Source organism: Shewanella psychrotolerans (assembly GCF_019457595.1).
In the GTDB taxonomy this organism is placed as follows: Bacteria; Pseudomonadota; Gammaproteobacteria; order Enterobacterales; family Shewanellaceae; genus Shewanella; species Shewanella psychrotolerans.
In genome coordinates this window covers 2,479,878-2,595,220 of sequence record NZ_CP080419.1, presented here as the reverse complement: position 1 = coordinate 2,595,220, position 115,343 = coordinate 2,479,878, and the positions used below count along the sequence as shown (strand labels likewise).

Sequence of the window (115,343 nt, the reverse complement as noted above, 5' to 3'; positions counted from 1 at the left end):
TCCTATGGTCGATAAAGTATTAAAAGAGGCCGACATCGATTTAAGTGCGGTCTCTTTAATCGCTTATGGCCGCGGCCCAGGCAGTTTCACCGGAATACGTATCTGCACTTCGATGACCCAAGGACTCGCCTTAGGCCAAGATCTCCCTGTTGTTGGCATTTCAACGTTGCAGGCGATGGCACAGGCGGCGATTGATCATCAGGGCGCCGAGCAGATAGTTACGGCGATCGATGCGCGTATGGGTGAAGTCTATTGGGGCGAGTTTGTGAATCGCCAAGGTCTTGCAACTTTAATTAATAATGAAATGGTATGCAGGCCAGAAGAGGTTAGCCGAGGTTTGGATTATCAACAGCCTGTTTACGCATGTGGAACCGGTTTTGATGCTTATCCTGAATTAGTTATCAGCGGTATGCAGCTCCTCGCCGATGACAAGTTTCCCGAAGCGCGATATATGCTTCCTTTGGCCGTCAATGCACACACCAATGGGGAGTCGACCGATGTAGAAGGTCTGCAACCTGTTTATTTAAGAGATACGGTAACGTGGAAAAAGCTTCCTGGTCGTGAGTAATTTGGTTTAACCTCATAGTTTGGTTTAACCTTAGCATTGGGTGTAATCTTAAAGATAGTGTTTTGGGTTATCGCCGGTTATGCACATCAATAGGTATGGGTGAGGTAAGTTTATGCAGATCCAATCTGGTAGTGTGATACGCAATAATATATTGCCAAGCGCGACGACTATTAGCGATAGCATTTCACCACTTAATGATGTGCCTGCATTATCTCCTGTGACCGATGTTGGTGCGCTTGAATCTGTCACTGAGTATCGCGAGCCGTCTCAACAAGATCAGCAAACCGTTGAAGCTGATGACGCTAGCGCGGAACAAGTAACGACAGAGCTACAGCTCAATGCTCGTCTCGACGCCAAGCTTGAGTATGATAAAAATACCCAAGCAACTCAAAGTGCTATTTCGACCTATCTACTCCATGAGCACGCCGCGCAGCGAGATTCGATTTCACAAATGGTGGGTATCGATACCTATGCCTGATGCTGATCGGGTTACCCTCTTTCTTTTATCCCTATAGGTAGCTAACGAGCCCTTATGTCTACTGCAAAAATAGATACAAAGCCTGCAGCACTGCCCAGTCGTAGCCAATTTTTTATTGAACTGCTGTTAGCATTAGTACTGACTCGAATTCCCTATCTAAGTGTTCCGTTTAAATGGTTAGAAAGCTATTTTCATGAGTTGTCCCATGGTTTGGCGACGCTGATGTCAGGTGGGATTGTGAGTCATATACAGCTATTTCCTAATGGGGCTGGGCTCTGTTTTAGTCAAGGCGGCTGGCCTGTACTCATCGGTTTTGCTGGGTATTTTGGCGCTGCGCTGTGGGGATTACTTATTTTTAATCTTGCTATTTGGCGCAGGGGGATCCGCGCAAGCTTTGCCTGTTTAGGTGTTGGGGTTGTGTTGACCGTACTGTTTTGGGGGCGAGATCTGCTGACTATCGGGATCCTTGGTATATTAGCCTTGCTGTTTCTGTTGCCGCTAAAGTTAAGTCATAGTCATATTCTGACCTTTTCACTTCGTGTTATGGCGCTGATGGTGATGCTTAATGCGCTTGCAAGCCCGACAGTGTTACTGGGGTTAAGTGGTCGAGGTGATGCGGTAATGTTAGCGCAACAGACGTGGATTCCTGCTTGGATTTGGGTCGGTATTTGGCTGGTAAGTAGCTTAAGTATGCTGTGGCTGTGCTGGCGACGTATCGATAGCGCTACCCAATAGCGACTAAATAACAAAGTGTAACTAGCTGTTTATTTATATATTATTTATTCGTTTAGGCTGGTAGGTTTAAGGTTTTATCAGGGAGAATTATAATGAAAAAAATGACATTAATTGCCGCATTATTGGTGCCATCGCTGTTTGGTTCTGTTGCAAATGCGCAAACTGAAGTGAATCCCAAATTGGTTGCAGCCCTAAGCAATGATCTGCGCCAAGAGGCAAACCTTCAACGAGACGTATACCGTCATCCCGGCGAAACCCTATCCTTTTTTGATATCAAACCGACAGATACCGTTATTGAGCTGTGGCCGGGTGGACGTTGGTATGCCGAGATTTTAGCCCCCTATTTAGCCGCTGAAGGACACTATATTGCTGCAAACTTCGATGCTAATCCTCCAGAAGGAGTTACCTTACCTGGATATCAAATTCGTTTAGGTAAAGCATTGCAACAATGGATTAGTGACAATAATACCGCTTTAGGCAATGCCTCTGTTTTGGCGTTTGATCCGCCACGTCTAGCATCCCTTGGAGATGACAATAGCGCCGATGCGGTGCTGACATTTAGAAATTTGCATAACTGGGCAATGAAGGAGCAACTTGAGAACGTATTCGATGCGGCTTATCAGGTGCTTAAGCCTGGTGGCGTGTTTGGCGTGGTAGAGCACAGAGCTAAACCTGGAATGGAGATCAAATCGGGCTATATGGTGCAAGATGAGATGATCGCCCTCGCAGAGCAGTCTGGTTTTAAGTTAGTGGCAAGCAGTGAAGTTAATGCTAACGCGAAAGACAGCAAGGATTATCCTAAAGGGGTGTGGACATTACCACCGAGTTTGAGATTAGGTGACCAAGATAAAGAAAAGTATTTAGCGATAGGTGAGAGCGATCGCATGACGTTAAAATTTGTGAAAAAGTAGGCGTTATATGCCTGACAATAGCGGTGTGCTGTGGCACTCTTGCGGCCGTGAAAATGAGGTAGTTATTGAACTGCCTCATATTCGTTTAGCTGGACGTGTTTGGGGGGACAATAGCAAGCCTCTGTTGATAGCACTTCATGGATGGCTTGATAATGCCAACAGTTTTGAGCCTTTATCAAAGTACCTTAATGATTATCAATTGCTAGCGGTCGATTGGCCGGGACATGGTTTTTCCCAGCACAGACCGGGTCGTTATCCATTGCATTGGATTGACTATCTATACGATTTAGAGCACCTGATTGAAACCATTACTGCAGTAAAACCCATTTATGCCGTTATCGGCCACTCTTTAGGAGGCATTGTTGCATCTGCTTACAGCGCTGTATTTGCAGATAAAGTGCCTTATTGGATTTTTATTGAAGCATTAAGCCCATTGGTGGAAGACCCTAGTAAGAGTCGTCAGCGGTTAATCCGAAGTTTTCAAGACCATGGTCGAGGGTTACGCTCGGAAGGTCGTTTGCCGCGAAACACATCCCTTGATGCTGCGGTAAAAGCTCGGCATCGATTGACGGGACTCGATATGCAGTGGTGCCGTTTACTTATTGAACGTAACTTAGACGTTTCTGATGATGGTGCCCGCTGGCGGAGTGATCCTCGGTTAAAATTAGACTCACCAATGCGACTCACATTTGAGCATGTTCAAGGCCTTATGCAGGATCATTGTGGAAAGGTATTGTTAATCTCTGGCAAGGATGGCTATCGAGTCGCATCTGAGGTATCAGAGCGAGTTCAATCTTGGTATCACAATTTAACCTGTGTTGAACTTGAAGGTGATCACCATCTACACATGGGCAATAGTGAGCAAGTTGCGACTGCAATCAAATGTTTTTTAGCATCAAAAGTCACTGAGAAAGGTCAACAGACCTGAGTCAGAGTGAATATTAATCTGACGAATAAATTGATCTAGGATTTTTGCTCTAATTATGTGATGATGTTCAAAATTAAAACACCTGTATGATTTTTAGGTGTTACTTACAATATTAATGAGTCAGTGCTTAGTTTCTGTTTTTTGAAACTATCTGTGAATGATTTTATTCACGATTAACTCAGCTTTGGGATTTAGGAGAGACAAGTGGAACAGCTTTGGACGAAGAACCTACCCGATGATGTACCCGCTGTTATTGACGAGAAGTTATATAGTTCGCTTATTGATCTATTTGAACGCTCGGTAACGAAATATGCTGATCAACCTGCGTTTGTGAATATGGGCGCCACGTTGACTTATCGTAAGCTTGAAGAGCGCAGCCGTGCCTTTGCCGCTTATCTTCAAAACGAACTAAAGTTAGAAAAGGGCGATCGTGTCGCGATTATGATGCCTAACCTTTTACAATATCCCATTGCATTGTTTGGTATTTTGCGTGCGGGCATGGTGGTTGTAAACGTCAATCCACTTTATACCCCAAGAGAGTTAAAGCACCAACTGAATGACTCAGGTGCAAAAGCGATTGTTGTGGTCTCTAATTTTGCTAACACGCTTGAGCAAGTGGTTGACCAAACGCCTGTTGAGAGCGTGATCTTAACTGGGCTCGGGGATCTTCTTAGTGCGCCTAAGCGTACCTTAGTGAATTTTGTCGTAAAATATATTAAGAAGATGGTGCCTAAATATCATCTTCCTCATGCCATCGGAATGCGTAAATCGCTATCGAAGGGGCGCCGACTGCAATATGTAAAACCTACTGTGAAATCCGATGATATTGCGTTCTTGCAATATACAGGTGGAACTACTGGGGTCTCTAAAGGTGCGATGTTGACCCATAACAATATTGTCAGTAATTTGCTGCAGGCAGATGCGTCATATTCGCCATTGCTGGAAAATGGAAAAGAGTTTGTCGTTACCGCGTTACCGCTGTATCACATCTTTGCATTAACCGTGAATTGTTTACTATTTTTGCATAAAGGGGCTAACAACCTGCTGATCACCAACCCAAGAGATATTCCGGCGTTTGTGTCAGAGCTGAAAAAACACCCATTCACCGCGTTAACTGGTGTTAATACCCTGTTTAATGCACTCGTGAACTCGACTGATTTTCAAGCGTTGGATTTTTCTAACCTTAAGCTATCGATTGGGGGGGGCATGGCGGTGCAACGTGCCGTCGCCGATAAATGGCAAGGGATCACTAAGACAAAGTTATTAGAAGGTTACGGTCTGACCGAGGCTTCTCCGCTGGTGGCTTGCTGTCCTTATAACCTTGATGGTTATAACGGCTCTATTGGCTTCCCAGTTGCAAATACTGATATGCAAGTCAGAGATGATGACGGTAATGTTTTAGCCCAAGGTGAGACGGGGGAGCTTTTTGCTAAAGGCCCACAGATCATGAAGGGCTACTGGCAACGCCCCGAAGAAACCGCCTCAATTATCGACGAACAGGGCTATCTCGCTACGGGCGATATCGGCTATATGGATGATAAGGGCTTCTTCTTTATCGTCGATAGAAAGAAAGATATGATTTTGGTGTCGGGCTTTAACGTCTTCCCTAATGAGGTTGAAGAGGTTGTTGCGCTTCATTCTAAGGTCGTTGAAGTTGCTGCCGTTGGCGTTCCCCATAAAGTGAGTGGCGAATTGGTGAAGATTTTTGTGGTTGCTTCTGATAAATCTTTAACCGAAGAGCAACTAATTAAGCATTGTCGTGATCATTTGACGGGATATAAAATTCCTAAGCTGGTAGAATTTAGGGATGAGTTACCTAAGACAAACGTCGGTAAGATTTTACGACGTGAGTTACGCGACGAGGCCAAGTCTGCGTGATCGGCTAGGTACAAACCGTATTTTGGTTAACTCAAAGCCGGCGTTTATCGTCGGCTTTTGTTTTTGCCAGAATCAATTGGAGAGATGAGATTGTTGACGTTTCAATATGTAGATGATGATGCCAGTTTAAGCTCGCTTGTCGCCCAGTATAGCAAAGCCAGTGTGCTGGTATTGGATACCGAATTTGTTCGCACACGAACCTATTATGCACGATTAGGGCTGATCCAAGTCTATGATGGTAAAACATTAGCATTAATCGATCCGTTAGCCGTCAGTGATCTCAGCGGTTTCTGGGCATTACTGCAGCGTGATGACATCGTGTCTGTGCTTCACTCCTGTAGCGAAGATTTAGAAGTGTTAGCGAAATATGGCGCTTGCCAGCCGAAAGTCTTGTTTGATAGTCAAATAGCGGCCGCGTTGTGTGGATTAGGACACGGATTAGGTTACGCCAAATTAGTTGAACACTGTTTGAACGTTACCTTAGATAAAGGTGAATCTCGTACCGATTGGCTCAAACGGCCATTAACCGATGCGCAGCTGCATTACGCCGCTAATGATGTCGAATATCTTTATCAGCTTTACCCTCAATTATTAGAGAAACTGCAAACAACAGGCCGATTAGCTTGGTTGTATGAAGAGGGTGAGCGGATGACACAAGGGCGTCTCGATAAGCCCGATGGTGATAATGCGTATCTTAAGGTGAAGAACAGTTTTCAGCTCACTCCTAAGCAATTAGCCTATTTAAAAGTATTAGCCAAGTGGCGATTAGAAAAAGCGTTAGTGAAAGATTTAGCCTTAGGTTTTGTGATAAAAGATCATGCGTTGATTGCATTAGCTAAAAAGCAGCCGCAGAGCACAAGCGATATTTTCAAAATGAGTGAACTTACCGAGCAGGAAAAACGAGTTCATGCCAAAGCCATTATCGCCGTGATGGCAACGGCCGATCTTGACAATTTGCCTGAAGCTATCGATGTCATTGCACTTAAGCCTGGTTATAAATCGGCATTTAAGACGATTAAAAATTGCCTTGCCGAGATCGCTGAAGCTCATAATGTACCTATGGAGCTTATCGGATCAAAACGTCACATACATGAGTTTTTACACTGGCAATGGGCGGGAAGAGTAGGTGAACTGCCTTTGTTACTTAATGGTTGGCGCGCAACCTTGAGCGAAGAGAAGCTTAGACAACTTGAGATATGAAATCAGTACTAAAAAGCCCTCTTAGAGGGCTTTTTTGGTGTATATGCTTCTTATGGTCTTGCATGTTCCCGAAATATTAAAGACATTCACTTCACCCTTGGAGGTCAGATGTTGTGAACGTCTTTAATGCACGACTATATGGATATAGAAGGCAGGGCGAAGCACGATGCTATAGCCGAGGAGCAACTAAAGACCTTGGATCATCAGCACTAACCTTTAGTGCTAAATCGTCGCTGAGCGATCACATCTTTATACTCATTGGTATTAATAGCTACTTTTCAGGAAGCGTGACATTAAGCTCAAGTACCGACAAGTTGTCATCGTTTTGATCCAGTTGTACTGATACTTGATCTGTATCTATCTGCACATACTTACGGATTACTTCGATGATCTCTTGCTTCATCGCTGGGAAATAGTCGGGCGCATCGCGCTCTCCCCGTTGATGGGCTACAATGATCTGCAGTCGTTCTTTGGCAGTAACTGCAGTGCTCGGTGTTTTTTTTGTTTTAAAATAATCGAGTAGAGACATAATTAGCTACCAAATATCCTTTTCAAGAATCCTTTTTTCTCTTCGGTAAGGAAACGCATTTCGACCTCTTCACCGGTTAATCTTGCTACGCTATCGCTATAGGCCTTACCTGCATCACTTTCTTGATCCATGATCACAGGAACACCTGAGTTAGAGGCTTTAAGTACGGCTTGAGACTCTGGGATCACTCCTAATAGTGGAATGGCCAAGATCTCTTCCACATCAGCCACACTGAGCATTTCACCAGTAGCAACACGAGACGGAGAGTAACGGGTTAATAAGAGAAACTCTTTAACTGGCTCTAAGCCTTCTTCCGCTCGCTTAGACTTACTCTGTAACATACCGAGAATACGATCAGAATCTCGTACTGAACTGACTTCTGGGTTTGTGGTGACAATTGCGATGTCGGCAAAGTAGAGTGCCATCATCGCCCCAGTTTCAATGCCTGCTGGCGAATCACAGATGATGTATTCAAAGTCCTTACTGAGATTATTAAGAACAGTACCAACCCCTTCTTTGGTAAGCGCATCTTTATCACGAGTCTGGGATGCAGGTAATACAAACAGATTCGGGGTATGCTTATCTTTGATGAGAGCTTGATTTAAGTTAGCTTCGCCGTTGATGACATTAACAAAGTCATAAACCACACGACGCTCACATCCCATGATAAGGTCTAGGTTACGCAGTCCGATATCAAAATCGACCACAACCGTTTTGTGTCCTTTTAACGCCAACCCAGTTGCAATTGCCGCACTAGAAGTGGTTTTCCCCACTCCGCCTTTACCTGAGGTGACAACAATGATTTGTGCCATGTTTAATTCTGTCCTTTTAAATTTCTATAGCGATAACGCTTCAACAGTGAGGCTATCACCGTCAAGCCTGATACAACCGCTTTCAATCGAGGCATGAGCCTGTAAATTTTCTGTTAGCCAATATTGCCCTGCGATAGATACCAGTTCAGCATCTAATGTTTGAGCAACAATGACGGCATTGATGTCGCCACTCGCACCCGCCATGGCCTTACCTCTGAGACTACCGTATATGTGTATGCTGCCATCTGCAATCACTTCCGCACCATTTCCAACGGCACCGATAATGATGAGGTCACCGTTTTGCGCATAAACCTGTTGTCCCGAGCGAATATTCTGTTTAATGATTTTGGTCGTTTTAGGTAGCTGTGGTTGGCTGGAACTTTGCTTGCCAGATTTGATGATAGCCAGCCCCAGCTCTTTAGCTTGATTGGCTATGGCACTTGGCGCGCTGGTAATACCGACAATGACTAATTCTCGAGAGATGAGCAGGTCTTTTAATCCTGCCAAATTGTAATCTGGGTCGGTAATAGCACCTAGATTAACAACGAGAGGAGCGCCAAGAAAAAACTGTGGTGCGATGGCTAATTTGCTATCCAGCTCAGCAGCAACCTTATTCAGGTCGGTATGGTTGATATGCAGCACTGAAAGCGTAAAAGAGGAGCCTTTTAATTCTAGGCTAGGTTTCTGCATTCCTAAGTTTGCTCTTTAATCAGATAAACCAGCTAAGCCAGTTAGATAGTATAATAATCTTGACCCACCATGTTATAGTGTGCGGTATTTGCTGGCAAGTTGAATAACCTGGAAATTTCACCGAATATGATATGTGCTGTATATAAGAGTCGATTGAAAGCTGAATGCTATCTGTTTATTGAAAAACGTAATGATTTTGAACGGGTACCAGAAGCGTTGATGGCGATGTTTGGCGTACCCGAACTGGTAATGATTTTACCGCTTGATAAACGTCAACACTTAGGCATCGCTGATATAAACAAAGTAAAAGTTGAACTAGAAGAGAAGGGGTATTATCTTCAATTACCTCCACCTCCGGTTAATCTACTCGAAGAATATAAAAAAGAGATAGGTTATAGTCGGGATTAGTTGGCAATAGGAGCGTGCATGTTTTTAAAAAGAATTTTACTAGGAATTGCGCTACTGAGTGGATTGCAGCTAAGTGCTACAGTATTGGCAAGCCAAAGTGAGATGAGTTTTGAACAATACCTAGATGGTTTAAGACTGCAAGCACTTAAAGAAGGGATATCTCAAGGCTTTGTCGATAAATCATTCGCTAATATTAAGCTATTCAAGAAGGCGTTGGTTAATGATCAAGAATTAGCGCCTCAGACCTTAGAACATTACCTACCCTCCTTAGTGTCAGACGCTTTAGTTGAGCAATCAAGAGCGCTTTATAAGGCCAATAAAGCCGAGTTTGACCGCCTAGGTAAGCAATATCAGGTGCAACCTCGATTTGTGATCGCATTATGGGGAGTGACCTCATCTCTTGGTCTCGATGTCGGTGATTATCCCGTGTTAACTGTTGTTGCCTCTAATGCTTACCGAGGTGATAACGAAGCCTTCTATCGTAAAGAGTTTATTGCAGGGCTAAAAATTTTACAGAGCAGCGATATCGAATTTTCTGCGCTGAAAAGTAATTGGTCAGGGAAAATGGGCTATCCCCATTTTTCACCAACTGATTATGCCTCCTATGCCCAAGACGGTAATGGTGATGGCCAAATCGATATTTGGACTAATCTCTCCGATGCTTTTGCATCCACTGCTAACTATTTAAAGCAATTAGGCTGGAACGATGAGGGGACTTGGGGACGTCAGGTACAGGTTCCTAAAGATATTTCGCAAGATCTTGTTGGTTTAGCGACCCAAAAACCTTTCTTGCAATGGCAGGAGCTGGGAGTGAGACGTTTTGATGGATCAGACCTCCCTAAGGTGAAGGGGATGCAAGTCTCGTTAATCATGCCAGATGGCATAACGGGTAGAAAGTACCTTGTCTATGACAACTATCGTGCCTTGCTGAAATGGCACTCATCTGACTATTTTGCTTTATCGCTGACATATCTTTCGGAGCGAATAAAGTATCCTGCAATTGACTAGCGAGAACGCTGGATAATGTCGACTTTATCGTCCCGAGTCTTAGCTAAATAGTGTAAACTAGCCTGCGATTGCAGGCTTTTTTATAGAATTAGAGAAAGATGTCATTTTGGAAAGATAAAAGCTTAACTGAGCTGAACGGCCACGAGTGGGAACTGCTGTGTGATGGATGCGGAAAGTGTTGTCTCAATAAGATTATTGATGATGAAACAGATGAACTCTATTACACAAACGCAGCGTGTAAACTGCTAGATGGAAAAGATTGTCAATGCCAGCACTACGAGCAGCGATTTAATTTTGTGCCTAGTTGCACGAAAGTCACTCCCGAGAATATTTCAGAGCTGACTTGGTTGCCCGATAGCTGTGCCTATCGTCGTCTATATTTGGGAAGGGAGTTGCCTAGCTGGCACCCGTTACTTAATGGCGGGGACAAGCAAGCTATGCATGATTTGGGCATGTCGACACGCAATAAAGTGATTAATGAAGATAAGGTGAAATATCTAGAAGATCACATCGTGCTATGGCCACTGAAGGACAGCGACTAGTCCTTCGCTTTCTCATTCAAGTGAGAAAAATGTGGTTTTAGCTTGCAGCTGTGCCTGTTGGGCTTAGTTGTTTGCTAAAGTATCTAAAACCATAACTTCATTGTTATCTAACGCCTGCCCGGCGAGGGTTGTGCAAGCACTCTTTTGGCACGCCGCAAGCACATCCGTGTGGGCTCTGCGAAATCATCCCTGATTTCGAAGGCCAAAAGCGTGCTTACACTCTTATCTATCATATCTTCGATTTAACTTCGTCTGTTGCTCATTGATACAAGCTATTATTCCTAAAGAAAAATTTCACAAAATTGTGAAATGAGATGTTGAATATCAGCAACAAAATAGATTAAAGTATCACCAATCAAGGACAGAGCTAGGCCAAATCGAATCAATCATCGACCACGCCATTCAGGGAATGAAAAAGCCAACCAACATGCGCCTATCAAATCCCTCAAAAGTTAATTCTGTTCTCATTCATTCAAAGAGGTACCATGAAGTCCGAAGTTGAAAACGCAATTTTCATATTAGACGGTTTGGCGGGCGACCTTAAAGGTGCAGTGCTTTTAATAAAAGAAACTAGGCGTAAGGTTATCATCGAAAAGACAGATGTGAGTAATAAGCATATTTTTAGAATCTGCTTTACGTCGATATTTATCAATGCCTCAAAATACGTAGAGTTTTGTCGTAAGTACAGTAAAGTTCTCAACACGGAAGTTCCTGAGTTAACGACAGTACGTAATGCTTATCAAGAAGAAATTAAAAACAAAGGTTGGTAAGCCCCTAGAACAATAGACACTTCATAGAGTTATAATGAACCAAAAATATGAGGTGTTACATGCGCGGAAAACGTTATCCTGATGAGTTCAAAATTGAAGCCGTCAAACAAGTCACTGAACGTGGTTATAAAATCGCTGATGTGGCAGAAAGGTTAGGTATCACAACTAAAAGCTTGCATAACTGGATTAACAAGTTCGATAAACCAGAGAAGCAACACATCACCATTGATAATCAGCAAGACGAAATTCGTAAACTGAAAGCAGAGCTTCGGCGAGTCACGGAAGAGCGAAATATACTAAAGGAGGCCGCCGTGTACTTTGCAAGCGAGTCAAAGAAAAGTACACGTTCATAAAGTCTCGACTCGACCAATATCCCATAGCCGTACTGTGCCGAGTGCTCAATGTTCATCGTAGTGGTTTTTATGCTTGGCTAAAGCAGCCCTGTAGTAAGCGTACCATTGAAGATAAGCGACTTCTGGGCAAAATTAAGCAATTTTGGCTAGAGAGCGGTTGTGTCTACGGTTATCGAAACCTGACTTTAGATTTAAAAGACGATGGCGAAAGCGTCGGGAAAAATCGTGTTTATCGAATAATGAAGGAAGCCCAAATAAAGGCCATTCGAGGTTACAAACGCAATCCAAGCTTTGGAGGTGGGAATATTAGCCACACGGCACCAAATACGTTAAATCGTGGCTTTGATGTCGCAGAACCCAACAAGGTTTGGGTGACCGACTTTACCTATATCCGTACGCATGAGGGCTGGCTATATTTAACAGTTGTTATTGACCTTTTTTCTCGTCAAGTCGTGGGTTGGACGATGAAGAATACACCTAAAGCTGACTTGGTAATTGATGCACTATTAATGGCCATTTGGCGACGTTCACCGAAATGTAAGGTTTTGATACATTCTGACCAAGGAGTGCAATATACCTGTTCTGATTGGCGTAGCTTCTTAAAAGAGCACAATTTAGAAGCCAGTATGAGTCGACGAGGAAACTGTCATGATAATGCTGTCGCGGAAAGCTTTTTCTCGTTGCTGAAGAAAGATAGAGTTAAGAGAAAAATCTATAAAAACAGAGATGAAGCTCGCTCAGAAATATTTAACTATATCGAATATTTCTATAATCCTGTGCGTCGTCATGGTAGTAATAATGGACTGTCTCCTGTGCAGTTCGAAAAACAGTACTTTGAGAAACAGTTAAGTGTCTAAGAAATTAGGGGCTTACCAGGTATTGTTAGTTTTCGTAATGACTATATAGGCCATATACATTCAAAGAAACTTCAAAGACCACTGACAAACCTTGAAAATCAGACTTCTCTTGAATCAATTATTGGTAGTGTAGATTCATTACCCTTTTTAAACTGGGTATATCCAGACAACTATAACAGTTGTGAGCGCTTTGTTTCTTTGGTTGGTGTCATTGAAGAGCTTCATGATGCTTTGAAATCAAAGTTGTAATAAGTGCGTCAAGCGGTGTTAACAAGCTGGCAGGACTTTCAATAAAGTGTTCTTGATAAATAACCATGTAGGTTGTTGCTGCTCGAAAGAATCAAAATTCCCTTATTTATGTTCGGAAACAAAGGGTTTGGCTCTAACTCAATAGAAGACTTGATAAGCTACTCGCTATCAATGCCGCCAAATCGAAGAGGCGTTAGATACCTAGTGTAGATGCATCTGCGGACGTCGATGGCAGGGATGCCATCGTCGAGCCTCCAAGGATGGATTTACGGCGTGTAGCAGATGTATCTGCACATAAGCGAGCCGCAGGCTATTAACTAGATTGAAGGAGTGATTTTCAAATATCTAGTTAATAGGATTCAAGGTAGATGTGTGAACAAGCTACATCTGTGGCTAGGCGATAGCTAGCCACAAAAAAACGCCCGTTAGGGCGTTTCTTAAAAGCGATACCTTGATCGCACATCAAGCCTTCTTCGTTGGCATCAATGCCGGAATAATAAACACCACCAAGGCAATCAGGTAAGTGCTAAAGGCGACCACCATCCATTGTGGCATTGTAACCCCAAATAGCTCCCAAGGAACATCGGTACACATGCCGGTTGGCAGGAAGACTGAAGGTAACCATTCGTGTAGCGGCATCCAACTTGGAAATTCAGGTAAAAATGAGCAGGTTGAGAAGGGATTTGGATTCGTTTGCATTTCAACTAATTCCAAGGCCAACTTTAACCCCCAAGCTGTGCTTATGCCCCATGCCAATACTCCTAAGAAGCGAACGAGGCGAAATTGGCAACCGATAACGCCGATAAGGCCTGCAAACAGCAACCCTAAAATAGCAACACGCTGATAGATACACATGACACAAGGGTCAAGTTTCATTACATATTGGAAAAACAGAGCGCATATCTCTAAGGCTATGGCGCTGGTCATCAAGACTATCCATGCCATTCGAGACTGTGCAAATTGGGTCAGTGCAGTCAAAAATCTTCTCCTATAAAAAAACGCCTCTAACATCTAGAGGCGTTTTTAAGACTTTACGAAACTAAATAAGTTCCGTCAATCAACAAACTAATGGCTAGGCACAACACCTTTTGCCGCTTCTGCTACCGAATGATGGATCAGCATATGCGAATCATAAAAGTATTGGGTCATATCAGCTAAGAAACCTGTTTCGATAGCAAGTACGCCTACAATTGATAGCACGATAGTGTAGGGCAGCGCCATCCATACCATACGGCCATAAGAGAGGCGAATTAATGGTGCGATGGCCGATGTTAATAGGAACAGGAAGGCTGCTTGACCATTTGGTGTTGCAACTGATGGTAAATTGGTTCCTGTATTAATTGCTACAGCGAGTAGGTCGAACTGATCGCGAGTAATTTGACCATCTAAAAGAGCGGCCTTGACCTCGTTGATATAAACAGTGCCCACAAATACGTTGTCACTCACCATCGAGAGCAGACCGTTGGCAATGTAGAAGATCACCAGCTGAGTGTTACCTTCGTAACTTAGTGCCCACTGGATCACTGGGGCGAACAGTTGTTGATCGATAATTACGCCAACGATAGCAAAGAATACCGCCAGTAGCGCGGTGAAGGGCAGAGCCTCTTCAAATGCTTTACCTAGCGCATGTTCGTTGGTGACGCCGTTAAATGCTGTTGTAACAATAATCACCGATAAGCCGATAAGACCTACCGATGCTAAATGGAACGCCAAACCGACAATCAGCCAGATGCCCACTAATGCTTGGACAATTAACTTCATTTTGTCGTGCTTGGTGCGACGAGCGTCTTCATAAGAGGCATAATCAGATAGGATTTTGTGCACTGCCTCTGGAAGTTGTTGCCCATAGCCAAACACGCCAAATTTTTCAACGAGGAAACAGGTTGCAATACCCGCGAAAAATACTGGAATCGTCACTGGTCCCATTCGCAGGGCAAATTCACCAAATTGCCAATTCGCTTGAGCGGCAATAATCAAGTTTTGCGGCTCGCCGACCATGGTACAAACGCCACCTAAAGCGGTACCTATACCAGCATGCATAAGCAGGTTACGTAGGAAACCACGGAAAGCTTCTAACTCATTTTCACATAACGAGTGACCTTCACCATGTTGATCTGAGGTGTGGTCATGATCATCAGAAAAGTTCTTTCCTGATGCAACTTTATGATAAATTGAGTAAAAACCAACTGCTACTGCAATAATTACCGCGATAACCGTTAATGCGTCTAGGAAGGCTGATAAAAATGCCGATGCAATACAAAACATCAAAGATACGACAATTTTAGAGCGGATCTTGGTGATCATCTTAGTGAACACAAATAGCAGCAACTGTTTCATGAAGTAGATACCAGCAACCATAAATATCAGTAGCAGTAATACTTCTAGGTTGGCTTCGATCTCATGCAGTACCTGACTTGGGGAAGTCATGCCGATAAATACCGCTTCAATGGCCAATAGACCACCAGGTTGGAGAGGGTAGCACTTTAACGCCATTGCTAATGTAAAAATAAACTCTACCACCAATAACCATCCAGCAACGAATGGGTTGAGATAGAAGACGATTGGATTGATCACTAGAAATGATAAAATTGCGATTTTGAACCACTTAGGTGAATTACCTAAGAAGTTATCAATAAACGCCTGACTCATAGTCACAGGCATGGCACCCTCTCAAATGTATAATTATTTTTTATAGAAAGTTAACTAACTGTCCACTGTTTGATTCAGTGTAGCTTAATGATATGTATAAATTAATACCTTTTTGAATCTAAAGTCTAAAAACTGACGATTACGTCAAGAATACAATAATAACTGTTATGATTTTTAGCTCACTTTTTCTATTAATGAGAGCATTGTCTTTTATCTAAGTGACTAATCTCATAGATTAGGTTTCCATTTTTCGCTGCTCTGGTATGATCAGTTCCCAAGATAACTCTAATTGAATTGGAATAGCGGCCTGATGACAACTGTCCCCCAAGCACCAATAAAGCATAAAGACAAAGATATTATTGAAGCGAAAGGCCCTGCTAGCTTTGCCGAGAAATATATTGTTCGTTCTATTTGGGAAGGAAAGTTCCCTCCTGGGTCAATTTTACCTGCCGAACGTGAGCTTTCTGAGCTCATCGGGGTTACTCGTACGACGCTGCGTGAAGTGTTACAACGATTGGCTCGTGATGGATGGTTAACGATTCAACATGGTAAACCGACTCGCGTAAACGATATATGGGAAACGTCGGGTCTGAATGTGTTAGAAACCATTGCTGATTTAAATCCTGCGGGAGAGCCTGTCCTGCTTGAACAGCTTTTGTCAGCGAGAACGAATATTAGCGCCATCTATTTTAAAGGTGCGGTTCGTTACAATCCAGATAAAGTTCTTGAAGCGTTAGCGCCACTGGTGAACTTAAAAGATAATGCAAAAGCCTACATAGATTTTGATTATCAGTTACATCACGCCTTAGCTTACCATTCTGGAAATCCACTTTACGTGCTAATCCTTAATGGTTTTAAAGGTCTCTATAGCCGAGTGGGTGAAGAGTACTTTTCCATTGAGAAGGCGAGGGAGTTAGCTCTCGATTTCTATCAGGCACTAGAAGCCTTAGCGAAAGAACATAACCACCATGACGTACCAGTATTGATGCGCAGTTACGGCATTAATAGCGGTAAGGTTTGGCAGCGACATAAGAGCAGCCTGCTGCAATCTGCTGAGGCAAACGTCTAATCCTTTGCTATTTGGTTTTGCAGTTTAAGTTATGACATCGAGTTCTTATTGATGATGAACTAAAAAAAGCCGCTGAAAACAGCGGCTTTTTTGTGTCAGGCCAATAGCGTTAATCGATATCGAAGCTGTAGTAGATATCTAAAGTCTTAGAGATGGTGCCTGAGACGCTTTCCAGATAGAGTTGAGACATCAGGTAGTAGCGTACTGTCATCTCATAACCTGGGTTGAATACGCCCACGCCGTATTTGACCATAAGGTCATCGCCAATATAGCCGCTTATGGCAACTTTACCGTCATCGTTGGCATCGAGTTGAACGTTAGAGATCCCCAGCTTTTCTATCACACCACTTGCGGAGCTGCTCATATTGGAGAAGGCATTATCGCCGAGCTGATTGCCTAGGGTCAGGGCGGCGCCCATCATCAAGGCATTGTTTTGATCTGAATCTGAGTTATTAAGCCCAGTACCCTTGATGATGTAAGAAAGGATTTCAGCCTGCTCTTTGGCGGGATTTGAGAAGAGGGAGACCACTGGTTTCGCCGGTGTGCCAGTAATGCGTACGCCCGCGATAACATCATCTTCTTTGATCTCCCGTGTCGCTTCAATATTCAGGTTCGGCACGGCCATAGGGCCAATAAACTGAACTTCACCGGCATTGATCGACAGGGTCTGGCCCATGAATTTATAGGTGCCATTGACCACTCTGATGTCACCGTAGAGCAGAGGAGGTTTAAAGGCCGCTTGGCGCAGTTCTAGGGTTCCCTGTAGCATGCCCCGTAGCCCCATGCCGTCAATGTTGAGCTTGTCACCCACATTGAGCATGATTTGACTGGTAATAGCGATAGGATTTTTTTCCTGCACTTGGGTCGACAGACTGTCGTTAAAGATCACATCGTCCGATTGGGCCACACCACCTTCGGGCAACTGTACTATCTTGATATGGCCTGAAGGGATATCTACATTCCCTTGGATATCTAAGTGCTTGTTGCTAAAGCCTATGGTGAGATCTGGTGAGACATCTAAGATAGCCAGCGGCGGTTGAATAATGGCAAGTTTATCGCCTTTGAACTGAAAATCTCCTTGTAGACCCTCTTGCCAGTTCAGATCCCCTTCGAGTTCTGCCTTGCCTTCGCCCATCGTCCACTGGCTCGTCAGTTTAGCCCCTTGGCCCACGAGTGAGAGCGTTAGCGCTATGTTGTCCAGCAGCGTCGGGTTAGCCGCGGCGGCTAATTGCCCGTCGATGAGGTCGACTGAGCCGGTTAGCTGCGGGCTCTCTAGGGTGCCGCCAAGTGTAATGACACTGCTCACCCGGCCGTCGAGTACCTCAAGCTGCGGGGTAAAGTCTGCCAGCGCATGGAGGTTGATATCTTTCAGGTCGATTTGGCCGCTAAGATGATGCTCGGGATCTGTGCTAATTTCCACCTTGGTGTTCAGCTTGGCGAAACGTTCAGACTCGAACTTGGCATCGGCAGTAAAACGCTCAGGGGTGAGCTGCGCGCTCAGCTGCAGATACTTATATTGCGCGTTAATCTGGCGTCTGTTGGTGCTTAAGTCAACCTGGCCGGGTGCCATCGCCAGTTCAATCTCGCCTGTAGGTTTCTCTCCTTTGGCCCAATGAAATAGAGCGTCGAGCTGGGTCGGTCCCCGCCAGGTCAGACGATCGGGTAAGATGGGCGAAAGCAACGCGCCAAGATCACCGGTAAACTGCAGCTGGGTATCGCCCTTGTCGCCAAGTTCTGCAATGTCGGTCAGGCAAAGGCTGGCAGCCTCATGTTGCCAACAAAAAGGTGCGACTTCACCATAGCCTTGTTGCTGATCCCAATAGAGTGCTATGGGCTTGTCCAGTGCCATGGCGCCTAGGCGAGATTTAAGGTTAATACGTTTGACGTTGGCGTCGAATCTTTGGGCTTTATCATCATAGCTGGATGCGATGGAGGTTTGCAGCTGAATATCGCCATCGGTCTGCAGCCCCAATTTTTGTTTATTGAGATCGCCTTTGATCCCTAAGATAAAGGTGCTCAAACTAACGTTTTGCCGTTTGATATCGGATGATTTTAACGACAGGGCAAATTGATGCTCATCCTGGGGACGGTAGAAGGCGATCAGTTTTGCCTTCTCGACTTGCATATCGGCGTATTGCAGCTCCACACTATCGGCATTGATGGCAATTTCTGGGTGCTCATCGTCGCCAGAGACATTGATAACCGCCTCGATAGCGCCACTGGCGCGAGGATCCCACAGGCTAAGCGCTGGCACGCTCAGCTGACCATCGAGAGACCAGTTGTCATCGACACGTCCCGACAAGGTCAGCTCGGACTCTAAGGCATTGAGTTGCAGCTGTTTGGCATTAAGCTGGAATTTGTCATTGATGGCAATATCGCCTTGAAGCCGCAGCGGATAGTTTGCAACGTGACCTTGAAGATCGGCATTGCTGACGCCAATCGCCCACTGTTTGTCACTATAGTCCCCTTGGCTGTGCAAGCTGCCGTTAATTTCTGTTTCTGGTAGGGGCTGCTCAGTGGCGATATTGAGCTGGCTCAGATCCAGTGTCTGGGTATCGAGTTGCAGATCCCAGTGGAGTTTGTCGCCATAAGCCAGTTGTCCTGCGAGCTTGGCCTTGCCCATCTCACTGTCGACATCCAGCTTAGCGAACGAGAGTTGCTTAGTTTGGTGTTCAAACTCGACATCGAGCGTAAGCCAAGGGTGATAAGGGGTCTTCAGGTCGCCGTTTAGGGTGACACTTTGTTTCTGAATACTACCTTGGCTATTGAGTGTAAGGATTTTGGTTTCATATTCAGGCTCGGCAAGCGGCCACATCAGATGCGGGCTGGTTAGCGCCACACGATAGGGCAGTTGTGGGCTGTCTAGGTTGATTTCGCCATCTAGGGCCAGATCCAAATGGCCTTTGCCTTTTAGTGTTACCGCGAGTGCGGCAAAGCCCCCGTTTATTTCCGCTTCTAGCTGCTGGCGTTTCAACTGTGGCAGCTCGGTGAGCTGCTGACTGGCGAGATCGGCCTGCAGGTTCAGCGCCATAGGGTAATCTTGCTCTAGGCTTATATGGCCATCTAGGTGGGCCTTACCATAGTCATGCTGCACATCTAGGCTGTCCAAGGTTATCTTGTAGCCGACATAACTGCCTTGCAGGGCGAAGGCTTGGAAATGATCGATTCGTTGCCCCAGCCTGAGCTCGCTGTCGGTGAGCTCGGCGGTATCGACAAAGATAGGCATGGGAATGGCCACCTCTGGCAACTGGGTGAGGGGCCAGCTATCGGCATCAGCCTGGTCGGCGTCTGCTGCCTTGTCCGTTTCTGCAGACAGGGGAATATCGATATAGAGTCCTTGGCTGGCCAGTTGGTTTACCCTGAGCCCCGTTTCTAACCAGCTGGCCTTGGCTGTGAGGGCGTCGGCATTAAACTGCATCTGGTTGACCCGAACCTTGACCTGTTTGAGATCGCCTTGATTGAGCAATATGCCAAAGGGAAGTACCAGCTGCTGCTCATCGGCCTCTGTTACCTCCTCTTTGATGGGCTCTGCTCCTTCATCTTTAATGGATTCTTCCGCTAGCGCTTGGTTGTCATCCTTACCCTTAAGCTCATCTGTATCTATGTCGACTTGTACCGCTGAGGCACTTAAGGTATCGACACAAAGTTGGCGTTGCAGTAGACATAGCGGACGCCAGTTGAGCGTCAGATCCTGAGTATCAACGACTATGCCCGCCATCTGCCAGTGGGCATGAGCTAAGGTTAATTGGCCGTTGAGCCGGCCTGCGCTGTAGCTGACCGACAAGTTGGGCACTAAGGCATCGGCCAAGATGACTGACACGCGCGTGCCAAGGGGGGTGCCGAACATCAAGGCCAGCATGATCAGTAGGGCTAAGGGCAGATAGAAAACCAAGCGGATCAGGTTGCGTAGCCAGCCAAGCAGACGTTTAAAGGGGGTTAGGGGGCTGGCTGGCACCGCGCCTTGGTTATCGGTTTGTGCCAGGTCTAGCTCATTGGACTGGTCAATCATATCTCAGCCCCCATGGTGAAGTGGATACGCCAGCTACGGTCTACGGTTTCGGTTTCGTTAAGGCCGACACCGAGATCCAATTTTATCGGTCCGATGGGCGATATCCAGTGTACGCCGCCGCCGACGGAGGCAATAGGGTTAAACTGGTTGTTATCAAAGGCATTACCAGCATCGATGAAGGTTCCTAAACGCCAAGTCGGCGTCAGATAGTATTGGTATTCTAGGCTGCCCACTAAAAGATACTGGCCACCGACAACCATACGGGCCAGTTGATTTTCAGTATCGATATAGTCGATATAGGGCCCCAGTTCCTGATAGCTGTAGCCACGTATGCTTTGATCACCGCCGGCAAAATAGCGTAGCGAAGGTGGTACAAGCGGCATATCTTCCTCTTTCACTAGGTTGGCACCGAGATCCAAACGTGACACAAATCTGTGTTTATCAAAGAAAGTGTCTATCCATTTAAACTTGGCCTGAATTCGACCTAGGCGCAGATCTGAGCCAAGTTCAGGTTCCGCGTATTCCACGCTGTAAGACTGATAATAGCCAGACTTAGGATCTAGGCTATTATCCCCCCTGATGGTTTGTGACAGACTGGTACCAAACAGAAAGAGATCGGGTTTGAAATCGATATCTGACTGAGTATATTGTTCGTTGATGGCATCGAGAGAGTAAGTAAAGATCCATTGATTGCCGAACACTTTTTGTCTGACAACACCTGCAAGCTTTTTCACTGACTCGAGTTCGCCCGTGTTGCCATAGTCTCGATTATCGGGATCATAGACTTGAGTGACGCCATATTTGTCCCTGAGTAGCCCAATTCTTAGCTTGAGTTGGTCGTCCAGCGGATGACTCATGGGAATGGTGTAGGTCGTCAGAAATTTTGGTGTATCGGGTGACCATTCGATACTGGTCTCCTGAGAGTGCCCATAGCGGTTAATTTGTGGCATGCGCCAGGTGGCCCTTATTCTGGGGTCTACCTTGTTATCAAGAGAATTACCTATGTCGGCACCGACACCCAGCTCGATAGAGTGGGTGGGTCTGGAGCTTAGCTCGACGCGTATGGGCACCCTGTCATCTGTTATCTTGTCGAGTTGTGGCAACACCTTAATGTTATTGAAGTAACCCGTATTCACAAGCTCTCGGTTGAGGGCGCTTAATTTGCCAGTACTGTAACGAGCGTTGGCTTTGAAAGGGATGAGTTGGTCAAGAAAGCCCGGCACCAGATCATGGCCGTTAAATTGAACCTCGCCGATACGATAGCGTGGCCCTGAGTCGTAATGCAGGCTGATCTGTGCACTATTGAGATCTCGGTTGACCACTATCTGGTTGGTAACGTATTTCCCTTCAAAATAGCCGCGGGCAAGGGCATAGGTCAGCAGCTGAGATTTTATCGACTCATAGTCGCCATGGTTGAGCTGATCACCGGGCTTAATGGTGATCTGTTTTAGCCATCGGTCGATCACTTCGTCATCGAGGATCTCGCCCGAGAGGCGAATATCTATCCACTGAATCAGCGTTGGCTCGCCGGGCGTGATGGCCAGGCGTAAGGTCCAGGGCGCATTTTCCGGACTATCGAGCTGAGGTTCAATTTTTGCCTTGTAGTAGCCCATCGAATGCAGCGCGGCTTCTATGTTCTCTTCGGCATTAAAGATGAAGGCGCGGCGTTGTACCTCTGAGTTGGGGATCGTGCCCAGATGGGCAGTGATATTACGTGTTAGCGCCTCATCGGCGCCGTTAATTTCTACCTTGAGCCATTTATCGGCCCAAGCAGTAGAGGTACCTAAACTCAAAAAGAGTAGGGTTAGGAGTAGTCGCTGGGATAAAGAAGCAGAGATCCGCAAGAAAAAGGCTCTATCTAGTTGAGAATTTTATTGTTGTTTATTGTCGCAGATTATAGAGGGCAAGCAAGATGATGATTGTAATTAATGATTAAAATCGGTACAAAGAAGGCAAACAATAACGAGGAAGCCTAACGTGAGAAGCACTATTACCCCCCTAATGTTATCTGGCCTGATGGGTTTATTGATGAGCGCCAATGTGATGGCGCAGACACCGCCTTTTTCTATCGCCATTCATGGCGGCGCGGGAACCATCTCTAAAGCCAACCTGACAGATGAACAACAGCAAGCCTATCGCGACAAGCTTAAACAGGCGGTGGATGCCGGGTATAAGGTGTTGGAGCAGGGCGGTGACAGTCTCACAGCTGTCACTACGGCAATCAATATTCTTGAAGACAGCCCCCTCTTTAATGCCGGTAAAGGTGCTGTGTATACCTATGATGGTGGCCACGAGATGGACGCTTCGATTATGGATGGCAGTACTCTGAATGCGGGCGCGGTGGCTGGGGTTAAACATATTAAAAACCCTATCGATCTGGCCCGGGCCGTGATGGACAAATCGCCCCATGTCATGTTGTCAGGTGAAGGTGCTGAAGAGTTTGCCTTAACCCAGGGCTTTGACTTTGTGCCCGTCACCTATTTTGATAGCGATGCTCGCTATCAGCAGTTACTCGATGCCAAGGCCAAATTAAAACAGGCGCAGAGCAATCAAGAGGGCAAGGCAGATTATCAGGCGTCGCTTAACTATTTAGATCTCGATTATAAGTTCGGCACTGTGGGCGCTGTGGCACTGGATAAGCAGGGCAATCTTGCGGCGGGTACCTCGACCGGTGGCATGACGGTGAAACGCTTCGGCCGTATCGGTGACTCGCCTGTGATTGGCGCGGGCACCTACGCGGAAAACCAGGTTTGCGCCGTATCGGCCACTGGCCATGGTGAGTATTTTATTCGCTACCATGTGGCGGGCGATATCTGCGCCAAGGTCAAATATCAGCAAAAATCGATACTGCAGGCCGCCGATGAGGTGATCAATCAACGCCTGATCACCGCGGGCGGCACCGGCGGGGTGATCGCTATCGATCAGCGCGGTAATATCGCGACTCCATTTAATACCGAAGGCATGTATCGTGCGACCCGCAAGCAAGGTGAGCAGGCCAAAGTGATGATCTGGCAGGACAACTAATCTCCCTGGTCCGTAAAGATTGTGTCAGCAGGGGCGGCCTAGAGCAAATCGATGGTCAGGGAAACGGTGATCTGTTCCGTATCCGCGCTATTACTAGCTTTGGGCTATCAACTTTGGCCATAGTGCAGCAAGGTCAAATTAACGGTTAAGGATAACCATGGCTTAAAAGGTCAGGCAAAGTTGGCTTTCTAATAGCCGCTGTTTTAAACGGCCACCCTAGGGTGGCTTTTTTTTTGGCGTAAAATTTTATAATAAACTGATTTTATTCGATATCTAATTCACTTGCTGATTGCTAATAGCTAAAGGTTTCCATAGGCCTTGTGTTAGGTAAAAATGTTCTTAACAATAATCATTTCTATTATCATAAGCTTGGCGATAAGCTTCGCCATTACTGGGCTGACGCCACTTTTCTGGCCAACGGGTGGGCTAAACTTAATGTCGAATCCGAGGAGAGTAAGCTTATGGATAGCTATCAGAGATTATTAGTGGTTGTAGATGAACACGATTTTAGCCTAAAGGCCGTATCTCGGGCCGTATATCTGGCCGGTAAAACCCATGCGATCATCATCGTCATGATGTTAGAGCACAGCCATTTTGTTAACCGATTGGTGGATACCTTCGAGTCTGAAAATAACGGCGATCAGTTTCAGCCACAAACCAAAGAGCGTAAACAGAGTTGTCTCACCGCCTTTATTCGCCAGGCGGTGCAATCAGGCCTGAATATTTCTAAAGCGTCGATCGCCTGTCATTCCAGCGATGATGTGCTGCAGTTTTGCGAAGACTACAGGGTAGATGCGGTGATCTTGGCAGCGTCACGGCATAAGCTGTGGAACTGGCTCACCATCAAACCTTTGGATGTGCGCTTGATCCGCGAATCTTCGCGTCCTGTGGTTGTGGTTAAAGATCACATCTGGCATCCGGGAGGCCATATTCTTTCATTGGTGGAACCCTGTGCCGATGATATGGTGCACAAAGAGTTAAATGAAACCGTGCTGCAAACCTCTGAGCATTTCTCTGAGTTACTATGTGGCGATTGCCACCTCATTGATTGCTACTATGGTGATACACCTAGTATCTCCTTTCATCAGACGGTATCGCCGGCTAACGATGAGCACTTCCACCTGCAGCAGATGTCTCAGTATTCGACCCGTTACCATCTTCAGCCTGAGAATACGCCCAAGAACAAGCATATTCACCTGACTAAATCTTTGCCGGAAGATGCCATCGAGTCGTTGGCGAAAGAGGTGGATTCTGAGTTGGTGATCGTTGGCGATACAGGTAAGACAGACCTGTTTTCAAGCCTCTGTGGTAACGTGGGGGAGCAAGTGATAGATAGGATCCAGTGCGATCTTCTCGTGGTGAAGGCAAGAGGTATCGGCGCCATGCAGTGAGTTAGGCCAGCGACAGAGTGTCGCTGGCTAACCTATTACTTTTTAATCCATTTGCCTTGCGGTGTTTGGATGTAGTGTCCCTTATCGGCAGCCGCTATCGCTTTTTCTGCGGCCAGTTTGGCAACATCATCGACGCTTATCTGGTTCTTAAGGGCGATCTTTTCATAGTGGGCCTTGCGTTTGGCATTGACTGACTTGGCGAGCGCACTGGCTTCGCCGCTATTAACCACCACACCTAAGTAGCCATTTATCTGCTCACCCACTAACCCCTGCGCCTTAGCGTCTTGTAGTGAGATGGCAAAGGCATTGAGGCTAAGAAGAAGTCCGGCTATCAAGACAAGTATTTTGCTTTTCATTTGAATCACCTTATACCTTGATTAGAAGAGTTCATCGTTGTTAATCAGCTCATCGAGCTCTTTATCAACCTTAATCTTGATCTCATGTTCAATCTTAACGTTAAGGTTGATGACGATAGGCTTATCTGGTGGCTCTATCTTTACCGTTGGCGTGCAGCCACCAAGGAGCAGCACGCCGGTTAGCCCCAGGGTCATGGTTGGCAAGGTTAGCAATTTTTTCACTGTGCTTCCTTAATATGGTTGATGGTGAGCTTAGGCTTATGAACTTAGATTACTCTGAGCAATATGACCATAAGCTGAACGTTTACTTTAGGTTAGTTTGCCATCGCGCGTTCAATTTCAGTCTGCATTCTATCACCTATTTGTAAACTCTTGAGTAACTGCAACATATTTTCTTCCTGAGCGTAGTTCAAATGTATGGGGCGTTCAATATCCTTGGCCCGACCCTTGACCTGTACTTTTAGCTGGGCATCGCCGTTGGGAGCCATGTCGAAGCTACTCGACAGCTGGGTATAGTGAAGTTCCTCCAGTGCCGAGAAGGCGAAATCCAGGTAGGGCTGCGACACGCGCATCTGTACTACGGCGGGATTATCGTCAACTTTAATCAAGCCGCCTGGCGCTCGGGCCGCCAATTGGCCATTGCTAACGCTAACCTTGCCCTGTTCGAGACTGATTGGCAGTACGCCATCGAAGATGCCGTCGGCGTAAATTCCGGTTTGCGGCTGCGCGGCGAGCAGCTGCGCCAGATCCATACCCTGCAACACCAGATAAGCTGAGGAGGGGGCGCCCAGATTCAGGTTGAAGATGGGCAGCAAGATCTCACCGCCCAGCGTTTTTGCCGTGCCGTTAAGTTTCACATCCGCACCGTTAAGGCCTATGGTGGCGTCAAGTCCTTTGCCGATATCGAGTTTAAAATCGGCATTAGCATTAAGATCCGTGAGTAACACTCCGGGATTAAAAGCGGCGACCTTAAGGTTTATCTGCTGACAGTTTACCGCCGCATTGAGCCCATTTACCTTGTTATCATTGCCTGTTAGCTCACACAGGGCCGTGAATTGGGCTTGCTCAAATGGCAGTGCCTGAAAGCTGCCCTCGCTGATCTGCATGCTTGGTGTTAACGCCATCGTGAAATCCAGGCTATCCCGTTGCCAGGTTAGATTATGAGTGCCATGCAGCTGGGCATCTCCAATCAAGAAGAGCTTGGACGGCATCGCCCTGAGACGAGAGAGGCGCGCGACGATAGCGTTGGCGTCATTGACCATATTGAGCTGCCCGCTGAGTTGCAGTGGCTGTAGCGCCTGAGAGAACAGCATTAAGTGCTGACTCTCAAAAGGCAGCTTGTCTAACAGCCAGGATTCTTTGGTCTTTAGTCGGTAACTTGGCTGCTTATTTTGATTTGCGATCAAATTATTTGATTGCTCTGTGGTCAGCCCCTGCCATTGAATCGCTTGATTGAGACTCGCTTCAGGCAGGGAATATAAGGTCTTGCTGCGCAATTTATTGAGGCGCATGCCCTGCTGCTTGAGCGTTAATTGGGTCAGCTTATAATCAAGCTCACTCTGCCAGGGCGTATTAAGTAATGTCTCTAACGTCAACAGACGGATTAGGTTTTCGCCTTGCTCGTCTGCCGATCTGTTGTCTCCTGCCTTGAGGTCAATCGTTTTTGTCTCAAGGGTCAGATGCTCAAGCTGCAGTTGATTACTCAGTGCCTGGCCCTTGGCATCTAGCGTTTCCTGACTGGCTCCCAGGGAATTAATGGCAAGCGTTAGGGGAGCAATATGCACTTGTTTTTGGCTCAGGGTTAATCCCTGCTGGGCGCTAAAACTCAGGCTGTCGGCATTTAGCTTTGCAGCTTGCCCTGGCTCGTTAAGTTGCGGTGATACGGTAAGAATATTCAGCTTTGATAACTCAGCGGTTTGCAACGCACCATGACGCAACTTGATGTGGCCAGCGCCAAGGGTCGTGCTTGTCTGCGAGCTGGTCAGGCTCGCCATGGCGGCGGGATCAATGGGCGCTACGCCCTGGCGGGATGAGTGCGTTGACGGCCAGCGAAGGCGATGCTTAGCCGTTTTGACATTCACCGCTTGCCAAGTCAGCTCAAGCGCTGGGTCTGCACCTGTTTGAAATTCAAGCTTAAGGGGTGAGGGGAGCTCTGTGTCGATACCGCTTGCTCCTACCTCTAGCTGTCGATGATTAAAGCCGGGCTCGGATAGACTCGCGCTGCCACTTACACTCAAGACGAAATGTTGATTTTGGTGGGCTGTGTCTTGCTCACCAATAATACTGCCCACCAAGGATAATTGAGCCTGTGCTAGCGATAGACGGTTCATGCTGGCGTCTGCGCAGTGGCCATCGACTGGATTGTCGGGGGGCAGTGCGATGCAAAGCGCTTGGTTAACTTCGCCTGATATTTGCCAATCTGCGCCTAAGCGCCAGTGAGTGGCAGGCGCAGATGTTGGCGCTGCGCCTGTCGCTGTTTGCATCAGTTTGCTCAACTCAAGGTCGCTCAGCTTGGCCGTGAGCTTATTTTCACCAAGGGTTAGACTTGCCGTCATTGCGGCAAGATTCAAGCGCTGGTGGGCAAGGTTGTAATCGAATGCTACTTTTCCAGGCTCTGTCTCTGCTTGACCCAAGTTGAGTGTTAGTCTTATCTGAGGCTCAGTTGGTTGAGAGCCATTCCCCCCAAAATCAGCGCCTTGTGGCGTCAGCTGAGTTAATAGACCATTGAGCATGGGGGAGTGATTGCTGGCAAGTGGCTGAAATTGTTCGGGGCTCAGCGCCAGCTCTAATTGCGTCGGTGCAAGCGATAGCTGCAGATCGGTTAAGGGGCCTTTCAGATCAAGCGTTATCCCCCTGCGCATGTTAGTCATATCTGTGATTTCCAGCTTGAGCGGATGCTTAAGCGGCTGACCGCCAACCCTGGCAAGCGCTAGCTCGAGATCGCTCAGCTGGTGGCTAGAGGTTAAGTTTCCACGGGCAAGATCAAGCTGCATCTCTGAGTTGAACTTGCCCTTTAGGCACATCTCCTCGGTCAATATCCTTTTCAGCTGGTGCAGGGCGATGACAGATGCGCTGCTTTGTGTGTTGAGGGGCGATAAGCTGGCCAGCTCTGTAACAAGCTTAGAGAGGTTATCAAGATCCATTTGGCTGGAGAGCTGCCAACGGGTCTTTTCAAGCGTCGCATTGAGGGTGAGTAGCGGCGATTGATAGAAACTCAGCGCGCTTGTTAACTGCCCCTTATCATCAAGATTGAGGTAATCAAGGCTCAGCCCCAAAGGTCTTTCTATTGCTGGACTGCTTAGCGCCTGCGTCTTGAACGTCACTCGGCCTATGGCTATCTGAGGCAGTTTGCTGAGTTCCAGTGCGCCGGTGGCCGAGTCATCTTGTTGCGCGCCCATGCGTTCAAAAAAGTCTGTGGCAAGGTCTACCTCGATTTGGCGAATCGCCAGTGAGTCGAGACCTTGTAGCCCCATAGGGCCGTCTAACCAGTTTGGCGTCAGTTGAAGCTGCAGATCATGCAGTGTGACCAGGCTGTTGTGGACCCTAAGTTGCAGCAGGGGGAGGTGAAGATGAACCAAATCACTGGGGGTGAGGTGCAGAGAGACAATTTGCACGCCAGCATCTTTCAGATATGGGTTGAGCAGACGTTGAGTGAGGCTGGCTAGTTGTGATGCCGCTATGCCCAACAGGAGTATCAGCATCAAGGCGATACCAAGAAGCAAGGTTTTGCAGGGTCTAAAAAGGCGTCGCCACATCTGTCCTTGTCTCTTGGGTGGTTAGTTACTGCTTGAGTTTATCATTGATTGGCGCCGCGAGGACATAGACTGCGGCGCTTCTTAAGCGTAATCCTTAGGCGCTATCCTTAGGTGCTTGGTTGCCAGCGGATATGGGTGGCCAGGGTGTGAGACTCACCAGGGGCCAGCGTGACTTTGTCGTCCAACACATTTGCGGCCTCAAGGCAGACCATGGTCAGGTAGTCCTTGTCATTAAAACGAGATAATCGTTTCGACTTATCTATCCAGGGATTCCACAAGATGGCCGAGTGACTGTTTTCACGGTGTACTTCTATGGTGCCGTTTGGGGTATGCAGCAGTTGGCAATCCTCCAGTTGGCTGTAGACTCTGTCCGTTTCCCGGTCAAAGCATACCTCATCGCCATCCTGAGTGTAGGGGCCTTCACCAAATTCGATATAGTTCGCGCCACTAAAGCCACTGGCTTTGAGCTGATGAATATCCTCGATGGGAAAGTAAGTGTGTAGTGCTTGCGTCAAACTAAAAGGGGTCTCACCAAGGTTGGTGTTAACCAGTTTAACGCTCAAGCTGTCGCTTAAGTTGAAGATGAGTTCAACGCGGCTCTGGTAAGGCCAATATTGCTTATCTGCATCATCGACGGTGAGACTGAATTTAAGTTCTACTGCTTGGTCTTGCATCTGCACTGCGTCGAGTTGCCATAAGCGAATGCGGGCAAAACCATGCTGAGGCCATTGGGGATTTTCATTCATGCCGAACCAAGGCCAACAAACGGGGATACCACCTCGTATTCCGCTACCTGGTTGATAGTCGTCAGCGCTAGATACCCACAAGAGAGGTGGCTTTCCCTTAGGCTGAAAACTCTCAATTTGAGCACCTTGCATAAAGATCCGTGCTTTACATAGCTCGGTGTCTACATCGACGTAATCTAAACCGTTAGCATGCTGTTTGGTGGTTACAGAACTCATATTTAACTTATTCCTTAATGCTGACTCATGGTCGGAATGGTAAGGGTTAGCTTACAGAGTTTTAATGGTCACGATAAGTAGTGTGATCATTGTTTTTGTTGTTTTGCTGTTCATAAATTAAAACAAGCGTATAAATAGTGCTGCATTTTTATTCTGAGTTAGCTAAAGTGGTCAGAGCTCAAACCTAATTAACCATTAGGTTATGGGTACAGTTCTCGGTGAAGTTGTAAAAAAAGGATTATGCAATGCCTAATTATCAAGCTCCGTTAAGAGACTATCAATTTATCCTCAATGAATTGCTCACTATCTATAATCGCACTGATCTTCAAGGATTTGATGAGATCGATGCTGAACTCGTCGACGCTATTTTACAAGGGGTCGCTGATTTTACTACAGAGGTGATGTTGCCACTCAATAGCAGTGGTGATGTAGAAGGCTGTCAGATTAAAGACGGCCAAGTTATTACCCCTAAAGGCTTTAAAGAGGCTTATCAGCAATATATTGATAACGGCTGGGCGACACTTACGAGCGATCCCAAATATGGTGGTCAAGGATTACCAGAGTCGGTGGGGATATTCGCCACCGAGATGAATACCTCTACCAATATGGCGTTTGCCATGTACCCAGGCTTAACCCATGGGGCTTATGCGTCGATTCATGCCCATGGAAGTCAGCAACTAAAAGATAAGTATTTGGAAAAACTGGTTACCGGTGAATGGACGGGTACCATGAATTTGACCGAATCCCATGCGGGTACCGATTTAGCTTTGCTGCGCACTAAAGCTGTTCCTGTAGGGAAGGATACCTATGCCATTAGTGGGGAAAAAATCTTTATCTCTTCAGGCGATCACGATTTAACCGACAACATTGTACATTTGGTTTTAGCTCGTCTTCCCGATGCGCCAGAAGGAGTAAAAGGGATCTCTTTGTTTGTCGTGCCAAAATATCTCATTAACGATGATGGTAGCTTAGGCTGTTTAAATGGGGTGGAAGCCACGGCGCTAGAACATAAAATGGGTATACATGGTAACTCAACCTGCGTGATGTTATTTGATGGTGCTATCGGTGAGTTAGTTGGTCAGCCTCATCAGGGATTAAGGGCGATGTTTACCATGATGAATGAGGCGCGTCTTGGCGTCGGCGTGCAGGGGGTAGGCGTGTCAGAAATCGCCTATCAAAATGCCTTGACATATGCCAAAGATCGCATTCAGGGTCGTGCGCTGAGCGGTGTCAAAGCCCCTGACATGGCGGCAGATCCTATTCTTGTTCATGGTGATATTCGCCGTATGTTGATGGCTCAAAAAGCCTTTAATCAAGGTGCTAGGGCGTTAATGGGACAGCAAGCGCTGTGGCTTGATGAATCTCACCGCAATAGCAGCGACGAAGCCGCTGCTAAAGCCAGTAAACTCGCGGCGCTGTTTACTCCCATTGTAAAAGGCTTCGTTACCGGTCAAGGCTTTAAAGCCTGTGTCGATGCTCAGCAGGTGTTTGGTGGTCATGGCTATATTCATGAGTGGGGCATGGAGCAGTTTGTGCGCGATAGTCGCATCGCCATGATCTATGAAGGAACTAATGGAGTACAAGCGTTAGATTTAGTCGGGCGAAAACTCTTGTCTGATCGCGGTGAAGCGCTCTCTATCTGGTCTGAGATGGTAAAGCCTTTTATCGCAGAACAGGTAAGCAATGACAAAATGAAATCCTATATTTTACCATTAATTGACGCCTCTACCGATCTTGAAAAAGCAACGCTATTTATCACAACTAATGCGGCTAAAAACCCCGATATTATTGGCGCAGCTTCTATGGCGTATATGCAAATTTTCGGTATCACGTCTTTGGCTTGGATGTGGGCGAGAATGGCGGTTGTGGCGTTAGAGGCGCTCGAAAATGGATGTGCTGATCGCGCCTTTTATGAAAACAAGTTAGCAACAGCGCAATTTTATATGCAGTATTGGGCTGTGCAGACGCGTAGCTTGCGTAAACAGATTGAATCGACTAGTCAGCTGATTTGCGAACTGACAGAAGCTGATTTTTAACGTTCTTTTTCGCTGCAATTAGTATCAATTGCAGGTGGCCGCCAACAAGTGGTTCATGTAACAGTCTAACGGTAGCGCTTTGTTTGTTGAGATGAGCGCTACCCAATTCAATTATGGCAGTCGCTAATTCATTCGCTGTTATTACTCGTTTTTAAAAAATTGTAATAAGCGATTATTCGCGGGCATCTCGTGATCCGTTGTTAAACTCATTTGCGCCTGAGCCGCAAGTTCAACTATTTTGTGTTGGTCGCGAATACCGCTATGTGGGTTGCGGTGTTTGAGCCAAATATCAAATTGCCTATTACTTTCACTAGTGTATCGATTGTCGTAGTTGAAGGGGCCATAGATACAACAAATACCACCAGGGCTTAGATGTTTACCTACGCCTTTAAAGAAAGCTTTAACCATGGATTCACTCATTATGTGCATCGTATTAGCGGTAAAGATGCCATCAATAATGAGCTGGTCGCAGGGCCAAGTATGCAATACATCCAGTGGAATAGGTTGCGCTATATTAGCCGAACCTTCTAACGCAAGCCTTAATGCGAGGTGCTCAATATAGTGGCTTTGATCACTAGGATACCAAGTTAAATGGGGTAAATGCTGCGCAAAATGAACCGCATGTTGTCCAGTGCCACTGCCTATCTCTAATACATTTTGCGTATTTGCAAAACACACATTAAGGATAGATAAAATCGCATTTTTGTTGTTTTCACATGATTGTGAATAAGGGAGTTGACTAATATCGTTCATCAAATAAGTTTGGTTAATTTGGGTTAGTTTACTCTAACCCAATAAAGCGAATTAGCATAAGTAACTGAGCGATTTATACCAATTAGTACAAAGATGTGATCGCTCTGCCACCATTTAGCGCTTATGAGGCAACAAGTGAAGAGCATAGCTGAACTAGGGTCAAACTCGTTACACTGCATCACAAGTGCTAAAAATCGCCTGTTAGGCGTGTTTTTTACCTTTCTACTTCAGCGTTGAATGGCCTCGCAAGGGAACAAGCATTCCATCATCCATTGCCTTGAATGAGTTGTCAAAAAGCACGCTGAGCAGATTACTTTCTTATACTGATTGGTATCACACTTCACTTGAGGTCGCGATGGCGAATGTTAGATGAACCAATGTTAGATAAATTAGCGCGAAATAAACCCATATGAAATAAACAAACGCTAGAGGAATTTGGCGGTCGCTTGGGGTTAAAAATGCTTGTGTAATAAAAAAGCGCCCCAAGGGGCGCTTTCAATTGACGCTAAAAATTTAACTTATTTAGCTGCAGATTCAGTGGTTAAATCAATTTTATAGACGGCAAAACCAAGCGCATCTGGCTCAGCAAGTTTCTCCATCTTACGTAGTTGGTTTTCACTGATGAACTTGTCGGCTTTGTCGCTGTTTTGTGTTTCGAAACGAATATCCAGCGCAACTTGGGTGTTGATGGTCTTAAAGTCCCAGTTGTAGTCGGCACGTGGGTCAACCTTGTCATCATAGCCGCCCTGATCGTTTGGCTTAGACTGCGCCGTGATATAAGCCGCTAACGCCTCGCGGTTGGTGTCAGGCAGTTCCATCACAACATAATCAGAACCCGTACCGGCAAATTTACCGCCAAAGGCGCGGTAGTTATTAGATGCCACGATAAATTCCTGACTGTTTAGCGCTTCACCTGTGATCACCTCACCGTCAGGTGTGGTGTAGGCAAGATCGACGATGCGATTCGCATTTTCGTTGCCAGCAACGATTGCGCAGTCGCGGTCAAACTTACTCGGCTGGGTGACATCAATCTTATAGGTTACGCCATCGATCACATCGAAGTTGTATGTTGGATGGCCATTCCAGTTGATCAATGACTGTGGTGCACTCGAATTAGGGTCAATCTGGTTGAACTGGTTGGCGCTGCATTCTAACCAGTCTTTTAGTTCGACACCTGTGAGCTTCACCGCCACCATAGTATTAGGGTAGAGGTAGAGATCGGCAGCGTTCTTAAAGGTTAGATCGCCATCATCAACCTGAACAAATTGCGAAGCATCGGCCTCGGTGGCATGGCGACCACCCGCTTTAAAGGGAGCAGCGGCTGACAGTACAGGGATCCCTTTTAAGGATGCTGGTAGCTTGGCCGTGACTTGGGCAATTTGCGCGTCGGACACTATCTGTACCGTTGGATCATCCTGCACTAAGGTTAGGAAGCTGTACATCTCGGCGGCGGCGACACCAATAGGTTCATCGACAAAGGCCAAGGTGCCCTGGTGTTCCAGTTCAACCGCATCGTGAATGTCTTTGTCTGCCTGAACCAGCTCGACTTTGTTGGCACCGTCATAGATAGGGCGTGCTTCGGTTTGTGCATCGGTTACCGACCAAGCGCCATCTTTGAGGGTGAGTTTAAGGTCAACCACCCCTAAGTTATCGCCCCAACGGCCAGGCATGACTGCAGCAACGCCGTTGAGCAAACCTTTTTCCACGTCGGTATTAGGTAGATCGGCATAGTTGGCATGAGGGAAGATCGAGTGGCTGTGACCAAACATGATGGCATCGATGCCTTCAACATTGGTGAGTGCGAACGTGGCATTCTCGGCCATAGGGTCGCCAGGGTTTTCTGATGAACCTATACCAGAGTGAGGAATGGCGATGATCACATCGGCACCTTCAGCCTTCATTTTTGGCACGAAAAGCTTGGCGGTTTCGATGATATCTTTGGCTTCAACCCTGTCCGTCAGGTGCTGCTTATCCCACAGCATGATTTGCGGCGGTACAAAGCCGATATAGCCAATCTTGATTGTGTGTTCGCGGCCTTCGGTATCAATAACCACTTTTTCTTTGATCAAATAAGGCTTAAATAGGTTTTCGCCGTTTTTGACATCGTTCCAGCAATCATCTGCCGCGCAGTAGACGTTAGCGTTGATATATGGGAATTCTGCACCACTTATCGCCTTTTCAAGGAAATCCAGGCCATAGTTAAACTCGTGGTTACCAATATTGCCAACATCATAGTCTAAGGTATTCATTGCCTTATAGGCAGGGTGCACGTCACCCTCTTGTAGACCTACTTTGGCCATGTAGTCGCCCATTGGACTGCCTTGTAAAAGGTCACCATTGTCGACTAATACAAAGTTATCGGCTTCTTTACGGGCTTCATGGATAAGGCTGGCGGTGCGAGCCAGACCAATAGTTGGATCCACTTTTGATTGATAGTAATCAAAATCCATGATGTTGGTATGCAGATCTGTGGTTTCCAGAATTCTCAGATCGACACTTGCCGTGGTGACTTTGTCATCATCGTCATCATTCCAGCTACAGCCGCCTAGTCCGACTGTCGATGCGATAACAACTGCTAATATTTTTTTATTAAACATAACCATCAATCTCTATTATTATTTTGACCCCGAAGCCAACGTCGTTAGCTTCATGTGTGAACTGAATCACATTTGCTCTTTATGATTAGAGCTTTTGCTTCAAGTTCGGGGTCAATTATAGAGAGATAATATGTAAAAACTATGACATCTAACGTCCTTTCGGTGTCATTTTGTATCTAACTGCTGCTTGTTTGTTCGGTTGGTTTTTGGTGTGTTTATTTGTTGTTAATCAACTGTTTATTTGTTGGTGTTTTATTCGGTTTGTAAGTTAATGCTAAAAAAGCTGCATCAGTGGTAGGTAATGTCGCTATACATAGGAGCCAACTTTGCGAGTAGGGCATTTCTTGTTGAGATCGGAATATTTTGCTGTTTCATTGCAGCGATCAGATGGCCAACAATAGCATCGAAGTCAGCTTGTGTAATATTGAGTCCTTGGTGGGAATTAAACATTGTTTCACCTTGATAGTTGCAGTCCCCGCCGGTAACGACGCATAGGTGCTCAATAAATCGCTGCCTAAAAATCGCAATGTCAGTTTGTTCAAAGTGGTGACGAATGAGTTTATCGTTGGCAATATTGGTTAAAAAGTCATCGGCGATAAGGGTGATCCCTTCTGTTTTTCCCAATTGCTCGTACACAGTGGTGTTACTGCTAGCACAAGCTGTGAATATCAATACTAAGCCAACTAGCATGACCATAGAGGGAAAGCGGTGTGGTTTACTGTGCTGGTTTATACGTCTAATTAGGTTCATCATAAGGCTCCTTCAATCGAGATATACCAGCCTTGCTGATTTTCATAGCCAGCAATGCTACCAAGGTCCGTATAGGCCGTGACGACTGAAAGGTGCTTATTCACAAACCAAGCGAGAAAGATATCTTGCCAGTCGTCTTCGATAGCGAAGCTGAGTTGATCTGGCTTTTGCCGATACTCGTACCCGATAGCCAAGTTATCGGTGAGCAAGAGTGCGGCTGAACCTTCAAATACCCACTGATAACTGTCGTCTTTAGTGTTGCCAAAGCCCAAGAGTCCTATTTGGTTGGCTTTTGTGGCCCTAACGGTCGCGTTGAGTAACAGGTTTCTTCCTGCGATGGCATCGAAAAAAAGTTTGCTGGCCGCTACATAGGCATCTAATCCCGAATCATCTTGGGCGCCTACAGCCTGTGGGATGGTAAAATCATCGACCCGCTTATATTGAAGCCCAAGGGTCAGTTGAGGTATTGCGCTATATAATAACTCGCCAGCCAATTTGTATTTTACGCCAACAATATCTTGTCCCAGTTCACCACCTAAACTGTCTAAATCGAAGGTTTGTTTGGCAATACTCAATTCAAATCGATTATCGATAGCTAAAGATGCACCCACCACGCGTAAACTAAAATCATCGACCGATACCGAGGTCAGCATTGCGGTCGCGGACCATTCGCCGCTACTGGCATAACCATTAATCACCGCCCAAGGAACGATACCGCCCCCCGCGCTGCCCTCTATCGTACTCGCGCCCCCTGTTGCGATGACTTTACTTGTCTTTGCCAATGCGCCGCCACTTAATAGGGTGAGCAGTATTAACGAGGAGACAGTTATTAATTTCCACATAGAGGCACCCTATTCATGTTCGACTGGCTTAGTCTTTGATTCGACTGGTTTCGTCACTGAGTTGAATTTCTGCACCCATTGTCTGAAATCAGGGGCTTTTAGCGGTTTGGCGTATACATATCCTTGTATGCTGTCGCATTGGAGCTTGCGTAAAATATCGATACCCGCGATGGACTCAACCCCTTCGGCGACAACTGACAGATTGAGCCCTTTAATGAGTTGAATACTTGTTTGCACTATCATCAGATCCGTGTCATTGAGGTGGATATCTTTGATGAAGCTGCGATCGATCTTAACTTCATCTACTGGCAACATTTTTAGGTAGGCGAGTGATGAATGCCCCGTTCCAAAGTCATCAATTGAGGCGTGGATCCCAAGGTCCTTAAATTGCGTCAATACATCAATGGCGGCTTGAGTGTCAGTCATGACTGCACCTTCAGTCACTTCAATGGCCAATGAAGAGCGGGGGAGCCCATGCGCCGTTAATTGCGCGCAAATCCTCGCTGGCAAACTTTCATCGATTAAATCGTGTGCCGACAAATTGATTGCCACGGATAAATCCAGCCCTTCAGCGTGCCATTTTACCAGCTGAGACACAGCTTCTGATATTACCCATTCACTCACAATCGAGATGTTACCCGAGTTTTCAGCGAGTTGAATAAACTCATCTGGTGGAATAAAACCAAGAGTCGGGTGTTGCCAACGGATTAAGGCTTCGGCGCCATAACAAATACCCTGTTGAATATTGATTTTAGGCTGATAAACCAGATGCAGTTGTCTATCTGACAAGGCTTCGGGGAGCTCTTTGACAAGTGCAAGTTCACGCTGATATTTTTCATCGGTTCCCACCTGATATTCAGCAACGCTGAGGTTCGATAAGCAAGCATGGTTGAGTGCGATTTCACCATGGCGTAGCAAGGTGTCGATATTATGATATTGATTAACCAAATTAATCATTCCCGCTCTTACCGTTAGGCTGATTTTCGAACCTTCAATGGTAAAGGAAACTGCCAATTTTAGTAGGAATTGTTCGATCGTTTTTTCGGTTAATGGCTCATCGAAAAGCAGTAAAAATGAGTCACCATCTAAGCGTGCTATAAGCTTGATATCGTCGCTGAGCGTCGCTAAGCGCTGAGAGAACAAGAGCAATAACTTGTCGGCATTGGCAAAGCCGATAATGTCATTGATATGCCGAAAATGCTTAATATCGAGTAGGACTAGGCAGCCATTAAGCATACCTATTTTTTCCGTTAACAATTGTTTTGCCGCGAAGCGATTATAAAGTCCTGTGAGCGCGTCATGTTGTGATTGGTAAAGCAGCGCATTTTCACGCGTTTCAATGTTGCCTCGCATGATTGAAAGGGTATCGGCCAGCACTTGCAACTCGGCCGGTGCCCCATCAATTTTGTCGGGGTTTTCACCCTGACCAACCCGCCGAGCGAAGTTGACTAGCGCATATATTGGCCGCGTTAACCCACGAGTAAACCAAGTGGCGATCGCAAATGCAAGCAGGGACGTAATGGCAAAAATAAACAGCATATTATTTCGAAGTGACAGATAGTTTTGCTGCCATTTATCAACGGATTGATGCAATATCGCCCACTGATTCAACCCGTGTTTATCGAGTTGTTGTACCACGGAAAGATAATCTAGGGGTAAGTTGTCTTTTACTGTGCTGTCGACATTTTCGACGGCTTGCAGTTGTTTCAGCACTCTTTGTTGTTGTGCGGGCGGCAAGGTTGATACCATCTCTATGCGGTCACCCGATTGATTGACAAAGCTGATATCGATCCCCGTGATCCGTTTGGCCTGGTTTGCGACTGACGCATCGAGCACAAACCCCATTCCGACCCATGCGATCAGCGTAGGGGCTTTTACGGGTTGCAGTACAAATTGATAGCTAGCATGGTCGAAATTGAGAACAGCAAAGTCACTATTAGCACTTTGAGTCAACTTAAACAGTGAGTCTATGTCGCGCTGCTGGAGCTGTGCGAGACTTGATGAAAGTAGTTTTCCATCAGGAGAGAGTAAAATAGCCGCCGCTGCACCAATACGCATGCCATGGTTACTCAATACTGATTCGATCGTATCTTGTTCTTTGGTCGCAACGGCTCGCTTAAAGCCAAAATCAGCACTGAGCACTGATAAGCTTTGATTAAGCTGTATGCTTCGATTCAATAACATTTCAGCAAATACGTTGGTACCGATCACTAAACTTTGTTTTTGCTGTTGCCGATTATCCTTTAGGGTCGCGCTTAAGACGAAGACAGCGGTAGCGAGCTGCACTAATGTCAGCAAAAACAGAAAAACGATGATAAGTCGGTTACGGAAGCTATTTTGTATCATCACTGACTTTTTCGGTTATGAGCTGGCTAAAACCAGCTGGGGGAGAAGAGGGTTTTGGTTGGTGCTTGATTTGTAACTGTAGCGAAAGTGACTGAGGCTCATTAAATACCGTCAGCGGGAGCCGTTCTGAAGCGCTTAGTTGCCAAGGGTGCCAGAGTTTAACCTGGTAATTTCCTTTAGGAATATCATTTAACATTAAATGTCCGCTGTCGTCAGTAACGCCGACATAAGGGCCTTTAGCCACATAGATAAAGGCTTGCATATAGTCATGAATATTACAGCCGATGGCAACTAACCCCGGCTTATCGAATAACACAGGTGCTTCCGCTTTACCCACATACAGCTTTAATTCAAAAGGCTTGGCCTCTGAAAATGAATACACGTGATGGCGTGTTTTATCTAGATTCGGAAAATCGACTTTAGCGCCCTGGGGAATAGCCAGTACAAATGGATTGAAGGTTCGATTTTGCTGCTTTATCTCATAATGCTCAGTCTCTAGTGGGTTTGGCACTGCTAGCGTCTCTTGCGCCGAGATCAGTTCCACTACTGCGTCGGCAATGGGGCGGGCCTGACTATCTGAAATATCGATCTTAATGCTTGCGCTGTGGATCTGAGCGGAAAACATCAATCCGAAAAGTGTGGGTAAAATTAATTGTTTTAGCATCAATTTTTCTCAGTTCATCAGTCAAAACCGAACATGGGTCAGTGTCTGTTAAATAATTGTTAATATCAATGTTTTACCATAATAACAAGAGTCTGTTAAACCTTGCTGCTTAGTATTCATCTTTAATAACGCGGTAGCGCATTTTGCATCTAATACCAATTAGTATAAAGATGTGATTGCTCAGCGAGAATTTAGCGCTTATGAGGCAAGGCAACGAGTGAAGAGCATAGTTGTTCTACGGTCAAACTCGTTAACACAGCATCGAAAGCGCTAAAACTCGCCTGTTAGGCGTGTTTTTGGCTTCCTACTTCTGCGTTGAACGGCCTCACAAGGGAGTGACCATTCCATCGTCCATTCGCCTTGAATTAGTTGCCAAAAAACACGCTGAGTAGATCACTTTCTTATACTGATTGGTATGATAAGCTTAGTGCTATTTTGCCTGTGGTGGGCGTTCAGCCATTTTATTAGGGCCGCCGATAGGGTTATCTATTAGGTTTTAGTGTTTAAGGTAGGTTGTAGAATAAAAATGATGCTCAGAAATATGAGCATCAATACAGATAAGAAAGTGACCGACTCAGCGAGGTTTTTTGCGCTTTCGAAATGGTATTAATCAAGGTAAAGCAAGAATAATCAAATTCTTGCTTTACCAGCGTTAACGCTCGTTGAGCGATCATCTTTAATATTGATAACAGATTATTTTGACAACAGTCCTCGGCTGCGAAGCAGGGGTTCTATACCTGCTTCTTTACCACGGAACTGCTTGTAAAGTTGCATAGGATCTTCACTGCCACCTTGAGACAAGACGTTGTTTCTGAACGCGTCAGCGGTGGCTTTATCGAAGATACCATTCTCTTTAAAGGCCTCGAAGGCATCGGCGCCTAATATGTCAGACCAGAGATAGCTGTAATAGCCGGCTGAGTAGCCACCGGAGAAGATGTGCGAGAAGTAGGTGCTGCGATAGCGCGGCGCGATCTCCTCAATCAGTCCCATCTTACTCAGTGAATCGGCTTCAAATTTGGCCGCATCTTTGGGCTCGACGTCGCTGATAGTGTGCCAGTCGAGATCCAGCTTAGTCGCTGCCATATACTCGACAGTCGCAAAGCCCTGGTTAAATTTGCTGGCGGCTTGAATTTTTTCAACTAACGATTGAGGGATCACTTCACCTGTCTTGTAGTGTTTGGCAAATTGGGCTAAGACTTCAGGCTGGGTCATCCAGTTTTCCATCACTTGAGACGGAAATTCCACATAATCGCGCGGCACAGAGGTGCCTGATTGTGAGCGATACTCGACATCTGACAGCATGCCATGCAGCGCGTGACCAAATTCGTGGAATAGGGTACTGGCTTCATCAAAGGTAAGCAGTGCAGGCTTATCTCCCACAGGGCGTGGATAGTTGAGAACATTGACTATGATAGGCTTAGACTCTACATCGTGCATCTTATACTGCTTGCGATAGGAGTTAGCCCATGCGCCGCCACGTTTGCTGTCGCGCACATAATAGTCACCCATGAAGATCGCCATTAGCGAACCGTCTTTGTCATATACTTCCCAGGTACGCACCTCGTCATTGTACTTGGGCAGATCGGTGCGCTCCTTGACCGTAATACCGTAAAGACGATTGGCGGTATAGAATACACCTTTAAGGGTGTTTTCTAATGAAAAGTAAGGGCGAGTTTGCTGTTCGTTAAAGCTGTATTTGGCGACACGGATCTTGTCGGCATAGTACCACCAGTCCCAGGCTGCCAGCTTGAAGTTGCCACCCTCGGCGTCGATTAGCTTTTGCATCTCTGCCACTTCGGCTTTGGCTTGAGCCAGTGCTGCTGGCCAGACTTTGTCGAGCAGGCCATAGACGTTTTCAGGGGTCTTAGCGGTGCGCTCTTCTAATACAAAGTGTGCGTGGCTCTTATAACCCATCAGCTGGGCGCGCTCAGCACGCAGGGCTGCCATCTCTGCCAAGATTTTTTTGTTGTCATGGGCGTTGTTATTGTTACCGCGCTCTATATAACCCTTGTAAATCTTCTCACGCAGTTCGCGATTGTCGGCGTAGGTGAGGAAAGGGGTGATAGAAGGACGTTGAGTAGTGAATACCCATTTGCCCGGGTGACCTTTCTTTTCGGCGGTTTGCGCCGCAGTGTTGACTGCATCCTGTGGCAGACCGGCCAGATCGACTGGATTGTCGATCACCAGTTCGAAGGCGTTGGTTTCTGCCAGAAGATTGTCGCCAAACTCTAGGCTGAGTTTACCTATCTTCTCATTTAAGGCTCTGAGCTTAACCTTGTCAGCTTCGCTTAAGTTGGCGCCGCCACGGGTAAATCCCTTATAGGTATCTTCCAGTAGTTTTTGCTGAGCCGTGTTTAGAGATAAGCTATCGCGTTGTTGATAAACAGCTTTAACACGCTGAAACAGCTTGTCATTCAGTAAGATATCATCACCTGCCGCCGACAGCATTGGCGAGACCTCTTTTGAGATCGCTTGCAATTGATCATTGGTATCTGCGCTAGTTAAGTTATAAAACACACTAGCAACCTTGTTGGTCAATTCGCCTGAAAACTCCATAGCTTCTATGGTGTTATTAAACGTTGGTGCGTCAGGGTTATCAATAATTGCTTGAATTTCAGCTTGCTGTTGAGCAATTCCTGCTTTAAATGCTGGTAGATAATGTTCAGGTTTAATTTTACTGAAATCAGGGATCCCCATAAAGGTGTTATAGGGTTTAAAGAATGGGTTAGATGCATTGCTATCGATGATCTGTTGAGCTACCGAATGTGCTGCTATTTGAGTGTTGTCGCTATTAACTCCAGTTGAGTTGCATGCGCCTAATGCAAAAGTCAGCGCCATGGCTGACACGAGCGGTTTGAGGGTCGATCCCTTCATAATAAAATCCCCGATTATGTAATTGTATTTATGCTGAAAAGCGAAATTGCTATATGACTTATCAATTAGAATCATTGCGGCAATCAAACGTCGAAAATGTACAAGACATGACGTTAAAGGGCTTAATTATCATGGTTATTATTGATAAAGCTATAAAAACTGTGTTTAGTTTGTAACAAATGTTGTGAACTGGGTATTTTTGCATTTTAAGTGAGCTGATTTGTGGCAAAATGCCATGTTATGGTTAATAACAATTACAAAAACATGCGCACTCTTAAACCGCTATTTCTACAACGCATACTTATTTCATTTGCACTCTTCTGTTTGGTGCTACTAATTCCATTTTGTGTGTCTTATGCTGATGATGGTTTTCAAGCTTCTGATAAATATAAGCTTAATTCTATCTCGGCCACCTCTGATATGTTGGCGAATTACGCTGTATCACAATACGGCGAACAGACAGTTGAAAGCTTGGCTAAATTGATTCGTTTTAATACTGTCGCTGTTGATGGTTTAACCCCTGATACCAATCCTGAGTTCATAAAGTTTAAATTGCAGCTTAAGCGACTGAGTGAGCAATTAGGGCTCGATTATGCAGATCATGGTTATGTTGTTTTGATTGGCCTTGGTGAGAGTGAGCGAAAATTAGGGATTATCACTCATGGCGATGTGCAGCCTGCCGACCCAAAACTTTGGCATAAAAGTCCCTATGAATTAGACATCACAACTACGCCAGGGTTACTTATTGGGCGAGGAACGGAAGATGATAAAGGACCAATCGTCACCGCAATGTATGCAATGAAGGCGATTAAAGATAAAGGCTTGAGTTTAGATAGACGTATTGAGTTAATGGTCTACATGGCTGAAGAGTCAGATTGGGGACCTTTGAAAGCGTTTTTAAAAGGATTCACGCCAGCAGATATCAATATCACTATCGATGCGGAATATCCGGTTGTGACAGCGGAAAAAGGCTGGAGCGAGATCCGTTTCTTGATCCCAAATAGCGAAACAGGCATTGAGGCAACAGGCCCAAGCTTGTTGACTTTTAGTGGTGGCTCGTTTGCAAGTCAAGTTCCTCAACAGGCTACGGCGACGTTAATTAATATCGACGCAAATTTACTAGAAAAAATTAAGCAACGCAGCGAGTTGCAGCGGGGAATGCGTTATCAATTTATCAGTGATGGCGACAAATTGACGATAATGGCCGATGGTAAATCGGTGCATTCGTCAACACCAGAAGATGGTGTTAATGCGGTAACGCATTTGGCTGCGATATTAGCGGGATTTTCATGGCCTAAAAATCAAGCATCATTAACGCAATCTTTTATTTCTCAAATGATTGGTCTTGGTGTTTACGCGGAGCTGTTTGGTGATATCGCTTATAGCGATGATTTTATGGGAAAGATGACATTGGCGCCGACGGTTGTTAACTCAACTGAAAAGGGGGCTGAAGTGGTGATGAACCTGAGACGTCCTTTAGGAAAAAGTGCTGAGCTGCTTGAGCGTCAAACTCAAGAAGCGTTAAAGGAATGGCAACAAGCACATGGCGTAACACTTCAACAGGTTGAGACGTATTGGGGAGAGCCTAAGCTGATGGATAAAGCGCCCCATTTAACGACTCTGTTGTCTGTCTTTGGTTATTTCGCCAGGGTTAAAGCGCCCAAACCTATTGCAATTGGTGGCTCAACTAACAGCAAACTATTTCCAAATGCGCTCAGTTTTGGTCCTGCTATGCCTGGTGTCGAATACACTGGTCATAGTGAACATGAGTTTATTACTCATGAACAGTTTATGCTAAATCTTAAAATGTATACGGCTGCTTTTGTTGAATTAGCAGTAAAACAATGATGGAGATCTACAGTCTTTGATGAACTGTACCGTCAACCAAATAATCCTCATCGGTATAAGAAAGTGATCTACTCAGCGTGTTTTTTGGCAACTCATTCAACGCACGCTGAGCGATCATATCTTTATACTAATTGGTATAATTTAGTAACCTAACGTCTCGCTGCCTGCACGTCTTGGATCTGATGCCCCGAAGAGTCCCTCATCGGTTACCATAATTGATTGGGTTGAGCCCATGGCATCTTTTACTGAAACCTTGTGACCTTTTGTCTCTAGTAGATTAATCGTATCGCGGTTGAGGCTTTTCTCGACACGCAACTCATCGGGTAGCCATTGGTGATGGACGCGACTCGCATAACTGGCCTCGGCAATATTGAGATTATGGTCAATCACATTCATGATGATTTGCAACGTTGTATTAATAATACGTGCCCCGCCTGGACTGCCTGTTACGATAAAGGGTTTTCCCTCTTTCATGACGATTGTTGGGCTCATTGAACTCAGTGGACGCTTGCGTCCCTCTACCGCATTGGCGTCACCACCGATTAGCCCATATCCGTTAGGGACGCCAGGTTTGGCGGAGAAGTCATCCATCTCATTGTTGAGTAAGATCCCCGTACCTTGGGCCACTAAACCAGAGCCATAGCTAAAATTGAGGGTATAAGTATTGGCAACCGCATTGCCCCATTTATCGACAACTGAATAGTGAGTCGTTTGCGGGCTTTCATAACCTACTATTTTTCCGGGACCAATATCGCTACTTGGGGTCGCTCGATTGAGGCTGATGTCATGACTACGAGTTTTCGCATAGCTTTTACTAATAAGCTCAGATACAGGCACTTTGACAAAATCGGGATCCCCCAGGTATTCGCTGCGATCGGCATAGGCGCGCTTCATCACTTCAGCCATAACATGTAAGGTCGCTGCTGTGTTATGTCCCAATTTTTCGATTGGATAAGGTTCCAACATATTGAGCATTTCAATAATATGAATACCGCCAGATGACGGTGGTGGCATAGATACCACCTGATATCCGCGATATTCACCTGTGACTGGGACTCGCTCAATTGCTTGATATTGCTTGAGATCCTCAAGGGTCATGATCCCGCCTGCTTGGGTTACTGCATCAACCAATTTTTTAGCGGTATCGCCTTCATAGAACCCTTTGCTGCCTTGTTTACTGACTAATTCAAGGGAGTGAGCGAGCTCTGCTTGTACTAAGGTGTCACCAATTTGAAAATTGCTGCCATCGGCTTTATAGAAAATAGCCTTAGAGCTTGGCCATTGTGAGATACGGCGTTTAAGGCCTGCAAGTGAAGTGGCAAGGTCTGGGGTGACAGTGAAACCATCCTTAGCGAGTTTGATTGCTGGCGCGATAACTTGCTCCATCTTCATGGTGCCATACTTGTTAAGTGCCAGCTCCATTCCCATTACGGTGCCAGGAACACCCACGGCGAGACCATGTTCTCGGCTGAGTTTAGCGACAGCATCCCCTTGCTCATTGAGAAAAATGTCTTTGTGTGCATGCGATGGGGCAACTTCTCGGTAGTCAATCGCTATGGTTTTATTCTCTTTAGCTAAATGCACCAGCATAAAGCCACCGCCACCAATGTTTCCGGCTCTTGGCAGAGTCACTGCAAGGGCAAAACCGACGGCTACCGCGGCATCGATGGCATTTCCACCTTGCTTTAGGATATCGACACCAACGCGCGTTGCGACTGATTCTTGGCTAGCAACCATGCCATGTTGAGCCCAAATAGGTTGGACGGTGGCGCTATTACTGTATATTGATGATTCGGCGCTATGAACGAACTGACCGCTTAACAAGGGTATTGAAAGAGACAGTGCTACGATTAAACTTTTTAGTGGGCGCACAATGGATCCTTTGTGTCTAATTTATTCCTCTATGGCCGATGATTGTAACTAAATCGATTCATCAATCACAGGAGTTTTAGGTGTCTAATCTATTTGAGTCAGAGTCATTGGGGTCAGATTTATTGAAGCCCGAGCTGTTCGAGTTTCAATATGTCAGCCACATTGAGCAGATTAGTGAGTCGCGTTGGACTGCATTGATGGGGCGAGAGAATCCTTTTACGCGTTATGCTTTTTTGTCTGCATTAGAAACCAGCTGCAGTGTAGGCATGGAGAGCGGTTGGGTCCCGATGCATGTGATGGTACACCGAGCTCAAGAGCTCGTAGCTGTGATGCCCATGTACCTTAAAACCCACTCCTATGGTGAATATGTATTTGATTGGGCGTGGGCGCAGGCTTATGAGCGTCATCAGCTAGAATATTATCCAAAACTTGTCAGCGCCATTCCTTTTACGCCCATTGGCGGTAAGAGGATCGGATTCAGTGATCGCTTAAGTGTGGAACAGCGCCAACAATTAACGGTGCAACTGGGTGATTATTTAGGGCAACTCTTGGAAAAAATAGGTGGCTCAAGCTGGCACCATCTGTTTCACACTAAAGCCGAACAGCAACTCCTTGCCAATGCTGGTTATCTCACTCGGATGGGTACCCAGTTTCATTGGCACAATCGCGGTTATCATGACTTCGATGCGTTTTTGGCTCAGATGAGCAGTCGTAAACGTAAAAATATCCTTAAAGAGCGCCGTCAATTACTCGGTAAGAGATTGAGTTTCCGGTTTATCGAGGGGCAAGATGTTAACCTCTCTCAATTGCAGCATTTTAGTCGGTGTTATCAAGCGACCTACTATAAACGATCGGGGCATAGTGGTTACCTCAATCTGGCATTTTTTACCGAATTAGTGGCTTCTATGGGGGATGCAATTAGGTTGCTTATCGTGAGTCAGGAAACTGAGCAAGCCGAGCAAACTACAATTCCAATCGCCGCAGCGCTCTATTTTGTATCTGAAGATACCCTCTATGGACGGTATTGGGGGACATTAGTTGAACTTGACGGTTTGCATTTCGAAACCTGTTATTACCAAGGGATAGAGTACGCTATCGCTCATGGTCTGCAAACCTTTGATGCCGGTGCTCAAGGAGAACATAAGGTCTTACGCGGTTTTGAGCCGATAGAGACCTATTCGGCTCATGAGATAATGCATGATGGCTTTCGAGCGGCAATTGAAGATTTTACATTACAAGAAAAGCGTCAAATAGCCATCTATATGGAGCAACTAAGAGCGGTATTGCCCTATAAGAAGGCCTAGCTGTCTCATTTAGTCTGGTTAGCCCAAGGCTAACCAGAAGCCAACGGTGATCATTAAACTGCCTGCAATGCGATTCATCCACTTGATATTATCACCTCGACTGAGAAACAGTTTCAGTGACTTTCCGCCACTGGCGTAGGCGAGCATACTGGTAAACTCGGTTAGCATGATGATAGAGAGTAGCATCAGCATCTGTGGTGCTATGGCTTGTTCGACATTAATGAAAGGTGGCAGCAAGGAGATCATAAATGCCCACCCTTTGGGGTTAGCGATTGCTGTAACAAATCCTTGGATAATTAACGCACGATTACTGATGGTATTTGAGGTGTTATCTAAATGGGCCATTTTGGCTTTAGCCCGCCACATTTGTACCCCAATGTATCCGAGATAGAGTCCACCAATCCACTTCAATATTTCAAATAGTTGTGGGTAGTTTAGCATCACGCTAGCAACGCCCATGACTGCAGCGATGGCGACTAAGGCTACGCCAACGAGTTCGCCAATCATCATCCAGAGAGTTCGCCTGACACCTATGCTCATACCGAGTGTCATCGCCAGTGTCATGCACATTCCTGGGGTGATTGAGACAAAAAAGAAGGTAGGTAAAAATACTGCGATAAGAATATGTTCTGACATGAAATCAATTGGCCAGTGCTAGAGGGGAAAAGAGTCAGTCAGTTTAATGCTTTATTCATTCACTGCAATAAAAAACCAACCCGAAGGCTGGTTTTTTAATAGTTTAGTCGACTTACAGTACGCCCCGGCGTACTTGATCGCGTTCGATTGATTCAAATAGTGCTTTGAAGTTACCTTCGCCAAAACCTAAATTATTCTTACGCTGTATAATTTCGATAAAAATCGGACCAAACAAGTTTTTAGTGAAGATCTGCAGTAAATAACCCTCTTCGTCGCCATCAACTAAAATTTGATGATGCTTAATACGTTCTCTGTCCTCGGTGACTTGTGGCAGTTTATCGAAGATGGTGTCGTAGTATTCAGGGATGATATCTAGGGTCTGAATCGAACTACCTTCCATCGCATCTAATGAGGCAACGATGTCGCGGCTACGGAACGCCAGATGCTGTACGCCTGGGCCATCATACTCTTTTAGGTATTCATCGATCTGATTTTTGTCGTTGCCTTTCCCTTCGTTAATCGGGATACAGAAGCTTCCATCGGGTGAGCGCAACGCATAAGAAATGAGCGCGGTTTGTGAGCCTTTGATATCGAAGTAACGCACTTCTGTAAAACCGAAAATATCTTTATAGAAGTTTGACCAATATTCCATAGTACCTTTATAGACGTTGTTGGTCAGGTGATCGACTTCGATAAAGCCTTTCTCTTGGGTAATGATTGGCTCGGCAAGATCTTCAAAGTCACTATTATAGATATTGTTATCTTCACCGAAGGTGTCGATAAAATAGATAAGACTGTCACCAATGCCGTAGATCGCAGGATAGGGCAGGTCTTTGACTTCGTCGCTAGCGGCTTTTGCGCCGCGGGCAACGGCACTTTCAAAGGCGAAATTAGCATCTTCTACACGCCAGCCCATAGAGCTAATAGCGGGTCCGTGGGATTTAGCAAAATCGGCTGAGAAGCCTGCTTTCTCATTGTTTAACAGAAAATTGATATCGTTTTGCTTGTAATAAACAATCTCTTTTTGCTTGTGTTTCTTGAGCTTTGAAAACCCAAAGTCGATGAAAACTTTGTGCATGAAATCAAGATCTGGAGTACAAAACTCAGTAAATTCAATACCTAGTAATCCTAATGGATTTTTTTCGCTTGCCATGTGAATATCCTCATTCAATTTATTACAACCACAGTCACTCTCATTGGCGACCTTATCTGGTTAATGTTTTGTTCGATGTTAGGCCTAGCCGTAACGGTTTTAGTCTTCTAACCAAGAGCGGTTGTAGTCTTTGCTCATGCAACCATGTACATGTTGGGTTAATTGCAGTGGGGCGAACGTATCGACCATCACTGCATATTCATAGGTTTCTGTCTTGCCGACAGAGGCTTCAGTGCGTCCAGGTTGAGGACCATGTGGCACCCCCTTTTGGTGCAAGGTCATATAGCCTGCTTCGATACCAGTACGACTCATAAAGTCGCCATCAACGTAATACAGCACTTCGTCGCTATCGATGTTGTTATGGTAATAAGGGGCTGGAATCGACTGTGGATGGAAGTCGTAGGGCCTTGGTACAAAGTTGCAGATAACGAAGTTATGGGCACTAAACACTAAATGGTCTGATGGTGGCAGATGGATCTGACCGACTTTAGGCGCATAATCTTGAATGTTAAATGCCCAAGGGTAGACACAACCATCCCAGCCGACAAGATCAAATGGGTGCCATTCAAGCTGAGTTATTTGATATTGGTCGCCAAACTTGGAAATAAGTGGAAACTTGCCTTTTTCAACTATGGCATCTTGTAGGTTGGGGACTCGTAAGTCGCGCTCGCAGTAAGGTGCCGACTCGGTTAGCTGACCATACTCATTGCGATAGTGTTTCGGCACTTCCACCATAGAAAATGATTCGATAACAAATAGGCGGACATTGTCTAGAGCGGAGAACTTGAGCTGATAAGTTGTGCCTCTTGGGATCACCAGATAGTCCCACTTCTTCACTTCTAGCGTGCCATATTCACTGTAAAGTGTGCCTTGTCCCTCATGAACAAACACCACCTCATCGGCGTAGGCGTTACGGTAGAACTCCTCTGTATTCTGAGTCACTTTAGCGGTATACATCGCTACATCGTTGTTAAAGAAGATCTTATTACGAGCAGAGAAAAAATTACCGTCACGATCAACTTGTCTAGAGTCTAATTTGTAGTTTTGAATCAGGGAGTCTTGCCAAGTATCACCGTGACTTAAGTTATATGGCGCCACAGTTAATGCCTTAGTCGGCATATTGTGATGGTATTTGTTGGAATAAATGTTAGAAAAGCCGTGAGTCGAAAATAGTTCTTCGCGATAAAGCTCACCACTTTCTTTCTTAAAAGTGATGTGACGCTTATGAGGGATTTGCCCTTGTTTTACGTAGAATGGCATAGCTCTATTCCTTGGTGCTTTTGCGGGCACACTTATCTTTTTGTGATCTAGTTATCAATTTAGTTGCTAGCATCAGCAAAAAAAAGAATAATAAATAGCTTATCTCAATCAATAAAATAGATTGTCTTGTTTTGTTTACAGTTTGGAACCGTTATGAAAATAGATGTTGAAGCTTTTCGAGTGCTCGAAGTACTCGTTGAGGAAGGGAGCTTTGCTAAGGCTGGAGAGCGTTTGCATAAGGCCCAGTCCGCTGTCAGCTATCAGGTTAAGAAGCTTGAGCAACATTTAGGTGTAAACCTTTTTTGTCGCGATCAGTACCGAGCTGAATTAACTCCTGAAGGCAAAGTTATTTTGGCCGAAGGTAAAAGATTACTGCAATACCTTGGCAATATTGAACATTTGGCCAGCAGATTCAGTGAGGGATGGGAACCTAAATTGGAATTAGTGGTGGATGGGTCATTGCCTATGGAACCGATTATGCGAGCGCTTAAACAAGTATCAGCCCATAAAATCCCGACTAAAATACAGCTCAATGTAGAGTTTCTCGGTGGCGTACAGCATCGATTTGAGCGCGATAATGCCGATGTGATGCTAGTTAAAGACTATCGAACTGGACCAAACTATCGCCAGCAAGCTTTGCCAAATATTAACAGCGTCTTAGTGGTGTCTAACGAGCATCCTTTAGCTAAGCTTAAAGGGGTCAAACTGTTTGAGCTATTACAGCATGTCGAACTCACTATCGAGGACTCATCGCCCGGAAAACATCATAGCGATGAGTTGCAGTTTGGTGGAGATAAGGTGTTCTACCTTTCCGGTTTTATTATGAAAAAAAATGCTTTGTTAATGGGATTGGGATTTGGTTGGATGCCAGATTTTTTAATTCGTTCAGAACTTGAGAGTGGTGAGCTGGTTGAATTGGATTTTTTAGGCGGCAGTCGTTACAGCTTTACGCCGCAACTCGTGTCTACCATGGAGCGTCCTCTCGGGCGTGCTGGTCGCTTATTCACTCAGCTAATTTTAAAAGAGTTTGAACAATATCAATCCCGCGGTTTTTAATCATTGATGATATCGATAATTTTACGTGTTTTATCATGCAGCTTAATAAATGTGCCATCAACATCTATGGTTATATTACCGTCTCTATCGATAGGAACTCGCACTTTTCCTCTATCGTAATAATTGTCATCGAGATAACTTCCTCTGCTGAGTTTTTTTTGCCAACCGGGTGGTAAGGGTTCTCCTTTTGCTACTTTTTTCTGTAGGCCAGGTGGTAACGGTTTGTTTTTATCATGTTTATCATTTTTAGCCAAACTGCTAGTGGAGATCATGGTTAGGCTCAAGCTAATAATCATTGCGGTAAATAAGCTCGGTTTTTGCCTCATAATAACTTTCCCTGATGTTAAGTTTGAGTTTGATGATTGCAGCATAGAATACCCTGCCTACAATGTCGAAATAATCTGATTTAATTCATCAAACTGATGGTTTGCCAACGAAGAATAAAACTTTCGATCACAAAGGTAATGAGATGAATATAAACCCTAAAGCGGATTGGGATGGGTGGTATTGCTTCGTCAACCCTGCCTGCTATTGACTATGTTTAGCCTAATGACCATATCTAAATTGGCGGATCTTTTTATCTAGCCAATACGCTGATCTTGTCATGTATGCCTGACTCTTTTTTAACCACTTTCTAGCCCAATCATATTCAAGGCTTAATATCGCGAGGCCGATAGGCAGCAGTAACCATGCGGGACCCGGCAGCACAATCAGAATGATCCCGAGTAGGGTTAATATGCTACCGATAATCGTAATTGCTATTTTACGTGCCATCAGCATTCTCCTTTAGCGTTAACTGTGTCAGACAAGGTTGCACTATTTTTAACCAGTTAGCTAACCAATAACTGTAACAAAACGAATATTCTTGCTTTGTAATCTAGCGTCTATAATTAGATACCGGTGTTAATTAGCTACGGGAATATCAGTTTAGTGGTTTATATCAAGGGGACTAATTGGGACAAGCTGGCAGGCAATCATTTGTTTTTGTTTGCTATTTTTTTTGTTGGCGTAATGACGTTCAATGTAAAGGCTGACACCCTTCAGTTATCTTCTTTGAATTGGCCACCCTACACGGGCGAACAACTTGCCAATGGTGGTGCATCTGTTGCAGTCGTTCACGCAGCATTAAGGGCAATGGGGCATGAACTGCATGTCGATTATTACCCTTGGAGCCGAACGATCAGAATGGTGAGCCGAGAAGATACGATATATAGTGGCTATTTTCCTGAATATGACCACCCTACAGATCAATACTTGTTCTCTGAGTCCATAGGCACAAGTCCCCTTGGCATACTCGAGCAACAAGTAAACCCCATTAAATGGTCTGACATAAAAGACCTCAATCAATATACCCTTGGCGTAGTGCAAGGCTATGTGAATACCATTGAGCTGGATGAGATGATTACAAGCGGTGCTCAGCAGGTCGAAGTCGTTAGTTCTGACGAACATAATATTCGTAAGGTGGCTACTGGTAGAGTTCATGGCGCGGTGATCGATAAGTACGTGTACAACTATTATATTCATCAACCCCATCTCATAGCGCTTAAAAAAAAGCTGGAAATGAATAAGCAGCTATTAGCGTCGAAACAACTTTATATCGCATTTAAAAATACCCCAGAAGGGCGCAAGTGGCGTGAGATTTTTAATGAGGGGTTGGCGTTAATCGATCCTCAGCAAATAACAGAAGAATATCTCGCGTCTATGTGATAATTGGTGGTGGCCACTCTAACAATCACAGTTATGTTGAAGATTGTTAAATTGGCGCTAGAGACCTAAGCTAGGTCTCTATTGAAGTATTTTGGCGCGTTAAGCCTTAGCGGTTATGGTTTGGCCAATTGGCGTTAAGCTTAGAATAGCGAGTTTAAGATGTTGGAGCCCGAAGGGGATACCGATAATAGTGATAAAACATGCCAGAGCATGGGTAATATGACCAATAGCGAGCCAGATCCCAAAAAATAAAAACCAGATGATGTTGCCTATCATCCCAAGTGGGCCGGTGCCAAAGTCCTCTGACCCCGTCAGTGATTTACGATTAATACTTTCTTGACCAAATGGCCAAAAAGTCATCTCACCAATGACAAAGCAAGCGCGGCCAAACGGAATGCCAATAATACTAATAAAGCAGATAAGGCCCGCTAACCACCACGCAAGCCCCATCACAAACCCTCCCAATAAAAACCACGCTATGTTAAAAATTAAACGAAGTAATGGCATTTAAGTATCCTTATTAAAATAAAAAATGAGCTAATTTGAGTATCTACTACACTATTTATGGTAATAACAAGCGAGAACCGTGCCATTGTTTAAGTGACTGTTTAGTAATTTATTATATTATTTTTGGTTCGTAAATATACTTGCTTCTTGATGAAAAATTTCAAGAGTTGGTCAAATTGCTCATCGCGATAGAGCAGTGTAAAATTAACCCTCTCTCTAAAAGTACATCAGTTGAATATGAAGTTAGCGCAAACTCCCGTAGATGAAATTTTGTTTGGTGAGCACAGCGTGTTTGTTAAACGTGATGACCTACTTCATCCAGAGTTCTCTGGTAATAAAGCGCGTAAGTTTGGCTATTTTCTTGATAATGAGTTTACGGGGATCAACACCTTAATCGGTTATGGCTCTGCTCAAGCAAATTCGTTGTACTCTATGTCGGCTTTGGCAAAAATCAAAGGCTGGCGATTTCGTTTTTATGTCGATCATATTGCCTCATACTTGGTTGAAAATCCGATCGGGAATTATCGTGCAGCACTTGAGAATGGTGCCGAAATTATCGATTTAAGCTTGTGCGAAGACAGAAATAACCGTGACAGTTTAACTTATTTGCAGCAATGTGTATTGGCGGGAGATTCTGATCAGCTCTTTATACCCGAAGGGGGTAGATGCCTATACGCAGAGCATGGTGTTCGTCAACTCGCAGATGAAATTATTATGTGGAAGCAGCAGCAAGGCTTATCTGTTTTGTCGGTATTTCTGCCGTCAGGGACAGGAACTACCGCACTATTTCTACAGAAATCATTTGTGGAACTTGATCCAAGCATTAGCGTTTATACCTGTGCGGTGGTGGGGGGAGATGAGTATCTTAGAAAACAATTTTTCGAACTAGCGCCTAACATAGCATACCATCCCGCCATTTTACCCAGCCGGAAACGCTATCATTTTGGCAAACTGTATTCAGAGTTCTTTCAGATGTGGTTGCAATTAAAAGAGACCGGCATTGAGTTTGAACTGCTCTATGACCCGCTAGGATGGTTAGTTCTACAGGATTATTTAAAGGCAAATTCTGGGGAAAAGATACTTTATATACACCAAGGGGGCTTGTTAGGTAATCAATCTATGTTACCTAGATATAAACGTAAGTTTAGGGAAATGCCACTTGGCTAGGTAGGTATCTGTGAAAGTGATACAACCTAGACCAAATGAAATATGCTCAGTCGTTGACGTGATGGTGTCAATCCTACTGGTTGCGGTAGCAACCTTCGATACGTGTGAGAGGCTATGTATCGAACAGCGAAGATTTAAGCGAAGATTTATTTATTACTTGAAAGTAACCATTTCATGAACTGCAGTGCTTCAGTGCGTTTAGAAAAGGTTTCTCTATTTTTACCTAAACTATCTGTGAATGCGATAGATGATTTGTTTACTGATATAGAGGCCACCGGAAAATTTACCGTGATCTCATGACCGTTCATTTTGTACGACATAGGCCATACTCCTTAATGATTGACTGCGTAATTAGCAGTTGAATTTTAACAATAGAATATCCTTAGCTTTTTGCGAAAGATGAGTTTTAACTACTTGAGACTACCCACCTTTATATATCTAATCAAGTAATCTATCGATGGAAAACTAGAAAGTTTGTTATAAATACCATCGATGAGATACCGGATCGCCAAACAGTAAAGCACTAATACATGACAATACTATGACGAAGAGGATACTGCTGATTTTGTTGGATGCGGTGACGAATGGGTCTGGCTAAACAAGAAAACAGGGCAGGGAATTTCAAAGTTAGCCGAGTATATCGATTATCGGGGAGATGTCAACACTTGTTGTATAGGTGAGGTGCGCACTTTTCCGACGAAGTGACAATAAGATTGCTTTTGTTCTTGTTAATAAATGGTAGAATTTATAAGCGCTTGTTAACTATTAGAAAGGCTTGGACGCTTATGAAAAATTGGCTTTTGTTGTGGGTAAGTTTGGCAATTATTCCTGTTATTGGCTTTGCGGCTACACCGACCAATGTGGTCGATCTTATGGAAGGGTCTACGGTTGAAAATGTGAGTGAAGAGGAAGCTCTTTTAGTTAACCAAACATATGATTATAAGGATAGTTTACAGCGAGATACGCCAAGGGGGACCTTAAATGGCTTTACTCGTGCCGTGTATGAACAAGATTATGATACGGCTGCAGAATATTTAGATCTACGTTATTTGCCAGATAGCATGTCTAAGGATAAGGGAGCCCAATACGCAAAACAGTTACAGGCGATTATTGATCGCAATATTTGGATTGATATTGAACAGATTAATGATACCCCTGAAGGCGCCGATGGTGATCAATTACCCAGTTATCGTGATCTTTTTGGTCGAGTAAAGTTGCAAAGTGATGAAATAGCGCTTTATTTACAACGCGTTCCGGGCGATAACGATAGTATTTGGAAGATCTCTAATGCCACGGTGGCCAAGGTGCCTACTCTCTATGCAAACTTAGGTTATGGACCAATAACAGAATGGTTTATCGCCTATCTTCCTGAAGGGCGAATTCTTAAGGTCAATATTTGGGAATGGGCTGTGATATTGACTTACTTGGTGATCGCATTTTGCGTCATTATCCCCATTACTTGGTTGTGTAAGTTATTAATATTACGCACTGACTACCATCTAAAAACAGAGTTAGCCTATATTGTGGCAGGCCCGCTACGGTTTTTTCTTGCCGTGCTTGTGGTTCGGACGTGGGTGAGCAGTGGTACGATATCTGCGGCAGCCCTTGAAGTGCTCGATACCGGTTTTCTGTCATTCATTTCGATTGTTTGGTTAGGATGGTCAGGGATGGGCATCTTACAATCTGGCCTTAAACAGCGACTAATAGATAAAGGCCAGAAACAGGGCGCTTCGCTACTCAGACCTCTCACTAATTTTATCCGGGTGATTTTTGTCATATTAGCCATTTTGATCTGGTTAGAGCATTTAGGTTTTAATGCCGGCACTATTATTGCGGGAATGGGGATCGGTGGTATCGCAGTCGCATTAGCCTCAAAGCAATCAATTGAGAATTTTATTGGCACTATTACGCTTTATTCAGCAGCACCGATTAAAGTCGGTAATCTGTGTAAATTTGGGTCAATACGGGGCACTGTTGAAGAGATTGGCTTGCGCTGCACTCAAATAAGGACGTTAGATCGTACTCTTATTCATGTACCTAACGCAAAACTGGTGGAGATGGAGATAGAGAACATCTCAGAGCGAGAGAAAATCCGTTTTAAAGCCGATATTCGTCTAGACTATTTGATGACAGATACCGAGAAATTGAAAGGTATTATTGCTGATATCAAAGAGATGCTTGAATTGCATGAATTGGTAATGAAAGAACCGCTTAGAGTCACATTTAAGGGGTTTGGATTACATGGTCTGCAAGTTAATATCTTTGCTTATATCGGTACCAAGAGTTTTCCTAAATATCAGGTGGTTTCTGAAGAGCTGCATCTTGGGATCATGGATATCGTCACTAAACATGGTTCTCGAATTATTCCAGTTGCACCCGTTGCACTTAATTCAAGTCAATAAAAGTTGAGCTGTGTAGTGATACACTTGAGCGTCGTAGCTTAATATTAACGGCTATAATGGAAACTGAGTTAAGCTAAATATATCCACCATGATAGTGAGAAGTTTATGGCTAGAGTGCTAGATAGCGTCGATCAACGTACCAAGTTAGTCGGTGAAAATAGATTAGAGCTGCTGCTGTTTAGGATCAATGCCACTCAGCTTTTTGCTATTAATGTATTTAAGGTGAAAGAGGTGGTTAAGCTACCCCTCTTAAGTGAACTTCCTGGCAGTCATAGCAGCATAAAAGGGGTGGCAAATATTCGCGGAACCTCAATTCCTGTTATCGATCTTCGCCAAGCCATCGGCTTTCAAGCGATGGCTGAGACTGACGACGCAAACCTAATCATCACAGAATACAACCGTAGTGTTCAAGGTTTTATGGTCGGTAAGGTCGAGCATATTATTAATATGACTTGGGGGGATATTATGCCGCCGCCTAAGAGTACGGGAAGTCACAATTACTTGACTGCAATTACTAAAGTTGAGGTTGATGGACGTACTCAGCTAGTATCCATCATCGATGTTGAGAAGGTGTTAGCCGAAATTATTCATTATGATATTTCGATTTCCGACGGTGTGCTGGATGAGTCATTAGTTGAGAATATGATGGGGCGTAAGATCCTTATCGCAGATGATTCCTCTACCGCCAGACGCCAGATTAAAGACACCTTAATGCCCCTCGGTATCGAAGTCATTGAAACATCCGATGGCCTGCAAGCGCTTAACTTATTGCAAGGGTGGTGTGATGAAGGACGCAACGTTTATGACGAAATTTTGATGTTAATTACCGATGCCGAAATGCCAGAAATGGATGGTTATCGTTTAACTTACGAAATTCGCAAAGACAAACGTATGGAGGAGTTGTATATCACGTTGAACACATCGTTAAGTGGCAGTTTTAATAATGCCATGGTAGAAAAAGTGGGTTGTAATAAGTTTATTTCGAAATTTCAACCCGATCTCTTGGTTGGTGTGGTGCAGGATAGACTAAGAGAAATTGTCGGATCTTAAATAGCTCGATATTGATCAGTTTGTTCAATTTTCGTTAGCTATATCAAGTATTACTTGTCGTTTTACTGCTTTAGTTGATGCGATATTAATTCGTGCGACTCGTACCGCGTAACCGAATCTATCTCGACCAACTATGGTGACAAGTTCTTGTAAGAATGGTTTATCTAGACCAAGCATCTGGCTATAGTGGGTGACCGCTTTCGATATCGAGCTAAAGTTAACCCCGTCAAATTGGAAGCCAAGTTGATATTGCTCCGTATCGATAGCAATGCCATTGAGGCGCAGTGGCCACGGGGTGAAGGTGACTCTATCTTTAGCCACCTGATACATAAACCAAGCACTTTTTTTAAACCCTTCAAAGACTTTGCAGGAAAATTCTGACTCTGCTAACTCCTGTTCGGTCCAGTTTTCACCTATGGCTAAATGTTTAGCATAAATACGCATCAATTCATCTTTAACGGCCTGATGGCAATCCCAGATAGAGGTCAGCGGCGATTTAGTTGCAAGATTTAAGCATTCTTTACAGCTGGGAACGGCGAGCGACGGATGCGGGGTGTAGTGCTGGGCTTGATAGTTAAAAATACGATCACAAGGCTCTGCACAAAACCAGCAGGTATGGCGCAGTTCAAACGGGATGTCGATAAGCGGATAGTTAGCAGACAAGAATAAAATACCTATCTGCAGATTTAAAACGAACCGATGTGCTCAAGGGTTATTCTTGTTCGATATCGACTAAGTTCTTGGCCAGACCGATAGGGTCTATCTCTAAGCAGTCTTGCTCAGCCACCCAATCAATCCCAACAAGTACCCCATCATCGTGAAGGTCTTTAATCCAATATTCTAAAAGTTCTTCAAGCTTAATCGCAGCAGGTTGATAATCTTGCCACTCTTCAGTGCAATGGACTTTGGCTTTTTCAGCGCTAGACCATAATGGCATGACATCGGTTTCTTCATATTCAGAAGAATCACACACTACCCAGCCTTCGCCAGTTTCGTCTTGAAGGCCCCAAACGGCTTGGTGCTCTTTTACGTTTTCAATAAAGCTTGCTAAAACGGGATTGCTATCAGTCATGTTGGATCTCTTAGATATCTGTTAAAAACCGCACCATTATACGCCAAGCGTGAATTGCGCCAAGTGATTGTTTTATGAAAAAGCGCACTATTTAAACAGATGCTGATAAATCTAACATCCGCTGCAATATTTCTCATAAAACACTTAGTATAAATAGTTTCTATCGTTATGATGTTGGCACGACCTTCTTTTTAAGGCTGTTAGGTTTTGCGGTCGTGGATCAGCGCAGTCATTTTTATGGAGTCCCTATTTTGAAAAAAATTATTACCATCGCCTCGTTGATGTTTGCTTGTGGGGTGAGCACTGCGACTTACGCTAATGAAGCATTTGATTCTTGTATCGTTACCTTAAAGCAAAAAGCGGTCGACGCAGGGATTTCAACGAAAACAATTGAGCAAACATTAGGTCAAGTTAAGTATGTTACACGAGTGATTGAACTTGATAAGAAACAACCGGAATTTAGCCAAACCTTCAATAACTACTTTAGTAAACGCGTAACAGACTGGCGTGTACAAGAGGGACGTCGGCTACTGAAAAAGCATCACCAGTTGTTGTTGCAATTGCAACAGACCTATGGCGTACCACCACAATACTTGATGGCGTTTTGGGGGTTAGAAACCAATTTTGGTAGCTATAAAGGTAAGATGCCAGTGATCGATAGCTTAACGACACTCGCGTGCGATCCCAGACGTAGCACTTATTTCACTGGTGAGTTAATTCAAGCGCTAAAGCTTAAAGAAGCGTATAAGTTTGAGACCAGTGACATGGTTGGCTCTTGGGCTGGTGCAATGGGCCATACTCAATTTATGCCATCTGCCTATGCAAAATATGCGATTGATGCCGATGGTGATGGTAAGGCGGATCTTTGGAACAGTACTGCAGATGCATTAAGTTCGGCTGCTAATTTTTTACATCAGCTAGGTTGGGCACGTAATGAAAGGTGGGGCAGAGAGGTCAAATTACCCGATGACTATGATTATCAATTTTTAGGCCGAAAGGATAAACGGCCACTGGTAAAGTGGGCTGAACTGGGGGTTAGAAAGGCTGATGGCAACAGTTTGACTACGCCTGATATGCAAGCAGCACTCTATTTGCCTGCGGGCCACACTGGCCCCGCTTTTCTTGGTTACAATAATTTTGATGTGATCATGCGCTGGAATCGGTCTGAGTTTTATGCCATTGCTGTCGGTCATTTAGCGGATCGGATAAACGGTGCAACGCCACTTTATGTTGCACCGCCTAAACATGACAATATCAGTCGCGATAAACTTAAGTTATTACAAACAAAACTGAATGAAAAAGGCTTTGATGTCGGTAAACCTGATGGCGTTTTAGGCGCTAATTCTCGCGCAGGTTTACAGGCATATCAGCGCAGCGTTGGTCTTACTGCTGATGGTTTTCCTAGTGATGAAACATTTTCCAGAATGGGTATCGATTAGTTTGGATATTCTTAATGAGCGGTTAATCTGTGCGCTAACTGAATATAATCATTATAAAACAAGGTGATGGTAAGATGGATTGTCTAGATAACTTGTCTCATGCGCAGCGTCAGCGGCTGGCGTTTATTGATTTTAGTTTGCAATATTTTGGTCAAGTCTCTCGTCAGGACTTAATCGCAAAATTTGCGACCGGCTTAGCTGCGGCAACTCGAGACTTAGCAAGTTATCGAGCGTTAGCGCCCAACAACATGCAGCTGGTGCATAGTACTAAGTCTTATCATCGTAACAGTGAATTTGTGGCGTTATTTAATCACGATCCAGAGGTTATCCTCCATGGCCTTGCCAATGGCTTTGGTGATGGCTTGTCTCATCCTGTACAGCCAAGCGCCGTGTGCGTTGATGCTGTGCAGCTTATTCATCCTAATACCGATATTATTGCGGGTATCATGCGCGCGATTCAGCACCAACAAGCCATAGCCGTGACTTATGTGTCGGTATCATCGGGGGAAACCGAGCGCGAGATTGTGCCTCATACCTTAGTGAATAATGGTCAGCGCTGGCATGTACGTAGTTTCGATAGAACGCATCAGGTATTTACTGATTTTGTGGTAACACGGATTAAGTCGGTAAAGCTAAGTAGTAATGAACCGTTCGACCACGAGTTAGCAAATCAAGATAATGCGTGGCAACAGCTGGTGTGTTTGGTGTTAATTCCTCACCCGAGTTTGCCACATCCCGAAGCGATTGAGCTCGATTATCAGATGGTTGATGGAAGGCTCACCTTGGACAGTCGAGCCGCGTTAGCGGGCTATCTACTTAGACAATGGAGTGTGGATTGCTCTAAAGATCATCAAATCCGCGGTGGTGTGTGTCAATTAGCGCTTGAAAATCTCGATGTTCTGGCAAAAATTGAGCACTTATCCATAGTGCCAGGGGCTAAGTCGAGATAAAGTGCTAGAGCAATCTAGTGACATTTGTTACGCTCTGGCGAATTTAAATTTTGGTGACAGATAAAGGACACTTGATGAGCATTAAAGACGATATGGTCGTACAGTTTAACTATACTTTGCGTGATGAAGCAGGTGAAGTGTTAGAGACCAATGATGGACTCGATCCAATTGCATACCTTCATGGCCATGACAATATGATGCCTGGTGTAGAAAAGGCACTTGAAGGCCGCGAAGTGGGTGAGAGCTTTTCGGTTACCTTACCGCCAGAAGAAACCTATGGCGTTCGCAATGAAAACGCTGAGCAGCGCGTATCGGTTAAGCATCTCCAAGGCGCTAAAGTCTGGAAAGCGGGTATGCGTGCGATTATTAGTACCGATCAAGGTCAGCGTCAAGTGACGGTGATTAAGGTCGGAAAATTCATGGCGACAGTGGATATTAACCACCCATTGGCTGGCCGAGAATTAACTTTTGATCTTACGGTTGTTGATGCTCGTGATGCAACTGATGAAGAGATTGCGCACGGCCACGCACACGGTGTTGGCGGTCATCACCATTAATTGACGTGCTTAGTATTTAGCTAGTTTATGAAAACCCAAGCATGCGTTTGGGTTTTCTTGTTTTTACCATCGAAAAATCACCTTTAAGGCGCATTATGGTTGTTACATTCTCGCAAGGCAAAATCATCATGTCGATGCATGAGATCCAAGTTAAATTTAGTGACCAAGCGCTTTCTTTGTATGCTTTGGCCGAAGATATAAAAGTCGTAAGAGATGCATTAATGTTAGTTGCCGATGGCGGCGCTGTGCGCTGGGCTTTGAAGCTAGACTCCATCGAGCAGATTGATGAAGTCGTCGCTGAATTAGGAATTGATAGCTGAGCTGTAATTGCGATTGAGTAACAGGAATAGAGTGAGTATACCTATGTTCGCATATTGTTTCTCAGCGGTTTAGCTTTTCAGTACATCTCGTCGATGTGGGCTACAGAGATCCATTGTCGGACCAACAGGTACCACTCGCGTTGGATTTATCTGCCCGTGACTATAATAGTAGTGCTGCTTTATATGTTCAAAATTGACGGTTTCGGCGACACCAGGATATTGATATAGCTCTTTCATATAGCCGTAAATGGCTGGCATATCGACAATTCGATTACGATTGGTTTTAAAATGACCGACGTAGACGGCATCGAACCTGATCAAGGTGGTAAATAGACGCCAATCCGCTTCGGTGAGTTGATCCCCAGTTAAATAGCGCTTTGTCGATAACAATTGCTCTAATCTATCTAACGCTGCAAACAGTATCTCGAAGGCCTCTTCATAGGCTTGCTGGGTTGTTGCAAAGCCAACGCGATACACACCATTATTGATGTTTTCATATATCCATTCATTTAGCTCGTCTATCTCGCTGCGTAGCGCTAATGGATAAAAGTCGGTCACATTGCCTGTTATCTCATTAAACTCACTGTTAAACATGCGAATGATCTCAGAGGATTCATTGCTGACGATGGTGTTGAGCTGCTTATCCCAAAGTACGGGGACCGTCACGCGGCCACTATAGTCCGGTTTTGCTTGTTGATAGATTTGATATAGGTAGTCTTGGCCATTAAGGCGGTCGGTTTCTGCGCCGTTGACATGAAACGCATCATCGCTTTGATTCGGTCCGCTAAATTCCCAGCCATTGCTCAACATGTGAGGTTCAACCACGGTAACGCCAATGTGTGCCTGTAGTGATTTTAGCTCTCTGAAGATAAGTGTTCTATGAGCCCAAGGGCAGGCTAATGAGACGTAGAGATGGTAGCGACCCGATTGCGCTGCAAATTTGGGAGCAGGCGTAACCTCGCTCGGGCGTGAGATCCAGTGGCGAAAGATCGCGTCTTCTCTAACAAATTTGCCTTCGCTTCCATCGGTATCATACCACTTATCAACCCATTTACCGCCTTGTAGTAATCCCATCTCTACACCTCTTTTCTAAACACAGAACTTAAGTGTAAGAGCGGACTAATGAAATGAAAAGCCCAGAAAACCAGCATATCTTTTCTAATTAATCGAAAAGTTGGGGTGGGTAATGGTTCCTGTTATCATCATCGGCATATTTTCCCATTTTAAAGGAACTATTGATGTCGAAGCAGCCGTTAGAACGGATCACGATTGAGCCTAAGCAATCTGTTGAGGCCTGTGTTATTTGGTTACATGGGTTAGGAGATTCGGGGGCTGGATTTGCACCTGTCGTGCCCTTACTTGGTATTCCTGAATCATTAGCGGTGAGATTCATTTTCCCGCACTCACCAAGTATTGCTGTCACTATCAATCAAGGCTTTGTGATGCCGGCTTGGTATGACATCAAAGGGATGGATATCGATAACCGAGCTGATATGCCTGGCGTTATTAATTCAGAGTCTGCGATTGCTGCTCTGATAGATGAGCAGGTTGCCTTAGGGATCCCTGCCGATAAAATTGTATTGGCTGGTTTTAGTCAAGGCGGAGTGATGAGTCTATTTACTGGACTTAGGTATCCGAAAACCTTAGCTGGGATCATGGCGCTGTCTTGCTACCTACCGACGGGTGATAAGTTGCCCAGTGATCTCAGTGAAGCTAATCGTAATACGCCGCTATTGCAGCAGCACGGTGATCAAGATGAAGTTGTACCTGTAACTGCTGGTTTTTCGGCTTATGAGTTAATTAAGACAGCCGGTTATCCAACACAATGGCAGACTTACAGTATGGGCCACAGCGTGTTACCTGAACAGTTGAAAGATATTGGAAAGTGGTTAACGGCATGCCTAAGCTAATCTGAAGTTCGATAGCCGTTAATAGACACTGCTGCTCGCTTAAATGAAGCTTGACTATGTAGGTGTTAACTTAGAGTTATTGACAGATTTTAAAGACCTAAAATGTATTAGGTCTTTTTGCTATCTAGGTCACAGCTAGAGAGCTTGGCAAGCGAGTGAATATCAATGGGTGAAATACTTAATTAACATTCGATGCTCGTTTAAGCTGAATTTATAAATGTAAACGTTATTTAGGCCGCAAAATAGGTAAAATTAGTGTTTATCGTCTCATGCTGGATTAGCAAAGGTTGATTTAGTGTGAAAATTCTCTAATTTTGTGATCTTCGCCCGCGGAGCAGTGTCTTTTTAGCAGGAGAATAACTTGATTACGAATAGGGTTTTCAAGTTGCTAGATTTAATTGCGTTTAATGGATCTTCGCTATTTTTTATTTCATTTTAAATCCCCAATTAGGTTAGATGCTTGTTCTTAAATATGGACAATTGATGGATTAAAGTGCTTTTAAAATAAACATTTACCTCAATTCTGTTCATAAAAATGCCACATTTAGTTGTTATTGTTTGATATTATGCTTCACAGCGAAATTAAGCCGTTCGCTGTTGAAAATCATATGGTTAATAAAAAAGATAATCTAGGGGTTGATGTAATGACAAATAAGCTTATTAAAGGATTAGTTGCGACTGCAATACTTGCAGCTCTTGCAGGTTGTAATAGCAGCGATGATGATAAAGCACCAACAACATGTGCAGAAGCTGGCGATGCTTGTACTATTTTTACGGTATTACACACTAACGATAACCATGGTCGTTTCTGGGAAAACAAAGATGGCGAATATGGTATGGCGGCTCGTAAGACGTTGATCGAACAGATCCGCGCAGAAGTTGCAGCTAACGGCGGTGAAACGCTATTGCTATCTGGTGGTGATATTAATACAGGTGTTCCAGAGTCTGATCTGCAAGACGCGGTTCCTGATTTTATCGGGATGAATGATATTGGTTACGATGCAATGGCTGTCGGTAATCATGAGTTCGATAATCCATTGGCTGTATTAGACTCACAGCGCTCAATTGCTAACTTCCCAATGCTGGCGGCAAACATCTACAGAGCGGACGGTACACGTTATTTTGACGCTTATAAAGTGTTTGACGTTAACGGTGTGAAAATTGCAGTTATCGGTTTAACCACTGAAGATACAGCTAAGATTAGTAATCCAGAATTTATCTCAGGTCTCACATTTACCGATCCAAAAGAAGAAGCGGCAAAAGTAATTAAAGAGATTAAGGATGCTAAAGCGGCAGACCTTATCTTTGCAACTACTCATATGGGTCATTACGCTAATGGAGAGAATGGTAGCAACGCTCCAGGTGATGTCGCTTTAGCTAACGCATTGGCACAAGGTGAATTACAAGCCGTTATTGGTGGTCACTCTCAAAACCCTGTGTGTATGGAAGGCGGCGAATACGCTGATTTCACACCTGGCGATGAGTGTGCTCCAGATCAGCAAAATGGCACCTACATTATGCAAGCTCACGAATGGGGTAAGTATGTTGGCCGTGCTGATTTTGAATATTTCAATGGTGAACTTCATCTAGCAAGTTACAAACTCGTGCCCGTTAACTTACTTAAGAAAGTCACCGATGCAAACGGTGAAGAAACGAAAGAACTAGTGGGTGAGGCTATTGAACCTGATGCTGCGCTTAAAGAGCTACTTTCTTACTATCAAGAGCGTGGTCAAGGCCAACTTGACGAAATTATTGCAAACACCGATGGTTTACTCGATGGTGAGCGTGCAAATGTCCGCAAGATGCAGACTAACCTAGGTCAATTGGTTGCAGAAGCACAGCGTTCAAAAGTGAATGCTGATGTTGGTGTAATGAACTCTGGTGGGGTGCGAGCATCAATTGAAGCGGGTGATATCTCTTATCGAGACGTACTAACTGTGCAGCCATTTGGTAACATGCTTACCTTAAGCACTATGACGGGTGCCGAATTGACTGAATACTTAAATGTTGTTGCGACATTTGATGTGGGAGAGTCTGGTTCTGGTGCTTATCCGCAGCTGGCGGGTATTAAAATGGATGTTGATTGTGAAGCTAAAACCGTTTCTATCAACGATATCAATGGAAAAGGCTATGCTGCTGATGCGACATATACCTTCACTGTGCCAAGCTTTAACGCGGCTGGTGGCGACGGCTATCCTAAGTTAAACCCAGTTCAAACTGGTTATGTTGATGCCGAAGTGCTTTATACCTACTTTAAAGATAAAGGTGATATCAAAGCTACCGATTATGCTCCAGTTGCGGGTGACATTCAGTTCTTGAATAGTAATAGTCCATTAGCTTGTAAGCGTTAATTTGACCTTACAGAAAAAAGCAGCCGCCAGGCTGCTTTTTTTATTTTTAAGCCGCAATAATGTATGTTGCTTGCCAGTTATTACCTATTTCAACAACGATCTTTGCTCTATACAGAGGTTATAAGGCAATCGAAATTGATGGTTGAGGCTGACTCCAAGTTTATCTGCAAGTGGTTCTAGGAGGTGGGATTATTCTTATCAATATCTACAGAATCACCTAACGTATCCAGATATCAAAAATGAAATTTGAAAATATTTTTATATTGTCTCTTGAAATCATAAAACGCTATCCACATATAGTGAGTATGGGACGCTCAATGAGGTTCCTAAGTTAACCGCTAAACAGTGCCTTCGGGGCTGTATGGTTAATGTTTTGCTTAATTTTTATTTATCGGTGCAGCAAGATGACAGATCTGTCATTGAGAGCTGGCCAACATAAACTAATATTGCTTAATACAAGGATATAAAGATGCGTAATTATGATTTAACTCCCCTATACCGCAGTGCCATTGGTTTCGATCGTTTAGCCCAGCTTGCCGAGCATGCTGCATCGAACAAAGGGAATTCCGGTTATCCTCCATACAACATCGAACTGCTTGACGAGCACCGTTACCGAATTACTATGGCCGTTGCAGGGTTTTCGATGCAAGAATTAGACATTACCAGCGAAGGCGACAAGCTGGTGGTTAAAGGCATTAAGGCTGAGCAAGATAGCGAGCGTAAATACTTGTATCAAGGGATTGCAGAGCGCGGATTTGAACGTACTTTCCAGCTCGCCGATTACGTTACTGTGATTGGTGCAGATTTAGAAAACGGCTTACTGAATATCGATCTTAAACGTGAGATCCCCGAAGCGTTAAAGCCACGTAAGATTGAGATTGGTAACTCAAGGCTACTCGACGCAGAATAACAGCGCCTTGAATAATTGACTGGATATAAGAAGGGAGCCCATTTGGCTCCCTTTTAGCATTATTGTTTAGATTAATTCTTTGGATTAACTATCTAACACACTTGTCCTCGATGCCATTATTGATCGTTTCATTCAGATACTGGCTAAAATCATCTCCGTGGTTGGCGAGCATCTTTGGAAACATCGAAATTGGCGTGAGTCCTGGAAAGGTATTGATCTCATTCAATAATATTTCCCCATCTTCAGTTAAGAAAAAGTCAATGCGTGACAGATGACGTAACTTCATGCCGTCAAAAACCTTGATGGCATACTGCTGAATTTGCGTGGCGATAGCGTCTGAAACCTCTGCGACCACCTTAGTGGTCGCCTTGCTATCGGCCGCATATTTTTCATCGAAGGTATAAAACGTATCACTGGCGCAAATGACTTCACCTGGCAGTGTCGCGACTGTTTTCCCTTTGTACTGATACACAGCAACTTCAAGCTCACGCGCCTTGATGGTTTTTTCTACGACAACGTAAGGTGCATAACGAAATGCATCGGTTAAGGTTTGCTCAATTTCACCAACATTGTCGACACGATAACAGCCAACCGAAGAACCTTGTGATGCCGCCTTAATGAAAATAGATCCCCACTGCTTAAGCGCATTGTGAGTCTGCTCGATTGACTCCTCATCGAGTTGGTTGAGGAAAATATAGGGCGTATTAGGGATCCCAAGTGCCGTAAACCACATCTTAGCGGTGATCTTGTTGAAGCAATTACTCGACCCTTCAGAGTCACACCCAAAGTAAGGCAGATTGATCAGGTCAAAATAGGACTGAATATCACCAGTTTCGCCTGGATAGCCATGGATACATGGAATAACATAATCCACCGGCCAAGGTGAGATTGCAGCGTCTTCAAAACGGATCTCTTTGCGGTTATTCAGCTCGCACGGCTCACCGGACTTGGTGGTGTATTGACCCTTAGCATCCAGTTCAACACGCAACACATTGATGTGGTCGAGTTTAGCCAATGAGGTTTCAAAATAGTTAGCTGATAAAAGTGAGATGGCGTGTTCATCACCACCACCGCCACACAAAAGTAAAAGATTTATCGGACTCATTGGGTCTCCGTTTGCTACTGAATGTCAAATTGCATGCTCACTATGCCGTGCTGATAGTTTTATGCAAGTTTTGCTATCATCGCCAGCGATTGATTGCTGTTTTTATATTCGCAAATCACAGATATTGATTGGTATTCGTTAACTACTGCCATAAACGTTTGGCTAGTCCTGAGGCGCGTTGTGTGGCTTGCTTACAAGCTTGCTCAAACACCCGCTGACTACCTAAGCAGGCAAAATGCTGTTTCGCTCGAGTGATCGCTGTGTAGACCAGTTCTTTAGTTAACAATTGTCGTTGGGCGACACTCGGCTTGAGTGGCATCACTAACGCGACTTGATTAAATTCACTGCCTTGGCTTTTATGAACCGTCATTGCAAAGCAGGTATCATGGGTGGGTAGCCGTGCGGGCAGTACTTTGAGTAAACTGCCATCGGCTTGAACAAAATGCGCCATGAGTCGCTGCTGATGTTCGCTATCTGGCAAAATAACCCCAATGTCACCATTAAATAGGCCGAGATTGTAATCGTTGCTTTGGATAATTACTGGGCGCCCAGCATAAAACTCACTTTGCGGTGTGATCAGCTTGGCGTCAGATAACGCCTGAGTCACTGCGGCGTTTACCCCATCTACACCATATTCTCCGGCTCGCATAGCGCATAAAATCCGGTATTGGTTAAAGCGCTCGATGATCTCAACTGGTGAATGTCGGCTGTCGATGATTGCACTCAGATAATAGCGATATTGCTCGACACTTAGCGTCAGTAGCTCACTAAGCCCAAGGTTATTTTGCGCCGTTGGTTGGTGTTCAATCCATAACAGCTCTTGATAACCGCGCTGCCAAACTTGCTTTATCTGGTTGAGATCGCTGCTATTGACCGCCGAGGCGAGTAATCCAATCCCCGCATCGCCTTTAAATCTATGACTGTGCATTAGCATGACTAAGCTGTCGCCCAGTTTGGGAGCTGGCGAGATGAACTGGCTTAAGTCGGTCGTGGTCAATTTGCTGAGTAGCAAGGCTTTACTGCTAGAGTAGCGCATGGTCCATTTGTCACTGCCAGCGGGTTTATCCCCCTCTATTTTTAGGCCTGCACAAATATCGGCAAGCACGGCACCGGCTTCAACCGATGCCAGCTGATCTTGGTCTCCTAATAATATCAGTCGTGCATGGGCGGGGAGGGCGTCGAGTAACTTATACATCATTGGTAGATCGACCATAGATGCTTCATCGACAACTAATAGGTCGAGTCTCAACGGATTGTCGCTATGGTGCCTGAAACGATGAGAGTTTGGGATCACTCCTAGTAATCTGTGCAGCGTCGATGCCTCTTCGGGGACAAGGGCCAGTTTTTCGAGATCCAAAGTATCAGTATATGACGCCAATTCATTGGCAAGCCTTGCTTTTGAGGCTTTAATCGACTCGCTTAATCGGGCGGCGGCTTTACCTGTTGGCGCCACTAAGCGAATCGTCATTGGGTTTTGCTGACACAATAGCAGTAAGAGTTTGGTCACTGTCGTGGTTTTGCCTGTGCCTGGGCCGCCGGTGATCACCGCCAGTTTTTGCGTCAGTGCGGTTGCGGTGGCGATCTTCTGCCAATCATATTGCATTTCAGTTTCAGGAAAGAGACTGGTTAGCATCTGAGTGGACGATTCGATATCAGTTAGCTCGATGGCTTGTGACAGGGTGTTAAGCTTTTCTCCCACTTTAGATTCAAATTGGTAATAGCGTTGTAGATAGAGCAGTGAACCATCGAGGATCAAAGGTTTATCCAGTTGTTTGGGGGCTAAACCGACCGCATCCGATGCGGCTAAGGTGTCGATAATCTTCTGTAGCGGCGCCGTGATGCTGCATTGAGCTTGCTGCTCGCTCAGCGGATTGGCGAGGTTTATCTGCTCGAGGGGCAAACAGGTGTGTTGCATGGACAGCTGGCGACTCAGTAGGGCGCAGATAAGGGTAAACAGCGGCGTACTTTGCGGATGCAGACTTGTCATCTGCAGCGCAAAATGGCGATCAAGTGGGGTTAGTATACGCAGCTCTTGCCACTCTTTTAACAACTCAGCTAATGGCTTTTGAAGCTCGATCATAGGTCTAGCTCCGTTTGTTGGGGCATTGCTTGATTAACTGATGCATCATTTGCTGTATTTATTGTTAAATCGTTTGCCGGCTGTTGTTGTTGATCTTGCTTTAACAGTTGATCGAGTCGCTCTATTAATGCCTTTGGCGGCTTATCGTAAAACACCCCACTGCCAGGCGTTTGAGTCGACATGCCGCGCAGAAATAGATAGTAGCAACCGCCTATATGGCTATCATAGTCGTAGCTTGGCAAACGCACGCCCAAATAGCGATGGAGTGCTAAGGTGTAGATAATGTACTGCAAGTCATATCTATGGCTGGTGATTGCATGTTGCATCTGAGGCTGTTGATAACAACTAAAATCATCGCCTAAGTGATTAGATTTATAATCGGCAATAAAAAACTGACCGTTATGCTCGAAGGTTAAATCGATAAAGCCTTTTAACATCCCCTGTAAAGTGTCAAATGAGAGCGACATTATATAGCCATATTCCCCTAGCAGTTGATTAAGTGCATAAGCCTGGAGCGTTGAGATAGGCATATAAAACTCCATTTCCACCATAGTTTGCTTAGGTGACAGCTGGCTAAGTGATAACTCATGCTCAGCGCTAGGATCTTTAGAGCTATTAAGGTTCGAGCTAGAATACGTTTCATGACGAGCAAGTGGTGCACTTAACAGATCGAGATACCATTGCTGTAAAATATCCTTCCAGCTACAGTCGATGCCATATTTTTCCATCGCACTTGGCAGTTGCTCACAGAGATCCTGCTCTGCCTTGGTAAAATCGATGAGCTCTAAGACTAAATGCATAAAGCTACCGGCATTTGCACCGCGCTCAAACGTAAAGCGTGATGCTTGTTGTTCCCTTTCTTCGTCGATCATCTCCAGCGCAGCAAATGCCTCATCGTCACGACCAGGAGATACACGCTCATGGGGCATATCTTTAACAAGCCCAGAGTAACTGCCAACACGCCAAGGCGTGGTTAGCGTGCGCTGTAAGGGTTTAGGTGCGAGCATTTGGCTGTCGTCAATCACCTGCGGCAGGGGCGTCGCATCGGCGATAGATTCAATCAAATTGACGCTAATAGCCTCACTTTTAAGTTTTTCAGCTTTCGTTTCAATATCACCAATCTCACAGTTAGCATCTTCAATCCCTAACAGATAACCTATGGCGGTTTCATGTAGCTGACTGCTAATACCCGCTTTTTTAGTAAAACGGCTGTGGTTGGCAATATAGAGATAACAGGCCAGTACTGGGCGGGTAAGGGCTACGTAAAGTAGACGCAGATCCTCTGCCAAATTTTCCCGTTTGCTGAGTGACCAACCGTCATCGGTTTGTTCAATATCCCATATTAATTCATTGTTTTGGTGATAAAGCATTGGCGCAGGTTTACGGCGATTATCCCTCGCTAAACTCACAAAAGGCACGAAGCAAACCGGGTACTCAAGCCCCTTACTCTTATGAATAGTGACGATTTGTACTAGGTTTTGTTCGCTTTCAAGCCTAAGTTGAGCTTCCTCTGCGCTGTGGTTTTCGAGTAAGGCTTGTTGATACCAATTGAGCAGGGCATTGACACCGTCGAGTTCGGTGGCCTTTTGTTGCAGTAGCTCTCCTAAATGCCTGAAATCGGTCAGCCGTCGTTGACCATCTTCTGTTGCTAATAACCGCTCAATCAGATGTGTGTCTCTTGCCATTGCAAGTAGACATGGCATTACGCCGCGACGTTGCCAAATTTGATGCAACTCGTAAAACTGCTCAAGCAGTGTTTGGCGGCTCTCTTCTTGGTGATTAAACTGATGGATCTCAACGGCGCTAAAGCCAAGTAATTGGGTGGCTAATGCACTGCGCAGCGCTCGCTCATCTTTTGGATTGGCTATGGCAATAAGTACTAAGGCAAGCTCTTTGGCTTCCAAGGTACTAAACACGCTATCGCGGCTAAGAAATACAGCGCCAATTTGACGATCACTCAGTGCAGCTTTGATATAAGCCGCTTCATTGCGGTCTCTAACCAATACCGCAATGTCTTTAGCCTTTAGTGGCTTATCACCTTTAACCTTGTCACTTATAAAGCATTTGCCATTTTGTGCTTCGATCAATAGCCGCGCAATTTCATTACAAGCATCCTCTGCTAACCATTTTCTGGCAGTTGCTTTATTTAATCCTTTGTCGGGGTCTTCACCAAGCAGTTTGATGCGCAGCGCACTGCTATTTTCTGTTGCCTCGATTAAGCGTTTATCATCGGAAAATGGCGATGGTGCGACACGCTCAAAGGGAATAGACTGGCTAATAAAAGGGTCTTGATGTTGGCTAAAGAGTTGATTGACGCCCTCAATCATATGACGACTAGATCGGAAATTGGTATCGAGGCTGTAATGGTGCTCGGTGTTAATGCGGGCGTCGATATAGGTATGAATATCGGCGCCCCTAAAGGCATAGATGGCCTGTTTAGGATCGCCAATCATCAATAGGCTTTGAGCACCAGCAGAAGCTGACGACAGTGTCGTTTGATAGATACTACTAAATATTTGATATTGAAGAGGGTCTGTATCCTGAAACTCATCGATGAGTGCAATAGGAAAGCGCTTTGCGATAGTCGCGGCCAAGGTTTGGCTGTGAGCGGCTATATTGGCTTTATTTTCAGTCGCTTCATCACTAGCGGTTTGCTCACTTGTGCTTGGATTAATGTCTTGAACATTAAGATGCGGCGATGCCGTCAGCGCACCAGCGAGGGTGATTAACAAATCATCTGGTGTGAGCAGATTACGCTCGGTTTTCTGCTGAGCAAATCGCGCCGATATCCCTCTGCGGGCGGCAAACAGAAAGCTGGGTACAAATTGCTTAACTAATTGATGTAAGATCTCAATGTGTGCAAGTAATGGCGCTTGCTCCGCGGTTGGGATCTCACCGCCTTTATTCAGTTTTAGATTGCCTAGTGATAGGGCGTCTAATACTTTTAAATCGGGGAGTGATTGACTAAACCTCGCCCAGTTATCCATCGCCTCAAGCATGACTGCCAACTTTGGATAACCCTGATCTTTCTTTCCAAATCGGGTGCCGTTTAGCGGAAGTTGATGCAATAGTTGCTCTATGTTGTCCCGCTCTCTTGGCCAGATAAGTTTAAGTCTATTGAGACTTTGCGTTAATGCTGCCGAAATAGTACTAAATTCACTCGGCTCTGGGTTGGCTTTAGCTTGGCTAGCGCCAAGTAATGGACGCAGTTGCTGAGCTAATGCATCAGGATCGCTAAACTTGGTTTGAATGATCTGCGCTAAATAGGGCGGCAGCGGATAGCAGGTTTCACGCCAAAAATCCCTAACGGCATGATGTAAAAATTCACTGTCATCTAAGGTAAATTCAGACTCAAATAGCAATGAGGATTCAAATGCCATATCGGCGAGGATCCGTTGGCAGAAACCATGGATGGTAAAGATGGCTGCTTCATCGAGTGATTTGAGCGCTAAATCTAGGCGCTTTTGTGCCAGTGGTAATGCCTCTTTTTCTGTCTGTTGGTAAAGCTGCTCAATCAACTCATCGTTAACGGGCATACCGATAAAGCGACGGTAGGCGAGTTGGATTTTTTTACGGATCCTGTCCCTTAACTCACCGGTTGCAGCGTTAGTAAAGGTGACCACTAAGATCTGTTCGCAGCGAAGTGGCTCTGGGATCCCATGACCCAAAAGTAAGCGAATATAAAGCCCTGCAATGGTATAGGTTTTTCCTGTACCAGCACTGGCCTCAATTAAGCGTGAGCCAGTGAACGGCAGGGTTAGGGTATTGAGTTTTTCGCTCGCCATATTAGCACCCCTCCACGAAATTGCTTAATTCAGCCAAAGGCGCCTTGTGATGCAGACTCAGCAAAGGTTCTAGCAAGGTTTGTGCAAGCAAGCCAAATTGGGTTTCGCTAAAATCGTCGGGGAAACAGTACAAACGCTGGTAATGGGGCTCGAGTCCTTCACCTATAGCACCTTGTTCATCCAGCCACTGTTTTTGCGCGTCGATGAGTTTTTCTTCATGACTGCCTTCTGCTTCAACATAGGCCATGGCGGTGCGTGGAATAAACATCAATGGTTTGCTTTGTCCTTGATGAAAATAATCGGCCCAAACGGTTAGCAGCTTGACAGCTTCTGTAGCGCTTATAGGCGCAAAGGCATGAAAGTGCCCGATATCTAAAAGATAACTGGGTTGATTGCCGATAAAGGGATGTTTAGCAGTTATGGTCCTATTTTCCTGCATGGCACATAGACACAGATGCCGTAGATAAACCCGAATAAGATCGCGAGCATTTGCGGTACCAGGGCGATAATTGATTAAGCCTTTAGCCGAAATGGCGTCGATACGCCCGACAAGTTGGGTGGTTTGTCGATCACTAAGGGCAATATTTATCTCTATTGAGTGTGTTTGCTCGCCTTTAAGGTAATTAGATCTGCTAATCAGTGGCTTAATATCGTGAAGATATTGATCAAGTAGCAGATCATCGAAGGGTTTAAGCGGTAGCTGGCCCGCCAATTTCAGCTTATGTAGCAAGGTTTCATCTGGCTGTTCTTCACCCGCTTTTATGGCGTCATCGATGAGCAATGCTTGCAGTTGATAGCGTGACAGTGGATTAAGAGCAAAAGGTTCATCGTTATCATCTGCTTGAATGTTTAGCCCTAGATCGAGTTTTAACGAGCGATTAAAAAAGAACTGTGCAGGATTTCTAAAAAAGCGGATCAGTGCCGATAGTTCTAATTCATTATCTGATGAGCTTTGTTCGATAGATAATGGTTCGGTAATAAAGGCTTGATCAATAACATGAGCAGCAGGTTTATTAACCAACGTCGTCTCAGCTTGCATAGTATTACTTTGTAATGTGGCGTCATTACGCGAAATTGGACACCACTGAGGATTATAGCTTTGGGGTAATCTTTTACCGACTACTTCACTGTCTTCTGACGCTAAAGATGCTTGATATAAACGTTCATCGAAAGGTTGCAAAGGTTGCTCGCTGACGAGCTGCGCAAAGATGGCTTGTTCAATTTGCTCAACTTGTTCTGGTGTGGGCGTATCGGTTTGTGCGGTATCACTTAATGCCTGCGGCAAATAGCAAAGCTGACAGTACTCGATAAGCTCTGACACCAACATCGAAGGGATACGCTCGCTATTATCGCGTTCGCTATGACCAATGTAACTGATATAAAGTTGCTCTCTTGCGGATAAAAGCGCTTCAAGAAATAGATATCTGTCATCGAGCCTGCGGGAACGATCACCCTTACGAGGGCCAAATTGCGCGACTAAGTCGAATCCTACAGGGTGCTGAACTCGTGGATAGACACCATCATTCATTCCGAGTAAACAGACCACCTTGAAGGGGATCGAACGCATCGGCATCAAGGTACAAAAGTTAACGCTGCCGGCAAGATAGCGCTGTCCGACACGAGATTCAGATAAGTGGCTAACAAACCAATTTTGTAAAACTTTGATATCGAGATCACTGCTGTATTTCGCTTGTGCTAACTCTTCATTAAGACGCGAAATGGCGCTGCGGATCTCTTGAACTTGTGTGAGTTCCTCATCGTCACAGCAGTAAAACTCATCCACCAGTTCCTGTAATTGAGCGGTTCGGATATCCAGTGGGCAGCTGCGTTGAAGGGCGTTAGAAAACGCATCTATCGCTTCAACAAAATTAAGCAGTTTACCCAGCGCTTGCGCGGCTTGGCCTTCGATACCATCTAGGGCTAAGCTTTCTTGATAGATGGCAGGTTGATCGCTGAAACTGTAACCGAGTATTAAACGCTTGATCCCAAATGCCCAAGAGTTTTGCTCAAACGGCGGTAATTGCTGAGCGCGTCGACCTTCGGCATCTCGGCCCCAACGCACGCCTGCTTGGTCTAGCCACTGCCTAATAATGGCGAACTCGTCATCGCTAAGCTCAAATCGTCGCAGTACGGCAGGCACTTCAAGGATGCTTAAGATTTCTGTGAGTGCAAAACGGCTTTGATTAATGGTTAGCAGGGTGAGAAAACTGCTGATCAATGGTGACTCTTGGGCAGCACCGCGATCAGCAATGGCGTAGGGGATATAATGCGCTCCTGTTTTAGCCGCGAATACCGCATCGATATAAGGGGCGTAGGCTGCTACATCGGGCATCATGACCACAATGTCTCGCGCGGCAATATCGTTAGTCGATTGCGAAAGTAGCGCTAATAGATGATCGTGCAGGGTTTCTATTTCACGTAGTGGACTATGACAGCTTTTTAACGTAATAGAGTCATCAAAGGGTGACAAAACGCGCCTGTTATCAAGGCTTAAATATAATGCTGCGTCAGGCCCTAGGCTTTCCCCACGAGTGGAGAGTTCTAAAATATCGTGTTGTACGCCGTGTAATAATGTCTCTGTGCCTGGGTCAAGGTAACACTCGAAATTAAAGTTGGTGTCCTCTTCGGGTAACTCTAAGATGAGATCGAGCAGTTCGCGGCCCATTTTGCCATTATTAGCAAGGAGTGGGTTACCCACCTCAAGTTTATCTTCCCAGTCCATCGACAACTGCTGTTTGTCGGCATATTGCAGGGCCATTCTGGCACGAAGTCGCGGATCGACAATATCGCCCCAATAGTGTTGGCAAGGACTGAGGTTTAGCATCACCACATCGATGCGTTTTGCCAAAAAATAGAGCACTTGCAGGGTTTGCGGCGCCATCGATGAGATACCAAAGACAAATAGTCGCTTAGGTAATCCATCGAGTGGGCAATTAGCGTCTTGCAAGGTATCAAATAGTGCTTGGTGAAGGTTGGCTCTGTGATAAGTGCTCTGGGCCAACTGTTGATTATTGTAGTTGATAAGCGCTCGCCAAAGTACAGGTTGCCACGCTTGAGCCTCCGCCAGTTTGTCACTATTGGGGGGTAATAAAGGCTCATTGGCTTCCCATGCAAGGATCCAGTCAGGGCGGTACACTAAATATTGGTCGAAGATATCTGCTATCTGGCCGCACAGTTGGAATAGCTTTAACGAGTGAGTCGCTTTGCCGTCATCAATTATGTGGTCATCACAAAGGTAATGGGCCAAAGGAGCAAATACCGGCTCATTAATCAGACTTGGCAGTAGCTCCATGAGCTTCCATGTCATTGCTGGTTTGGTATAGGCGTTTTCTTTTGGCACATCAGGCAGCAAGGTGTGGCAAAGTTGCCAAATAAAGCTTGAAGGTAGCGGAAACTCAAGCGCTGCAGCGATTTGATTGTGTTGTGCGATCGCTAAGCGAAGCCAAGTTGACATTCCCGGGCTTTGCACCAAAATTTGCTCACTCTCGAGTAATGAAGCTGTCGCTAGCGGAGATTTTAGCTCCTCGGCCAATAGCGCCGCGAGAGATTCCATGCGATTAGATTGAACCAAATAAAGCATACTTTGCCTATTCTCTATTCGGCCTGTTAGCGGTTAACGCTTTGGGCCAATTATTTATCCATCCATTCTATGGGATTGGCGATTGATGTCTATTGAAACTCATCAGAATTTTATCGATATTGAAAGAGTTAGAGTGAAAAAACATCAAGCATTTTTAGTTTGGCCATTCAGTTTTAAAATTGCGATGCGTAGCTGTGTGAGCCTATGTTTGAACTGACGAATTAGTGATTTCCTATTTTGAGCGTCCAGCGGTTTGTATTTTAAACTGACGTAGCAGTCGATAAACTGGCTTAACGGTTGTTGCAATTGAGGGTAAGCCATGATGACTCGCTGGCTATATTCTCGTGGTGACTCAATGGTATGCCGGGTTAAGCCCTTTTTGGCGAGCATAGTACTTATTTGTTCAAAGCCCGCGACCACTCTATCTTGCTGGCGAGTAAATTGTAACAACCCCACGCTGTAAGCGATTGCTAGGCCTATGACGCCCATTGCACAGATCACAAAGATGGCTATTTTAGTCGGCGTAATATCGCCTAATAACTGTTTTAGCAGCCGCTCTTGTTTATCGTTATCAAAGCCTAATACCCATTTACTCCAATAATAATCGATACTGGCTAAGGACATTCTGAGATTATTAAGCAGTGGATATTGACGCAGGCGCAAACTGCTAAAAGGACTGTTAAGTAGGTAGCTTTGTGCCGGATTAAAAACCGCGTCAAATCCATTGTTGATCCTATCTGGCGCGATCATCGCTGTGGGGTCAAATCTCACCCAGCCTTCGCCTTCGAGCCACACCTCTACCCAAGCGTGAGCCATATACTGGTAGACACTCATGTACCCCGCACTTTGGTTCCATTCGCCCCCTTGATAGCCAGTGACTAATCTAGCGGGTAAGCCTGTTTTACGCGCCATAAACGCGAAGGCACTAGCGTAGTGAACGCAAAAGCCTGCTTTATTTTCAAACAAAAAATCATCGAGTTGTTGAGGGCCTACGGCTGGTGGAGTCAAGGTGTAGTAATAGGGCGAGGTATTAAAGTAACTCATCATAGCGTCAAGACGCACTTTGGCGTTAGGGTATTGCTGTTTAAATTTCAGTGCTAGCTGCGCGGTTTTAGGATTACTGTTTTGCGGCAGGAGTAGGTTACGTTTTCGGCCTTCATCACTCAGGCTTTTATCGAGTATCGCATCAGGATAGCTGCTAACCGAATATTGATATTTTTGATCGAGGGAACTGATAGCGTATAGCCGTCCATCTGGGAGGTTAATCACATCGTTCGCGCTGCTATAGGCCACATCCAAACCAAATAACCAATGTTGGTAACTCGGTTCGCTAATGATGTCATAGTTTATCGCGCTGCCTTGAGGCGCTTGGCGATAGTTCCCACGGCGATTTAGCGCTTCTATTTTTTTTATTTGTTCGGATTGGGTCCACTTTTTACCATCATAGTTTTCCATCACTAACGCGCGCCAATAGAGCTGGCTATTGGCTGGCGATTGATTATTAAAGCTAACGCGAAACGCCAACGCTGCCGATTTTGTCAGTTTACCAATATCGCCAAATGAAACCTCATCGGACAAGCCTGTTTGGGCGTTGTTAGCCTTAGGCACTAACCAAAGGGGTGGTAATCTCGGCAATACGATGAATAGCAATAGCGCCAGTGGCACACTTTGTAGCATCAGCTTGCCGCCAAGCTTTGCGGTGTTGCTGAGCTTATTATCGCTATTATATAGACTGACAAGCACACATAAGTTGATGGTTGCCACTAAGGTTAATTGCAACGTGAACCAGAGACTCTGTTTTTCAATAAATGTCATTGCGATAACAAAAAAGCCGACGATCACAATTGCTCGCACATCACGGCGACTTCGCATCTCGATATATTTTAGCGCGTAGCCTAATATCAATAGGTTAACTAAGGCATTCAGCATCCCGATTTGAGAGGTGACAAGTGCAAGAGTCACCGCTGAACCAATGGCTAATATGGTCACTAAGTAACGTGGTGGTCTAGCGACTTTACCTGCGAAAATACCGACTCGCCACAACAGACAAATTCCACAAATCGCCATGCTCCATGGGGTCATTTTATCGTACAATGGCAGCAGTACCGCAAGATTGACGATAAGTAGCCAGAGTAGGGTATGACGGCTAATGATCTCCTGCTCTCTATCCGTCATGGCTCTCTCCCACATGCTCAGGATAGGTCGCAATCGCGGTTAAACAGGCGACTCTGTGTGCCGCTCCGGCCGATGGTGCGATTGTTTTACTTGGTAATATCAACCCGAAGACCCGCTCTTGTTGAGAAAGTTGATCGACCATCCAGGTTAGCTCACTGAGTTGTTGTTCGGTGTCATGGCTGGTTGGATCGAAAATGAGCCATTGCGGTGCGCTAAGGGGTTGTTCAAACTCTTTGGTTAACATACCGCGCCCTTGGGCTAATTGCTTCCATGCTATCTGATTTAGTGATTCTCCTGTGACATAGGGTTTTAAGCTTTTAAACTCTTCTACGCCGACGACGGTCTTACCGTGTTGATGTGACTCTTCTGCTGCATGATTTTGGTGCTGAGTTAAGGTGTTCTCTGACGGCTTAGGCTGTGCAAACACAATCTGGCTATTGTCTAAATCTATATTGGACCATGCTCGGCATAAACCCAGTGGATAACGGGATTCGACCTTAATTCGACCAGGGTGAACCACGCCTCGGGAGGTATTTGCAAAAGACAGCAACACGGTTTGTTTTTGTTCATCGAGACGATCCACCGTTTGCACTGGGTTACTGCGGTAATTAAGGGTGACGTTATGCTGAATTTGTGCCGCGCTTAGCACTATAGGGTAGATAACACTTTGCCCCACATAGACGTTAGGCCCTGTTTTCGCTTCAAGTGTCATCCCCGCTAAGTTGCGGTAGCTGTAGATGATACAGGTATTAAAAATGCTCAAGAGCAATATGCTGAGGCCAATAACGAGGTTATTTTGATAATTTGTACCAAACAGAAACAGCAGCACCACTAACAACAACCAAAATAAACCAAAGCCCGTGGGTAAGATAAAGATACTTTTATGGGCTAAGGTGACGCTATGCTGGGCGGGAAGTCTTCTTGAAAGCCAGGAGAGCCACCATTGATGTAGCGGACTCATTATTGGATTAGTATTCTCAGCGTGGGAAGCCATTAGCTTACAAGATCGGGTTAATACTATTAAGTAGCTTCAGGGACAGTGCTTCACCCTGTTGCTGGCTAGTATGGCGTAATCTGTGCTCCGCAACGGCAGTAAATACCGCCTGAACATCATCTGGAACAATATAGTTTCGCCCATCGATAAAGGCCCACGCTTTGGCTGCATTGAGTAGTGCCTTACTGGCGCGAGGTGATAAGCCGTAACCCTCGTTTAGCTGTCTAGAGCCTGCAATTAACGCCAAAATATAGTGTAGTAGTGCATCTGATGCCTTAACGGCAGCAACCTCTTGTTGCAAAGTCTGTAGCGTAATGGGATCTAGGCATTGCGGTAATTGATGGTTTTGCGGTGAGAGATCTTGCCCTTTAAGCATGGCTAATTCGGCGTTGCTATCAGGGTAACCTATAGATAAACGCATCATAAAACGATCTAATTGTGATTCAGGAAGTGGGTAGGTTCCCGATTGTTCACTGGGATTTTGGGTGGCAATCACGAAAAATGGACTCGGTAGCGTATGGGTTATTCCATCTACGGTGATTTGATGCTCGGCCATAGCCTCGAGTAACGCGCTTTGGGTTTTAGGGCTCGCTCGGTTAATTTCATCCGCTAATATCATCTGCTTAAAGATGGGACCTGGATGAAAGATAAATTGGGATTGTTCCTTATCGAATATTGAAACACCCAGAATATCAGAGGGTAACATGTCACTGGTAAACTGTATTCGCTGATGGCTTAGCCCAAGACTTTGAGCAAGCGCTTGCGATAAACTGGTCTTCCCCATACCGGGTAAATCTTCAATGAGTAGATGCCCTTTTGCTAGGATACAGGTGAGTGCCAATTTTATTTGGTGAGGTTTACCCAGTAATACTCGGTCCAGTTGGGCTAGTAGTGTCGTAATGGTTGGATGAGACATGAAGCTCCTTCTAAAACAGACCCTAGTGTCTTTGCTTTGAATTATGGATTCAAGCTAAGCACCTAAATGCTCAATAAGAACTTTATAAAGTGATGTTAATGAAAATTAACTATGCGACATCTGTAACAACTTGGCTAGTTTTTTTACCTATGGAATCGTTACTAAATCGCTCAGATGAGTGATAAAAGAGTCGCTAACGATAGACGCACTGGCGGATTAATAAATTGCGGACGGTATAAAAAACCTTGTACGAGATCGATGCTAAGCTCTTTCGCCAACAACAGATCTTTAGATGTTTCAATGCCCTCTAAAACCGTTGTTTTATATGATGATTTCCCAAATTTAATTAATGCGTTGAGCAGATTCCTTTGTTTAGAATCGGTCATTTTTGCTAACCAACTTCTGTCAAACTTTAAGCAGTCTATTTGGGCCATTAAGGGCAATGACAGCATGGCATGTGGCGCACCTATATCGTCTAGTGCAACATTGATCTGTGCATCTTGTAAATGAGTTGCAAGGGTTAATGAACGTTTGGCGTCATTGACACAGGTGTTTTCTATTATCTCAATCGTAATTGCTGGGTGAGGGCGAAACAACTTGATAAAGTGATTGAGTATCGCCGAGTTAATCGCATGGGGATCGAGATTGATAAACAGTGGCATTTGTTTAGGAGCGTGTTTGAGTTGGAGGTGTTTTGCTGCAAATTCAATGCGACCTAGTTGGGCTAAATTATGGTGTAATTGGTCAAATACCAAATTAGGCGCAATAGTTTCGTCACTTTTGTCGTAGAAACGTGATAGTGCTTCATAAGCGAAAATATCACCCGTTTGAACATCGACTAAAGGTTGGTATTCGCAGCTCAAATATAATTGGCAAAGATTTATCATTAAGAATAGCAATACATTTTTGCAAATGATAATTATTCACAATATTGTGCTGTTGTCCAAGCATCTTGTGGTTACAAAAGACTGTTCGTTGTTTAAATAAACAAAACCAATCAATTGTTATCGCAATGTTAACTTGTTTTGTTGGGTCAAAACCCGTTTATGAAGCGATTAAATAAGGCTTAATATTTAAACGATAGTTCCTGCTGCGAAAATAATTGAGCGGGTTTATTCTGTCTGGTTTGATATATCACTCTGTAGCTTAATACAGCTTGGACATATTCTCGGGTTTCAGTGAAAGGGATTGATTCGATAAACGCCATTACATCGAGCTGCCCATTACTCTGTTTAAGCCAGCGGGTGACTCTATGGGGCCCAGCGTTATAGGCAGCGGTAGCTAAGACGCGATTATTATCAAAGCGCTCAAGTAGACTGGCGTAGTAACGACTGCCTAATTGAGTGTTAATTTCTACATCGTAAAGGCTTTTTTGATTTCGATACTTGATACCGCTTTTCTTAGCGATCTCTTTTGCCGTCGCCGGCATCAACTGCATTAGCCCTCTAGCGCCGACCCCCGATGTTGCATAAGGATAAAAAGCCGACTCTCGTCTAGCGATGGCTCTAATCTCATCAATATCGACACCTGCTTGTTTGCTCGCTTTATTAAAGGCGTTATCAGCGGCTAAGGGAAAGCGTAGATCCATATCTGTCCAAAGTTGTCCCTGAATGCTGGCTTGTACCGCTAAATCGTGCCATTGGTTTTGCAGTGCAAGCAGGGCATATTGCGCTCGCATCGCATTATTGTGTCTATTTAGCAGGAATACCCATTCGGCTCTTGCATCGATTTGCTTATCGATAGCGAGTAGTTCGACGACTCTAGCAAAACCGAGATCATTTGTTAGCGTTGAGGCAAGCGCTTTATCAGGGGCGGTATCTTGATGTTGTAATTCAAAATCTTGCATTAACTGGTTCGCTGCAGTAAATCCATAAAAGTTACGTTGCTGCGCCAGTTTTTTAAGTATTTCCTGTTGGTTATTTTGTGCGGTTTGACTTCGGGATAACCAATACTGCCAGCGCGCTTTTGCACGTTTATCTTCGGTCAGTAACGGCAATAGTGTATCTAGGGTTGAATTATCTTGCTCTCGAATGGCCCAACGTAAACGAAGTTCTTTTAAATCATCACTATCGATGGATGGCAAACGTTGATCAACAAACGTTTTTAATGTGGACTCTTGGCGCACAAGTACCCTTTTTATTAAGAAGCGGCTGAGTTTAGCGGCTTGATAGTCACTAAAACGATTTGCCTTTTCATAGGTTAAGTATAGAGCTGTTGCTTGTTCGAGGTCTTTTTTGGCTAAGCGTCGTAACCCAGCATTGACAATGTCACCATAGATAGGGGCTTTCGCCATAAATTTGTTGCTATGTCTTAGGCTACGGGGATCTTTATAAACAGATAATAGTCGTTGAGCTTCGGTTTTGTGAGCTGTTGTTTTGTTGGCCAAATATCGCAACAAGCCAAACTCATTACTGTTAAAAGCGAGTAGCATTCGCGACCAGAGTAGCTCCTGAGTTCTATGACCTGATTTTTCCCATGCTTTGAACAGTGGATCGCACTCCTTTGGACGAGAGTGACCATATAACCAGAGTCTTTCGGCTCCTTTGAACGCTATTTGCGTGTTATTTTGTGCTAATTGAGCGTGGTAATAAAAGCATTGCAACACAATGTTGCGAGGAAGTTCTGGGCTTATCTTAATAAAATCTTGCCAGCGCTTTTTTTTTCCTGCGTTGATGAGATAACGGTAGCGTGCACTTTGATATAAAGGTGTGTCCTTAAACTCTTCAATTGCAGTGAATGCTTTTGTACCTGGATAATCGAGGATAGTGTCGATATTGGCGTGGAAATCAAGATAGGGAGTTAAAGGGTAGCCATCGAGCTGTTTTCTTAACTGGATAAATTGATTTATGTTGCCTTGTGCTAAGGCTTTTCTGGCGTCCAAATATGTTTGCTGCGAGTCGGTTAACTGCGCGGCAGTAACCGGATTAATACATATCCAAAATAATGTTATCGTTAGATAACATAAAAAATGTCGAATACTGCAGCAAAAACTCATAAGCACTGATTCAACTTCCTTTTATTAATTTGATGTGGGCCGTCTTTACAAAACCAGCATAATATTAGTTCAGTTTTATGTCACCGCTTTGATTGCCTTGATGCTCATCTAGTGCTTTTTCCAGTAAGTGGCTGTCTAGTTGCTTGCTGGTTGTCACGCCCAATTGTTGCATCTGATGAGCCTGACGTATCAAATTACCTTTACCTGTAGCCAGCTTACCCATAGCGCTACCATAACTCTTATCTAAGGATTCGATTGCACGGCCAACTTTTTCCATATCTTCTAGGTAGCCGCATAACTTGTCGTAAATTTTTCCCGCTTGTTTGGCAATACGTTGTGCATTTTGATTCTGATATTCATAGCGCCAAATGTTATTGATGGTTCTTAACGCGACCAATAAATTAGTTGGGCTAACCAACATGATATTGTTTTCTAAAGCATAATTAATAAGACTCGGTTCATGTTCTAGCGCGAGTAAAAATGCGGGTTCTAAGGGGATAAACATTAGCACATAATCTAGGCTTGTTAAGCCGTGTAGTTGCTGATAATTTTTTTGGCTGAGACCTTTAATATGAGCGCGAATAGAGTTGCAATGTTCCTTTATTGCGGCAGTTTTTGTTAAGTCGTCTTCGCTATTAAAGTAGCGTTCGTAGGCGACAAGTGACATTTTTGCGTCGATGACCACATCTTTATTTTCTGGGAGATGAACAATCACATCGGGCTTGAATCGCTTACCACTATCGTTTTTAAGGTCTTGCTGGGTTTCATATTCGTGACCTTCTCTCAGTCCACTTTCTTGTAATACTCGCTCGAGGATCACTTCTCCCCAATTACCTTGCTGTTTATTATCTCCTTTTAACGCTTTGGTTAAATTGACCGCGTCTTGGCTCATTTGTATATTGAGCGCCTTTAGGGATTCCAGTTGATGTTTAAATGCACTTCTTTCAGCTTGCTCAACGGTATAAGATTCTTGAACTTGCTTTCTAAAGCCTTCTAGTTGCTGTTTAAAAGGCGATAGCACATGAGATAACTGCTGTTCATTTTGCACCTGCAGATTCTGGGTTTTGGCATCGAAAATCTTGTTGGCAAGATTTTCGAACTGTTGAGTTAGACGACTTTCCGATTGATTTAGGTGGTCAACTTTTTCTTCTAAGGCTTTCTGCTCAGTTTCAAATTTGACCGTCAATGTTTGCTGCATGGCATTGGATTTTGATAGTGCCAGCTGCGTTTCCATCTGTTTTCGTTGTACTTGTTGGAGTTGTTCTTCTAGCTCTGTCGCTCTTTGGGCTTGTGCTTGACTCATTCCGAGTAGGGATATTTGATGTTCAAGTTTTTGTTGTAAAAGATGGTTTTCATCCTGCTTATCGGTCAGTTTTGCCTGTATTAGGTCAACTTGCTGTTGGCAATCTTGCAGTGCCTGTTGCTGCTCTTCGATAAGCTGCTGTTTTACAGCTTCCCATTTTTGACGAGTGAGACGCTGATTTAACAGTGCGCCAATGAGAATAGATAACAGTGAGACGGCAGCAAGCACGATGATTTCAGGCAAAGAGAGTGGTATATCGATAGGCATAACAAACAGCTCATAGTATTGAATGCTGTAAGCCTCTCACGACCTTGAGTCTGGTTCAAGAGGCACAATGGCAAATGCTTAACTCTTATTCGTTAATTATTTTTTAATTGAAATTTTTTTGTTGTTTACGCTATCTAATAAGCAACAGTGAAGATTTACATGAGGTTTCTACGTGACTAAACACAAAAACGTTGCTCGTATCGCTAAACCGAGTTGGAATGAAAAACAATCAGATGTAACACCGGAAGCTGTATTTAATGATAGACGTAATATTATTAAAGCTCTTGGTCTCGGGGCTATCGGTGCGAGTATTCCTGGGTATGTTCAGGCGGGCTTATTTGATCTCTTTGGTAAAACCAAGGAGCAGATGCCTTTTGTTACCAAGCCGCTAAACTTCACTCAGAACCACTTCTTTGGGCAAACCGAGATATTAACGCCAGAACAAAAAGTGATCTCCCATAATAATTTTTACGAGTTTGGTACCAGCAAAACCGACCCCTTTGACAATGCTCAAGATTTTAAAGTAGACCCTTGGGTATTAAAAGTCGAAGGTTTGGTCGATACTCCTTTAACACTTGATTTAGACGACTTAACAAAACTGTTCTCATTAGAGGAGCGAATATATCGGCTTCGCTGTGTCGAAGCGTGGTCAATGGTTATCCCTTGGGTGGGTTTCCCGTTAGCGGCGCTGTTAAAAAAAGCGGGCGTCAAAGCCGGGGCAACACATGTGGCATTTGAAACGTTATTTGACCCGGAACAGATGCCTGGTCAAAAAAGCCGCTTAATGGGGGGCGGGATTCATTATCCTTACGTTGAGGGGTTGAGATTGGATGAAGCGATGAATGAACTTTCTTTCATGGCAGTTGGTTTATATGGCAAGAGTTTGCCTGCTCAAAACGGTGCTCCCATCCGACTCGTCGTACCGTGGAAGTATGGTTTTAAGAGTATTAAATCGATTGTTCGTATTCGGGTGATGGATAAACAACCACCAACGAGTTGGAATCAACTCGCTAGTCATGAATATGGTTTCTATGCCAATGTGAATCCTAAAGTCGACCATCCCCGTTGGTCTCAAGCGACCGAGCGTCGTATTGGCGAAGGCGGTATCTTTTCGGCGACTCGTATCCCGACACAAGCTTTTAATGGCTATGGTGAACAGGTGGCAACTCTTTATAAAGGGATGGATCTGACACGGTACTATTGATTTTAGATAAAGTGATTTTAGAGTCCGTGATTTTTAGAACACCTAATTTTAGATTAAGTGATAGTTTGGAGAGTCTTTGTTTACATTAACAAATAAACATCTTTTGCCACTAAAGTGTCTGTTTCATCTGTTAGCGTTAATGCCAATAGGCTACCTAGTTTGTGCCGTGCTTAATGGCGACGCGGGTGGCGATCCGGTGCAATATATTATTCACTACACAGGGATGGGGGCGTTAAATACTTTAGTTGCAGTGTTATTGATTTCGCCAATAGCTAAACGATTTAAGCTTGGTGCATTAATGCAAACTCGACGTCTAGTTGGGTTATATGTATTTGCCTATGCTTCATTGCATATTAGTGCATTTTTGAGTTTAGACTTATTGTTTGAATGGCAACTTTTAGCGAGTGAAATTGTTAAACGCCCCTACATTATGGTCGGTGCTTGCGCTTATCTGTTACTGCTTTTGTTAAGTATTACTTCGCTTAACCGTCTCAAGCGTAAGATGGGAAGGCGCTGGCAGACGCTACATAATGGGGTTTATGTGATTGCCATATTGGCACCCGTTCACTTTTATTGGTCAGTAAAGTCTGAAGTGATAGAGCCGAGCATCTATATCCTGATATTTGCGTCGCTGTTGTTGCTTCGAGTTAATATTTTACGGTGGAAAAACGGCTGATAGGGCGCTTATCCAAGATTAAGGTTATTTAATGCTGTGGTGGATCGCTGGCTAAATTGATAGCTGTGACCGGGCACTTTTTTGGCCATATACATGTTTTCGTCAGCGATTTTGAGCAACGCCTGCCGAGATATGTCGTCGTTAGGTCGCAGTGCAACGCCAATACTGACATTTAGCTCGATGTTGATGTCTTGATAATTGATCACAGGTGATAAGTGTTGAATAATTTTTTCGATGACAATATTGACCTCTAACATATCGCTGATCGGCTCTAACCAAACGACAAATTCATCACCACCGAGTCGGCCGCAGATATCAGAGCTTCTAATGGCGTTTTGTAGGCGATTTGCAATGGTGATCAAAACACGGTCGCCTATGTCATGGCCAAAGCTGTCGTTTACCTCTTTAAATTTATCTAAGTCGATAAATAACATTGCGGCGTGGGTATTTGTACGTTGACAACGGGCTAACGCGGTATCAATTTGTCTTTCAAATGCACTTCGCGAATAGAGTCCTGTTAAGTCATCATGTTCGGCAACATATTTGAGCTTTTCGGTTTGTATCTGCAGTTGTTTTGTTTGTCTCTCAACCTCTTGTTGTAAAGAGTCTTTCTTAATCGTGGTTTCCATCAAACGATTGGTCATGGTATTGAACTGATGGGCAACGATAGCAAGTTCATTTGTCGCATTAATCGCGATTTTACTGTGCAGGTCTCCTTGGGATAAGCGCATGATGCCAGCGGTAAGCCGATGTAAGCTCTGGTTAAATGTTTTAAGCGTTGATAGCGTAATAAGCAGTAAAATAAGTGAGCCTACCGTCAATATTATAATGACCCACATTAAAATATTTGCTTGCTTGTCCGCCGAGTGTTTTAACTCTAGCCTTTGTAGTTTAGTTAAATCTTCGCTCATGGCTTGTATCGAGATATTAAAACGCACCGTTAGCATGCCGTTTTTTGATGTAATGCCATGATCCGAGGGTGCCGACACATTCTCCTTCGCCAGTGATAGTAGGGCATTGAGGTTGTTGGTTATCCTGCGTAAGTTGAGCATGAGTAACTTGGCATTGGGAGAAAATGAGTTATTAGCGGCCAGTTTTTTTTGCAACGAAAAAAGGGCTATTTGAGTTTGATTGAGGGCATCTTGGTCTTGAAACTCTTGGAGTATCCAAAGCCTACTGCGCAGTACATCAATGGATTCTTCCAACTCGATTATATAATGTGACGTTGTTAGGCTTTGCTGCTGTATTGATTTTAGACTCATAAACGCCACGAAAATCGTTGCCGTTAGCAACAAACTAAGGATCAATAGAGATTTTAATCGAGTTGTGATCATCATTTCGACATCTAGATCCTAATTAGTCATGGCCTTAAGTAGGGCTGAATCGTCCATTAATATTCGAAAATCGGGCATCATTGGTGACGATACTGCGCCGCTAGCGATTGCCCAGCGTGCTTGTGTATGAAGCATTGATAATAATGAATTGTTTAAAGATAGCCTAAAAATGTAATCGTTCCATGCCCATTCGAGCTCAGCATCTGGAATATTAAGGTAGTCGCTAATGATCTTTTTGGCCTGTTTGGGGTGCTCTGCAATAAATTGTTGGGTCTCTGCTAACGCTTTTAGAATTTTCACATGCTGTTCAAAGTGTACCTTAGTGTTGGTATCAGTACTGATCAAATTAAAAGACAGGTTATAAATTCCTTTACTGGGATACTGATAAATGCTGCTGCCTTGATCTTTGATGAGATGATATCCATAGGGCTCCCATATTGATATAAAATCGACTTCACCAGCAATTAAGGCGGGAGCAAGTTCTTGCGGAGACATATATACTTTTTCGAATGAACTATTTTCTTGTCCCGTAATAATAAGAAGTGAGTCAGTGAAAAACTCGCTAGCAGAGCTTTTTATCATACCAATCCGCTTATTGTTAAAATCTCGTCCATCGGCGTTTCTCTGTTTTCCAAAACTGAGCAATTTAAGATCATTATCAGATTCGACAAAACTGGCTAACAAACGAAAATTATTGCGTTTGAAGCTATTGAACATGACCACGGATTCTGAACTGGTGGCCAAATCCGCATCACCATTAATCATCGCATCAAAGCAGAGGTGTCCACCTTGATAAGGAATAAGTTCGACATCAACGTCATGATGTTTAAACAGGGCTAACTCTTTGGCAATAATGAGTGGGGCGCTAAGGGGGGTCGTTGACATCGCTATGCGTATTGGCGTTGGTGGAACCGAAGCGGGTGATTTCTCTGGCCATAAATTGATGACCAAGATCCCCAAAGCAACAACGACTGTCAATACGATACTTAAGCGCTTCATGGCTGGACATTCTCCTGATGATTCATATCAATATTTAGTGTAGTTGTATTTATCTGTTAGTGAATGGAAAAGTAGACTAGGTAATAGAAAAATTTAAACTTTTTCTATTTCTACCTTAAGTTGAAACAACCAAATAATTTTGACAAAGGCGCCGCTGTGAACGACGTTTAAGTGATATTAAGTTATTTACCATACATAGATCACAGAGGTTATTCTTATGACCGCAATAAATAACCTATTTCGTAGGATCAGAATTTCAAGTCGTTTGCTGTTAATGCTTGGTTTAGCAGTGATCGCGACCATCTTGATGTTTATGTTTGCGCTACTAAGTATCGAAGGCCTGCTGCTTCAAGACAAACAGGATAAGTTGACGTCACTTGCTGATACGGGGGAGAGAGTGATTGCCCAGTATTATGAGCAAGCTAAGCGCGGTGTAATGAGTGAGGCCGATGCAAAGGCCGCCGCAATCGCAGCATTAGATGGGTTACGTTATTCAGGTAATGAGTATTTTTGGACCATTAACCGAGATGGTGTGTTGGTGCAACACGCTTTTGCTAAAAAATTGGTCGGTACGAATGTGTTAGGCATGAAAGATCCAAATGGCGTCAAGCTATTTGAGTTAATGGTGACAGGGACGAAAAGCAGCGAATACGCCCTGATTAAATATATGTGGAATAAACCCAATGCGACCAAACCTAGCCCGAAAATGAGTGTGGTTAAGCGTTTCGAACCATGGGGGTGGATTGTGGGGACTGGCATTTACGTCGATGATATTAATGATGAAAAAATGGCTTTTACGGGGGAGTACCTTTTAATCGCAGTACTTGTTTGGTTACCGGTTATCTTTTTACTGGTGATTATCTCTCGTAGTATTTCTATTCCAATGCAACAAACCATTTCGGCATTTGAAAATATTGCTCGTGGTGAAGGTGATTTAACCTTGAGACTAAACGAGTCAGGCAAGGATGAATTGAGTATCGTTGCCAGTAGCTTTAATGCCTTTGTTACAAAGATACAATCTTTAATTCTGTCGGCCTCAACCTCTGTGAGTCATAGCGGTGAACTCGCCGAGGGACTGGCAGTTATTTCTGCTGAGGCATCTACAATCACCAATAATATGCAAAGCGAAACAGAAAGTGTTGCTGCTGCTATAAATGAGATGTCGATGGTGGCTTCCGAAGTGGCTTCTAATGCTCAGCTTGCGGCCGAGAGCGCGGGTAACGCTGATAGTGAAGCGGATCGGACCGCTCAGGTTGTCGATATCGCAGTGTCAAAAATTTCAGCGCTCTCTGGAGAACTAGAGAAAACGTCCCAAGTTGCTCAAGGTTTGCAGGTGAGTTCAAGCAAAATAGGTCAGATCTTAGATGTGATCGTTGGAATTGCAGAGCAAACAAATCTTCTCGCGCTTAATGCGGCTATTGAGGCGGCAAGGGCGGGAGAAGCTGGGCGTGGTTTTGCCGTCGTTGCAGATGAAGTGCGAACTCTTGCTAGTCGTACTCAAGATTCAATTCAAGAAGTTAACAGCATTATCGATGTGATAAGAGAGGCAATAGAAAACGTTAACAGCTCAGTGTTAACCGCTAAAAAACAATCATTAGAAACAGTAGAAGAAACGACTCAAGTCGTCGATGCGCTTGGTGTAATTAAGGCATCGATTAGACAGATATCAGATATGAATATTCAAATAGCGACCGCAACAGAGCAGCAGAGTGCGGTAATAGCCGAGCTAAATATGAATGTAACGCGTATTAATGATATCTCTCTAGAAAATCAACATAAGAGTGAGCAAATCGGCAGTGCCAGCGGTGAAATTAAAACAGGTTCGTCAGATTTAGAGACATTAATATCATCTTTTAAAGTATAAAAACGTTAGTCGGAATATAAAGTAACCTGTGAAGTTAGCAGGTTACTTTTTATCGTTAACTTCTTGTTCACGCATGAGCTGGATTACATCATCAAAAGAGATGCCGTACTCACGAGATAAATTAATAATTTTAGTTTTGTAGGTTTGAATCTTTTCTTGCTGTAGTTTTTTATGTTGTTCTTCATCGACTAAATCATTAACAACCTCCTGTAAGAGCGTTAATCTTCTTAAGCTGTAATTTAACGATTTAAGGTAGGTTTTCATTTGACTTGCATTACGAGCTAACTCTAGGCCGCTAGTCTGTTTCTTTTCATAACCATATTCGTCAATTGCGTTAATTGCATCTTGCAAATTAAAAGTCTCTTTCATGTTATCTCAGTTAGTAAAGTTAGAACTGCAATTTGGTATAACAGTAAATAATACCAATCAGTATAAGAAAGTGAACTACTCAGCGTGTTTTTTGGCAACTCATTCAAGGCGAATGGATGATGGAATGCCTGTTCCCTTGTGAGGCCATTCAACGCAGAAGTAGCAGCCAAAAATACGCATAACAGACGAGTTTTTGCGTAGAACAACGATGCTTTTCACTCGTTGCTAACAACAAGGTCTTGCATGTTCCCGACATACTTAGGACATCCCCTCCATCTCAGGAGGGCAAATGTTGTAAATGTCTTTAATGCAAGCGTTATTAAAGACCTTGCCTGATAAGCGCTAAACTTTAGTGCTAAATCGTCGCTGTGCAATCACATCTTTATACTAATTGATATCATAGCGGTATATACCGAGGTGTCGTTGATTATAGAGCCTACTGCTTAAATCTAAAACAGAAACATTGTAAATACACATAAATTTTCATTTTAAAGTAGCCTTGTTATAGTAGCTTAAAATATCATCGCCGCATGGAGGCTATTATGCTTGATTTACTCCCGGATCTGTTTGATCTTTATCCATCAGAGTTATCACTATTAGGTCATAATTATCGTCAATACGGTAACCAAACCATATTTTGGGGAGAAGTGGTAACGGTTAAATGTTTTGAAGATAACTCTATGGTAAAGGAGCTACTCGGTCAGCCTGGTGATGGCAAAGTGTTAGTCGTTGATGGTGGCGGATCTTCACGTCGTGCACTACTTGGAGACATGATAGCACAAAGTGCGGTCGATAATCGTTGGAGCGGAATTGTGATTAATGGTTATGTTAGAGATGTTGCAGCGTTAAGATCTATGCCTATTGGTATACAAGCATTAGGGGCGAACCCAATTAAGACCGATAAACGTAACATTGGTGATGTGAATGTACCAATAGAGATTGACCGCGTTATAATTAAACCTGGCATGAGCTTATATGCCGATGATAATGGTATTGCGATATCAGAATCAAAATTAGATTTTTCAAGCCTGTGCTAGTTATCTGAAACGTTAACTAAATCTACCAGATGGAACCTGTTATGAAATTTATTAAATGGTCACTCATTGTTGTTGTTTCGCTGTTTATTTTACTATTTGCCTATCTAACACTCATCTTTGAACCAAATGACTTTAAACCTCAAATAGTCGATGCTGTTAAAAAGCAGACTGGCCGAGAGTTACAGATCAATCAGGATCTCAGCTGGACGTTTTTCCCTTCTATCGGTATTTCACTTGGCGATATAACCCTTTCTAACCCTAATGGCTTTAAAAACCCAACCATGGTTAGCGTTAAAGGCATAGTTGCAGAAGTCGCATTATTGCCGCTGTTTAGTAAAGAGGTTGAGATTTCACAGCTCAATTTAGATGGCTTAACGGTTAACCTAGATACGTACAAAAATGGACGTTCTAGTTTCGATGGTTTAGATGCTAGCCAAGCAGCGAAACCCAATACTGAGACTAAGACAACCCAAAAACCATCTTCAATCCAACTTAGCAGTCTAAATATCGGTGGCGTTGCGATCACCAATACGCAGATTAATATGTTTGATGAGTTGACGGGCAAGAGCCAAAGCTTCACTTTAGATGAATTTCGATTAGGAGAATTTTCTCTCGGTCAATTAGCCGAATTTTCTTATAAATTCAGTGCCATCTTGCCAGAGATGCAACTCACCAGCGAAGGTAAAGGTCAGCTTAAGGTGTCAACTGAGCTCGATCAGATAGCTATTAACAATTTTGTTATTACTAACAATATAGAAGGGGAGGCGATCCCAAACAAAAAGATGGCGGTATCTCTTACGACACAAGTTCAGATCGATAATAAAATTAAGCAACTTGGTGCTCAGCTAGATAGCTTATCTGTCGATGATATTAAGGCGACCGGCAACATAGATGTTAACTATGCTAGCCAAGTTCCTAATGTGATGGCGTCCCTTAATTTTTCTGATATTAACTTAGATAAATTTTTGCCAAAAAGTGAAGAGTCTAAGGGTAAATCTGTAGAGGTGCCGTCTAAGGAGCAGCCACAAGAGCCTGATCTTTCAGGTTTAAATGCGGTCAACCTTAAGCTTGATTTAACGGCTAAGTCGATTGCGGCAAACAATATTAAAACCAGTAATTGGGTGATGAATTTAGCACTTAAAGATGGCGTGTTAGATCTGAGCAAATTATCAACTGAGCTTTATCAAGGTAAGTTGCTCACATCGGCGCGGTTAGATGGTCGTAAGAAGGTGGCTAGCTATCAATTTGACACCAGTATTAATGGCGTTCAAATTCGGCCATTGCTGACCGATGCGGCTGAAGTCGATCTCCTTGCGGGTTCTACGCAGTTTAGTATTACAGGCTCAGGCAAAAGTCTGATCCCAGACAATATTAAGAAAAACTTGCTGGCAAAGGGACAGTTTGAGGTTGCCGATGGCGCCCTTTATGGAGTGAATATTCCGCAGATGATACGCGATGCAAAAGCGAAATTGGCGGGCGATCTCAATGCCACTTCAACTGGTGAAAAGAAGACTGACTTTACCAGCCTTACAGGCAGCTTCTCTATGAGTAAAGGCATTGTCACTAATCCGGATTTGGCAATGGCATCGCCACTAATCCGTTTGGGAGGTAAGGGGAATGTTAACCTGTTATCTGAAGTGTTGGATTACGCCTTGACGACTTCGGTTGTTGGCTCGTTAGAGGGTCAAGGTGGTGGTGAGCGTGATGCTCTTTATGGTATTGAAATTCCCTTTGCCATTTCGGGTACCATGTCTGAACCAAAGTTTGCTTTAGATACTGCCGCGTTATTTGATGCAAAATTAAAACAGGAAACCGATAAAGCGAAAGATAAATTAAAGGATCAACTGCTTAAAAAGTTAGGCGGTTTTTAGTTAACACGCTTTCGGGGTCATGATTGTCATTAAGAGATGAAATATAGAAAAGCGATGCACAGCATCGCTTTTCTTTTAATAGTGACACAACAAAGGGGTGTCACAGATGGCGTAGGGGAGATGATTGGCAGACATTGATACCTGCGTTTCTATCTTCGAACGCTGTGCTTCAGATTTTCAGTCGATTACATTTGCCATGTTAGACTCGTGCTTTGATCACATCAACATACAGTGTCAGCTTCTGTCCTGGCTGCAGGTATTTTTGTTTAGATAAACCATTCCATTGCACTAACTGACTAACGCTGACTTTAAATTTACTAGCAATTTTAGCTAATGAATCACCGTTTCGAACCGTATAATTAACGGTTCTGGTCACTGAGTTGCTATCACTTTTTTGCCAAATAACTAATTTTTGTCCCAGTTTTAATGGATCTCTTGGCGCCATACCATTCCATTTAGCTAGGTTAGCGACAGTGACTTTATGCTGCTTTGCAATCTTCCAAAATGAATCGCCGCTTTGGACAACATATTGTACTTTTCGTCCCTTGCCATTGGCTTGTCGTTTATGTAAACGCTGATCTGCCGAGAGCAGATACTTAGAAGGATCTTTTGCCGAAATGGGGATCAAAAGGTGCCTGCCAGCGATAATGGTGTTATTTTTTATATCGTTAACGGCACGAAGTGCTGAAGTTGTCGTGTGAAAGCGTTTGGCGATAATACCTAGGCTGTCACCCGACTTGATCTTATAGCGTTTCCATTTGAGGCGATCTTCTTCGTTACTGCTGATTAAGATGGCCTCAAAAGCGTCTGCTTTATCGATAGGCAAAACCAGCGTATGTGGCCCTTCAGGTGCCGTAGCCCACTGATTAAAACCAGGATTAAGTGCATGAAGCTCTGTGAGTTTCATGCCGGCCATCTCTGCTGCCAATGCCAGATCTATCTGACTGCCAATGTTCACCACTCTAAGTTGTGGCTGATTTTTAATCGGAAATAGTTCGATACCATATTCTTCGGCATGCTGGATCACATCGGCTAACGCCAATAGTTGTGGTACATAACGTTCGGTTTCCCTCGGTAGATCGAGTGCCCAAAAATAGGTCGCTTTTCCCACTTTTTCGTTACGTTTAACTGCATTTAATACTCGACCTTCGCCCGTGTTATAGGCTGCAATAGCGTATAACCAGTTTTGGTGGGTTTTTTGATAAAGATATTCCATCATATCGAGCGCCGCTGTCGTGGCCGCAGGAACATCTCGCCGACCGTCATACCACCAGTTCATTTGCAAGCCAAAATGCTTCGCCATTGGAGAGGTAAATTGCCATAAGCCAGATGCCGCTCCATGAGAGTAGGCAAAGGGATCAAATGCACTTTCTACGATAGGCAGTAATGCCAATTCAATAGGGAGACCGCGTTTTTCGATCTCCTCGACGATAAGGTACATAAAAGGTTGAGCACGCTCAGATACCTGAGCTAAGTGCTGTGGATGTTTAAGGTACCAATCTCGATATTGATTGATCAATTTTTGATCTGGCACTGGAAATGATAAACCCAAACGAATTCTTTGCCATACATCGGTCACCACGATAGGTTGCGGCATTTCCGTTTGCGGCGTAATAGGTTCAACGATAATAGGCGGTTCAACAGTTGTTGCTGGCGTGATTGTCGTTTGCTGGTTTAATGATTGGCAGCCGACAAGCAGGGAGAGGCCTCCAGCCATCAGGACAAATGAAAAGCGCATCTAAAAATATTCCTTACAATATGTCCCTCTTACAGAACCTCAGATGAGAATGGGGACTTAATTAGCGCGCTATTGTAAATGATTTATTTGAAATTGTCCTTCCATTGCCTCAGAAGCGTGAAACTGGTTTGTTCATCGCTAATAGGTTGTTGAAAATGGGTCGATAAGTTTTGCTGTATCTCTGCGCTGTTTGCTCTCAAGAAGGGGTTTATGGCCTTTTCTAGCGCCAGCGTTGTTGGCAATGTTGGCAATTCTTCTGCCCTTAATAGCCTCGCCTTTTGCTGGTATTGTTGCAATGTTTTGTTATTCGGCTCGATGTGGAGTGCAAATTTAAGATTGGCTAATGTGTACTCATGGGCGGGATACACTAGGGTGTCATCTTCTAGCTCACTTAAACTATTTAAGGAGTGCAGCATCTGCTTTGGCGTGCCTTCAAACAGTCGTCCACATCCTGCGCTGAATAATGTATCGCCACAAAAAAGATGGCTCTCTATTTGGTAGGCAATGTGACCTAAGGTGTGCCCTGGGAGGTGGAATATTCTGATAGGCGTTGGCAATAGAGGCAGTGTGATACTCTCCATTTGAGCCGAAATGCTGTGGGTGATCCCTTGTATATTTTCATCATCGGGACCATACACATGAAGTTTATGATCTGCGTGAGCTTGTAGCCCAGAGATCCCACCTGTATGGTCATAATGATGATGGGTGATCAATATGCCGCTAAGTTCAATTTGATGTTGCTTGAGATAGGCAATGACGACTTCACTATCGCCAGGATCGACGACATAGTGCTGTTTATTACTCGTATCGCTGATAAGCCAAATATAGTTGTCGTTAAACGCCGCTATGGGTGAGACAGATATCATAATTTTGGTCCCAATGAAAAAGTGATCACGGCTTTAGTTTACTTAGCAAAGCTATTGCGTGTATAGGGCTTTAGGGATTTAATAGTCTGGCGGCAACGATAAGGGTTTTGTTCGCAAAGTACTGGAGGGAGAGTGTCCACAAACGCAATTAAACCACAACAATGGCAAGACTTGCCAAATGGAGCCTGGCTTCAAGAGGCGGTGGAAGATAAATTAGCCTGTTGGTGGCCTAAAGTTTTTGGTTACCACCTGCTGAGTATGGGCCCCTTGAGTGCCTCATTGGAAAAGCCAAACCTGCCGATTGGGCGGGAATTCTCCATGGTAGAACATGGAGGCGCCAGTCTTATTGGTAGTTATCGCAATTTGCCCATGCAAAATGGTGTGATAGATGCCGCTGTGTGTAGCCTATTGTTGGACTTTGAACTCGACCCCTATCGAGTACTGCGAGAAACCGACAGAGTGCTTATTTCTGGTGGTTATCTATTTATCATCGGCATCAACCCTCTCAGTCCTGCATTTATCGGTAAGCTACTGCCTAAATATCAAGAACAACTCCCATGGTGCGGGCGGTTTTTTACACCTGCAAGGGTTAAAGATTGGCTGGGGTTATTGGGCTATCAAGTCATTGGAGATGAGCGTTTAGTTTATCATCATCTACTCAGTGATATTTATGATGAGAGTATTTGGCAACATGCATTACAAGCTTGGCTACCGGGCTGTGGCTCTCTTTATATTATCGTTGCTCGTAAATTGGATACACCGCTTACGCCTATCCTTGATAAGCAGCGTGTCCGCAGGCCTAATTGGTCTACTGCTCCGACAGCGGGTCGAACGGGTCACCTAGGATCTCATGCTAATAAAAAAGAGATCATTTAATGCGTATCACCCTAAAACAGTTAGCCATTTTTGAAGCGGTAGCGAGAAGTGGTCAAGTCGCTCGCGCCGCTGAGTTAGTTAACCTGTCTGCACCTGCGACATCGATGGCTCTGGGGGAGCTTGAAAAGCAACTCGATGCGAGATTATTCGAACGTGTTGGTAATCGTCTGCGTCTTAATAGTCAGGGCAGTCTGCTACTGCCATTAGCGACGGAAACCCTACATAAGGTTGAACAAATTGAGCACCTATTTTCGTCACCCGAAGCTCAGTTAAGCGGTACCCTAAATGTGGCTGCTAGTTCTACTATCGGTAACTATTTACTGGCAAAGAGTACGGTGGCATTTTGTCAGCAACATACTGCATCTATGGTTGATCTCAATATCAACAATACCCAAGCGGTGATTAATGCGATATTGGAGTTTCGCGCTGAAGTCGGCTTTATTGAGGGCCAATGCCTCGATAGTCGCATTAAAGTCGAGGCCTGGCATAAAGATAGATTGTTGGTATTTTGTCATCCAGGACACCCGTTAGCAGGGCAAACGATAGAGCCTAAGGAGTTGCGTGGTTTACCTTGGGTAATGCGCGAAGCGGGATCGGGTACGCGGGAATATTTTATTAATGCTGCCAATACTCTCGATCTCCAGCCGATTGAAAAGTTCAGTTTTTCGACTCCAGATGCGATTAAGCAAGCAGTAAGGCAGGGTGCTGGCTTAGCGGTATTATCTGAGCTGACACTCGAGAAAGAGCTGAGCCGCAAAGAGCTGGCTATTATTGAGATCCAAGGGCTTACATTAGCGCGGCAGTTTTATCGCATTCGCCATAAAAGCCGAAATCCGACCCCGCTCTGCGATGCCTTTAATCAGTTTAGTCAGCGATTTTTAAATCTAGCACCTTAAGTTAATCATATTGCGTAGCGGCAATTGCCGCCTTATTGATTCGTCGCTTTTGTTTCAACATAGCCTGTATCGGTTGTTGTAGGCTTTGCCTCGGCAGCTTCTCTGGCTAAGCTATCGCAGCGTTCGTTTTCGATATGACCTGCATGGCCTTTTACCCAGCGCCAATCAATATGATGCCCCTCAGTAGCGTTGTCGAGACGTTGCCAAAGGTCGACATTCTTTACCGGTTGTTTGCTTGCGGTCAACCAACCGCGTTTTTTCCAACCGTGGATCCATTGAGTGATCCCTTGACGCATATATTGGCTGTCGCTGGTGAGGATAATATTGCAGGGCTCTTTTAATGCCTCAAGTGCGATAATAGGGGCGAGTAGTTCCATACGATTATTAGTGGTGAGGGCAAATCCTCCAGCGAGCTCTTTAACATGGGCTTTATATTTCATTACCACGCCATAACCGCCAGGGCCTGGATTTCCTAGACAGGATCCATCGGTAAATACTAACAGTTGTTTCAGTCCGCTCATCAAGTTGCTACCATAGCCAATTATGTGGGCAGTATACCCAAAATATTTTATTAAAAGTGTATGTAAACATGAATATTATCTCTAGCGCAAAGCGCCAAGTTATTCTCGATACAGAAACAACAGGTATGAACCAGGGAGCTGGAGCCATCTTCTTTGGTCATCGAATCATCGAAATTGGTTGTGTTGAGGTGATTAACCGAAAGCTCACCGGACGTCATTACCACAAATATATCAATCCAATGCAGACGATTGATGAAGAAGCTATTGCGGTTCATGGTATCACTAACGAATATGTCGCCGATAAGCCCACGTTTGCGCAAGTCGCCGCTTCATTCATTGAATTTATCGATGGCGCTGAGATAGTCGCTCACAACGCGAGCTTCGACGTTAGCTTTATGGATCATGAGTTTTCTCTGCTTCAGCCTAGAGGACCGAAAACTACAGATATTTGCCAAGTACTGGATTCGCTGGAGATAGCAAAGTTTTTGCACCCAGGGCAAAAAAATAACCTCGATGCGCTGTGTAAACGATATGGAATAGACAATTCACGCCGAGATCTGCACGGCGCGTTACTTGATGCTGAGATCTTAGCTGACGTTTATCTCATCATGACGGGGGGGCAGACTAAGTTTGAACTGTCCAATGAAAAGCCGGGTCAAGAGGGCGGCGGGATCCAAAGATTAGACGTCAATCGCGCAAAACTTAAAGTGATCGCTGCCTCGGCCGATGAATTAACTATGCACGAGCAAAGACTAGATTTAGTCGAAAAATCAGGACAATGTATCTGGCGAGGATAAACGTCATTTTATGAAAATCTGCTTATTACAGGTATGCCTTGGCTTGATGCTATCTATTTTAGGGCTGGGTGTTAATGCTCAGGTAGTGTCATCTTCTCAGGCTAGCGAACTTAAAAACCGTTTTCGTATCGATCATATGGTCGATGAACTGACGCTGTTTGTACAACGCGAATATGGTAGTGCGCCCGTTATTGTCGTTTTGCCTGATGGCAGTAAATGGCATGCCTCTCGTCATCCCGAGACGGTTGAATGGGTGGATGGTTTGAGCGGCGATATTATTACCATTAAGACACCTATGCCGGGTCCTTGGCAGTTATTAGGTCGAGTCGTTCCAGGGTCAAAGTTAGAAAAGATATCTAAGCTGGAGATTATGGTTGATCCCATGCCACAACCTCTTTATCAGGGCGAACGCCTCAAGGTTACGGCGCGTTTAATGGGGGATGAACAGCGGATTCGTATGCCCGGTCTTGATTACCTCATTAATTGGACCGCGCGATTTGTGAGCAAACACCTTCCTGGAGATGAAAATTTTGCCGCAGGAACCTTAATTGTTGGCAGTTATAAGGATAATGGTGAAGATCTCGATGAGCAGCCAGATGATGGTGTCTTCACCGGAGATATTAATCTTAATCAGCCGTGGGGACACTACAACTTTCAAGTTGTTGCTCAAAACGATATTTTCAGTCGCGAAGTTCAAACCGACTTTGAACTACTGCCGATGCCCGTTAAGTTAGATGTTATTGAGCCAGAAGATCACCTTACTGGGCGCTGGCAGTTGCAGTTGTCTATCGATGAAACTCAACTGGTTTTGGATGAGACTTATTTTGAATTTGAATTAGTTGGTCCCGCAGGGTTACAGCTTAGTATTCCGCTGCAAGTACTAACTGAAAATCAAGTCCAATTAGTATTACCTCAAGTCTCTGAATTCGGCAGTTATCGAATTAAGGGCACTGCTGCGGCAACGACCCATACTGGCCGAGAAATATTACTGAGACTGCCAGAACAATTTTTCAATTTGGTTCCGCCACCCGAGCCGCCGCCAACGGCTGAGGAACTTGCAGCGATTGCGGCAAAAAAAGCCGCTATTGCCGAAGAGAAAGCCAAAGAAGATGCCATGTTTTGGATCATTACCATCAATTCAGTTTTACTCATTTTGGGTACGATTGGTTTGTTGATCTGGCGTAAACGTCAGAATCTAAAGCGTGCATTGGCGGTTACTGCAGCCCGTCTTGAAGAGGAAAGGGCGAAAGAGATTGGCCCAACCTTAGATGAAATTGACCTAACCATGCCTGAAGATATTAGTGATAATCCTCCTAAGCCTTAAGTTGCGTTTTGAACGAATTTTGGCTGAATTGATGTTTTTTTAACTGATTGGTTAATTTGATTAAAAAAATTATTGACGAGGGTTTATCACCTCAGTATTATCCATCGCAACTTGATGTGGAGCGGTAGTTCAGTTGGTTAGAATACCGGCCTGTCACGCCGGGGGTCGCGGGTTCGAGTCCCGTCCGCTCCGCCAGTCAAGTGCCTAATTTAAAATTGTTTTGTAAGAATACGAAGCAATTGCGAGTTTAGGAGCGGTAGTTCAGTTGGTTAGAATACCGGCCTGTCACGCCGGGGGTCGCGGGTTCGAGTCCCGTCCGCTCCGCCAACAAAAAGATCAAAGCCTCAGCAGAAATGTTGAGGTTTTTTTCGTTCTTATAATGCTAAAAATTGATTCTTTGCAAACCGCTCATCAATATTAAACGAAAATTTATAGTCTAAGTGCTGTAATTGATGACCTGTTAGATAAAATTATCGACAATCAACACAGTGTCACCCATGCTGTAAACTATAACGTTAGCTATCAATATTTAAGGATAAATAAATGGTTGAGCAGATCACTGCAATGCTTGGACTTGTTGGCGTCCTTTCTATCTTATGTCAGTGGCTTGGATGGAAGTTGCACCTACCCGCTATTTTACCCTTACTGCTATGTGGGCTGTTAGTTGGACCCGTATTTGGTGTACTTGACCCAGATGCTATTTTTGGGGATCTTTTATTTCCTATCATCTCCCTCGGGGTAGCGGTGATCTTGTTTGAAGGGGCATTAACCCTTAATTTTTCTGAAATACGAGAACATGGGCGTATGGTTACCCACCTTGTGACCATTGGCACTCTGGTGACTTGGGCGGTGATCGGTTCTGCGACTCATTATATTATGGGATTTAATTGGGAAATGGCGATGCTGTTCGGCGCGCTTGTGGTGGTCACAGGCCCTACGGTTATCGTTCCTATGCTGCGCAGTATTAAGCCTAAATCTCAACTTGCTAGCATATTACGTTGGGAAGGGATTGTTATCGATCCCATTGGCGCATTATTAGCTGTGTTGGTATTTGAATATATCGCGGTCGCTTCAGAGCCCACCAGTCATGTGTTGCATTCTTTAGTGTACATGTTGGGTATTGGGTTAGGCTTAGGTGCGGCCTCTGGCTATGCCATCGGATTGATTATTCGTCGTGGTTTAGTACCGCATTACCTGAAAAATACAGCAGTGTTGACCATCATGTTGGGTGTTTTTGTTGGCTCTAATCTGTTGCAAGAAGAGTCAGGTCTGCTCACTGTGACTGTGATGGGGATTTGGCTGGCTAACATGCGCGGCGTCGATATAGCAGACATCATCGAATTTAAAGAAACTCTTACAGTGTTATTCATCTCTGGGTTATTTATTTTATTGGCCGCGAGATTAGATTCTCAGGCATTACTTAATCTTGGTTGGCAGGGCATCGCATTGTTGTTGATCGTCATGTTTGTCGCAAGACCCCTGAGCGTATGGATCTGCGGTATTGGTACCTCGTTGCTTAGAGCCGATAAGTGGTTTTTAAGCTGGCTTGCACCTAGAGGTATTGTTGCCGCTGCGGTGTCATCTTTGTTTGCTATAAAGCTTGAAAGCCAAGGAGTGCAGGGGGCAGATCAAATCGTCCCCTTAGTGTTTCTCATCATTATTGGAACCGTCGTCGCCCAAAGTTTAACCGCAGGTATGTGGGCACGTTTTTTAGGCGTTAAGGCTGGCTCTGCTCAAGGATTACTTATCTTTGGTGCATCTAAGTTTGCCAGAGCGTTAGCCAAAGTATTACTGAGTAAAAATGTCCCGGTGATCTTAGCCGATAATAACTGGGATAATATCCGTTTATCACGCATGGATAATATTCCGGTCTATTTCGGTAACCCAGCTTCTGAACATGCTGACAACGTGATTGATATGAGCGGTGTAGGGCGATTATTAGTGTTATCACCTTACCGACAACTTAACCCGTTAGTGACATTTCACTACCAAGATTTGCTCGGTAAAAATAAGGTGTTTGGTCTAAATAATAGCGAAGGTGGCAGTGCACGCCATCAATTGTCTGAGTCTTATCAACAACGACTTTGTTTATTTGGTGAATCCGTTTCTTATGCGCGCTTAGCGAGTACGATGGCAAAAGGTGGAGTGATTAAAATTACTAACATTACTGAAAACTTTACCTTTAGTGACTTTAAAGAGCGCTATGGTGACGGTGCATTGCCGTTAATTTATTTACAGGACGGTAAGGTTAAGTTGATCACGGGGGTCATTAATCAATTACCTGTGGGCATTGAGTTGATCAGTTTGTTATCAAATGAAGCAATTAGTGGGGCTCAAATTGCCGATGAGCAAAAAGTTGATGTGAAGCGTGCTACTAAGGCTAGCGTGCAGTCTGCAAGTTAATTGTAAGTAAAGTGTTTTTAGCAAATAGATATGTTGGATAAAAAGCCATGTCTTCTTTTTCGGGATGCATGGCTTAATTAGATAGTCTGCCTGCTTTCTAATATCCATCAGTGTAAGAAAGTGAGCTACTCAGCGTGTTTTTTGCAATTAATTCATGGCGCACGTTCGATGTTATCGCGGCCATGAAGAGGCGGTAGTTGCTTTTGGTGAATGGGGTTTAGCGTTGAGGACAATCTAGCGAGAAACTCATCGTGGAGCGGGTAGTCGTACCAAATGAAGACTGCGAACATATTAGCCTCGTTATCGTAAATATCATTTGCAATAACGAGGCGGACCATACAGGTTTAGGGCTATTATTCCATTCGGAGATGGAAATAAATTATGATTATTCCGTAACGGTTTGAACGGGCTTAGTCATAGGCAGCAGTAAGTTCATGGTAATCGCGACGATACCGCAAAGACTTATTCCCGAAAGGCTGAATGAGCCGATACCAAATGCCATACCACCAATACCAAATACCAAGGTCACTCCTACTATACAGAGGTTTCTCGGTTCACTTAGGTCGACGTTATTCTTGATTAAAGAGTTCAGACCCACTGCAGCAATAGAGCCAAACAGTAAACACATGATCCCCCCCATCACAGGGATAGGGATAGTTTGCATGAACGCGCCTAGTTTACCAACAAACGCCAAAGTGATTGCCGTAATGGCTGTCCAAGTCATGATCCGTGGGTCAAAGCTTTTAGTGAGCGTTACCGCGCCTGTAACTTCTGAATAAGTTGTGTTTGGTGGTCCACCTAATGCCGATGCGGCGATGGTCGCGATGCCGTCACCACTGAGGGTACGATGCAGCCCAGGCTTCTTCATATAGTCTTTGCCAGTGACATTTGATATAGCCAAAATATCACCAATATGTTCGACCGCTGGAGCAATGGCTACAGGGATCATAAAGGCCACGGCGTGCCAATTAAACTCTGGCGCGACGAAGCTTGGGATAGCAAACCAACTGGCATTATGAACTGGCGAGAAATCGACAATGCCCAATATCAAGCTGAGACTATATCCGACAATGATCCCCGCCAATATTGGCATCAGCTTAGCAATACCTTTGGCAAATATAGCAACGGCAATAGTCGATAGTAGAGAGGCCAACGAGATGATTAGTGCGTGATTTGCATCGACCAACGTTAAATTACCATCGCCACTTTTCCCCAGGGCCATATTTACAGCGAGTGGAGCGAGTCCTAAACCAATCACGATAATGACGGGACCAACGACGACAGGAGGCAACAAACGCTTAATGAAGTTATCACCGCGTAATTTAACCAAGCTTGCCAATATGAGGTAGACGAAACCAGCAGCCATGAGTCCGCCCATTGTTGAGGGGATTCCCCAAGTTTGGACACCGTATAGTATTGGCGCAATGAACGCAAAAGACGAGGCCAAAAATATCGGGACTTGGCGTTTAGTTACAAGCTGGAAAAGCAGGGTTCCAAGACCAGCTGTAAATAGTGCGACATTGGTATCTAGCCCTGTTAACAGCGGCATGAGTACCAGCGCACCAAAGGCAACAAATAACATTTGTGCACCTTGAAGCGGAATAGCTAAACGATTCATTATTAATCTCTTTTTATGATTTTTTGTAGGATAAACCGTGTAATGGTAACGTCTTGATACATATTTTGCATCCTTATCGATCACATTCTGATGTTCTGACTAAAAAAAATAGTGATGATGGGTAAAGCGAACAGGCATGATTTAGGCTTGTGTGTTACACTGCCGCCATTGTATTTGATTGAAGAATTGATACGGATGTTCAAGAGTCTTATTTACGTTTTTTATGCCGCTTTGTTAGTCATAAGCGTTAACTTTGTCAGCGCAACAGAGTCGCTTCAACTCGATCAGAGTGCTGTCAAGGTAGATGATCGTACAACGCAAACTAAAAACAATGCACTGAAACAAGCATTTAAAAATGTATTGGTGAAAAATTCAGGTAGCCAAAATGCATTTTCAGTCCCAAGTATTGCGGCCGCAACAAACAAACCAACGGCGTTTATTCGTCAGTACGGGTATCAAGAAGTTGATGGCCAACTCTATTTGAATGCGTCATTTGATCACCAGAAAGTGATTAAACTACTTCGTGATGAACAGTTGCCCGTATGGGGAAAACAGAGACCATTAACTTTGTTTTGGTTGAGCCAAGAAACAGAGGGCGAGCGGGTTGTCGTGAGTGATGAATCGATGATAGAAACTCGTAGCCATATTGGAGATCTTGCTAGCGAACGTGGTGTGCCGGTGCTGTTACCTATTATGGATCTTGATGATTCTATGCTCGTTAGTGTCACCGATATTCGCGGTATGTTTGCCGATCAGGTTGCAGCAGCGTCCGCACGTTATAGTACAGATTATTTTATTATGGTGTCGATAGATACTACGGCAGATAACCAAGTTACTTATAGTATGGCGCTTTATCCTAGCGTATCGAGCGAACCTTTGTTTAATCCCTTAGTGCAACGCTCAGGCACGGCGCTTGATGCTAATGCTGTGATTGATGAGATATTTGATGTCATGAGTGAATATTTTGTGAGTCGTTACGCTGTTGCCGATAGTGGTGAGTCGCTTGTGACTCAACTTACCTTTACCGATATCACAGAGCGAAAGCAGCTTGTCGCTATTGAACAATATCTTGCCCAGCTGAGTGCCGTTAAATACGTGTCATTAATTCAATTACGCGGTGTTTCTGCGGAGTTTTCCGTACAGCTATTTGGTACGAAAGAAGATCTGTATCGACTGCTTAAGTTGGAATCAAAAATTAAACAGCAACCTGTGTCTGTGCCAGCATCGCAAGGAAAGGGCGATCCGTTAGTATCATCACAGAGTGAGACCATTAACTATATTTGGCTGGGCCATTAATGTAAGGTGGAGCCAATTGTGTTTGGCTCCCTGTTTTCTTACCAGACAAATGATATGAGAGTTGATTAGTGGCATCCCATTCCCCGTTACAATTGTCGTTACCCGTTTACCTGCCGGATGATGAAACCTTTAAAAGTTATTATCCAGCAGCGGGTAACGATGAGTTAATTCAAAGTTTGCAAGGTTGTGCCGATGGCAGTGCAAATAAAGCCGTTTATTTGTGGGGACCAGTAAAGTCTGGCCGCACGCATTTGATGCATGCAACTTGTGCTCGAGCGAATGAACTCCATCGAAATAGCTTTTACCTCCCTTTGGGCATTCATGCGAGTATCTCCACTGAATTGTTAGAAGGGTTAGAGCAGGTTGATCTTGTGTGTATCGATGATATCCATGCCATTGCAGGCCATCCTCTATGGGAAGAGGCGTTATTTGATCTGTACAATCGCGTTGCAGAACAAGAAAACTGTTCGTTAGTCGTTAGCGCTAGCGCATCCGCCGTTGAAAGCGGGTTTGCATTACCGGATCTTATTTCGCGTATGCAATGGGGGTTAACCTATCAGTTACAGCCTATGGCCGATGATGAAAAGTTAGCGGCATTACAGCGCAGAGCTGCGATGCGGGGTTTACAGCTGCCTGAAGATGTTGGTCGTTTTTTATTGAAACGCTTAGCGAGAGATTTAAGAACCTTATTTGATGTACTTGATAGGTTAGATAAAGCATCCTTAGTGCATCAACGTAAGTTGACGATTCCTTTTGTCAAAGAGATGCTGCGGCTTTAACCCTTTGTAGATTCATTACAGAAGCAAACTAAAAAAGGCGTCTATAGGCGCCTTTTTTAGTTATCCTGATTGGTATTATTACTTTTTCTTTTTTAATCCGAGTCCTAATTCTCTGCCGCGGATCCGAGCATAGAATGGCAAACTGACCAACAGTATTGATAGTAAGAGTACTTCTACGATTGCGAAAATAAGTTCCGTTTCAGTGACATATAATAAGGTTAAACCGTGTAGCATATAAAGACACACAATAAAACTAGCCCAGGCATAGGTATAGGGAGCACCGGTTAAGATCCCTTTGAGCGGCGCGAAGAGCGGTAATATCCAAAGCAGGCTAAAAACCAGAGAGTACTCACCGTTTAATCCTTGATGACCAAACCAAGCTGTGAGTAGCAGTAATAGCGCTACGTAGCAGGTTCGGCTGATTTGAAATAGCGTGGTTGAGCTCATTAGCGGGTATCGCCTTATAAAATGGTTAATACGTTTTCTGGTGGACGGCCAATAGCCGCTTTATTGTTAGCCAAGACGATGGGACGTTCGATCAGCTTTGGGGTGTCTACCATCGCTTGGATGAGTGCTTCATCATCAAGGATATCTGCTAAACCTTGTTGCTTGTATTCATCTTCTTTGGTGCGCATTAGCGCTCTTGGCCTTATGGCTAACTTATCCAAAATATCATTGATTTCTAATTTTGTTAGAGGCGTTTTTAGATATTCAATGATTTGAATGTCACATGCCTTTTCTTCAAGTAAAGCGAGGGTTTGACGGCTTTTCGAACAGCGTGGGTTATGAATAATCGTTACTTGGGTCATAGGATCTCTGCTTATCGTGAAAATTTGCCGATATTCTACTTTAAAATGTGAATCGAGTCACAAAGAGTTGTGGCTGTTTACTCGCTTGGATTCGGTGACATAGATTTTTCGACCTTTGTTTTTGTTCGAGTTTAATGATTCTAGTGTAAGGCTGAGCGGTGATGCTTTATTGGTTAAGCGAAAAAACCTAACCAAAAATAGAAGACGAATTGAAGTGATTAGCAATTATTAAAAAATGAGCCCAAAATCGGGCTTCTATTTGAGAGATATTAAAGCTGATCTAACGCCTTTTTCGATTGTTTAAATTGTCTGATCCGCGCCTCGATTCGAGCTAGTTGTAATGGTTTATTATCTGACAAGCGATAAGCAAAATTGAGTTGATCGATTGCACCGTCATAATCTGCTGCAAGTGCCATCGATTCTGCTTTTGCATAATGCTCCATCGCTTTATTCCCAGCCTTCTTATAAGCATCACTTAATAACATCAGAGGTAACTGATTTTGTCGATCAAGAAAAATCATATCTTCTAGGATTGGGATTGCTTTTGTGGGGTTGTCATTTTCAATGTAAGCATTGGCTAGGTTGATGTTGATCACCTGTGAGGTCGGTTTTAACTGGCGTTCATCCTCTAACAGCTTAATGGCTTCGGCGTGCTCATTGCGCGCTAATAATAGATCGGTTTTAGTATCGATATAAAATAGATTATTGGGATCTTGTTTTAATAGAGTATCGATTATCTCTTCTGCTTGTTTTGCCTTGTCTGAGCGAAGTAGCGCAAGTGCTAAGCCGTACTGTGCTGCTTGCTCAAATGTGTAGCTGCGTTTTTTAATTTGCTTTTGAAAGAGCAGTAACGCAGCTTCTTCGCTATAGCTAGAAAAACGCACCTGAATTCGCGCTTTGGCAAGCTGAAAATCTAGACTATCTGGAATATACCTATGGGGATATTGAGCTGCGCGGTTTCTGGCCTCGGTAATACGAGATTCAGGTAAAGGGTGAGTTAGCAGCATTTGTGGTGGCTTAGAGGTAAAACGATATCTTGTCGCGAGTTTAGCGAAAAAATCAGCAGCACCATCAGGGTCAAATCCCGAATCCACAAGAATTTGCATACCAATGCGGTCAGCTTCTTTTTCATGCAGACGAGTATAGTTAATTTGTGATTGAGCAGACATGGCTTGAGTGGTTGCAAGCGCAGCCATACCGGCTTGTGGCACTGCAATCGCGAGTAAAATCGAGCCTAACATTGCGGCCATTGTCGCTGTAGAACTCTTCTCTTTAGCCTCAAAAGAGCGTGCAAGATGGCGTTGGGTAACGTGACTTATTTCGTGACCAATAACGGATGCTAACTGACTTTCGTTATCAGCATTAAGAAACAGTCCAGTATGTACCCCCACATGACCGCCAAAAAAGGCAAATGCGTTGATTTCATCATTACGTAATAGGAAAAAATAAAACGGGGTCTTTACACCGGTTGCGTGGGCCACCAGTTTATTGCCCAGTTCTGTCATGTACTGGCTTAATACGGGGTCGTTAAGCATAGGTGCAGATGAGCGAATGACACGCATATAAGCATCGCCGTAGCTGTTCTCTTTTTCTAAGCTAAAGGTATTAACTGCAGCGGTACCTAAATCGGGCAAATCGTTGTTGGCAAACCCCAATGGCACAAAAGAGAAAAGGGCAAAGGACAATGCGCCTGCAACTAGGGATTTTGGTGTATTTATTTTTCTCAAACTTTTCCTTAGCGGTTTATCTGCAGATCATCTTGCTTATTGGAGCGAGTCAAGGGCGATAAGTTCATTCCCATACTGCAATAAGTTGTTGAGCTAATAGTGTAAAAGGTCAATATACCAACAGCTCATAGATAACTTGTGGTTTAGTCAGAGACTTAGGATAATAGCGACAGTTTGTCTTTAGCAAGTTGATTATGATTTTTATTGATTTAGCCGCCTATCGATGTCCGCTTGCCTTAGTTAAGCTTAAGTTAGCGCTTAATCAGGCTGAAGAGGGCGAAGTGTTACATATTTCGTTAGTGGATGCAGGATCACGGCAAGATGTTCCTCGCTTTTTATTAAAGCTTAAGTATGCCTTTACTGAGCTACGAAATGATGACCAAATGTTAGTATTATCCGTTGTGAAATCAACAGCACCTTAATTGTAGTGTGTTATTAGAGTAGGAATTGTGAATGTTATCCTTATTAACAAATTGGTATAAAGAGCGATTTAGCGATCCTCAAGCCGTTACGCTGGTATTTATTCTAGTGGGTATTACGACGGCTATTTATTTTGCCGGTGGTTTACTGGCTCCATTATTAGTCGCACTTGTACTGGCATTTTTACTTGAATGGCCAGTAGCACAGATGGTTAAAGTGGGTATTAATCGGACAACGGGAGCATCATTAGTGTTGGTGTTGTTTATTGGTGTCATGTTAATGCTGACTTTCGGCTTAATTCCGAGCGTCTGGAAGCAAGGGGTCGCGCTAGTCACTGATCTTCCTTCTATGTTGGATAAAGGCTTAATTACCTTAAAGGGGTACGCTGAACAGTATCCTCAGTTTTTGGGGGTTGAACAGCTTGATTCTGCTGTGGGCGAGTTGAAAAAACTGCTTGATACCCAACATATTTTTGACTTAGGTAAGCAGTTGATCGGTTATTCTGCATCATTATTGGTATTAATGGTTTACGCGATTTTAGTGCCTTTACTAGTGTTCTTTTTCTTAAAAGATAAGGATGTATTGCTACGAGGTAGCAAACGTTTTATTCCTTCTAACCGGGAGTTAGCGCGTAAAGTTTGGTTAGAGATGAATCAACAGATCTTTAATTATATCCGCGGCAAAGTGATAGAGATTGTTATTATTGGTGTGGCTACTTATATCTTTTTTGCCATCATGGAGCTGCGCTATGCCGCATTACTTGGGGTGTTAACCGGTTTTTCAGTGCTAATTCCTTATGTAGGAGCGACTTTAGTGACTCTACCTATTGCATTGGTGGCATTTTTCCAATGGGGAGTCAGTCCTGAATTTGGCTATCTTATGTTAGGTTATGGGATTATTCAGGCGCTAGATGGTAATCTTTTAGTCCCTATTTTATTTTCAGATGCAGTTGATCTTCATCCTGTTTTCATTATTGCGGCAGTATTAGTCTTCGGTGGGCTGTGGGGTGTATGGGGCGTATTCTTTGCGATTCCTTTAGCGTCCCTGGTTAAAGCCGTGATAAATGCATGGCCAAAGGCCAGTGTGCCAGAAAGCAGTGAACAGCCGGCTTAGCGACTATGTTGATAAAAAAGGAGCTTAGGCTCCTTTTTTATTGTCCGTTTAAAGTTGCTATTTCATCATGTGTTTTTTTGATTGGGCTTCGGCGTAAGGTATTTAAGGCCACGATTAAAAAAGGGCTAAAGCAGGGTGTTGTTTAGATAGTATTATTGGTTTAACAATCTGGCGTATCGCCGCTCAGTTATCGTCTTATATCAATTAATTTGAACACAAAAAAGCCAGCTACTGCTTAATGCCGTTCACTTAACGTGAACGGCTTTCTTTTTTATGGGATATAGGTCCTTCGAACACTTCAACACTCTAGGATAACTACGCTCCCTCTTTCCTTCTAAAACAAACTGTTTTGCATTTTTTTCTATATCAAAGATTACCTTAGGAATATTGCCGGGAGATATGCTAGGAAGTTGGGATAGTTTAAAAATAATATGCGACGACGCTTCTCTAAAACTCAATTGGTTAGGGAAGACCCCTTTTAATGAGTGTGCCATCAATACCATCTTATATCTCAGCAAGTTATACGCAAGAAGGACTCCCCACAACTCCTGCCTAATTAATTCCGGAAGCTGACTTCTGAGTGTAAACCGAGTTTCAAGCATATACTGCTTCATCTCTCTGTACCCCAACTCTATCTCCCATCGATGTGCATATAAATCAACGATTTCACCTGATGGATAACGCATTGGCTCTGTGAGTGAAGTGATGATTTGCAGCGTTTTTCCTTTCACTGTTTTAGTGAGTAAACGTGCTTCCATAAACTCAGGTAAATCAGGCCTTTTCTTTCTAGATTGAGGGGTTGTGGTTAGCCTGATAAGCTTATCTTGTCGCCCTAAAGAACGTACCACTTCATATTGTGTATTCTTCTTCAATGGCATTAACCAATGTCTATTACTGCCAGCTTGTGACCAGTCATGTAATAACCCCAACGAGTAAAAGCCCCGGTCGAACAGGGTTAAACTGTTATCCGGCGTATTGTTGATGAGATTAGCGGCTAATGCCATTTCATTTTCAGCTACACTCCCAAAAGATGAGTCGACTAACAGATGACTACTGAGTTCCATTAGACACACCATGCGAACTTGAGGATAGGAAGCATTACTCGATTGGTTGCTCGTGCGAGAAAAGGCGCTATCGTTTTC

General features: G+C 44.4%; 95 protein-coding genes and 2 tRNA genes (2 of these 97 cut by a window edge). 46 read left to right on the top strand and 51 right to left on the bottom strand.

From position 1 onward, the window contains the following. The 7 genes from tsaB to rnd form a co-directional block, all read left to right on the top strand. Positions 1-568: the 3' portion of a tRNA (adenosine(37)-N6)-threonylcarbamoyltransferase complex dimerization subunit type 1 TsaB gene (tsaB, locus tag K0I62_RS11405; RefSeq protein WP_220068263.1), read on the top strand. 146 nt of this gene lie to the left of the window's left edge; 568 of the gene's 714 nt are visible here — the last part of the coding sequence; the start codon falls outside the window, past its left edge; its stop codon occupies positions 566-568. A gap of 112 nt (positions 569-680) precedes the next feature. Then, positions 681-1,046, top strand: a complete 366-nt coding sequence (locus K0I62_RS11400; protein ID WP_220068262.1) for a hypothetical protein — start codon at positions 681-683, stop codon at positions 1,044-1,046. A gap of 54 nt (positions 1,047-1,100) precedes the next feature. After that, on the top strand, positions 1,101-1,781 hold the full coding sequence (locus tag K0I62_RS11395; protein ID WP_220068261.1) for a M50 family metallopeptidase: 681 nt from the start codon (positions 1,101-1,103) through the stop codon (positions 1,779-1,781). Positions 1,782-1,873: 92 nt separating this feature from the next. Continuing rightward, entirely contained in the window at positions 1,874-2,692 is an 819-nt protein-coding gene (locus K0I62_RS11390) for a class I SAM-dependent methyltransferase (protein WP_220068260.1), read from the top strand. 7 nt (positions 2,693-2,699) lie between these two features. Continuing rightward, entirely contained in the window at positions 2,700-3,620 is a 921-nt protein-coding gene (locus tag K0I62_RS11385) for an alpha/beta fold hydrolase (protein ID WP_220068259.1), read from the top strand. A 204-nt stretch (positions 3,621-3,824) separates the two neighbouring features. Continuing rightward, a complete protein-coding gene (gene fadD, locus K0I62_RS11380; RefSeq protein WP_220068258.1) occupies positions 3,825-5,498 on the top strand; it encodes a long-chain-fatty-acid--CoA ligase FadD in 1,674 nt (557 codons plus the stop codon). Positions 5,499-5,588: 90 nt separating this feature from the next. Beyond that, complete coding sequence (gene rnd, locus K0I62_RS11375) at positions 5,589-6,698, top strand: ribonuclease D (RefSeq protein WP_220068257.1); 1,110 nt, start codon at positions 5,589-5,591, stop codon at positions 6,696-6,698. 271 nt (positions 6,699-6,969) lie between these two features. Here rnd and minE read toward each other — a convergent pair whose 3' ends face one another. The 3 genes from minE to minC are packed head-to-tail and all read right to left on the bottom strand — an operon-like array spanning position 6,970 to position 8,729. Next, positions 6,970-7,227, bottom strand: coding sequence for a cell division topological specificity factor MinE (gene minE, locus K0I62_RS11370; RefSeq protein ID WP_220061084.1), 258 nt, complete (start codon positions 7,225-7,227; stop codon positions 6,970-6,972). A gap of 2 nt (positions 7,228-7,229) precedes the next feature. Further along, positions 7,230-8,039, bottom strand: coding sequence for a septum site-determining protein MinD (gene minD / locus K0I62_RS11365; RefSeq protein WP_220068256.1), 810 nt, complete (start codon positions 8,037-8,039; stop codon positions 7,230-7,232). A gap of 24 nt (positions 8,040-8,063) precedes the next feature. Then, positions 8,064-8,729: a septum site-determining protein MinC gene (minC, locus tag K0I62_RS11360; protein WP_220068255.1), complete on the bottom strand. Its 666-nt coding sequence runs from the start codon at positions 8,727-8,729 to the stop codon at positions 8,064-8,066. A 126-nt stretch (positions 8,730-8,855) separates the two neighbouring features. Between minC and K0I62_RS11355 the strand changes: the two genes are divergently transcribed. From K0I62_RS11355 to K0I62_RS11335, 5 genes are all read left to right on the top strand, one after another. Further along, positions 8,856-9,137, top strand: a complete 282-nt coding sequence (locus K0I62_RS11355) for a YcgL domain-containing protein (RefSeq protein ID WP_220068254.1) — start codon at positions 8,856-8,858, stop codon at positions 9,135-9,137. An 18-nt stretch (positions 9,138-9,155) separates the two neighbouring features. Next, the gene (locus K0I62_RS11350) at positions 9,156-10,145 is read left to right on the top strand and encodes a lytic murein transglycosylase (protein ID WP_220068253.1); all 990 of its coding nucleotides are present in this window, start codon (positions 9,156-9,158) and stop codon (positions 10,143-10,145) included. A 98-nt stretch (positions 10,146-10,243) separates the two neighbouring features. Then, the gene (locus K0I62_RS11345; protein WP_220068252.1) at positions 10,244-10,687 is read left to right on the top strand and encodes a YcgN family cysteine cluster protein; all 444 of its coding nucleotides are present in this window, start codon (positions 10,244-10,246) and stop codon (positions 10,685-10,687) included. A 485-nt stretch (positions 10,688-11,172) separates the two neighbouring features. Continuing rightward, a complete protein-coding gene (locus tag K0I62_RS11340; RefSeq protein WP_220068251.1) occupies positions 11,173-11,457 on the top strand; it encodes a hypothetical protein in 285 nt (94 codons plus the stop codon). A gap of 59 nt (positions 11,458-11,516) precedes the next feature. After that, positions 11,517-12,667, top strand: a protein-coding gene (locus K0I62_RS11335; protein WP_220068250.1) for an IS3 family transposase whose coding sequence is annotated in 2 segments (ribosomal slippage) — positions 11,517-11,754 and positions 11,754-12,667 — 1,152 coding nt in all. Because the reading frame shifts where the segments join, the coding sequence is not laid out codon by codon here. 711 nt (positions 12,668-13,378) lie between these two features. Here K0I62_RS11335 and dsbB read toward each other — a convergent pair. Both dsbB and nhaB read right to left on the bottom strand, forming a co-directional pair. Beyond that, on the bottom strand, positions 13,379-13,894 hold the full coding sequence (gene dsbB / locus K0I62_RS11330) for a disulfide bond formation protein DsbB (RefSeq protein WP_220068249.1): 516 nt from the start codon (positions 13,892-13,894) through the stop codon (positions 13,379-13,381). Positions 13,895-13,981: 87 nt separating this feature from the next. Beyond that, positions 13,982-15,577, bottom strand: coding sequence for a sodium/proton antiporter NhaB (gene nhaB, locus K0I62_RS11325; RefSeq protein WP_220068248.1), 1,596 nt, complete (start codon positions 15,575-15,577; stop codon positions 13,982-13,984). Positions 15,578-15,875: 298 nt separating this feature from the next. Between nhaB and fadR the strand changes: the two genes are divergently transcribed. Beyond that, positions 15,876-16,634 (top strand): fatty acid metabolism transcriptional regulator FadR, encoded by a 759-nt coding sequence (gene fadR, locus K0I62_RS11320; RefSeq protein WP_220068247.1) that lies wholly within the window; start codon positions 15,876-15,878, stop codon positions 16,632-16,634. Positions 16,635-16,743: 109 nt separating this feature from the next. Here the strand turns inward: fadR and tamB are convergent, their stop codons facing one another. Both tamB and K0I62_RS11310 read right to left on the bottom strand, forming a co-directional pair. Then, a complete protein-coding gene (gene tamB / locus K0I62_RS11315; protein WP_220068246.1) occupies positions 16,744-20,643 on the bottom strand; it encodes an autotransporter assembly complex protein TamB in 3,900 nt (1,299 codons plus the stop codon). Next, a complete protein-coding gene (locus K0I62_RS11310; protein WP_434086812.1) occupies positions 20,640-22,487 on the bottom strand; it encodes an autotransporter assembly complex protein TamA in 1,848 nt (615 codons plus the stop codon). The genes tamB and K0I62_RS11310 overlap by 4 nt, the downstream gene beginning before the upstream one ends. 157 nt (positions 22,488-22,644) lie before the next feature. Between K0I62_RS11310 and K0I62_RS11305 the strand changes: the two genes are divergently transcribed. Together K0I62_RS11305 and K0I62_RS11300 are read left to right on the top strand one after the other, a co-directional pair. After that, positions 22,645-23,667 carry an isoaspartyl peptidase/L-asparaginase family protein gene (locus K0I62_RS11305; protein ID WP_220071360.1) on the top strand — a complete coding sequence of 341 codons (1,023 nt, stop codon included), beginning with the start codon at positions 22,645-22,647 and terminating at the stop codon, positions 23,665-23,667. Between the two features lie 461 nt (positions 23,668-24,128). Further along, positions 24,129-25,058 carry a universal stress protein gene (locus K0I62_RS11300; protein WP_220068245.1) on the top strand — a complete coding sequence of 310 codons (930 nt, stop codon included), beginning with the start codon at positions 24,129-24,131 and terminating at the stop codon, positions 25,056-25,058. Positions 25,059-25,093: 35 nt separating this feature from the next. Here the strand turns inward: K0I62_RS11300 and K0I62_RS11295 are convergent, their stop codons facing one another. From K0I62_RS11295 to K0I62_RS11280, 4 genes are all read right to left on the bottom strand, one after another. Then, entirely contained in the window at positions 25,094-25,414 is a 321-nt protein-coding gene (locus K0I62_RS11295; RefSeq protein WP_220068244.1) for a YdbL family probable chaperone protein, read from the bottom strand. A gap of 21 nt (positions 25,415-25,435) precedes the next feature. Continuing rightward, entirely contained in the window at positions 25,436-25,609 is a 174-nt protein-coding gene (locus K0I62_RS11290; RefSeq protein WP_220071359.1) for a YnbE family lipoprotein, read from the bottom strand. A 119-nt stretch (positions 25,610-25,728) separates the two neighbouring features. Further along, positions 25,729-29,115 (bottom strand): intermembrane phospholipid transport YdbH family protein, encoded by a 3,387-nt coding sequence (locus K0I62_RS11285; protein ID WP_220068243.1) that lies wholly within the window; start codon positions 29,113-29,115, stop codon positions 25,729-25,731. A 161-nt stretch (positions 29,116-29,276) separates the two neighbouring features. Continuing rightward, a complete protein-coding gene (locus K0I62_RS11280) occupies positions 29,277-30,131 on the bottom strand; it encodes a D-hexose-6-phosphate mutarotase (RefSeq protein WP_220068242.1) in 855 nt (284 codons plus the stop codon). Positions 30,132-30,376: 245 nt separating this feature from the next. Here K0I62_RS11280 and K0I62_RS11275 point away from each other — a divergent pair, with 245 nt between their 5' ends. Beyond that, positions 30,377-32,167 carry an acyl-CoA dehydrogenase C-terminal domain-containing protein gene (locus K0I62_RS11275; protein ID WP_220068241.1) on the top strand — a complete coding sequence of 597 codons (1,791 nt, stop codon included), beginning with the start codon at positions 30,377-30,379 and terminating at the stop codon, positions 32,165-32,167. A 141-nt stretch (positions 32,168-32,308) separates the two neighbouring features. Here K0I62_RS11275 and K0I62_RS11270 read toward each other — a convergent pair whose 3' ends face one another. The 7 genes from K0I62_RS11270 to K0I62_RS11240 all read right to left on the bottom strand — a co-directional run bounded on the left by K0I62_RS11270 (position 32,309) and on the right by K0I62_RS11240 (position 42,993). After that, positions 32,309-32,920, bottom strand: coding sequence for a DUF938 domain-containing protein (locus tag K0I62_RS11270; protein ID WP_220068240.1), 612 nt, complete (start codon positions 32,918-32,920; stop codon positions 32,309-32,311). Between the two features lie 518 nt (positions 32,921-33,438). Next, positions 33,439-35,517 (bottom strand): bifunctional 2',3'-cyclic-nucleotide 2'-phosphodiesterase/3'-nucleotidase, encoded by a 2,079-nt coding sequence (locus K0I62_RS11265; protein WP_220068239.1) that lies wholly within the window; start codon positions 35,515-35,517, stop codon positions 33,439-33,441. 288 nt (positions 35,518-35,805) lie between these two features. Beyond that, positions 35,806-36,270 (bottom strand): group I truncated hemoglobin, encoded by a 465-nt coding sequence (locus K0I62_RS11260; protein ID WP_258404986.1) that lies wholly within the window; start codon positions 36,268-36,270, stop codon positions 35,806-35,808. Next, positions 36,267-37,109, bottom strand: coding sequence for a DUF3034 family protein (locus tag K0I62_RS11255; protein ID WP_220068238.1), 843 nt, complete (start codon positions 37,107-37,109; stop codon positions 36,267-36,269). The genes K0I62_RS11260 and K0I62_RS11255 overlap by 4 nt, the downstream gene beginning before the upstream one ends. A gap of 9 nt (positions 37,110-37,118) precedes the next feature. Beyond that, on the bottom strand, positions 37,119-39,452 hold the full coding sequence (locus tag K0I62_RS11250) for a putative bifunctional diguanylate cyclase/phosphodiesterase (RefSeq protein ID WP_220071357.1): 2,334 nt from the start codon (positions 39,450-39,452) through the stop codon (positions 37,119-37,121). After that, entirely contained in the window at positions 39,442-40,119 is a 678-nt protein-coding gene (locus K0I62_RS11245) for a methylamine utilization protein (protein ID WP_220068237.1), read from the bottom strand. The genes K0I62_RS11250 and K0I62_RS11245 overlap by 11 nt, the downstream gene beginning before the upstream one ends. A 693-nt stretch (positions 40,120-40,812) precedes the next feature. Further along, positions 40,813-42,993: a M3 family metallopeptidase gene (locus K0I62_RS11240; protein WP_220068236.1), complete on the bottom strand. Its 2,181-nt coding sequence runs from the start codon at positions 42,991-42,993 to the stop codon at positions 40,813-40,815. A gap of 264 nt (positions 42,994-43,257) precedes the next feature. On the opposite strand from K0I62_RS11240, the gene K0I62_RS11235 reads away from it, so the two are divergent. Next, a complete protein-coding gene (locus K0I62_RS11235) occupies positions 43,258-44,841 on the top strand; it encodes a dipeptidase (protein ID WP_220068235.1) in 1,584 nt (527 codons plus the stop codon). Positions 44,842-44,982: 141 nt separating this feature from the next. Here the strand turns inward: K0I62_RS11235 and ggt are convergent, their stop codons facing one another. After that, complete coding sequence (ggt, locus tag K0I62_RS11230) at positions 44,983-46,713, bottom strand: gamma-glutamyltransferase (protein ID WP_220068234.1); 1,731 nt, start codon at positions 46,711-46,713, stop codon at positions 44,983-44,985. 134 nt (positions 46,714-46,847) lie between these two features. Between ggt and K0I62_RS11225 the strand changes: the two genes are divergently transcribed. Beyond that, positions 46,848-48,017, top strand: a complete 1,170-nt coding sequence (locus tag K0I62_RS11225) for a GNAT family N-acetyltransferase (protein WP_434086849.1) — start codon at positions 46,848-46,850, stop codon at positions 48,015-48,017. Between the two features lie 18 nt (positions 48,018-48,035). Here the strand turns inward: K0I62_RS11225 and K0I62_RS11220 are convergent, their stop codons facing one another. From K0I62_RS11220 to K0I62_RS11210, 3 genes are all read right to left on the bottom strand, one after another. Beyond that, entirely contained in the window at positions 48,036-48,653 is a 618-nt protein-coding gene (locus K0I62_RS11220; RefSeq protein ID WP_220068233.1) for a LysE family translocator, read from the bottom strand. Between the two features lie 112 nt (positions 48,654-48,765). Next, positions 48,766-49,806: a 4-hydroxyphenylpyruvate dioxygenase gene (gene hppD / locus K0I62_RS11215; RefSeq protein ID WP_220068232.1), complete on the bottom strand. Its 1,041-nt coding sequence runs from the start codon at positions 49,804-49,806 to the stop codon at positions 48,766-48,768. Positions 49,807-49,905: 99 nt separating this feature from the next. After that, positions 49,906-51,066, bottom strand: coding sequence for a homogentisate 1,2-dioxygenase (locus tag K0I62_RS11210; RefSeq protein ID WP_220068231.1), 1,161 nt, complete (start codon positions 51,064-51,066; stop codon positions 49,906-49,908). A 153-nt stretch (positions 51,067-51,219) separates the two neighbouring features. On the opposite strand from K0I62_RS11210, the gene K0I62_RS11205 reads away from it, so the two are divergent. Continuing rightward, entirely contained in the window at positions 51,220-52,122 is a 903-nt protein-coding gene (locus K0I62_RS11205; RefSeq protein WP_220068230.1) for a LysR family transcriptional regulator, read from the top strand. On the opposite strand, the gene K0I62_RS11200 is transcribed toward K0I62_RS11205, so the two are convergent. Next, on the bottom strand, positions 52,119-52,394 hold the full coding sequence (locus K0I62_RS11200) for a hypothetical protein (protein ID WP_434086848.1): 276 nt from the start codon (positions 52,392-52,394) through the stop codon (positions 52,119-52,121). The two genes, K0I62_RS11205 and K0I62_RS11200, sit on opposite strands and share 4 nt — an antisense overlap. Positions 52,395-52,668: 274 nt before the next feature. Continuing rightward, entirely contained in the window at positions 52,669-52,896 is a 228-nt protein-coding gene (locus K0I62_RS11195) for a PGPGW domain-containing protein (protein WP_220068229.1), read from the bottom strand. Positions 52,897-53,022: 126 nt separating this feature from the next. Here K0I62_RS11195 and K0I62_RS11190 point away from each other — a divergent pair, with 126 nt between their 5' ends. Further along, positions 53,023-53,829, top strand: coding sequence for a substrate-binding periplasmic protein (locus K0I62_RS11190; RefSeq protein WP_434086811.1), 807 nt, complete (start codon positions 53,023-53,025; stop codon positions 53,827-53,829). Between the two features lie 99 nt (positions 53,830-53,928). Here the strand turns inward: K0I62_RS11190 and K0I62_RS11185 are convergent, their stop codons facing one another. Continuing rightward, positions 53,929-54,336: a YccF domain-containing protein gene (locus K0I62_RS11185; protein WP_220068228.1), complete on the bottom strand. Its 408-nt coding sequence runs from the start codon at positions 54,334-54,336 to the stop codon at positions 53,929-53,931. 237 nt (positions 54,337-54,573) lie between these two features. Here K0I62_RS11185 and K0I62_RS11180 point away from each other — a divergent pair, with 237 nt between their 5' ends. Further along, positions 54,574-55,503, top strand: a complete 930-nt coding sequence (locus tag K0I62_RS11180; protein WP_220068227.1) for a pyridoxal-phosphate dependent enzyme — start codon at positions 54,574-54,576, stop codon at positions 55,501-55,503. A 146-nt stretch (positions 55,504-55,649) separates the two neighbouring features. Here K0I62_RS11180 and K0I62_RS11175 read toward each other — a convergent pair whose 3' ends face one another. Continuing rightward, the gene (locus K0I62_RS11175) at positions 55,650-55,823 is read right to left on the bottom strand and encodes a hypothetical protein (protein ID WP_220061049.1); all 174 of its coding nucleotides are present in this window, start codon (positions 55,821-55,823) and stop codon (positions 55,650-55,652) included. Positions 55,824-56,288: 465 nt separating this feature from the next. On the opposite strand from K0I62_RS11175, the gene K0I62_RS11170 reads away from it, so the two are divergent. Together K0I62_RS11170 and K0I62_RS11165 are read left to right on the top strand one after the other, a co-directional pair. Next, positions 56,289-57,905: a mechanosensitive ion channel family protein gene (locus K0I62_RS11170; protein ID WP_220068226.1), complete on the top strand. Its 1,617-nt coding sequence runs from the start codon at positions 56,289-56,291 to the stop codon at positions 57,903-57,905. A 105-nt stretch (positions 57,906-58,010) separates the two neighbouring features. After that, positions 58,011-58,955 (top strand): chemotaxis protein CheV, encoded by a 945-nt coding sequence (locus tag K0I62_RS11165; RefSeq protein WP_220068225.1) that lies wholly within the window; start codon positions 58,011-58,013, stop codon positions 58,953-58,955. A 24-nt stretch (positions 58,956-58,979) separates the two neighbouring features. Here the strand turns inward: K0I62_RS11165 and K0I62_RS11160 are convergent, their stop codons facing one another. Both K0I62_RS11160 and K0I62_RS11155 read right to left on the bottom strand, forming a co-directional pair. Further along, the gene (locus K0I62_RS11160) at positions 58,980-59,618 is read right to left on the bottom strand and encodes a hypothetical protein (protein WP_220068224.1); all 639 of its coding nucleotides are present in this window, start codon (positions 59,616-59,618) and stop codon (positions 58,980-58,982) included. Positions 59,619-59,667: 49 nt separating this feature from the next. Further along, positions 59,668-60,027 carry a DUF2750 domain-containing protein gene (locus K0I62_RS11155; protein ID WP_220068223.1) on the bottom strand — a complete coding sequence of 120 codons (360 nt, stop codon included), beginning with the start codon at positions 60,025-60,027 and terminating at the stop codon, positions 59,668-59,670. A 281-nt stretch (positions 60,028-60,308) separates the two neighbouring features. On the opposite strand from K0I62_RS11155, the gene K0I62_RS11150 reads away from it, so the two are divergent. From K0I62_RS11150 to K0I62_RS11135, 4 genes are all read left to right on the top strand, one after another. Continuing rightward, complete coding sequence (locus K0I62_RS11150) at positions 60,309-61,466, top strand: lytic murein transglycosylase (protein WP_220071353.1); 1,158 nt, start codon at positions 60,309-60,311, stop codon at positions 61,464-61,466. A 74-nt stretch (positions 61,467-61,540) separates the two neighbouring features. Continuing rightward, on the top strand, positions 61,541-62,416 hold the full coding sequence (locus K0I62_RS11145; RefSeq protein WP_220068222.1) for a WYL domain-containing protein: 876 nt from the start codon (positions 61,541-61,543) through the stop codon (positions 62,414-62,416). Between the two features lie 74 nt (positions 62,417-62,490). Next, a complete protein-coding gene (locus tag K0I62_RS11140; protein ID WP_220068221.1) occupies positions 62,491-62,973 on the top strand; it encodes an FKBP-type peptidyl-prolyl cis-trans isomerase in 483 nt (160 codons plus the stop codon). A 95-nt stretch (positions 62,974-63,068) separates the two neighbouring features. Further along, positions 63,069-63,293 carry a DUF3389 family protein gene (locus tag K0I62_RS11135; RefSeq protein WP_220068220.1) on the top strand — a complete coding sequence of 75 codons (225 nt, stop codon included), beginning with the start codon at positions 63,069-63,071 and terminating at the stop codon, positions 63,291-63,293. A 69-nt stretch (positions 63,294-63,362) separates the two neighbouring features. On the opposite strand, the gene K0I62_RS11130 is transcribed toward K0I62_RS11135, so the two are convergent. Beyond that, a complete protein-coding gene (locus K0I62_RS11130) occupies positions 63,363-64,367 on the bottom strand; it encodes a glutathione S-transferase family protein (protein ID WP_220068219.1) in 1,005 nt (334 codons plus the stop codon). A gap of 164 nt (positions 64,368-64,531) precedes the next feature. Here K0I62_RS11130 and K0I62_RS11125 point away from each other — a divergent pair, with 164 nt between their 5' ends. From K0I62_RS11125 to K0I62_RS11115, 3 genes are all read left to right on the top strand, one after another. Beyond that, a complete protein-coding gene (locus K0I62_RS11125) occupies positions 64,532-65,203 on the top strand; it encodes an alpha/beta hydrolase (protein ID WP_220068218.1) in 672 nt (223 codons plus the stop codon). A gap of 644 nt (positions 65,204-65,847) precedes the next feature. Further along, positions 65,848-67,554: a bifunctional UDP-sugar hydrolase/5'-nucleotidase UshA gene (ushA, locus tag K0I62_RS11120; protein ID WP_220068217.1), complete on the top strand. Its 1,707-nt coding sequence runs from the start codon at positions 65,848-65,850 to the stop codon at positions 67,552-67,554. Between the two features lie 469 nt (positions 67,555-68,023). Then, positions 68,024-68,464 (top strand): Hsp20 family protein, encoded by a 441-nt coding sequence (locus K0I62_RS11115; protein WP_220068216.1) that lies wholly within the window; start codon positions 68,024-68,026, stop codon positions 68,462-68,464. An 88-nt stretch (positions 68,465-68,552) separates the two neighbouring features. Here the strand turns inward: K0I62_RS11115 and K0I62_RS11110 are convergent, their stop codons facing one another. From K0I62_RS11110 to rmuC, 10 genes are all read right to left on the bottom strand, one after another. Beyond that, positions 68,553-69,569: a D-alanine--D-alanine ligase gene (locus K0I62_RS11110; protein WP_220068215.1), complete on the bottom strand. Its 1,017-nt coding sequence runs from the start codon at positions 69,567-69,569 to the stop codon at positions 68,553-68,555. 142 nt (positions 69,570-69,711) lie between these two features. Then, on the bottom strand, positions 69,712-71,649 hold the full coding sequence (gene recD, locus K0I62_RS11105; RefSeq protein ID WP_220068214.1) for an exodeoxyribonuclease V subunit alpha: 1,938 nt from the start codon (positions 71,647-71,649) through the stop codon (positions 69,712-69,714). Then, the gene (recB, locus tag K0I62_RS11100) at positions 71,646-75,434 is read right to left on the bottom strand and encodes an exodeoxyribonuclease V subunit beta (RefSeq protein ID WP_220068213.1); all 3,789 of its coding nucleotides are present in this window, start codon (positions 75,432-75,434) and stop codon (positions 71,646-71,648) included. Before recB ends, recD begins: the two co-directional genes overlap by 4 nt. A 1-nt stretch (position 75,435) precedes the next feature. Further along, complete coding sequence (gene recC, locus K0I62_RS11095; protein WP_220068212.1) at positions 75,436-79,014, bottom strand: exodeoxyribonuclease V subunit gamma; 3,579 nt, start codon at positions 79,012-79,014, stop codon at positions 75,436-75,438. A gap of 144 nt (positions 79,015-79,158) precedes the next feature. After that, positions 79,159-81,189, bottom strand: a complete 2,031-nt coding sequence (locus K0I62_RS11090; protein WP_220068211.1) for a transglutaminase TgpA family protein — start codon at positions 81,187-81,189, stop codon at positions 79,159-79,161. Further along, positions 81,179-82,150 carry a DUF58 domain-containing protein gene (locus tag K0I62_RS11085; protein ID WP_220068210.1) on the bottom strand — a complete coding sequence of 324 codons (972 nt, stop codon included), beginning with the start codon at positions 82,148-82,150 and terminating at the stop codon, positions 81,179-81,181. Before K0I62_RS11085 ends, K0I62_RS11090 begins: the two co-directional genes overlap by 11 nt. 37 nt (positions 82,151-82,187) lie before the next feature. Further along, complete coding sequence (locus tag K0I62_RS11080) at positions 82,188-83,099, bottom strand: AAA family ATPase (RefSeq protein WP_220068209.1); 912 nt, start codon at positions 83,097-83,099, stop codon at positions 82,188-82,190. A 170-nt stretch (positions 83,100-83,269) separates the two neighbouring features. Beyond that, positions 83,270-83,986, bottom strand: a complete 717-nt coding sequence (locus tag K0I62_RS11075) for an EAL domain-containing protein (protein WP_220068208.1) — start codon at positions 83,984-83,986, stop codon at positions 83,270-83,272. A 179-nt stretch (positions 83,987-84,165) separates the two neighbouring features. Next, positions 84,166-86,094 carry a transglycosylase SLT domain-containing protein gene (locus tag K0I62_RS11070; RefSeq protein WP_220071352.1) on the bottom strand — a complete coding sequence of 643 codons (1,929 nt, stop codon included), beginning with the start codon at positions 86,092-86,094 and terminating at the stop codon, positions 84,166-84,168. 64 nt (positions 86,095-86,158) lie between these two features. After that, positions 86,159-87,664, bottom strand: coding sequence for a DNA recombination protein RmuC (gene rmuC / locus K0I62_RS11065; protein ID WP_220068207.1), 1,506 nt, complete (start codon positions 87,662-87,664; stop codon positions 86,159-86,161). A gap of 172 nt (positions 87,665-87,836) precedes the next feature. Here rmuC and msrP point away from each other — a divergent pair, with 172 nt between their 5' ends. Together msrP and msrQ are read left to right on the top strand one after the other, a co-directional pair. Continuing rightward, a complete protein-coding gene (msrP, locus tag K0I62_RS11060) occupies positions 87,837-88,868 on the top strand; it encodes a protein-methionine-sulfoxide reductase catalytic subunit MsrP (protein WP_258404985.1) in 1,032 nt (343 codons plus the stop codon). Between the two features lie 76 nt (positions 88,869-88,944). Then, on the top strand, positions 88,945-89,544 hold the full coding sequence (gene msrQ / locus K0I62_RS11055) for a protein-methionine-sulfoxide reductase heme-binding subunit MsrQ (protein WP_220068206.1): 600 nt from the start codon (positions 88,945-88,947) through the stop codon (positions 89,542-89,544). A gap of 8 nt (positions 89,545-89,552) precedes the next feature. On the opposite strand, the gene K0I62_RS11050 is transcribed toward msrQ, so the two are convergent. Continuing rightward, positions 89,553-90,881 carry a diguanylate cyclase domain-containing protein gene (locus tag K0I62_RS11050; RefSeq protein WP_220068205.1) on the bottom strand — a complete coding sequence of 443 codons (1,329 nt, stop codon included), beginning with the start codon at positions 90,879-90,881 and terminating at the stop codon, positions 89,553-89,555. 15 nt (positions 90,882-90,896) lie between these two features. Next, entirely contained in the window at positions 90,897-91,877 is a 981-nt protein-coding gene (locus K0I62_RS11045; RefSeq protein ID WP_220068204.1) for an ABC transporter substrate-binding protein, read from the bottom strand. 217 nt (positions 91,878-92,094) lie between these two features. Between K0I62_RS11045 and K0I62_RS11040 the strand changes: the two genes are divergently transcribed. Beyond that, positions 92,095-93,741, top strand: a complete 1,647-nt coding sequence (locus K0I62_RS11040) for a methyl-accepting chemotaxis protein (RefSeq protein WP_220068203.1) — start codon at positions 92,095-92,097, stop codon at positions 93,739-93,741. A gap of 42 nt (positions 93,742-93,783) precedes the next feature. Here K0I62_RS11040 and K0I62_RS11035 read toward each other — a convergent pair whose 3' ends face one another. After that, on the bottom strand, positions 93,784-94,110 hold the full coding sequence (locus tag K0I62_RS11035) for a hypothetical protein (protein ID WP_220068202.1): 327 nt from the start codon (positions 94,108-94,110) through the stop codon (positions 93,784-93,786). Positions 94,111-94,652: 542 nt separating this feature from the next. Between K0I62_RS11035 and K0I62_RS11030 the strand changes: the two genes are divergently transcribed. After that, on the top strand, positions 94,653-95,147 hold the full coding sequence (locus K0I62_RS11030) for a putative 4-hydroxy-4-methyl-2-oxoglutarate aldolase (RefSeq protein WP_220068201.1): 495 nt from the start codon (positions 94,653-94,655) through the stop codon (positions 95,145-95,147). 41 nt (positions 95,148-95,188) lie between these two features. Beyond that, positions 95,189-97,018 (top strand): AsmA family protein, encoded by a 1,830-nt coding sequence (locus K0I62_RS11025; protein ID WP_220068200.1) that lies wholly within the window; start codon positions 95,189-95,191, stop codon positions 97,016-97,018. 199 nt (positions 97,019-97,217) lie between these two features. Here K0I62_RS11025 and K0I62_RS11020 read toward each other — a convergent pair whose 3' ends face one another. Together K0I62_RS11020 and gloB are read right to left on the bottom strand one after the other, a co-directional pair. Next, positions 97,218-98,756: a LysM peptidoglycan-binding domain-containing protein gene (locus K0I62_RS11020; protein WP_220068199.1), complete on the bottom strand. Its 1,539-nt coding sequence runs from the start codon at positions 98,754-98,756 to the stop codon at positions 97,218-97,220. Between the two features lie 83 nt (positions 98,757-98,839). Then, positions 98,840-99,622, bottom strand: a complete 783-nt coding sequence (gene gloB, locus K0I62_RS11015) for a hydroxyacylglutathione hydrolase (protein ID WP_220068198.1) — start codon at positions 99,620-99,622, stop codon at positions 98,840-98,842. Between the two features lie 132 nt (positions 99,623-99,754). Here gloB and K0I62_RS11010 point away from each other — a divergent pair, with 132 nt between their 5' ends. After that, entirely contained in the window at positions 99,755-100,498 is a 744-nt protein-coding gene (locus tag K0I62_RS11010) for a methyltransferase domain-containing protein (RefSeq protein ID WP_220068197.1), read from the top strand. Continuing rightward, entirely contained in the window at positions 100,498-101,394 is an 897-nt protein-coding gene (locus K0I62_RS11005; RefSeq protein WP_220068196.1) for a LysR substrate-binding domain-containing protein, read from the top strand. Before K0I62_RS11010 ends, K0I62_RS11005 begins: the two co-directional genes overlap by 1 nt. Positions 101,395-101,426: 32 nt before the next feature. On the opposite strand, the gene rnhA is transcribed toward K0I62_RS11005, so the two are convergent. After that, on the bottom strand, positions 101,427-101,915 hold the full coding sequence (rnhA, locus tag K0I62_RS11000; protein WP_220068195.1) for a ribonuclease HI: 489 nt from the start codon (positions 101,913-101,915) through the stop codon (positions 101,427-101,429). A 68-nt stretch (positions 101,916-101,983) separates the two neighbouring features. Here rnhA and dnaQ point away from each other — a divergent pair, with 68 nt between their 5' ends. From dnaQ to K0I62_RS10975, 5 genes are all read left to right on the top strand, one after another. Then, positions 101,984-102,712, top strand: coding sequence for a DNA polymerase III subunit epsilon (dnaQ, locus tag K0I62_RS10995; RefSeq protein ID WP_220068194.1), 729 nt, complete (start codon positions 101,984-101,986; stop codon positions 102,710-102,712). Positions 102,713-102,758: 46 nt separating this feature from the next. Next, entirely contained in the window at positions 102,759-104,036 is a 1,278-nt protein-coding gene (locus K0I62_RS10990) for a TIGR03503 family protein (RefSeq protein ID WP_258405147.1), read from the top strand. A 118-nt stretch (positions 104,037-104,154) separates the two neighbouring features. After that, a tRNA-Asp gene (locus K0I62_RS10985) sits at positions 104,155-104,231 on the top strand. Between the two features lie 55 nt (positions 104,232-104,286). Continuing rightward, a tRNA-Asp gene (locus K0I62_RS10980) sits at positions 104,287-104,363 on the top strand. A 216-nt stretch (positions 104,364-104,579) separates the two neighbouring features. Beyond that, complete coding sequence (locus tag K0I62_RS10975) at positions 104,580-106,439, top strand: cation:proton antiporter (RefSeq protein WP_220068192.1); 1,860 nt, start codon at positions 104,580-104,582, stop codon at positions 106,437-106,439. A gap of 152 nt (positions 106,440-106,591) precedes the next feature. Here K0I62_RS10975 and K0I62_RS10970 read toward each other — a convergent pair whose 3' ends face one another. Further along, positions 106,592-106,729 carry a hypothetical protein gene (locus K0I62_RS10970; RefSeq protein WP_220068191.1) on the bottom strand — a complete coding sequence of 46 codons (138 nt, stop codon included), beginning with the start codon at positions 106,727-106,729 and terminating at the stop codon, positions 106,592-106,594. Positions 106,730-106,824: 95 nt separating this feature from the next. Next, positions 106,825-108,057 carry a uracil-xanthine permease family protein gene (locus K0I62_RS10965; RefSeq protein WP_220068190.1) on the bottom strand — a complete coding sequence of 411 codons (1,233 nt, stop codon included), beginning with the start codon at positions 108,055-108,057 and terminating at the stop codon, positions 106,825-106,827. Between the two features lie 195 nt (positions 108,058-108,252). Between K0I62_RS10965 and K0I62_RS10960 the strand changes: the two genes are divergently transcribed. Both K0I62_RS10960 and hda read left to right on the top strand, forming a co-directional pair. After that, positions 108,253-109,353 carry a DUF2066 domain-containing protein gene (locus K0I62_RS10960; RefSeq protein ID WP_220068189.1) on the top strand — a complete coding sequence of 367 codons (1,101 nt, stop codon included), beginning with the start codon at positions 108,253-108,255 and terminating at the stop codon, positions 109,351-109,353. Positions 109,354-109,421: 68 nt separating this feature from the next. Then, a complete protein-coding gene (gene hda, locus K0I62_RS10955) occupies positions 109,422-110,132 on the top strand; it encodes a DnaA inactivator Hda (RefSeq protein ID WP_220068188.1) in 711 nt (236 codons plus the stop codon). Positions 110,133-110,210: 78 nt separating this feature from the next. On the opposite strand, the gene K0I62_RS10950 is transcribed toward hda, so the two are convergent. The 3 genes from K0I62_RS10950 to bepA all read right to left on the bottom strand — a co-directional run bounded on the left by K0I62_RS10950 (position 110,211) and on the right by bepA (position 112,668). Next, a complete protein-coding gene (locus K0I62_RS10950) occupies positions 110,211-110,579 on the bottom strand; it encodes a DUF2069 domain-containing protein (RefSeq protein ID WP_220068187.1) in 369 nt (122 codons plus the stop codon). A 14-nt stretch (positions 110,580-110,593) separates the two neighbouring features. Continuing rightward, a complete protein-coding gene (arsC, locus tag K0I62_RS10945) occupies positions 110,594-110,941 on the bottom strand; it encodes an arsenate reductase (glutaredoxin) (RefSeq protein ID WP_220068186.1) in 348 nt (115 codons plus the stop codon). Between the two features lie 269 nt (positions 110,942-111,210). Then, positions 111,211-112,668 (bottom strand): beta-barrel assembly-enhancing protease, encoded by a 1,458-nt coding sequence (gene bepA, locus K0I62_RS10940; protein ID WP_220068185.1) that lies wholly within the window; start codon positions 112,666-112,668, stop codon positions 111,211-111,213. 194 nt (positions 112,669-112,862) lie between these two features. Between bepA and K0I62_RS10935 the strand changes: the two genes are divergently transcribed. Then, the gene (locus tag K0I62_RS10935) at positions 112,863-113,090 is read left to right on the top strand and encodes a sulfurtransferase TusA family protein (RefSeq protein WP_220068184.1); all 228 of its coding nucleotides are present in this window, start codon (positions 112,863-112,865) and stop codon (positions 113,088-113,090) included. Positions 113,091-113,121: 31 nt separating this feature from the next. Then, the gene (locus K0I62_RS10930; RefSeq protein WP_220068183.1) at positions 113,122-114,201 is read left to right on the top strand and encodes an AI-2E family transporter; all 1,080 of its coding nucleotides are present in this window, start codon (positions 113,122-113,124) and stop codon (positions 114,199-114,201) included. Positions 114,202-114,446: 245 nt separating this feature from the next. On the opposite strand, the gene K0I62_RS10925 is transcribed toward K0I62_RS10930, so the two are convergent. After that, positions 114,447-115,343, bottom strand: partial view of an IS4 family transposase gene (locus K0I62_RS10925; RefSeq protein WP_220068182.1) — the 3' portion only. 423 nt of this gene lie beyond the right edge of the window; the window shows 897 of its 1,320 coding nt (coding positions 424-1,320); its start codon lies off the right edge, out of view; the stop codon is at positions 114,447-114,449.

What these genes read in the sequence shown, in the direction of transcription:
- K0I62_RS11385 (WP_220068259.1), top strand. Translation starts at nt 2,700, where the DNA reads ATGCCTGACAATAGCGGTGTGCTGTGGCACTCTTGCGGCCGTGAAAAT.
- K0I62_RS11040 (WP_220068203.1), top strand. Translation starts at nt 92,095, where the DNA reads ATGACCGCAATAAATAACCTATTTCGTAGGATCAGAATTTCAAGTCGT.
- recC (WP_220068212.1), bottom strand. Translation starts at nt 79,014, where the DNA reads ATGCTTTATTTGGTTCAATCTAATCGCATGGAATCTCTCGCGGCGCTA.
- K0I62_RS11140 (WP_220068221.1), top strand. Translation starts at nt 62,491, where the DNA reads ATGAGCATTAAAGACGATATGGTCGTACAGTTTAACTATACTTTGCGT.
- ushA (WP_220068217.1), top strand. Translation starts at nt 65,848, where the DNA reads ATGACAAATAAGCTTATTAAAGGATTAGTTGCGACTGCAATACTTGCA.
- K0I62_RS11265 (WP_220068239.1), bottom strand. Translation starts at nt 35,517, where the DNA reads ATGTTTAATAAAAAAATATTAGCAGTTGTTATCGCATCGACAGTCGGA.
- K0I62_RS11205 (WP_220068230.1), top strand. Translation starts at nt 51,220, where the DNA reads ATGAAAATAGATGTTGAAGCTTTTCGAGTGCTCGAAGTACTCGTTGAG.
- K0I62_RS11245 (WP_220068237.1), bottom strand. Translation starts at nt 40,119, where the DNA reads ATGCTAAAACAATTAATTTTACCCACACTTTTCGGATTGATGTTTTCC.
- K0I62_RS11210 (WP_220068231.1), bottom strand. Translation starts at nt 51,066, where the DNA reads ATGCCATTCTACGTAAAACAAGGGCAAATCCCTCATAAGCGTCACATC.
- K0I62_RS10965 (WP_220068190.1), bottom strand. Translation starts at nt 108,057, where the DNA reads ATGAATCGTTTAGCTATTCCGCTTCAAGGTGCACAAATGTTATTTGTT.
- nhaB (WP_220068248.1), bottom strand. Translation starts at nt 15,577, where the DNA reads ATGCCTGTGACTATGAGTCAGGCGTTTATTGATAACTTCTTAGGTAAT.
- K0I62_RS11350 (WP_220068253.1), top strand. Translation starts at nt 9,156, where the DNA reads ATGTTTTTAAAAAGAATTTTACTAGGAATTGCGCTACTGAGTGGATTG.
- K0I62_RS11075 (WP_220068208.1), bottom strand. Translation starts at nt 83,986, where the DNA reads ATGATAAATCTTTGCCAATTATATTTGAGCTGCGAATACCAACCTTTA.
- K0I62_RS11185 (WP_220068228.1), bottom strand. Translation starts at nt 54,336, where the DNA reads ATGCCATTACTTCGTTTAATTTTTAACATAGCGTGGTTTTTATTGGGA.
- K0I62_RS11115 (WP_220068216.1), top strand. Translation starts at nt 68,024, where the DNA reads ATGCGTAATTATGATTTAACTCCCCTATACCGCAGTGCCATTGGTTTC.
- K0I62_RS11070 (WP_220071352.1), bottom strand. Translation starts at nt 86,094, where the DNA reads ATGAGTTTTTGCTGCAGTATTCGACATTTTTTATGTTATCTAACGATA.
- K0I62_RS11135 (WP_220068220.1), top strand. Translation starts at nt 63,069, where the DNA reads ATGGTTGTTACATTCTCGCAAGGCAAAATCATCATGTCGATGCATGAG.
- K0I62_RS11030 (WP_220068201.1), top strand. Translation starts at nt 94,653, where the DNA reads ATGCTTGATTTACTCCCGGATCTGTTTGATCTTTATCCATCAGAGTTA.
- rmuC (WP_220068207.1), bottom strand. Translation starts at nt 87,664, where the DNA reads ATGCCTATCGATATACCACTCTCTTTGCCTGAAATCATCGTGCTTGCT.
- K0I62_RS11025 (WP_220068200.1), top strand. Translation starts at nt 95,189, where the DNA reads ATGAAATTTATTAAATGGTCACTCATTGTTGTTGTTTCGCTGTTTATT.
- K0I62_RS10975 (WP_220068192.1), top strand. Translation starts at nt 104,580, where the DNA reads ATGGTTGAGCAGATCACTGCAATGCTTGGACTTGTTGGCGTCCTTTCT.
- K0I62_RS11155 (WP_220068223.1), bottom strand. Translation starts at nt 60,027, where the DNA reads ATGACTGATAGCAATCCCGTTTTAGCAAGCTTTATTGAAAACGTAAAA.
- hppD (WP_220068232.1), bottom strand. Translation starts at nt 49,806, where the DNA reads ATGGCAAGCGAAAAAAATCCATTAGGATTACTAGGTATTGAATTTACT.
- K0I62_RS11050 (WP_220068205.1), bottom strand. Translation starts at nt 90,881, where the DNA reads ATGATGATCACAACTCGATTAAAATCTCTATTGATCCTTAGTTTGTTG.
- K0I62_RS11220 (WP_220068233.1), bottom strand. Translation starts at nt 48,653, where the DNA reads ATGTCAGAACATATTCTTATCGCAGTATTTTTACCTACCTTCTTTTTT.
- K0I62_RS11355 (WP_220068254.1), top strand. Translation starts at nt 8,856, where the DNA reads ATGATATGTGCTGTATATAAGAGTCGATTGAAAGCTGAATGCTATCTG.
- K0I62_RS11400 (WP_220068262.1), top strand. Translation starts at nt 681, where the DNA reads ATGCAGATCCAATCTGGTAGTGTGATACGCAATAATATATTGCCAAGC.
- gloB (WP_220068198.1), bottom strand. Translation starts at nt 99,622, where the DNA reads ATGATATCTGTCTCACCCATAGCGGCGTTTAACGACAACTATATTTGG.
- recB (WP_220068213.1), bottom strand. Translation starts at nt 75,434, where the DNA reads ATGGCGAGCGAAAAACTCAATACCCTAACCCTGCCGTTCACTGGCTCA.
- K0I62_RS10990 (WP_258405147.1), top strand. Translation starts at nt 102,759, where the DNA reads ATGCTATCTATTTTAGGGCTGGGTGTTAATGCTCAGGTAGTGTCATCT.
- K0I62_RS11170 (WP_220068226.1), top strand. Translation starts at nt 56,289, where the DNA reads ATGAAAAATTGGCTTTTGTTGTGGGTAAGTTTGGCAATTATTCCTGTT.
- K0I62_RS11290 (WP_220071359.1), bottom strand. Translation starts at nt 25,609, where the DNA reads ATGACCCTGGGGCTAACCGGCGTGCTGCTCCTTGGTGGCTGCACGCCA.
- K0I62_RS11195 (WP_220068229.1), bottom strand. Translation starts at nt 52,896, where the DNA reads ATGGCACGTAAAATAGCAATTACGATTATCGGTAGCATATTAACCCTA.
- fadR (WP_220068247.1), top strand. Translation starts at nt 15,876, where the DNA reads ATGACAACTGTCCCCCAAGCACCAATAAAGCATAAAGACAAAGATATT.
- K0I62_RS11275 (WP_220068241.1), top strand. Translation starts at nt 30,377, where the DNA reads ATGCCTAATTATCAAGCTCCGTTAAGAGACTATCAATTTATCCTCAAT.
- K0I62_RS11130 (WP_220068219.1), bottom strand. Translation starts at nt 64,367, where the DNA reads ATGGGATTACTACAAGGCGGTAAATGGGTTGATAAGTGGTATGATACC.
- K0I62_RS11150 (WP_220071353.1), top strand. Translation starts at nt 60,309, where the DNA reads ATGTTTGCTTGTGGGGTGAGCACTGCGACTTACGCTAATGAAGCATTT.
- K0I62_RS11255 (WP_220068238.1), bottom strand. Translation starts at nt 37,109, where the DNA reads ATGTGGAAATTAATAACTGTCTCCTCGTTAATACTGCTCACCCTATTA.
- dnaQ (WP_220068194.1), top strand. Translation starts at nt 101,984, where the DNA reads ATGAATATTATCTCTAGCGCAAAGCGCCAAGTTATTCTCGATACAGAA.
- K0I62_RS11270 (WP_220068240.1), bottom strand. Translation starts at nt 32,920, where the DNA reads ATGAACGATATTAGTCAACTCCCTTATTCACAATCATGTGAAAACAAC.
- tamB (WP_220068246.1), bottom strand. Translation starts at nt 20,643, where the DNA reads ATGATTGACCAGTCCAATGAGCTAGACCTGGCACAAACCGATAACCAA.
- K0I62_RS11080 (WP_220068209.1), bottom strand. Translation starts at nt 83,099, where the DNA reads ATGTCTCATCCAACCATTACGACACTACTAGCCCAACTGGACCGAGTA.
- K0I62_RS11090 (WP_220068211.1), bottom strand. Translation starts at nt 81,189, where the DNA reads ATGACGGATAGAGAGCAGGAGATCATTAGCCGTCATACCCTACTCTGG.
- minD (WP_220068256.1), bottom strand. Translation starts at nt 8,039, where the DNA reads ATGGCACAAATCATTGTTGTCACCTCAGGTAAAGGCGGAGTGGGGAAA.
- K0I62_RS11390 (WP_220068260.1), top strand. Translation starts at nt 1,874, where the DNA reads ATGAAAAAAATGACATTAATTGCCGCATTATTGGTGCCATCGCTGTTT.
- K0I62_RS10960 (WP_220068189.1), top strand. Translation starts at nt 108,253, where the DNA reads ATGTTCAAGAGTCTTATTTACGTTTTTTATGCCGCTTTGTTAGTCATA.
- K0I62_RS11300 (WP_220068245.1), top strand. Translation starts at nt 24,129, where the DNA reads ATGGATAGCTATCAGAGATTATTAGTGGTTGTAGATGAACACGATTTT.
- arsC (WP_220068186.1), bottom strand. Translation starts at nt 110,941, where the DNA reads ATGACCCAAGTAACGATTATTCATAACCCACGCTGTTCGAAAAGCCGT.
- K0I62_RS10935 (WP_220068184.1), top strand. Translation starts at nt 112,863, where the DNA reads ATGATTTTTATTGATTTAGCCGCCTATCGATGTCCGCTTGCCTTAGTT.
- K0I62_RS11035 (WP_220068202.1), bottom strand. Translation starts at nt 94,110, where the DNA reads ATGAAAGAGACTTTTAATTTGCAAGATGCAATTAACGCAATTGACGAA.
- K0I62_RS11165 (WP_220068225.1), top strand. Translation starts at nt 58,011, where the DNA reads ATGGCTAGAGTGCTAGATAGCGTCGATCAACGTACCAAGTTAGTCGGT.
- K0I62_RS11125 (WP_220068218.1), top strand. Translation starts at nt 64,532, where the DNA reads ATGTCGAAGCAGCCGTTAGAACGGATCACGATTGAGCCTAAGCAATCT.
- K0I62_RS10970 (WP_220068191.1), bottom strand. Translation starts at nt 106,729, where the DNA reads ATGTTCGCAGTCTTCATTTGGTACGACTACCCGCTCCACGATGAGTTT.
- K0I62_RS11145 (WP_220068222.1), top strand. Translation starts at nt 61,541, where the DNA reads ATGGATTGTCTAGATAACTTGTCTCATGCGCAGCGTCAGCGGCTGGCG.
- minE (WP_220061084.1), bottom strand. Translation starts at nt 7,227, where the DNA reads ATGTCTCTACTCGATTATTTTAAAACAAAAAAAACACCGAGCACTGCA.
- K0I62_RS11260 (WP_258404986.1), bottom strand. Translation starts at nt 36,270, where the DNA reads ATGATGAACCTAATTAGACGTATAAACCAGCACAGTAAACCACACCGC.
- K0I62_RS10930 (WP_220068183.1), top strand. Translation starts at nt 113,122, where the DNA reads ATGTTATCCTTATTAACAAATTGGTATAAAGAGCGATTTAGCGATCCT.
- rnhA (WP_220068195.1), bottom strand. Translation starts at nt 101,915, where the DNA reads ATGAGCGGACTGAAACAACTGTTAGTATTTACCGATGGATCCTGTCTA.
- K0I62_RS11305 (WP_220071360.1), top strand. Translation starts at nt 22,645, where the DNA reads ATGTTATCTGGCCTGATGGGTTTATTGATGAGCGCCAATGTGATGGCG.
- K0I62_RS11280 (WP_220068242.1), bottom strand. Translation starts at nt 30,131, where the DNA reads ATGAGTTCTGTAACCACCAAACAGCATGCTAACGGTTTAGATTACGTC.
- K0I62_RS11045 (WP_220068204.1), bottom strand. Translation starts at nt 91,877, where the DNA reads ATGAAGCGCTTAAGTATCGTATTGACAGTCGTTGTTGCTTTGGGGATC.
- K0I62_RS11345 (WP_220068252.1), top strand. Translation starts at nt 10,244, where the DNA reads ATGTCATTTTGGAAAGATAAAAGCTTAACTGAGCTGAACGGCCACGAG.
- K0I62_RS11110 (WP_220068215.1), bottom strand. Translation starts at nt 69,569, where the DNA reads ATGAGTCCGATAAATCTTTTACTTTTGTGTGGCGGTGGTGGTGATGAA.
- K0I62_RS11200 (WP_434086848.1), bottom strand. Translation starts at nt 52,394, where the DNA reads ATGATCTCCACTAGCAGTTTGGCTAAAAATGATAAACATGATAAAAAC.
- recD (WP_220068214.1), bottom strand. Translation starts at nt 71,649, where the DNA reads ATGATCGAGCTTCAAAAGCCATTAGCTGAGTTGTTAAAAGAGTGGCAA.
- minC (WP_220068255.1), bottom strand. Translation starts at nt 8,729, where the DNA reads ATGCAGAAACCTAGCCTAGAATTAAAAGGCTCCTCTTTTACGCTTTCA.
- K0I62_RS11395 (WP_220068261.1), top strand. Translation starts at nt 1,101, where the DNA reads ATGTCTACTGCAAAAATAGATACAAAGCCTGCAGCACTGCCCAGTCGT.
- K0I62_RS11285 (WP_220068243.1), bottom strand. Translation starts at nt 29,115, where the DNA reads ATGCTGATACTCCTGTTGGGCATAGCGGCATCACAACTAGCCAGCCTC.
- K0I62_RS11235 (WP_220068235.1), top strand. Translation starts at nt 43,258, where the DNA reads ATGCGCACTCTTAAACCGCTATTTCTACAACGCATACTTATTTCATTT.
- K0I62_RS11180 (WP_220068227.1), top strand. Translation starts at nt 54,574, where the DNA reads ATGAAGTTAGCGCAAACTCCCGTAGATGAAATTTTGTTTGGTGAGCAC.
- K0I62_RS11175 (WP_220061049.1), bottom strand. Translation starts at nt 55,823, where the DNA reads ATGTCGTACAAAATGAACGGTCATGAGATCACGGTAAATTTTCCGGTG.
- K0I62_RS11240 (WP_220068236.1), bottom strand. Translation starts at nt 42,993, where the DNA reads ATGAAGGGATCGACCCTCAAACCGCTCGTGTCAGCCATGGCGCTGACT.
- K0I62_RS11340 (WP_220068251.1), top strand. Translation starts at nt 11,173, where the DNA reads ATGAAGTCCGAAGTTGAAAACGCAATTTTCATATTAGACGGTTTGGCG.
- K0I62_RS10950 (WP_220068187.1), bottom strand. Translation starts at nt 110,579, where the DNA reads ATGAGCTCAACCACGCTATTTCAAATCAGCCGAACCTGCTACGTAGCG.
- K0I62_RS11085 (WP_220068210.1), bottom strand. Translation starts at nt 82,150, where the DNA reads ATGAGTCCGCTACATCAATGGTGGCTCTCCTGGCTTTCAAGAAGACTT.
- K0I62_RS11020 (WP_220068199.1), bottom strand. Translation starts at nt 98,756, where the DNA reads ATGCGCTTTTCATTTGTCCTGATGGCTGGAGGCCTCTCCCTGCTTGTC.
- K0I62_RS11295 (WP_220068244.1), bottom strand. Translation starts at nt 25,414, where the DNA reads ATGAAAAGCAAAATACTTGTCTTGATAGCCGGACTTCTTCTTAGCCTC.
- K0I62_RS11005 (WP_220068196.1), top strand. Translation starts at nt 100,498, where the DNA reads ATGCGTATCACCCTAAAACAGTTAGCCATTTTTGAAGCGGTAGCGAGA.